This window comes from Chryseobacterium sp. 'Rf worker isolate 10', assembly GCF_050753305.1.
Classification (GTDB): Bacteria; Bacteroidota; Bacteroidia; order Flavobacteriales; family Weeksellaceae; genus Chryseobacterium.
The window spans coordinates 56,865-143,487 of sequence record NZ_JBOZOF010000006.1; the positions used below are offsets into that span (position 1 = coordinate 56,865).

General features: G+C 35.9%; 81 protein-coding genes and 1 riboswitch. Of the genes, 40 read left to right on the forward strand and 41 right to left on the reverse strand.

Annotation, left to right across the window (positions count from 1 at the left end; all coding sequences use genetic code 11):
• Window positions 1-131: 131 nt before the first annotated feature.
• Window positions 132-341: a hypothetical protein gene (locus LKL37_RS21290; protein ID WP_431612412.1), complete on the forward strand. Its 210-nt coding sequence runs from the start codon at window positions 132-134 to the stop codon at window positions 339-341.
• Between the two features lie 313 nt (window positions 342-654).
• Here the strand turns inward: LKL37_RS21290 and LKL37_RS21295 are convergent, their stop codons facing one another.
• A complete protein-coding gene (locus LKL37_RS21295) occupies window positions 655-2,283 on the reverse strand; it encodes a tetratricopeptide repeat protein (RefSeq protein ID WP_431612413.1) in 1,629 nt (542 codons plus the stop codon).
• Window positions 2,284-2,584: 301 nt separating this feature from the next.
• On the opposite strand from LKL37_RS21295, the gene LKL37_RS21300 reads away from it, so the two are divergent.
• Window positions 2,585-3,745, forward strand: coding sequence for a thioredoxin family protein (locus LKL37_RS21300; RefSeq protein ID WP_431612414.1), 1,161 nt, complete (start codon window positions 2,585-2,587; stop codon window positions 3,743-3,745).
• Between the two features lie 72 nt (window positions 3,746-3,817).
• Here LKL37_RS21300 and LKL37_RS21305 read toward each other — a convergent pair whose 3' ends face one another.
• The 3 genes from LKL37_RS21305 to LKL37_RS21315 form a co-directional block, all read right to left on the reverse strand.
• Window positions 3,818-4,552 carry a hypothetical protein gene (locus tag LKL37_RS21305; protein WP_431612415.1) on the reverse strand — a complete coding sequence of 245 codons (735 nt, stop codon included), beginning with the start codon at window positions 4,550-4,552 and terminating at the stop codon, window positions 3,818-3,820.
• Between the two features lie 248 nt (window positions 4,553-4,800).
• Window positions 4,801-5,535, reverse strand: a complete 735-nt coding sequence (locus LKL37_RS21310) for a hypothetical protein (protein WP_431612416.1) — start codon at window positions 5,533-5,535, stop codon at window positions 4,801-4,803.
• 137 nt (window positions 5,536-5,672) lie between these two features.
• The gene (locus LKL37_RS21315; RefSeq protein WP_431612417.1) at window positions 5,673-6,695 is read right to left on the reverse strand and encodes a 3-oxoacyl-ACP synthase III family protein; all 1,023 of its coding nucleotides are present in this window, start codon (window positions 6,693-6,695) and stop codon (window positions 5,673-5,675) included.
• Window positions 6,696-6,768: 73 nt separating this feature from the next.
• Here LKL37_RS21315 and LKL37_RS21320 point away from each other — a divergent pair, with 73 nt between their 5' ends.
• The 4 genes from LKL37_RS21320 (at window position 6,769) to LKL37_RS21335 (ending at window position 10,466) form a co-directional block, all read left to right on the forward strand.
• Window positions 6,769-7,668: a magnesium transporter CorA family protein gene (locus LKL37_RS21320; protein WP_431612418.1), complete on the forward strand. Its 900-nt coding sequence runs from the start codon at window positions 6,769-6,771 to the stop codon at window positions 7,666-7,668.
• Between the two features lie 165 nt (window positions 7,669-7,833).
• Entirely contained in the window at window positions 7,834-9,420 is a 1,587-nt protein-coding gene (locus LKL37_RS21325) for a patatin-like phospholipase family protein (RefSeq protein ID WP_431612419.1), read from the forward strand.
• Window positions 9,421-9,469: 49 nt separating this feature from the next.
• Window positions 9,470-9,967, forward strand: coding sequence for a DUF2199 domain-containing protein (locus LKL37_RS21330; RefSeq protein WP_431612420.1), 498 nt, complete (start codon window positions 9,470-9,472; stop codon window positions 9,965-9,967).
• Window positions 9,968-10,013: 46 nt separating this feature from the next.
• The gene (locus tag LKL37_RS21335; RefSeq protein ID WP_431612421.1) at window positions 10,014-10,466 is read left to right on the forward strand and encodes a hypothetical protein; all 453 of its coding nucleotides are present in this window, start codon (window positions 10,014-10,016) and stop codon (window positions 10,464-10,466) included.
• Between the two features lie 46 nt (window positions 10,467-10,512).
• On the opposite strand, the gene LKL37_RS21340 is transcribed toward LKL37_RS21335, so the two are convergent.
• A complete protein-coding gene (locus LKL37_RS21340; protein WP_431612422.1) occupies window positions 10,513-11,043 on the reverse strand; it encodes an NAD(P)H-dependent oxidoreductase in 531 nt (176 codons plus the stop codon).
• 91 nt (window positions 11,044-11,134) lie between these two features.
• Between LKL37_RS21340 and LKL37_RS21345 the strand changes: the two genes are divergently transcribed.
• Window positions 11,135-11,512 carry a winged helix-turn-helix transcriptional regulator gene (locus LKL37_RS21345; RefSeq protein WP_431612423.1) on the forward strand — a complete coding sequence of 126 codons (378 nt, stop codon included), beginning with the start codon at window positions 11,135-11,137 and terminating at the stop codon, window positions 11,510-11,512.
• An 80-nt stretch (window positions 11,513-11,592) separates the two neighbouring features.
• Here the strand turns inward: LKL37_RS21345 and LKL37_RS21350 are convergent, their stop codons facing one another.
• Both LKL37_RS21350 and LKL37_RS21355 read right to left on the reverse strand, forming a co-directional pair.
• Complete coding sequence (locus LKL37_RS21350) at window positions 11,593-12,153, reverse strand: DNA-3-methyladenine glycosylase I (RefSeq protein ID WP_431612424.1); 561 nt, start codon at window positions 12,151-12,153, stop codon at window positions 11,593-11,595.
• Between the two features lie 649 nt (window positions 12,154-12,802).
• Window positions 12,803-13,981, reverse strand: coding sequence for a hypothetical protein (locus tag LKL37_RS21355; protein ID WP_431612425.1), 1,179 nt, complete (start codon window positions 13,979-13,981; stop codon window positions 12,803-12,805).
• A gap of 302 nt (window positions 13,982-14,283) precedes the next feature.
• Between LKL37_RS21355 and LKL37_RS21360 the strand changes: the two genes are divergently transcribed.
• Window positions 14,284-14,640, forward strand: a complete 357-nt coding sequence (locus tag LKL37_RS21360) for a hypothetical protein (protein ID WP_431612426.1) — start codon at window positions 14,284-14,286, stop codon at window positions 14,638-14,640.
• 53 nt (window positions 14,641-14,693) lie between these two features.
• A complete protein-coding gene (locus LKL37_RS21365) occupies window positions 14,694-15,731 on the forward strand; it encodes a TQO small subunit DoxD (RefSeq protein WP_431612427.1) in 1,038 nt (345 codons plus the stop codon).
• A gap of 232 nt (window positions 15,732-15,963) precedes the next feature.
• Here the strand turns inward: LKL37_RS21365 and LKL37_RS21370 are convergent, their stop codons facing one another.
• The 6 genes from LKL37_RS21370 to LKL37_RS21395 form a co-directional block, all read right to left on the reverse strand.
• A complete protein-coding gene (locus LKL37_RS21370; RefSeq protein ID WP_431612428.1) occupies window positions 15,964-16,560 on the reverse strand; it encodes a hypothetical protein in 597 nt (198 codons plus the stop codon).
• Between the two features lie 400 nt (window positions 16,561-16,960).
• Window positions 16,961-18,538 (reverse strand): DHA2 family efflux MFS transporter permease subunit, encoded by a 1,578-nt coding sequence (locus tag LKL37_RS21375; RefSeq protein WP_431612429.1) that lies wholly within the window; start codon window positions 18,536-18,538, stop codon window positions 16,961-16,963.
• A gap of 140 nt (window positions 18,539-18,678) precedes the next feature.
• Window positions 18,679-19,782 carry an HlyD family secretion protein gene (locus LKL37_RS21380; protein ID WP_105703321.1) on the reverse strand — a complete coding sequence of 368 codons (1,104 nt, stop codon included), beginning with the start codon at window positions 19,780-19,782 and terminating at the stop codon, window positions 18,679-18,681.
• A 16-nt stretch (window positions 19,783-19,798) separates the two neighbouring features.
• Window positions 19,799-21,115: a TolC family protein gene (locus tag LKL37_RS21385; RefSeq protein WP_431612430.1), complete on the reverse strand. Its 1,317-nt coding sequence runs from the start codon at window positions 21,113-21,115 to the stop codon at window positions 19,799-19,801.
• On the reverse strand, window positions 21,099-21,725 hold the full coding sequence (locus tag LKL37_RS21390) for a TetR/AcrR family transcriptional regulator (protein WP_431612431.1): 627 nt from the start codon (window positions 21,723-21,725) through the stop codon (window positions 21,099-21,101). The genes LKL37_RS21385 and LKL37_RS21390 overlap by 17 nt, the downstream gene beginning before the upstream one ends.
• 330 nt (window positions 21,726-22,055) lie before the next feature.
• Entirely contained in the window at window positions 22,056-23,174 is a 1,119-nt protein-coding gene (locus tag LKL37_RS21395) for an ATP-binding protein (protein ID WP_431612432.1), read from the reverse strand.
• Between the two features lie 248 nt (window positions 23,175-23,422).
• Here LKL37_RS21395 and mdlD point away from each other — a divergent pair, with 248 nt between their 5' ends.
• The 4 genes from mdlD to LKL37_RS21415 all read left to right on the forward strand — a co-directional run bounded on the left by mdlD (window position 23,423) and on the right by LKL37_RS21415 (window position 27,901).
• Window positions 23,423-24,742, forward strand: coding sequence for an NAD(P)-dependent benzaldehyde dehydrogenase MdlD (mdlD, locus tag LKL37_RS21400; protein WP_431612433.1), 1,320 nt, complete (start codon window positions 23,423-23,425; stop codon window positions 24,740-24,742).
• Between the two features lie 195 nt (window positions 24,743-24,937).
• Window positions 24,938-26,251, forward strand: a complete 1,314-nt coding sequence (locus LKL37_RS21405; RefSeq protein ID WP_431612434.1) for a hypothetical protein — start codon at window positions 24,938-24,940, stop codon at window positions 26,249-26,251.
• Between the two features lies 1 nt (window position 26,252).
• Window positions 26,253-26,843 carry an LPS export ABC transporter periplasmic protein LptC gene (gene lptC, locus LKL37_RS21410; RefSeq protein WP_431612435.1) on the forward strand — a complete coding sequence of 197 codons (591 nt, stop codon included), beginning with the start codon at window positions 26,253-26,255 and terminating at the stop codon, window positions 26,841-26,843.
• Window positions 26,844-26,857: 14 nt separating this feature from the next.
• Window positions 26,858-27,901 (forward strand): anhydro-N-acetylmuramic acid kinase, encoded by a 1,044-nt coding sequence (locus LKL37_RS21415; RefSeq protein WP_431612436.1) that lies wholly within the window; start codon window positions 26,858-26,860, stop codon window positions 27,899-27,901.
• Between the two features lie 52 nt (window positions 27,902-27,953).
• Here LKL37_RS21415 and LKL37_RS21420 read toward each other — a convergent pair whose 3' ends face one another.
• Entirely contained in the window at window positions 27,954-28,343 is a 390-nt protein-coding gene (locus LKL37_RS21420) for an orotate phosphoribosyltransferase (protein ID WP_105703311.1), read from the reverse strand.
• Window positions 28,344-28,849: 506 nt separating this feature from the next.
• Between LKL37_RS21420 and LKL37_RS21425 the strand changes: the two genes are divergently transcribed.
• Window positions 28,850-29,458, forward strand: a complete 609-nt coding sequence (locus tag LKL37_RS21425; protein ID WP_431612437.1) for an NUDIX hydrolase — start codon at window positions 28,850-28,852, stop codon at window positions 29,456-29,458.
• Between the two features lie 158 nt (window positions 29,459-29,616).
• Here LKL37_RS21425 and LKL37_RS21430 read toward each other — a convergent pair whose 3' ends face one another.
• Window positions 29,617-30,888, reverse strand: coding sequence for a UDP-N-acetylmuramoyl-tripeptide--D-alanyl-D-alanine ligase (locus tag LKL37_RS21430; RefSeq protein WP_431612438.1), 1,272 nt, complete (start codon window positions 30,886-30,888; stop codon window positions 29,617-29,619).
• A gap of 157 nt (window positions 30,889-31,045) precedes the next feature.
• Window positions 31,046-32,647: a gliding motility lipoprotein GldJ gene (gene gldJ / locus LKL37_RS21435; protein ID WP_431612439.1), complete on the reverse strand. Its 1,602-nt coding sequence runs from the start codon at window positions 32,645-32,647 to the stop codon at window positions 31,046-31,048.
• A gap of 164 nt (window positions 32,648-32,811) precedes the next feature.
• Between gldJ and porU the strand changes: the two genes are divergently transcribed.
• Together porU and porV are read left to right on the forward strand one after the other, a co-directional pair.
• The gene (gene porU / locus LKL37_RS21440; protein ID WP_431612440.1) at window positions 32,812-36,714 is read left to right on the forward strand and encodes a type IX secretion system sortase PorU; all 3,903 of its coding nucleotides are present in this window, start codon (window positions 32,812-32,814) and stop codon (window positions 36,712-36,714) included.
• A gap of 59 nt (window positions 36,715-36,773) precedes the next feature.
• Window positions 36,774-37,937, forward strand: coding sequence for a type IX secretion system outer membrane channel protein PorV (gene porV, locus LKL37_RS21445; RefSeq protein ID WP_431612441.1), 1,164 nt, complete (start codon window positions 36,774-36,776; stop codon window positions 37,935-37,937).
• Between the two features lie 132 nt (window positions 37,938-38,069).
• Here the strand turns inward: porV and blaCHM are convergent, their stop codons facing one another.
• Window positions 38,070-38,828 carry a CHM family subclass B1 metallo-beta-lactamase gene (gene blaCHM / locus LKL37_RS21450; protein ID WP_431612442.1) on the reverse strand — a complete coding sequence of 253 codons (759 nt, stop codon included), beginning with the start codon at window positions 38,826-38,828 and terminating at the stop codon, window positions 38,070-38,072.
• 219 nt (window positions 38,829-39,047) lie between these two features.
• Between blaCHM and LKL37_RS21455 the strand changes: the two genes are divergently transcribed.
• Window positions 39,048-41,312, forward strand: a complete 2,265-nt coding sequence (locus tag LKL37_RS21455; RefSeq protein WP_431612443.1) for an FUSC family membrane protein — start codon at window positions 39,048-39,050, stop codon at window positions 41,310-41,312.
• Here LKL37_RS21455 and LKL37_RS21460 read toward each other — a convergent pair.
• Complete coding sequence (locus tag LKL37_RS21460; protein ID WP_431612444.1) at window positions 41,293-41,907, reverse strand: 4'-phosphopantetheinyl transferase superfamily protein; 615 nt, start codon at window positions 41,905-41,907, stop codon at window positions 41,293-41,295. The genes LKL37_RS21455 and LKL37_RS21460 overlap by 20 nt on opposite strands.
• Before the next feature lie 183 nt (window positions 41,908-42,090).
• Between LKL37_RS21460 and LKL37_RS21465 the strand changes: the two genes are divergently transcribed.
• A complete protein-coding gene (locus LKL37_RS21465) occupies window positions 42,091-43,509 on the forward strand; it encodes an aspartate/glutamate racemase family protein (RefSeq protein WP_431612445.1) in 1,419 nt (472 codons plus the stop codon).
• A gap of 90 nt (window positions 43,510-43,599) precedes the next feature.
• On the opposite strand, the gene LKL37_RS21470 is transcribed toward LKL37_RS21465, so the two are convergent.
• Window positions 43,600-44,118 carry a pyridoxamine 5'-phosphate oxidase family protein gene (locus LKL37_RS21470; protein WP_431612446.1) on the reverse strand — a complete coding sequence of 173 codons (519 nt, stop codon included), beginning with the start codon at window positions 44,116-44,118 and terminating at the stop codon, window positions 43,600-43,602.
• Between the two features lie 167 nt (window positions 44,119-44,285).
• On the opposite strand from LKL37_RS21470, the gene ahcY reads away from it, so the two are divergent.
• From ahcY to LKL37_RS21495, 5 genes are all read left to right on the forward strand, one after another.
• The gene (gene ahcY / locus LKL37_RS21475; protein ID WP_047378461.1) at window positions 44,286-45,599 is read left to right on the forward strand and encodes an adenosylhomocysteinase; all 1,314 of its coding nucleotides are present in this window, start codon (window positions 44,286-44,288) and stop codon (window positions 45,597-45,599) included.
• A 103-nt stretch (window positions 45,600-45,702) separates the two neighbouring features.
• Complete coding sequence (locus tag LKL37_RS21480; protein ID WP_431612447.1) at window positions 45,703-46,500, forward strand: hypothetical protein; 798 nt, start codon at window positions 45,703-45,705, stop codon at window positions 46,498-46,500.
• A gap of 370 nt (window positions 46,501-46,870) precedes the next feature.
• Complete coding sequence (yiaA, locus tag LKL37_RS21485; RefSeq protein ID WP_121488521.1) at window positions 46,871-47,263, forward strand: inner membrane protein YiaA; 393 nt, start codon at window positions 46,871-46,873, stop codon at window positions 47,261-47,263.
• A 183-nt stretch (window positions 47,264-47,446) separates the two neighbouring features.
• Window positions 47,447-48,769, forward strand: coding sequence for a BspA family leucine-rich repeat surface protein (locus LKL37_RS21490; protein WP_431612448.1), 1,323 nt, complete (start codon window positions 47,447-47,449; stop codon window positions 48,767-48,769).
• A 25-nt stretch (window positions 48,770-48,794) separates the two neighbouring features.
• Window positions 48,795-50,351, forward strand: a complete 1,557-nt coding sequence (locus LKL37_RS21495; RefSeq protein WP_431612449.1) for a BspA family leucine-rich repeat surface protein — start codon at window positions 48,795-48,797, stop codon at window positions 50,349-50,351.
• A gap of 53 nt (window positions 50,352-50,404) precedes the next feature.
• On the opposite strand, the gene purE is transcribed toward LKL37_RS21495, so the two are convergent.
• A complete protein-coding gene (gene purE / locus LKL37_RS21500) occupies window positions 50,405-50,908 on the reverse strand; it encodes a 5-(carboxyamino)imidazole ribonucleotide mutase (protein WP_431612450.1) in 504 nt (167 codons plus the stop codon).
• 232 nt (window positions 50,909-51,140) lie between these two features.
• On the opposite strand from purE, the gene LKL37_RS21505 reads away from it, so the two are divergent.
• Window positions 51,141-52,046 (forward strand): DMT family transporter, encoded by a 906-nt coding sequence (locus LKL37_RS21505; protein ID WP_414845104.1) that lies wholly within the window; start codon window positions 51,141-51,143, stop codon window positions 52,044-52,046.
• A gap of 167 nt (window positions 52,047-52,213) precedes the next feature.
• Here LKL37_RS21505 and LKL37_RS21510 read toward each other — a convergent pair whose 3' ends face one another.
• The gene (locus LKL37_RS21510) at window positions 52,214-53,143 is read right to left on the reverse strand and encodes an alpha/beta hydrolase (RefSeq protein ID WP_431612451.1); all 930 of its coding nucleotides are present in this window, start codon (window positions 53,141-53,143) and stop codon (window positions 52,214-52,216) included.
• A gap of 155 nt (window positions 53,144-53,298) precedes the next feature.
• Here LKL37_RS21510 and LKL37_RS21515 point away from each other — a divergent pair, with 155 nt between their 5' ends.
• Window positions 53,299-53,865, forward strand: a complete 567-nt coding sequence (locus LKL37_RS21515) for a hypothetical protein (protein ID WP_431612452.1) — start codon at window positions 53,299-53,301, stop codon at window positions 53,863-53,865.
• Between the two features lie 6 nt (window positions 53,866-53,871).
• The gene (locus LKL37_RS21520; protein ID WP_431612453.1) at window positions 53,872-55,995 is read left to right on the forward strand and encodes a cation:proton antiporter; all 2,124 of its coding nucleotides are present in this window, start codon (window positions 53,872-53,874) and stop codon (window positions 55,993-55,995) included.
• A 304-nt stretch (window positions 55,996-56,299) separates the two neighbouring features.
• Here LKL37_RS21520 and LKL37_RS21525 read toward each other — a convergent pair whose 3' ends face one another.
• Both LKL37_RS21525 and LKL37_RS21530 read right to left on the reverse strand, forming a co-directional pair.
• Window positions 56,300-57,412: a 5-(carboxyamino)imidazole ribonucleotide synthase gene (locus LKL37_RS21525; protein WP_431612454.1), complete on the reverse strand. Its 1,113-nt coding sequence runs from the start codon at window positions 57,410-57,412 to the stop codon at window positions 56,300-56,302.
• 24 nt (window positions 57,413-57,436) lie between these two features.
• Window positions 57,437-58,000, reverse strand: a complete 564-nt coding sequence (locus tag LKL37_RS21530) for a DUF1543 domain-containing protein (RefSeq protein WP_431612455.1) — start codon at window positions 57,998-58,000, stop codon at window positions 57,437-57,439.
• A gap of 85 nt (window positions 58,001-58,085) precedes the next feature.
• Between LKL37_RS21530 and LKL37_RS21535 the strand changes: the two genes are divergently transcribed.
• Entirely contained in the window at window positions 58,086-58,916 is an 831-nt protein-coding gene (locus LKL37_RS21535) for a sulfite exporter TauE/SafE family protein (RefSeq protein ID WP_105703291.1), read from the forward strand.
• On the forward strand, window positions 58,916-59,299 hold the full coding sequence (locus LKL37_RS21540) for a DUF1634 domain-containing protein (protein WP_034699869.1): 384 nt from the start codon (window positions 58,916-58,918) through the stop codon (window positions 59,297-59,299). The genes LKL37_RS21535 and LKL37_RS21540 overlap by 1 nt, the downstream gene beginning before the upstream one ends.
• A 6-nt stretch (window positions 59,300-59,305) precedes the next feature.
• On the opposite strand, the gene gloA2 is transcribed toward LKL37_RS21540, so the two are convergent.
• Complete coding sequence (gloA2, locus tag LKL37_RS21545; protein ID WP_431612456.1) at window positions 59,306-59,683, reverse strand: SMU1112c/YaeR family gloxylase I-like metalloprotein; 378 nt, start codon at window positions 59,681-59,683, stop codon at window positions 59,306-59,308.
• Between the two features lie 35 nt (window positions 59,684-59,718).
• A complete protein-coding gene (locus LKL37_RS21550; RefSeq protein ID WP_431612457.1) occupies window positions 59,719-60,159 on the reverse strand; it encodes a nuclear transport factor 2 family protein in 441 nt (146 codons plus the stop codon).
• Window positions 60,160-60,307: 148 nt separating this feature from the next.
• Between LKL37_RS21550 and LKL37_RS21555 the strand changes: the two genes are divergently transcribed.
• Window positions 60,308-61,348: an endonuclease/exonuclease/phosphatase family protein gene (locus LKL37_RS21555; RefSeq protein WP_431612458.1), complete on the forward strand. Its 1,041-nt coding sequence runs from the start codon at window positions 60,308-60,310 to the stop codon at window positions 61,346-61,348.
• 42 nt (window positions 61,349-61,390) lie between these two features.
• Here the strand turns inward: LKL37_RS21555 and LKL37_RS21560 are convergent, their stop codons facing one another.
• The 11 genes from LKL37_RS21560 to LKL37_RS21610 form a co-directional block, all read right to left on the reverse strand.
• Window positions 61,391-61,534, reverse strand: a complete 144-nt coding sequence (locus LKL37_RS21560; protein ID WP_431612459.1) for a hypothetical protein — start codon at window positions 61,532-61,534, stop codon at window positions 61,391-61,393.
• Window position 61,535: 1 nt separating this feature from the next.
• Window positions 61,536-62,594: a diphosphomevalonate/mevalonate 3,5-bisphosphate decarboxylase family protein gene (locus LKL37_RS21565; protein WP_431612460.1), complete on the reverse strand. Its 1,059-nt coding sequence runs from the start codon at window positions 62,592-62,594 to the stop codon at window positions 61,536-61,538.
• Between the two features lie 21 nt (window positions 62,595-62,615).
• A complete protein-coding gene (locus tag LKL37_RS21570) occupies window positions 62,616-64,385 on the reverse strand; it encodes an AMP-dependent synthetase/ligase (protein ID WP_431612461.1) in 1,770 nt (589 codons plus the stop codon).
• On the reverse strand, window positions 64,382-65,395 hold the full coding sequence (locus tag LKL37_RS21575) for an NAD-dependent epimerase/dehydratase family protein (protein WP_431612462.1): 1,014 nt from the start codon (window positions 65,393-65,395) through the stop codon (window positions 64,382-64,384). Before LKL37_RS21575 ends, LKL37_RS21570 begins: the two co-directional genes overlap by 4 nt.
• A 258-nt stretch (window positions 65,396-65,653) precedes the next feature.
• Window positions 65,654-66,658 (reverse strand): MvdD family ATP-grasp ribosomal peptide maturase, encoded by a 1,005-nt coding sequence (locus LKL37_RS21580; protein WP_431612463.1) that lies wholly within the window; start codon window positions 66,656-66,658, stop codon window positions 65,654-65,656.
• The gene (locus tag LKL37_RS21585; RefSeq protein WP_431612464.1) at window positions 66,651-67,607 is read right to left on the reverse strand and encodes an MvdC family ATP-grasp ribosomal peptide maturase; all 957 of its coding nucleotides are present in this window, start codon (window positions 67,605-67,607) and stop codon (window positions 66,651-66,653) included. The genes LKL37_RS21580 and LKL37_RS21585 overlap by 8 nt, the downstream gene beginning before the upstream one ends.
• Window positions 67,608-67,680: 73 nt before the next feature.
• On the reverse strand, window positions 67,681-67,908 hold the full coding sequence (locus LKL37_RS21590; protein WP_089690182.1) for a microviridin/marinostatin family tricyclic proteinase inhibitor: 228 nt from the start codon (window positions 67,906-67,908) through the stop codon (window positions 67,681-67,683).
• A 47-nt stretch (window positions 67,909-67,955) separates the two neighbouring features.
• On the reverse strand, window positions 67,956-68,195 hold the full coding sequence (locus tag LKL37_RS21595; protein WP_105703281.1) for a microviridin/marinostatin family tricyclic proteinase inhibitor: 240 nt from the start codon (window positions 68,193-68,195) through the stop codon (window positions 67,956-67,958).
• A 115-nt stretch (window positions 68,196-68,310) separates the two neighbouring features.
• Window positions 68,311-69,090 carry an alpha/beta fold hydrolase gene (locus LKL37_RS21600; protein ID WP_431612465.1) on the reverse strand — a complete coding sequence of 260 codons (780 nt, stop codon included), beginning with the start codon at window positions 69,088-69,090 and terminating at the stop codon, window positions 68,311-68,313.
• 104 nt (window positions 69,091-69,194) lie between these two features.
• Complete coding sequence (locus tag LKL37_RS21605) at window positions 69,195-69,914, reverse strand: pyridoxine 5'-phosphate synthase (RefSeq protein WP_431612466.1); 720 nt, start codon at window positions 69,912-69,914, stop codon at window positions 69,195-69,197.
• Window positions 69,915-70,088: 174 nt separating this feature from the next.
• Window positions 70,089-71,357: a mechanosensitive ion channel family protein gene (locus tag LKL37_RS21610; protein WP_431612467.1), complete on the reverse strand. Its 1,269-nt coding sequence runs from the start codon at window positions 71,355-71,357 to the stop codon at window positions 70,089-70,091.
• A gap of 331 nt (window positions 71,358-71,688) precedes the next feature.
• On the opposite strand from LKL37_RS21610, the gene LKL37_RS21615 reads away from it, so the two are divergent.
• The gene (locus LKL37_RS21615) at window positions 71,689-72,180 is read left to right on the forward strand and encodes a DUF456 domain-containing protein (RefSeq protein ID WP_149833114.1); all 492 of its coding nucleotides are present in this window, start codon (window positions 71,689-71,691) and stop codon (window positions 72,178-72,180) included.
• 16 nt (window positions 72,181-72,196) lie between these two features.
• The gene (locus LKL37_RS21620; protein WP_431612468.1) at window positions 72,197-72,706 is read left to right on the forward strand and encodes a hypothetical protein; all 510 of its coding nucleotides are present in this window, start codon (window positions 72,197-72,199) and stop codon (window positions 72,704-72,706) included.
• Here the strand turns inward: LKL37_RS21620 and LKL37_RS21625 are convergent.
• Genes LKL37_RS21625 through LKL37_RS21635 form a run of 3 tightly spaced genes read right to left on the reverse strand, consistent with a single transcriptional unit; the run spans window position 72,693 to window position 74,942 of the window.
• Window positions 72,693-73,334 (reverse strand): uracil-DNA glycosylase, encoded by a 642-nt coding sequence (locus LKL37_RS21625; protein WP_431612469.1) that lies wholly within the window; start codon window positions 73,332-73,334, stop codon window positions 72,693-72,695. The genes LKL37_RS21620 and LKL37_RS21625 overlap by 14 nt on opposite strands.
• A gap of 40 nt (window positions 73,335-73,374) precedes the next feature.
• Window positions 73,375-74,373, reverse strand: a complete 999-nt coding sequence (locus LKL37_RS21630; RefSeq protein ID WP_431612470.1) for an acyltransferase family protein — start codon at window positions 74,371-74,373, stop codon at window positions 73,375-73,377.
• A gap of 47 nt (window positions 74,374-74,420) precedes the next feature.
• Entirely contained in the window at window positions 74,421-74,942 is a 522-nt protein-coding gene (locus LKL37_RS21635) for a GNAT family N-acetyltransferase (RefSeq protein ID WP_431612471.1), read from the reverse strand.
• 186 nt (window positions 74,943-75,128) lie between these two features.
• Here LKL37_RS21635 and LKL37_RS21640 point away from each other — a divergent pair, with 186 nt between their 5' ends.
• From LKL37_RS21640 to LKL37_RS21655, 4 genes are all read left to right on the forward strand, one after another.
• Window positions 75,129-77,276 carry an endonuclease MutS2 gene (locus LKL37_RS21640; protein WP_431612472.1) on the forward strand — a complete coding sequence of 716 codons (2,148 nt, stop codon included), beginning with the start codon at window positions 75,129-75,131 and terminating at the stop codon, window positions 77,274-77,276.
• 453 nt (window positions 77,277-77,729) lie between these two features.
• Entirely contained in the window at window positions 77,730-78,392 is a 663-nt protein-coding gene (locus LKL37_RS21645; protein ID WP_431612473.1) for an ATP-binding cassette domain-containing protein, read from the forward strand.
• A 30-nt stretch (window positions 78,393-78,422) separates the two neighbouring features.
• A complete protein-coding gene (locus LKL37_RS21650) occupies window positions 78,423-79,223 on the forward strand; it encodes a hypothetical protein (RefSeq protein ID WP_431612474.1) in 801 nt (266 codons plus the stop codon).
• Window positions 79,224-79,257: 34 nt separating this feature from the next.
• Window positions 79,258-79,437: riboswitch (cobalamin riboswitch) on the forward strand.
• A gap of 117 nt (window positions 79,438-79,554) precedes the next feature.
• Window positions 79,555-79,938, forward strand: coding sequence for an acyl-CoA thioesterase (locus LKL37_RS21655; RefSeq protein ID WP_105703267.1), 384 nt, complete (start codon window positions 79,555-79,557; stop codon window positions 79,936-79,938).
• A gap of 57 nt (window positions 79,939-79,995) precedes the next feature.
• On the opposite strand, the gene LKL37_RS21660 is transcribed toward LKL37_RS21655, so the two are convergent.
• Both LKL37_RS21660 and LKL37_RS21665 read right to left on the reverse strand, forming a co-directional pair.
• Window positions 79,996-80,586, reverse strand: a complete 591-nt coding sequence (locus LKL37_RS21660; RefSeq protein WP_431612475.1) for an HD domain-containing protein — start codon at window positions 80,584-80,586, stop codon at window positions 79,996-79,998.
• A 1-nt stretch (window position 80,587) separates the two neighbouring features.
• Window positions 80,588-81,286 carry an XAC2610-related protein gene (locus LKL37_RS21665; protein WP_431612476.1) on the reverse strand — a complete coding sequence of 233 codons (699 nt, stop codon included), beginning with the start codon at window positions 81,284-81,286 and terminating at the stop codon, window positions 80,588-80,590.
• A 536-nt stretch (window positions 81,287-81,822) separates the two neighbouring features.
• Between LKL37_RS21665 and LKL37_RS21670 the strand changes: the two genes are divergently transcribed.
• The 5 genes from LKL37_RS21670 to LKL37_RS21690 all read left to right on the forward strand — a co-directional run bounded on the left by LKL37_RS21670 (window position 81,823) and on the right by LKL37_RS21690 (window position 86,380).
• A complete protein-coding gene (locus LKL37_RS21670; protein ID WP_002977573.1) occupies window positions 81,823-82,152 on the forward strand; it encodes a PadR family transcriptional regulator in 330 nt (109 codons plus the stop codon).
• Window positions 82,153-82,163: 11 nt separating this feature from the next.
• Window positions 82,164-83,885, forward strand: a complete 1,722-nt coding sequence (locus tag LKL37_RS21675; protein WP_431612477.1) for a PspC domain-containing protein — start codon at window positions 82,164-82,166, stop codon at window positions 83,883-83,885.
• Window positions 83,886-84,200: 315 nt separating this feature from the next.
• Entirely contained in the window at window positions 84,201-84,797 is a 597-nt protein-coding gene (locus LKL37_RS21680; RefSeq protein ID WP_431612478.1) for a 1-acyl-sn-glycerol-3-phosphate acyltransferase, read from the forward strand.
• Window positions 84,798-84,826: 29 nt separating this feature from the next.
• Window positions 84,827-85,255, forward strand: coding sequence for a PaaI family thioesterase (locus LKL37_RS21685; protein ID WP_079242705.1), 429 nt, complete (start codon window positions 84,827-84,829; stop codon window positions 85,253-85,255).
• A 156-nt stretch (window positions 85,256-85,411) separates the two neighbouring features.
• Window positions 85,412-86,380, forward strand: a complete 969-nt coding sequence (locus LKL37_RS21690; protein ID WP_431612479.1) for a chorismate-binding protein — start codon at window positions 85,412-85,414, stop codon at window positions 86,378-86,380.
• Window positions 86,381-86,623: the final 243 nt, after the last annotated feature.

Below are 86,623 nucleotides of genomic sequence, written 5' to 3' on the forward strand. Positions count from 1 at the left end.
TCTTTTATCTTTTATCTTTTATCTTTTATCTTTTATCTTTTATCTTTTATCTTTTATCTTTTATCTTTTATCTTTTATCTTTTAATTAAATTCTTATATTTGATTAACACCAAACATTAAAATTGACTATTATGAAAAAATTCTGGATAGGAGCTATTCTTGGACTTCTTTTTCTTGGAAGTTGTGCTCAAAACAAAGAAAAAAGAGAAGAATATAAAGATGCCCACGACAAAGATTCATTAAGAAACAGAATGGGAGATTCTGCTGTGGCTAATTCTATACCTTCGCCTTCAGCCTCTGATACATCAAAAACCAAAACCGACAGTACAAAAGTTAAATAAAATCACAAATCCACAGTAATCTGTGGATTTGCACTTAAAAAAACTTGACTGAAAAAAAACCGGGCAATCAACCCCGATTATGAGATATAGTTCATATTCCTGGACAGAATATTTACGTAAAAATTAAAAATTGGGAATTGCAGTTTCTCTTAAATCTTTATTCGGAAGAAAAAATAAAAGTAATAAGCTGTATCAGGATTGTGTCATGTCCTGTGAACTGGCGCAAAGATAGGACAGCAAAGGTTTCCGGTAAAATAATAGGTTGTTCATTTTCGCGAAAATAGAGAGATAGAATTTTAATAACTATCTTCTTTTAATCATTTTCAGTAAAATGAACATTTTTATCTGATTGATTTTCAGCATCAATATACTTAATATAGGCTGATGGAGAATAGTCTGTAACCGCTTTGAAAACAGCAGCAAATTTACTGTGGGAAGAGAAGCCGCATTCGTCAGCAAGGATGCTGATCTTATACTGCCTGTACTTCTCATCATTGATCAGTTTATCTACAATATAATTGATTCTTAAACGGTTAATATACGTTTTGAAGTCAGCACTTTTATGCTGATTGATTACATAAGACAGATATTTTGTATTCGTATTCAGTTCGCCTGCAAGGAAAGACAAAGACATCCCTTTATTGTTATAAAGATTACCTTTTTCAAAATTTTCAAGCAGTTCAAGCAGCTTTGATTCTGTTTCTGAAGTCATCAGAGAATCATTTCGTCTGCGGTCTGCTTCAGAGTCTTTTTCATCAATTTCTTCCACAGATATATTGGAAAACTCAGAATCATTAGTTTGCTTTAAAGGATAATGATTTCTTTTACTAATTAAATTTAGCTGGCCTCTTATGATATTTCTAAACTTTGAACGTTGTTTTTTCTGCTTTGTTCTAAAGAAAACCAGCAAACCAACCAATGAAGTAAACAGGATTATGATCGTAGCATTTTTTACCAAATTCATTTGTCCGCCCTTTTTATTGGTCTTCGCTTTCAGAGTCTCAAAACTCTTGCCTGCAAAGCTTTGATTGCGGGCAGCAATGCTGTCATAGGTACGTACATATTTCACTGCATATAAAGAGGCTTTATAATTATCCCCTATTCCTTCATAATAATCATTTATATTGGAGTACACGGCCTTTTTAAGTTTAAGGCTTCGGGAAGTGTCAGCTATTTTTTCTGCTTTTTTAAGATATAGTTCCGCATCTTTCCAGTTTTTCTGTTTCAAACGGATACCACCCAAACCATTATAGACTAAACCCAGTGTACAGGTTCCATCTTTGAGCAGCCCTTCTGCTTTTTTATAATAATCTTCAGAAACGGAATAGTCATTAAGCTTGAAATAAACATCTCCCAATAACTGATAGGAAGCCGCTGCAGTTCGGTCTTCACTATTGCTGTTTATTTTTTCAAAATATTTTAAAGAAGATTCAATATACCGTATTGCATTGGGATAATTACCCAGTTCCATTTCATAGAAGGCCATTTCCTGATTCAACAGCCCTGCGGCCTCATTACTTTTTTGAAAATCGGTAATTCTGCCGGAAGCTTCCAGCCCTTTTATAATGTATTTTTTTGATCTTTCGTATAACCCTACCTGTCTATATTGCTTCGCAAGTAATCTGGTGACAACAGACATCCACTCCGGATCATTAATCTGATTAATTACCGAATGGGCATTTTCACTAAAACAAATTGCTTTTTTAAGTTCACCAGCGTGATGATAAAGCTCTGAAGAAAGAACAAGACATTTTATTTTTTCCGAGGGCTGCTGTGCCTTCATATAAAGAGAATCTGCTGTTTTGATCGCTTTCGGCAAATCTTGATAAGCCGTAATGGAAGAGGTCTTTTCACAGATAAGATCAAAGCTGCTTTTTTTCTGCGCGAATATGGGGACTGCTGTTATCAGCAAAAACAAAAGTTTCAATAGATTATTAGACATAGAAAAACAAATTATTATTTTTATTCTATAATAATTCATCATTGTTTTCAAAAGGTGTCTTTTTGTTTTTTACAAAACTAGTGATATTTTATTTTTTATTAAAATATTATATTGAAATTTAACTATTTAACCAAAAACAGTCATTTGTGTTAATTTTAATAATTACACAAAAACAATAGACGATTATCTTTCATATCACTCTATCTCTGTTTTAAAACTAATGTTACCTTAAAATTATTTTCAATATGAACGGCTTAAGTGTCATCATATTTATTACATTTGCAGGGAATAAAAAGTTTTTATGAAAAAAATAGCCATATTTTCCTCAATTTTTATAGGAGTCCTTGCATGGGCACAGGGAATTAAATTTGAAGAAGGCAATTTCGCCTCTATCATTGCTAAAGCAAAAAAAGAAAAAAAACTGATCTTCATTGATGCATATGCTTCATGGTGTGGGCCTTGTAAACTGATGGTGAAAAATATTTTCCCGCTTCAGTCTGTAGGAGACTACTATAATTCTCACTTTATCAATGCTAAGATTGACATGGAAAAAGGAGAAGGAATAGAGCTGGCAAAAAAATATAATGTAAAAGCATTCCCTACTTACCTTTTCATTGATGGCAACGGTGAGGCAGTACACAGAACGCTGGGATATGTGGAAGAAAAAGATTTCATCCAGTTTGCAAAAGATGCTGAAGATCCAAACAAAAGGCTAACCTCTTTAAAACAACAGTTTGAAAAAGGTGAAAAAGATCCTGAGTTTTTAAAGAACCTTGCCGGACTTACCATGTATAATGATGCTGAGTTTGCCGGTAAAGTAATGAACCGTTATTTTCAGCAAAAACCTACTTTAGATCAGGAAGATATTCAAATGCTTCTTTCAGGGGTACAAACTACGGACAGCCCTTTGTATAAAATTTTTCAGGATAAAAAAGCAGATATCGTTAAATTCTTCCCGGAAGATAAGTATGAAAAGTTCGACAAGAATATAAAACTGAATACCGTTTCGAAAAAAGCGTATAATGCAGATACCAAAACATGGAATGACAGTTATTTCATGTCTGAAACTCAGAAATTCCTAAGCAAAGAAGAAGCTGAAAAGATCTTAAAAAGAATGAAAGCCAACAGAGCTTTAAAGAATAAAGATATTCCTGAATATGAGAAATTAATTCTTGACCTGTATAAAGATTATTCTGCCGCAGGTTCTGAAGAACTGAATTCTCTTGCATGGAATTTCTTTGAAAATGTAAGCAATAAAACTTCTCTGGAAAAAGCCATTACATGGGCACAGGAATCTGTAAAGAAAGACCAGAATTTTGCCAATACCGATACTTTAGCTAATCTTTATAATAAAGTAGGTGATAAGAAAAATGCAAAAATGTGGGCTGAAAAATCTATAGAACTTGCAAAAAGCACCGGACAGGATTCTTCTGACACAGAAAAATTATTAAAAAGTCTTTAATAGTTGCTAAAATTAAAAACAAAACCCACAGAACTGAAATTCTGTGGGTTTTTTATTATGTTTTAAAAGTATTTAGTTATTATATACCAAAACCTGCATTTTAGTAAGCATTGCTTCCGTATCTCCGTTATATCCGGCAAAAGTAGACGGAACCACATTAACAGTGGCTGCTCCTGCCCACGCAACGTACTGAACCTTAAAAACATAGGTTCCAGCAGGCAAACTGACAGATTTTAAAAATGTTACCGGAACAGGCATATTGACTAATCCTCCTAAATTAAAGGAAGCAGGAGTAGCAGTTCCTTGGGCTGTATTAGGAAATATACCTGCCTTAGAAACATATGCTGACGAAATTTTAGTCCCATCCTGCAAAAGAGTGAAAACTCCTTGAGAAGTTGTACCAGTACTAATATCCAATGCATACCCTATAATGGTAAATAAAAATGTTTGGGTTCTTCCGGCAGGAACGGTAAGTGTAACCGTAACTCCTGGCACATCAATTGTTTGCCCTGCAGTAGCACTAGCCGCTGTAGTTCCCTGAACATAAGTTGCACTGTTGATGCTTCCGCTTACTGTATTTAAACTTTGCCATGCCGGTGCAGTTCCTGTTCCCTGAGAAGTAAGAATCTGCCCTGATGTTCCAGCCGAACCGGCTGTTGTAGCGTTTCCACCTACGTTTAGTTCATTTACTACCTGTAATGAACCATTAACATGTAAGGTTTTTTGAGGAGTAGATGTAGCTATCCCTACTTGGGCAAATAGAAATAAGGGAGCCAAAAAAGCACCAATTAATAAATAGTTTTTCATGTTTTTGTTTTTAGAATTTTTAACGTAATAAAGTTACAGTAAAAAACTATTTAATATTTCACTTTATAATTAATATTTTCAATCAAAAAAAAGTCAATTACACTACAAAATCTATAATACAAAAATTAATTTTCAAAACTGATAAAAATTGTGCAATTTTTTAAGATCGGGATTAAAGGATTAAAAGATCTTGGCCAGATATTCTATAAAAACCGCAAACAAAAGTTCACGGTTTTTTGCTTTTTGTCTTAGTTATTATATACAAGAATCTGCATTTTTGTAAGCATTGCTTCCGTATCTCCGTTATATCCGGAAAAAGTAGACGGAACTACATTAACACTGGCAGCCCCTGCCCAGGCAACATATTGAACTTTAAATGTATAAGTTCCTGCCGGAAGACTTACAGATTTTAAAAATGTTACAGGAACAGGCATATTTACAAGTCCTCCTAAATTAAAGGAAGCTGGAGTAGAAGTTCCCTGGGCAGAATTAGGAAAGATCCCTGCTTTAGAGACATACGCAGAAGAAATTTTAACTCCGTCCTGCAAAAGTGTAAACACTCCCTGAGAAGTTGTACTGGTAGTAATATCCAATGCATATCCTATAATGGTAAATAAAAAAGTTTGGGTTCTTCCCGCAGGAACAGTGACTGTAGCAGTAACACCCGGTACATCAATTGTTTGTCCTGCGGTAGCACTGGCTCCTGTAGTTCCCTGAACATACATTGCACTGTTGATGCTTCCACTTACTGTATTTAAGCTTTGCCATACTGGTGCAGCACCCGCTCCCTGAGAAGTCAAAATCTGTCCTGTTGTACCCGGAGAGCCAGCAGTAGTAGCATTTCCACCTACGTTTACTTCATTCACGACCTGTAAAGATCCGTTAACATGAAATGTTTTTTGAGGAGTTGCAGTCTTAATACCCACTTGGGCACTCAAAGATAAGGAAGCTAGAACTGCTCCAAAAAATAAGTGTTTTTTCATTGTAGTGTCTTATAAAATTATCATGACAAAGGTATATTTTAAAAAAATACATCTTGCAATAATGAATCAAAACATAACACTTTATCGAAAAAAATCTACAAAATCACTCCATTTTATTTACTTAATACATGAAAACATTAATATTCAAACAACACACTTCCCCACGTAAATCCGCTTCCGAAGGCTGAAAGAAGTACCAGATCACCTCTCTTTATCTTCCCTTGTTCAATTGCTTCACTTAAAGCAATTGGAATAGAAGCTGCAGTTGTATTTCCGTATTTCTGAATATTATTAAAGACTTTTTCGTTTGGTAATCCGAATTTTTCCTGTACAAACTGGGCAATTCTCAGATTTGCCTGATGTGGAATAAACATATCCAGATCTTCAACTGTTTTTCCTGCTTTGTTCAATGCTTCCATCATCGTTTCAGGGAATCTTGTTACAGCATGTTTGAATACGAAGTTTCCGTTCATGATTGGATATACTTCTTTGTTGGTTACATTTTCAGGATCTTTTCTCATTCTGTCGCTCCATCCGAATTTTGAGCCTGGGAACTGCGTACAAAGATCGTCTGCATATTTTCCTTCAGAATGCATATTCATTGCTAAAATATCTCCTGCATTTTCATCTTCTGATGCAGAAAGTACAACCGCCCCTGCTCCATCACCGAAAATGACAGAAACTCCTCTTCCTTCATCGGAAAAATCCAATCCGAAAGAATGAACCTCAGCTCCTACCACAAGAATATTTTTATAAGTCCCTGACTTGATAAATGCATTTGCCACACTCATAGAATATACAAATCCTGAACACTGATTTCTCACATCCAGTGCTCCGATTGTATCACATCCCAACATATCCTGAAGCAATACCCCACATCCAGGAAAATAATAATCCGGTGATAGGGTGGCAAAAATAATATAGTCGATATCTTTTGACGTAAGACCAGCATTCTGAATCGCTTTTTCTGAAGCCTTAAAACCTAGATAAGCGCTGGTTTCCTGAGAGTCGTACCTGTTTTTTCTATGTCTCCTTTCCTTGATACCTGTCCTTTCCGTAATCCATTCATCATTGGTAGTCATCAGTTTTGCTAAATCATCATTTGTAACAATGTTATCTGGAACATAAAATCCCACACCTTTTATTGTACTTTTAATCATATAGTTTTTTAATTTTGGCAAAGATAAAACTTATTTAACACATAGTTTTTCAAAATATTAGTATTTTTACTTTATGCCAATTGATACGATATACAGAACCTCCCAGTGCGAATGGGTAGATGTAGAGGCTCCTACTGCAGAAGACCTGAAATTTCTTCATGAAAGATATGAAATTAACAATCTTCTTCTTGAAGATACCATGGACCCTAACCACCTTCCGAAATATGAAGAAGACGGAAATGTAAAATTCTTCCTCCTTCGTGAAAGTACGGAACTGGAGAGAAAGAATCTCAATACCATTAGTGATATCAGCACCAAGATTGGAATTTTTCTGGTAGAAAATACCATTATCACTATCCACAGGATGAAAACAAGGAGTATTTCTGAGACCAAGAAACAAATCTCATTGATTCAGGAAGATGTTACTCCACAGGAAATCATGCTGAAGATTGCTATATTGATCATGAAGAGTTTTGATGACGAATCTTTAAGTCTGTTCGAAACAATGGACAATATAGAAAACGAAATTTTTCTTAAAAACACCAATCACACGAGCCAGATCCGCCGTCTTTACAAGCTGAAACGGAAATCAGGACTCAATTCACGCGTGCTGGTGATTTCTACGGATGCGATTGATAAATTTAAATTACTGAATCTTCAGGACTCAGAAATTGTCGATTTAAAAGATAAACATAAAGACGTTGTGGCGGATTTTGATCATTTGAATATTCAGATCACCAACCTTATTTCCATGTTCCTGGCTCTTTCTGATCAAAAAGCCAATCAGGTTATGAAAGTTTTGGCAATCTATTCGATTTACTTCTTACCCATCACTTTTATTGCCGGGGTTTACGGAATGAATTTCGATAATATGCCTGAACTTCATCATAAATATGGATATTTTATAACACTGGGAGCTATGGCTACTGTTATGCTCAGCACGTTTATTTATGTAAGGCGCAAGCAGTGGTAATTCATTTTTATATGAACGCAAAAGTGCATTAAGAATATAAAATAATCTGTGGTTTTAAAGCGGAAAGATTTTACCTCTGATAAACTTTAAACCTGCTGATTATTTTAAATTAGAGATTGCTTCGCCTCAGTTTGCAATGACTACACACCATTAAAACAAAATACCATGACTGCTGAAAATCTCAATAAAATTCTGGAAGATCCTTCTCTTTTACAGGCATCCAAAGATAAACTGCTTGCCTTACACGAGAATATATCTGCCAAAGAATTCTCTGACCTTTTGGATCAGTATGGGAATCAGTATGTAGAATTTGTACAGGAAGGCGGTGGTGTTTGGGGAAGTGCATTGGTAGGCTATCTTTACGGACTGGAAATATTTGGAATCCGTTTTCTGAAAGTAGCAGGAACAAGCGCCGGAGCTATCAATACGATGCTCATTGCCGCCTGTAAGACCAAAGAAGAAGCTAAAAGTGAGCTTATCAAAGATATTCTTTTCAGTTGGGATTTTTCAGATTTCATGGATGGGAAAACCTATGTAAAAACAACCCTCCACGCGATGCTGAATAATAAAGATTTTTTCAAAATCAATGCAGTTATTGCCGGCATCTTGTTTATAATTCTGGTCAGCATTCCTTTTTTGGCTCCTTCTACCACGACACTGAATGCCAAACTGATGTTTTTGATTCCTTTGATACCAGCTATTATTCTCTTTTTCTGTATTCAAAAGCTCTATAATAATTTCAGAAAGGAAAACAGCGGACTGAATCCGGGAAATGTTTTTCAGAATACGATGCAAAATGCGCTGGATCAATTTGGAATAAAAACAGTTGCCCATCTCAATGAAAAATTTATTCAGAAAGAATGGGATCTTAATCTCAATTACCGGTATGGAAACGGGCAGGAATATTATATGATGGCTCTGCAGAGTATCGAAAAGATTAAAATCAAAAATAAAGAACATATTGATCAGACCCGATACAGGATTTTCTATGAAAGTGCTGTCAATAATGATTATTATAAAAACAATCCGTTTTACCTTCTTAAATCTGAATATGTGGTCATTACTACCGATATCAATGCTAAAATTAAGGTAGAACTTCCTACAATGGCCAATCTCTACTGGTCTGAAGAAGAACTGAAACATATCAGCCCGGCCGAGTTTGTAAGAGCATCTATGGCGGTTCCTTTTTTCTTTGAACCTTTTCAAAAGCAAATCAATAAGGATGATGATTCTGTACAATATGCCTGGAGATACTGGATGAATACGAAGTCAGAAGACATCAATCCTGCAGGGGTTTTCATTGATGGGGGCAGTATTTCCAATTTTCCTATAGACCTGTTTCACGCAGATGAAGTCTTTTATCCGAGAATGCCTCTTTTTGGGGTACAGCTGACAAATGATTCTTCCATCCTTTCAGAAAAAGGCAAAACCAGTGAAGAAATTCTTAAAACACCCTTCAGCTATGCCGGAAATATCATCAGTACACTAAAGGGTTTTAATGATAAAACATTTTTGACCAAACATACTTTCTACCGTTTGTACAGCATACAAAGCGTCAACTGTGGTACCAGCAGCTGGCTGAATTTTTTCATGAAAAAAGAAGAAAAAGAAGACCTTTTCAACAGAGGTTTTCAGGCTGCCATTGATTTTCTCAACACATTCGATTGGGAAAAATACAAATACGAAAGAATGATGCTTACCATGAAGGAGAAAAAAATACTGAAAGAAGAGGATACGCCTACGGTGGGATAAGGTATTTTATCTTTAAATTAACCAATTATATTATAAATAAAACGATAGTATGAAATATATCTGCCAATGCTGTGGTGAACAGAAAGAAGACTGGCCTGCGATAGCCTATAACGCTCCTTATTTTTATTACTGTCTATCAGAAGAGGAATTAAAGAATACTGAACTCACTTCAGACTTATGTGTTGTAGAAAATCCTGAAGATACCCATAGATTTATCCGTACCGTGCTTGTACAGCAAGTTACCGATGACTGCAGAGATCTGGAATATGGAATTTGGGTGTCATTGAGTGAAAAAAACTTTAATGAATATGTTGAAAATTATGACAATAAAGAATTCGAAGCTGAATATTGCGGATGGTTTGCTACTTATCTTCCGGATTATGATTTCGAAGAAAGTATTCCTACGACTGTGGTGATAAATAATTCTATAGGACGACCTTTTGTGTATCCTCATGAAAGCTACAATCATCCGTTTGTGCATGATTTTTATAATGGAATTACAAAGGAGGAAGCAGAGAAGAGAATTAATCGGATTTTAAATAAATAGAACTCGGTAGATTGAGAAAAAATCAATAAAAATATATTAATTGAACATGAAAAAATTGATCTCAGAAAAATTTCATATTATTCTTTTGATATCCGTTTTAGTATTTATCATATTCTGTTTTTTCGACGAGAATTTATGGGTAAAAAAAATGCTTAAAACCCCTAAATATACAATTGGAGAGGCTGTTACTGATTGGCATCAAAAGAACTACAATGGTGTAGGAACAGATTACAAATATCAGGTCAGTAATAAAATATATTTTAAAACAACAAATTGTTCTTACAAAAAAGGAGATAAATTCCTCATCATTTTTGATTCTATAAAACCTAAAAATGCAAAAGTTCTTGACATCTACTCTATTGAGAACTATCTTATAGATTTAAAAGTTCCTTCAAAAGGCTGGAAATATGAAGATGTTCCTTTTAATATTGACAGTAATATGATAAAGAAATATGTGCAGGACTGGAATGTGGAACCCTTTGAATATATTCAAAAGTAAGTTGAACTCATTTTAATTTAAAAGTCCAACCTTACTTTTCATATTGTTACAAATTATCCAGAAACTCCAGATACATCGGAACACTTCTGTTAATCCATTCATCGGAAGAATCTCTTTCAATTCCGTAGTAAACGAAAGGTTCTTTATAATCGGCTTTTATATAATCAAAAGTCAGTTCGTAAGGTCTGAAAAGTTCCTTCATCGTGTATTTGTATTCTCCGGATGTACTGTAGCCTTCCTCATCTATTCCTGCTGTAACAGCCAGTGACATTTTCTTTCCGGCAAGCTTAAAACCGCTGTTGCTTCCATACGCCCAGCCATACAAAACAACCTCATCCAGCCATTGTTTTAAAAGCGGCGGACTGCTGAACCAGTAAAAAGGAAACTGGAATACAATGTTGTCATAAGACTCCATCAGCTTTTGCTCTTCTGCTACATTAATTTTCCCGTCAGGATAAGCTTCATACAGTTGATGAACTTTATATTTTTCAGGATATTTTTTTAATTCGTCGATCCATTTTTTATTGATCACAGATTTTTCAATATCAGGATGTGTAACAATTACTAAGGTCTTCATTATGTTTAAATTTCTATTACAAAATTACGACATGTTACTTACATTTTGTACATTAGCTACCCATTGTATGGTACTATAAAAAATGTAAGTAATGACTAAAATAAAGGAAAAATCGACCAATTTTGCTAATAAAAAAGCACTTACTGATGAATGTCCGGAAATCTATGCTTCCAACATTATCGGGGGACAATGGGCTTTGGCTATCTGCTGTTATCTGATCAGCGGGAAAATGAGATTCGGGGAACTTAGAAAAAAACTTCAGAACATTACCGAACGTATGCTTACCCTCCAGCTCCGCAGATTGGAAGAAGATAAAATCATTACCAGAACAGTATATGCAGAAGTTCCACCACGGGTAGAATATGAACTTACTGAGATCGGTTATAAACTGAAGCCCATTATTCTTGAGTTTGAAAAATGGGGAAATGAGCATAAAGAACTGATGGGTAAAACTTCAAAGAAAGATTAAAATGAGATTCCTTCGAAATGACAAATAGAAGTATTTGACATTATACACACACTGTGTCATTCCGAAGGGATCTAAGCATATTATTTAGCCATTTTTTCCTTCCACAAGGGCTTTTGGCTTAAAACTTTAGAGTGAATAGGGCAGCTTTCATGATGAGCTCCTTTCAGGTATCCGGTACTCATGAGAAATTCGTTTACAATTTCTCCACCCGTGAATTTGAATGTTTTTTTGAATAACTTCATCCATTCCTGCAAAGTCATGGGATGATGATGTTCCAACCATTTTTCAAATGATCCAAATTCCTTTTTCAGCTCAATAATCGTTTTTGCATTTTCTATTGCAGCATTTACTTTTAGCTTATTTCTGATAATTCCCGGATCACTCAGTAATCTTTCACGGTCTTCTTCTGTATAAGCTGCTATTTTTTGAATATCAAAGTGATCATATGCTTTTCTGAAACTTTCTTCTTTTTTCAGAACCGTTTCCCAGCTTAGTCCTGCCTGATTGATTTCCAGAATCAGTCTGCCAAACAATTCATTATCATCATGAATAGGAAATCCATAATAATAGTCATGGTAATTTTTATGCAGTTCTTTTCTGCTTTCGGGCTGCATTCCTTCTATTGCTAAACAATAACTCATTACAATATATTTTCTGTTTTAGTTAAAACTTTCAAGGTATAAAGATAAACCGGAACTGTGACAACTGTCCGTCAGTAGTGTTTTCAATTTTTAAATGTAATCATAATTCCAATCATTTTATCTTCTATTTAGAAGTTTAGAAAGCCCCAAACCATTCTCATGAAAAGTTTAACGATAATTCTTAATATAAATGAAAATCCCGGACAAGATCCGGGATTTAGCTTGAATTTTACTCCTTATTATTTTTAAAAACCAGTAAGAGTGTATATATAGAACCCATTACAAAAATTATAAAAGGAATGATAAAGCTTAGCCGTAATTTAGATATATTATCTTTATAAAATATACTGGGAACAATTAAAGAAAAGAGTATTGATAATAATGCTATAAAACAAAATAACATAAGATACCGATCTTTAAATTTTCCAGATGATACGAAAATATACAAAGTTCCTATAAGTGGTATCATTGCAATTCCTTCCCACAAAATAGTATGCTGACTAAAAGATAGTGAGACTACATCATTAATAAATTGAAATAATCCAAAAATTATATAAATAAATACTGGAAGATCATCTCGGTCTACGCTGCAGATCATTAAAAATGATAAAACAGAAATAATTTTTATAACACTCAATTTCATAAAAGTTTATTTACAAGTTCGTTTTGTTTGTGGAGCATTACCATTTGTACTAGTTGCACTAGGTTCTATGGTATTTGAAAAAGAAGTTGGTGTATCAATTCCTTGCCACATAAATTCAATTCCTGCATAATGTAAGGCTGCCATTGTCCAATCAACACAATTATTGAAACCAACATCATAAATACTGTTTGAATAAGTTACGGCAGCAGCCATAATATTTTGGAGTTGTGCTGAAGTAATATTTCCTACATTCCATGCAGTATTATAAGGGTGTCCACCATCATCTCCCATTTGTCCAGGTCCAGTCACACTTAAAGGAAAACCATTTTTAGGATAAAATCCAAAAGTCATTGTATTACTTCCTTGGCTAATTGAAATAAATGCGTGGCCTACACCATTACCTCCAAACATTTTTTGAGCATATACAGTTAAATTTGCTGGTTTACTACTATCCAAACAACTTAGGAATTTCTCAATATCATTAATTGGAAGTTCTGGTGGAGGTGGAGGTGAAAGTGAAATTGTTGGAGTACCATTTCCACCGCCTCCGCCGGTGCCACCACTTCCTCCACCATTATTACATTGCCCATACATTTCACATTGTCCTGGACCTATTACACCCATATCATCTGAAGGATTAGATGGACCAGTAATTACAACTTCATCAATCTCATTAACTCCTTGTCCTCTAGAATGTATATTATTATAAGCGTGATCGAATACTCTTTCAAAAGCTGAATATATATTATTATATTCTTGTTCAGTATTTTTTAGTTTATATAATCCTAAAATAGTATTTTCTCTATTAATAATAGCAAAATAAATATCAGAAACTTTATCATTTTTCATTACTGGAAAATACATATAAACGTTTCCTTCTTTGTTTTCTATTCTTTGAGAATGTACTCTGAAATTAATATAAGAATTAGGAGCTGGAGCTTTAACATTAAGACCTGTGTAATTGGTTCCATTTTTTAAATCATAAGAGTAAAATGCTTGTAAAAAATCTGAAGCATATGATTTTCCTAAAGACGAATTATTCTGAGAATCCTTTGACTGGTAAGAATTATTTTTATTAGAAAGGTTAAATGTTTTCTCATCATTTTGGGCTTCTAATAATCCATCTTGTTGTCTACAAGAAATTATTCCTAATGTTAGAAATAACAAATAGAATAATTTTTTCAAATTGTGTTTTATCATAGTTATAAAATTAATGTGCAAATATATTAATTCTTTTAAAAGTGAAATTTAATTTTTCACTTTATTTATGCATTAAAATTAATGTCTATTTTTAATTAATAACTACGGAAATCCGTAATGAGTATTAAGAATGATCTTAAAAATATAGTAGGAAAGAAAAGTTTCAGACTTATTGACAACTGTTCCCATTATTTATTTGTTGATCAGCAGAAGGATTTTTTACAATTCATTAAGCTTACGTTGAAATAAAGTGTAGTTTTGTAATCATGCCCAATTCAGGAGTCCATATGAAAACCTATAAAGCCATCATTACGATGCTTATATTGGCATTTTCATTATCTCCGTGCTCTGTAAAAAGAAATGTTCTTGATATTTTTGATATTCAGTACATCAGCGGTCTGAATAAAATCAAAACGACATCATCTCTTTCCTTCAGCTGTGATGCGGCATCTGCTTCCTCCGGAATTTCGGCTTTAAAAAATAAAATTCAGAAGCGATATAGATATTCTTTTCCTGGCTTTTATTCAGGTACTGGAAACCCTGTTGAAGAAAATATTTCTTTCAATGAATATTCAGGCTATTCTACAGGAAACAGCCCTCCGAAATATATTTTATTTAAAAGACTGAAGCTTAATCTGGTTTAAAATTTTTTTAAGCCTATTTAAAAATCAGTTTTTATAATACAATATTTATTTCAATGAAAAATACAGTAAACAGCCAGTCTCCGGACATGGCCGGATTATATACTTTATCCCTCCGCATGGTTATCGGATGGACTTACTTTTCAGCGTTTTGGCGCCGACTTATCCTCGAAAACAAGCTTATTCCCGATGAACAGGGATATATCGGGGAAAAATTCAATCATTTTTTACCCAATGCACTTGGGATCAAGCCTATTATTGAATATCTCGTTACCCATCCGGATGCTTTAGAGAGATCCATGATCACTTTCACCATCATTGAAGCCCTTGTTGGCTTATTCATTATTCTCGGACTATTTACCCGGTTGATGAGTATCGGAATTTTCAGTCTTGCTCTCGGAATTTTATTAGGTTCCGGCTGGCTGGGAACAACCTGCCTGGATGAATGGCAGATTGGAGTCTTAGGAATCGCAGGCGGATTTGTCCTTTTTCTTACAGGAAGCGGCTCCTATTCGCTGGATTATTATTTCATGAAAAATAATAAAGCTTTTACTCAAAAAAGATGGTTTCAATGGCTGGGTTCAGGAAACTTTCCTGTTTCAAAACCAAAGATTTTTGTACTGGCTGGTTCATTGATCATATTTGGATTAACGCTTTTTACCAATCAATATTTCCATGGCGGCGTATGGGGAACGCTGCATAATAAGTCGGTAAAACCCAAACTAGAAATTTCAAATATTTCTCATAACAATTCGGATTTGAAATTTGAAGTATACAGAACAGAAGGTGCCGATGTGTACGGTTCTTTTTTGATAGGCATCCATATTCTGGACAAAAACGGAAAGGTTTTAAAAGAGCTGAACAACAAAGAACTCTCTAATTTCCCTAAAGAAAATATACGAAATCATTATGTTGCCAAAGTAAAACCCGGAAAACACAGTCTGGTAATTCCTCTTGGAGCAAAAGCTGATATGACTCTGAATATTGATGATATTCTTCAGAAAAGTGAGATTGATGCTCTGAAACTGATTGATGTAAGTGGTATTGAGTGGATAGAGAGGATTGATAGGAGTTTCGGGGCTCAAGGGTTGTAGAGTTGGAACTTATTATTTTAACGTTTTTATGTTTTGGCTAAAGCCAGTTGGAAGGTATTATCATTTTGTGAATGGGCTAAAGCTCATTCCTATTGAATTTTTTATCTATGATTATGATTCTATTAAAATTAATATCAGAAAAATCAGCGAGATGCTTACGTTTTGGTCAAAATCATTGATATTCATTTACAGGGAAAAGCGGGCTGAAGTCCGCTTTTGTTGATATTTGATGTTACTTTTCTGAGATAATGATATGATAACTGCAAGAGCTGTCCGGATCGAGCTTGAGTACTTTTATTTCAAGTAAAACATCCAGTCCCATAGTATCGCAAACGCCTTGTATAAAAGGTTTGATGACTGGCCATTTCAGCAGACCCGCGATCTGCAGGCTTTGGGTGATTTTATGGTAACGGTCTACTCCTTTAATCAGCAATTCGCATTTATAGTCATTTAATTCTTTAAAGTCAAAGTTATATTCGGGACTGGATGTAAAAACTGCTCCTATCAATATTTTTGCTACAGCCGGAATTCCGGGCTGCAGACTAGGTTTTGCTTCAAGGTTCCTTAGTGCCATTCTTGATCCGAGATCATACATAAAAGAGCTGGAAAGCTCTTCGATAGCTTCTGCCCCGTAAAGTTTTCCGATCTGTTTGAGCATCCCTCCGTAAAAAGCTCCTGTAATATCCGACAGGCGCTGGGTAAGCTCCGTAAAAGTTCCGGGAAAGAAATCTGCTATAATCTGAGCCTGATTCATTTCAGGGAGATAAACATCATTTTTTCTAAAATCTGATAATGCCACGTAAGTTTCCGGCAGTTGAATTTGATTCATATTTAATAAGTTATTAGTGTTTTGAAATCATGGTTGAGTTGAATGATGAATCGAAAGGCAGTATTATAAAGCTTTCTTAAATTAGAACTTTGTCTTTACAGATATAAAAGCAAAGCACAAAGTGAGTCTGTCAGTTGATATTAATAACTGATATTCGGATAAAATTCGATATTATGTTCTGGTAAACCCTTTCTTAAAAAGGCATTTGAAGAATGAGGGAATCTATTCATATTTTTTCATTTGGTATTGTAAAGCTAGAAAAAATAAATAAACTCTCCAATAAGTGATATTATTTTTTATTGAACAAATTTAAAACTGAAAGTCATTGTCTGCTACTATCTTACAACAAAAACAATAAAAAAAACCTTCGAAAATTTCGAAGGTTTTTTTTATTTAAAATTTAGTGCATGGCTTCACTCAAATCTATTTTTTCTTTGCTCTTTCTTTCTTTTACGAGTAAGATAAACGGAATACATATCAGGAATACGATTCCGAGATAAAGAAATACATCCATATAAGATAATACAGTTGCCTGTTTCGTTACGGATAAGTCGAGCATTTTATAAGCGGCATTGATAGCTTCATCAGGTGTTTTTCCTTTAGCTATAAAACTTGCTTTAAGAGCTGCAAGTCTCTGCTGAACTTCAAAACTGTTTTCGTCCAGATGGGAAATCAGATTATTCCTGTATTTCTGGCCTGCATTAGCAATAAAGGTTGTGATGGCTGCAATCCCGAAAGATCCTCCCAGCTGTCTCATCATCCCTGTAAAGGCCGCTCCTTGACCAATCTCCTGCCCTTTCAAAGTACTTAATGACAAAGAGGTGATTGGAATAAACAATAAGCCCAAACCTGCTCCTCTCACAATCAGCATCCAGAAAAATGCATCTTTGCTGGTGTCCGGTGTCAGAATTTTGTATCCCCAGAAACTATAGACGAAGAAGATAAAGAGCCCTAGAGATACCAGGATCTGCTGTTTTGCTCCTTTTGCCAGCAATCTACCAATAATAGGCATCATGAAAGCCGTTGTCAATGCAGCCGGAATCATCAATGCTCCTGACTGAAGTGCCGTCCAGCCCAAAATACTCTGGGTATACAACGGAACAATGAACGTGGAGCCATAAAGCCCAAATCCAAGCACAAATGACATCATGGTTCCGATTCTTAAGTTACTATTTTTAAGTACCCTGAGCTCAACAATAGGATACTTAAAAGTAAGTTCCCGCCAAAGGAATAATATAAATCCTAAAATAGCAGCTACTGTAAAGGCTACAATCATTCCGCTTTCAAACCAGTCTTCTTCGTGACCTCTTTCCAGAATAAACTGTAATGAACCTACTGTTACTGCCAGTAATCCAATCCCAATCCAATCAACATCCGAGACTTTACGTTTTTCTGCATATTTCGGACTTCTTACAAACTGCAGCGTCATTAAGGTTGCTGCAATTCCAATCGGAATATTAATATAGAAAATATAGGGCCAGCTGAAGTTATCAACGATATATCCTCCAAGAGGCGGACCTAAGGTAGGACCGATAATTACTCCCAGACCATAAATAGCCTGAGCCATACTTCTTTTTTCAATCGGATAAGATTCCGTAATGATCGTTTGTGAAGTTACCAATAAGGCTCCCCCACCGATTCCCTGCATCAATCTGAAGAACACAAGTTCCCAGATATTAGTCGCATTTCCACATAAAAATGAAAATATGGTAAATATAATGATGGATGCCGCAAAGTAATTTCTACGCCCAAACTGCTGGGAAAGCCAGCTCGTCATTGGTACTATAATTACGTTACCAATGGCATAAGCCGTAATTACCCATCCCACTTCTGAAAGTGTAGATCCAAGATTCCCCTTCATTTCATTCAAGGCAACATTGACAATCGTGGAGTCTACAATTTCAAGAAGGGCACAAAGGATAGCAGTAATCGTAATGATCACTCTACGCGCTCCATATTCTACTAATGAATCTTGCATAAGTTTTTATGATGTAAAAAATCAATGGTGAATTTTGCTTCGCAAGTGGATCGTGAATTATAAAGCAGTCTATTTAATTGACTACAAAAACTGATTCACTATTGACAACGAAGTCCATTGACTTTCAACAATTTTAAATGTTATTTCAAAGCAACCTCTGCTTTCACGTTCATTCCTGTTCTTAATCTTTTTGAAATATTTTTGTCAAGATTTACAAAATCGATTTTTATAGGAAGTCTCTGAACCACTTTTACGAAGTTACCACTCGCATTATCCGGAGGAAGAATAGAGAAAGTAGCTCCTGTAGCCGGAGAGAATGAGCTTACCACTCCTTCAAACTCCTGATCAGGGAAAGCATCAATCTCAATTTTCACTTTTTGTCCTTCTACCATTTTATCTACCTGTGTTTCCTTAAAGTTAGCTACAACCCATTTCTGGTCGTTTTTAACCAAAGCAAACAGCTGTGATCCTGCCTGCAGATACTGACCTGCCTGTGTAGATACTTTCCCTACATGTCCGTCTTCAGGGGCTAGGATTACGGTATATGATAAATTCAATTTTGCATTTTCTACATCTACTTCTCTTTGTTTAGCAACAGATCCGGCAACACTGATTTGTTGTGAACTTGCGGCCGTTTGAGAAGAAGCAATATGGGTTTGCTGAGCAATTTGATTTCTCTGATCAACTAAAACCTGTAACTGTCTGTCTGCAGATTGTTTTGCCGCTAAAGCCTGCTCATATTGCTGTTCTGTGATGGAATGGTCTTTTACAAGATTAGCATATCTCTTCAAATCCTGAGAAGTTTTCCATACATTTACTTTTGCTGCTTCGATCTGAGCATTGGCAGTTACTACTGCAGCCTCTGAAGAACCGATATTTTTTGAAGTAGCTGTTGTAGTAGCTTCTGCATTTGAAATATTACTTCTAGCTGTAGATAATGCTGCCTGAGCCTGTTCAAGAGCCATTTTCTGATCTCTGTTATCCAAAATCACCAAAGTATCTCCTTTCTTTACAAACTGGTTGTCTTTTACTTTTACCTGAGCTACATATCCTGAGATTTTAGAAATTACCGGTGCCATATTGGAAGCGATCTGAGCGTCATCAGTCTCTTCATGATACTGTCCGTAAGTAAAGGCTCTGTAACCGTAGATTCCTCCTCCGATCACTACTGCTGCTAAAATGATAGGAAAAACTAAACTTTTTTTCTTTTTAGGTTCAGCTGCCTGTGTATTATTATTTTCCATTTTGGTTTCGATCTGATTATTTAATTGTTAAAGTTCCTGTTGTCTGTAATAGTTTTCTGTATGCTAGTGCAGCATCTGCCTTAGCATTGATCACGCCTACGTTGGCTGCAATCTGAGCCGCATCTGCATCCAGTAATTCTGTCATGGTTGCAAGCCCGTTGTCATATTTATTTTTTGTAATTCTGTAATTTTCATTAGCCTGCTCAGCAGATTTTTCGAAAACAGCAATTCTCTTTTTTGAGTAATCTGTGTTCTGATATTCTCTGTTCACGTCAAGCTTAATGTTGTCATTCAATAATTCGTCGGTAGCAGCAAGCTGTTTTTCTCTTGCCTGCGACTGTCTCAATGAAGAATTTTCTTTCCAAAGGTTGGATAAGTTATAAGAAACTCCGATCCCTACATTCACAGCATTATATATAGTAAGAAACTTAGGAATATCTGCTGCTACATATCCTCCTGTAAATGCAATAGAAGGAAGGTTCTCTGCTTTTGCTGCTTTTGATCCCAATTCTGCTGCTTTTCTCTGCTGTGCTAAAGCCTGTAAATCCTTACGGTTTTCTCTGGCCTCAGAAACATAAAAATCAACAGGTTTTACATCTGTTCCTTCTTCGATATAGTTTTCATCTACTGCAAGTTCTGTAGTTTCAGGAAGACCCAATAAAAGGTCCATATTGATATTGGCAATATTGTAGTTATTTTTAGCCTCCAATAATTGAAGTTCAATATTTGAAGTCTGAAGGTTTGCCTTTAATCTGTCATTTCTTGCAATCAAACCATTGTTTTCCATTTTAAGGAAAGTTTCATCTCTTTTTTGAGATGCAGTAAGGTTTTCTTCAAAAACTTTAATAGACTGATTCGCTTTGAATAAGTTATTATAAGCCTGAGCAACATTATATGCAATTGCAATTTTGTCATTTTCAGTACTCAACTTAGAAGCTTCTACCAGATATTTAGCAGATTGAATACCATACTTGATTCTTCCGCCGCTGTAAATGGGAACACTAAGATTAGCTGAACCATAAAGTACCTGATGTACTTCCGGACCACCTGCTCCGCCTGAAACACCTGGAAGTTTGATATCAACATTCGGTTTTATAGGAAGATACATATAGCTTCCGGATACTTTCAGCTCCGGTAACTGTCTGTTTTTAGCTTCCAAAAGATCAGCTGTAGCCTCTTCGATCTTGGCTGCATCGATCTTGAGATTCTTGCTGTTCTGGATTCCCAGCTGCACAGCTTCGTCAAGAGAAAGTGTTTTTTTCTCCTGAGCATTTGCATTTGCTATTCCCACGAATAGTGATAATGCAATCACTGAGTTATTTATTCTCTTCATAACCTAAAAGGTCTTTTAGTAAATATTTAATGTGTTTATTAAGTTCTGTATAGTATCTTTCATCAAAAGCTTCCTCATCTTCTGTTTCATTCAGGAATTCTTTATACATTTCTTTCGCATTGAAAGCATAGAATAAAGTTCCGCTTACGGTAGAATGAAGAAGGTAAATGGGCGGGTTTTTGGTAAAAATTCCATTTTTAAGGCCACTTTCCAATATTTGTGAATACATGGAAAGAAATCCCATTTTAATTTGCTTCAAAAATTCTACAATCTGAGGATTCTGAGTGTGCAGCTGCTCTCTCTGCATAATCCTGTAAAAGCATTTTTGAGTTCTGATTTTGTTAGAAAACTGATCAATTACTTTTTCAATCTTCTCCCATTCGTTGATATCGGTTCTCCCCAAAAGGTCTTTTGAAAAAAACTGACCTTCATTCATTCTGTATTCCACTAATTTCTCATAAAGTTTTTCCTTAGAGCCAAAGTAATATGAGATCATAGAGATATTTACATTAGCTTCCTTTGCGATTTCCCGGGTGGAAGTTCCTTCGAACCCCTTTTCAGCAAAAAGCTTCTCGGCAGCGAATATTATATTTTCTTCTTTTGAAATCATGTTAGTGTTCATTTTTCAGGGCGCAAATGTACACAAGTTTTGATTCAAATCAAACGATTGATTGATTTTTTAATATAGATTTAATTTATTGTAAAGAAAAGATGATTTCTATAATATATACTGAAAGCGTAATAAAGGCGATTTATAAAGGAATATAACTTAAGAAAAGTTCACATTCTATTAATATTTGGAGAAATCTCCTGAGACAAAACTGTCGTTTTAAGATCAGTTTAAGATTAAAGTAAACATAATAAAAGGGCAAAAGTAGAGACGATATGATAACCTCTTCATGAGAAAAAATAAAAACTCCGGCTGTAACCGGAGTTTTATTTATGTGCTTTTATGAATATATCTTGATAATTTTATTCCCAGATCGGTCCAGACAATTTTAGGATTTCCGTTTCTGGTCAGGTGGAGATCAGCTGTATTGATTTCTTCTAAGATACTCTCAATATTGGCTCCGCTGATGAATTTAGAAAATCCGGCCCAATTGAATCCGTTTGCATCAATCTTTTTATATACCAGATTTTCGGACTGATAATTCTGAAGCAATGCAAGTCTGAAGATTTCAGAACAATAGTTCAGGAAGTTTTTCTGCTTTTCTCTATTCCAGCCTGCAATTTCTCTTGCCCAAACAATAATGCTTCTAAGGTATTCCGGTTTCTTTTTCACCATAAAAGCATCCCTCACCCACTGTACAAAAAGCTTTTCGAATTCATTGCTTTTGTCTCCTGAGTTCAGCAGTTTTACAGCATCATTAAGATCTCCCTGTGCTTCATGAACAATCTCTCTCACTTTCTCTTCTGAAACGGAAAAATTCTTTTTAAGATAATTTTCAATATCTTCATCATTAATTCTCGGGATCTCTACAATCTGTGCTCTGGAAAGTATCGTTGGAAGAATATCATTGGTACTTTCTGCCGTAAGAAGAATGATTGTTTTTGCCGGTGGTTCTTCTAAAAATTTCAAAAATTTGTTTGAAGCTGCAATATTCATTTTATCAGCTCTCCAGACAATCAGAATTTTGGTTCCGCCTTCATAACTTTTCAAAGAAAATTTCTGATTCTGGTCATCAATTTCATCAGCAGAAATAAATAACTGCTTATTCTCTGACTCTAAAAAGGCTGTCCAGTCATCATAACTTGCATAAGGAGAAGCTAAGATCATTTCTCTGAAATCATCAAATTTATTCTTACTTAAAGAATTTTTATTATCAGTAAAAACAGGAAAGCTGAAATGCAGATCCAGGTGATTGAGATGTTCTACTTTCGCTGCAGCGTGTTCATTTTCCCGGCTGAGAATTTCTTTTGCATACGCCAAAACCATAGGAAGTGTTCCGTATCCCTCTTTTCCTACAAAAAGTTGGGCATGGCTCACTCTGTTTTCGGCAATGCTTTCTCTAAGAAGTTTTTTCAGATTTGTCTGTCCGGCGATGTTCTCCCAATTCATGTTTCAAAGATAAAAAATCTTATTTCATTTCATAAAATTAAGTCTGCTTAAAATGCATAAAAATAGATCAGCCATCCTAAAAGAAACAATACATCCATTATAATAGGAAATATCAATAATAGGATTAGAATAAAAGTGAAAATTAAATTTTGTGCAATTTAATTTTATACAATAAATTTACACCGTGAAATTATTCGTAAATTTATTTACGATATCACACCAATTTCAAATATTAAAAATTGTAGACAATGGATAAAGACCTGGAACAAAAAATCAAGGGCATATTTCAACAGCAGAAAGCCTTTTTTAAAACCAATCAGACTAAAGATATTGAATTCAGAAAAACGCAGTTAAGAAAATTCCGTGAAGTTTTTTTACAGCATACGGATGCGCTTTGTGAAGCTTTGGCTATAGATTTGGGAAAAAGCAGAAAAGAAACGGAGTACGTAGAGATTCAAATTGTCATCTGCGAACTTGATTATTTGCTGGAAAACATTGATGAGTGGGCAAAACCTACATCTGTACCCTCAAAACCGCATCCATCAGGAGCCGAAGTTGACAGCAAGATAACCTACCAGCCTTATGGAGTTACTTATATTATAGGGCCTTTCAACTACCCAGTTCAGTTGACATTCAGTCCACTTATCGGAGCTTTGATTTCCGGAAATACAGCCATCATAAAACCTTCTGAAAACACACCGCATGTGGCGCAGGTTCTTGAAGATATTGTAAGAGAATCTTTTGATGAATCTTATGTAGCCGTTATTCAGGGTGCTATAGAAGAAAACACCCTATTATTAAGCCTTCCTTTTGATTATATTTTCTTTACAGGAAGCCCGAATGTTGGGAAGATTGTCATGAAAGCAGCAGCGGAACAGTTAATTCCCGTAACTCTGGAACTTGGAGGAAAATCTCCTACAATTGTTCATAAAGATGCAGATCTGGATAAAGCTGTAGCAAGAATTTCATACGGAAAATGGATAAACTGCGGGCAAACCTGCGTTGCTCCGGATTATATTTATATCCATGAATCTGTAAAAGATGCATTTATTGAAAAATTTAAAGCTAATCTTGATTCTGCTTATGAAGGTAATTCTCTGGGGAAAATTGGAAAAATTGTAAGCCAGAATCAGATTAAACATCTTGCGGGTTACTTGGAAGCAGCACCTGAAAAAGTAATCTACGGTGGAAATTATGACCTTGAAACGCGTCATTTTGAAGCTACTGTAATGGATCATATTACCTGGGATGATCAGGTGATGCAGCAGGAAATTTTTGGTCCTATTCTTCCCATTATGACCTATAATGATATTGAAGAAGCTTTGGAAGAAATCAATAACCGTCCAAAACCCTTAGCATTATATGTTTTCTCAGAAGATCAAAAATTTGCAGACTATGTTTTAGATCATACTACAAGTGGAGATGCTGAGATCAACAGTGCAATTATTCACGTGGGATCTCATTATTTACCTTTTGGAGGCGTAGGAACTTCGGGAATGGGTAAATACCATGGGAAATTTAGTTTTGAATGTTTTAGCCACAGCCGTTCTGTTCTTCAGGTAAAATAATAACAACATATACTTCATATAAAACTAAGACTGTTCATCATAGGACAGTCTTTTTTGTAAAACAGAATTGATATTTTTATTGCAGAAAATTTGCATTTTTCTTGTAAAGAAAAGCCCTTAACAAACTTTAACCACATATAATTTTTACAATTCATTAATATTTAAGATATTTGCGCATTATTTTAAAAATAAAGAATGAAAAAAATCTTTGTAGTATCATTCATATCAGTTGGATATTTTCTTAATGCACAGAGTTTAAGCAACTCTCCTTATGCAACTTATGGAATTGGGGATGTGAAATATGATAATACGATCGAGACTACTTCTATGGGAGGTATATCAACTGCTTTTATAAGTGATTTTACCAGTAGTTTCAATTTTGCCAACCCAGCAAATAACGCCAATTTTGAACTTACGAGTATCAGATTGGAAGCTACCAATGAAAACAATTATTTCAAATCGAACTATAACGATATGAAATCTACAAAGCATTCTACGTATCTTTCCGGTATTTCATTGGCTTTTCCATTATCTTCTAAAGTGAAAATGGGAATCTCTTATCAGCCATACAGTTCTAAAAGCTACGATATCGTAACTGAACAGCTTGCTGCAGATAAGACTCCTCTTTATAGAAATAACTTTAAAGGAAGCGGAACTTTGAACACCGCACAGGTAGCTGTTTCTTATAAAATCAATCAGGAACTTTCTGTGGGAGCAAGAGCTAACCTTTATTTTGGTGATCTTAGTGACCTTAACGAATTCCGTGCTTATAATGCTGCCACTGGTACTTATGCCGGTGAATACGTTAACGGTTATCAGACTAAGAACAGAATCAGAAACTTTAATTTTACGCTTGGTACAAGCTATCAGACTTTAAATACACGTACTGATAAGAAATTTACAGTAGGTGCTACTGCTACTTTTGGTAATACCAGTAATATGACTACTGAGTACATCAACAGTACATACAGATATTCTGATGCTCAGGAAACCACTAAGGTTGACAAATCAGAAACCATCATAGATCAGCAGAACACGAAGTCTAAAAACCTTCTTCCATTCCAGGCATCCGTAGGGGTGGGTTATGGAAGTGAAAACCATTGGTTCTTTTCCGGACAGGTAGACTATAAAAAAGGGGAAGATATCTCTTATTTTGGTAAAACTTTCGATTTCCAGGATACCTACAGAATCTCTGCCGGTGGATGGTACCTTCCTAACTATAACAACTTCAGAAATTACTTCTCGAGGGTGATCTACAGATATGGAGCTTTCTATGAAAGAGGAAATCTTAAACTGGAAGGAACAAGCATCAATAAGTTCGGTATTTCAGCCGGAGTAATGCTTCCATTCAAAAACAGCAGTATCACAAGAATGAGTGGTCTTGAAATAGGACTGGAAGTTGGAAAAAGAGGAACTCTTCAAAACAACCTGATCAACCAGAATTTCGTCAACCTGAAAATCGGCTTCAACTTTGCTGATAAGTGGTTCAGAAAGACTCTTTATAACTAGAATGAATTTTTCAGAAAAAATATCATATAAAAATATAGCATGCCTTTTTAGTTGTGCTATATTTTTTATATTGACATCCTGTGAAGAGGATCTTACCAAAAGAAACGGCAGTCAGAGTAAAAACTTCCCTTCACAGATCATTAACAACGCCAATATTATACAGCGTGATTCCGGCTTTGTCACTCTAAAGGCCAAAGCACCCATCATTGAAAAGTATGAACTGATAGACAGTCCGTATGTAGTTGCCAGAAAAGGAATTGACATTGAGTTTTTCGACAAAAAAAAACCTAAAGTTCCCGGAAGAATTACTGCTAAGTACGCCCGTATTTTTGAATATAAAAAATTCTACGAAGCCAAAGGTGATGTAAGAATAAAGACCAATGAAGGACAGAGGTTCGCTATGCAGAGTATCTACTGGGATCAGAAAAAGAACAGAATCTATACAAAAGATACCGTATATGTAACCATGGAAGACGGCTCTACACTGGTAGGAGCCAATGGAATGACAGCAAAAGACGATTTTTCAGAATATACGTTCTATAACAACTCAGGAGATTTCAGTTCAAAAAGAATTTCTGAAAGTAAAAAATAATTCCAACAATAATAATGAAAGCTCTGGCTATTGGACTGATGTCCGGGACAAGTCTGGACGGTTTGGATATCTGCCTTGCTGAATTTGAAAAAAAGGACAAATGGACCTTTCAAATTCTGAAAGCAGAGACCCTTCCCTATTCTGAAGATTGGGAAAACAAACTTAGAAACTCTATTTATCTTTCTGCTGAAGAGTTATTGGAACTCCATTCTGATTACGGTTTTCATCTTGGCCAGCAGGTTAGAGAATTCATCCAAAAGCATCAGCTTGAAAATATCAGCCTTGTTGCCTCTCATGGCCATACGGTTTTTCATCAGCCTAAGAAAAAATTTACCCTTCAGATTGGTGATGGAAGAGCTATCAAACTGGAAACCGGGTTACCGGTCATTTATGATTTCAGAAGTCAGGATGTTCTGATGAATGGAAATGGAGCTCCGTTGGTTCCAATAGGTGATCAATTGCTTTTTTCAGAGTACAGCGCTTGCCTAAACCTTGGCGGATTTTCCAATATTTCCTTACAGTCTGCTAGCAAAAGGATTGCTTTTGATATAGCACCGGTTAATATTGTTTTGAATTACTTAGCCCAGCAGCTCCATAAAAGTTATGATGAAAACGGAGAACTTGCTGAAAAAGGCAGAATAAATGAAGCTTTGCTGCATCAACTTAATGCACTGGATTTTTATCAGCATTCACATCCAAAATCTTTGGGAATAGAATGGTGTAATGAATACATATTCCCTGTGCTTGAAAATATAGAGACTTTAGATGCTCTGGCAACTTTTACAGAGCATGCTGCCCAGCAGATCGCTAATGTCATTAATGAATATCATATACAAGACATTCTTATCACCGGTGGTGGTGCTTACAACTCTTTTTTAATTGAAAAAATAAGATCAAAGACAAAATCTGAAGTCATTATTCCTGAAAAGGAAATCATTAATTATAAAGAAGCCCTGATCTTTGCTTTTATGGGTGTTCTTAGAATGAATAATGAGATCAATGTTCTTTCTTCTGCAACTGGAAGCTCTTATGATCACTCTTCGGGAGTCATAGCATAAAAATCATTATTATATCAGAATAAAAAAAACCTTCAAATTGAAGGTTTTTTTATTATTTATAGGCCTCGATTTTATCGGTAAGCGTATTGATAAAGTTCTGTAGTGGCTTTTCTACCATCATTTTGATGAACGGGTTGAATTTCCCTTCAAATAACATCTGAACTTCAGTCTGGTTATCATTGATTGGGTTTAAAGTTGCCGTTAATGAGAAATCCAAACTAGAGCTTGCAGATTTTAAAATAGCTTTGTGGTCATCCACTTCATCTATTTTTAATGCGATTTCCGGCATCCCCTGTAATCCAAATTTAAATCCGTTGTCTCTGGTTTCAAATTTCTGAAGACCGTCCGGCATAAAATCCTTGTAGTTCTCAGGGGATTTTAGCAGCTCGCTAAGTTCCTTAGATGATTTATTGACAATAATCTTTCGTCCTTCTAAATTCATTTCTTATTTTTTATAATTAAATTCTTAACTCTTACAAATGTATAAAGTTTTTGTACATAAATACTTCAAACCGATACTCAATATTTTATTTACTACATAATTTTCCGGTCATGACATCTCATAAATTCTGAAGGATACCACCATCCGGTAATCAAATGAAAAATAATACGTATCTATTTATCACCATAACAAAATTATAAAAAAATTCTACAAAGACATCCATTAAAGCATACTTTTGAAATATAATCTTAAGGCCGTAAATCCATTTATCAAAAGCTTTTGAAAACATTTGCCGGGCCGTACATATTTAAAACATAATAAAAGAAAATTCTCGTTCCCGGTTCGGGAATAAATACATAAATAAGCCTCCATTTAATGGTAAGTTTTTACGACAATTTTATATATTTGTGAGTGATTGTAGTAAAAAACAGTAAAAACAACAATTTTTATTGCTCTGAAAAACAATAAATCACTGATAATCAATGCTAAAAATCTAAATATAAAAGATGTATAAAGTTTTTGTGAACGAAAAAAAGCTATTAGTGTCTAAACATCCTGAAAATCTTGAAAAAGAGCTTAGGTATGAAGGCTTCACGACTTTAGAAATAGCATTAGATCTTCTGGAAAATACCTCTGTGCAGGAACTTAATGTGTACGGAGAAAATTTGGATGAAATCTGGCAGGAGTTTCAAAAACTTTTCAGAATTATAGAAGCAGCCGGAGGCCTGGTGAATAATCCTGAGGGTAAAATCCTTTTTATCAAAAGACTTGGTAAATGGGATCTCCCAAAAGGAAAGATGGAAAAAGGAGAATCCAGAGAAGAGTCTGCAGTACGTGAAATAGAAGAAGAAACAGGCTTGAGTGACGTTGAGCTCGTAACATTCATTAATACCACTTACCATATTTACGTTGAAAGAAATGGTGAGAAAATTTTAAAATGCACCCATTGGTTTGAAATGAACTTCGATGGAGAAGATACTTCCAAACCGCAAATAGAAGAAGGAATTACAGAAGTGGCCTGGAAAAATACGTCAGAAGTTGAGAATGAAGTTTTCCCAAGCACTTTCAAAAATATTAAACTGATCGTAAAAGAATTCCGGGACTTAAAGAAATAAGTGATAGGCCATGAAGCTGGAAGAGTGAAGCCGGAAGTTATTATCCGGCAATCTACTTCATTCGGTGATCATATGAAAATTTGTAAAGTTGAATAAAATAGAACAACTCTTCGCTTGTCGTAGGCAACTTCCCTCTCCCAGCCTCCAGCTTCCTTACTCTAAATAAAATCGATCACTTTCTCCAGAGCAATTCCTCTGGATCCTTTCAACAATATGTTTTCGGATTGAATTTTATCCTGTTGTAAGTATTCTATTAATGCTGCCGTATTTTCAAAAGCAAGATCTGAAGAATTCACTGCTTTAAAATGCTTTCCAACAGTAATAATCTCATTGAAATGAAGCTCCTGAGCCAGTTGTAGGATGTTTTGATGCTCTTTTTCGCTTTCATCTCCCAATTCCAGCATATCTCCGATAATAATAGTTTTAGAGCCTTCAAAACTGATGAAATTATTCAATGAAGCCATCATAGAGCTTGGGTTGGCATTGTACGTATCCAGAACCAAAGTTCTCCCTTCTTTTTTCACAACCTGAGATCTCATATTGGTAGGTGTATACAGCTCCAAAGCATGTTTTATTTTTTCAAAACTGATTCCGAAATGAAGTCCCAGGCTTGCCGCTGCACAAAGATTTGTAAAATTATATTCTCCTGTCAGTTTTGAAACAGCCTTTACACCCTGATAAGTCAACCCTACAAAATGTTCTTCTGAAAAAGATTCAAAATTGTAATCTGATGTATCTTTTCCAAAAGTAACCTTAGGTGAATAGTTTTCAGTTTTTTCAATCTGAATAGGATCATTTTCATTAACAACAATGGTTCTATGATTGTTTTTAAGATAAGTATACAACTCAGACTTACCTTTAATCACTCCTTCGAAACCTCCAAAGCCTTCCAAATGAGCTTTCCCAAAATTGGTAATATATCCGAAATCAGGCTGAGAAATCATACATAAAAATTCTATTTCTTTCTGATGATTGGCTCCCATTTCAATCACAGCCATTTCGTGTTCCGGTTTAATAGAAAGAATGGTCAAAGGAACTCCGATATGATTATTCAGGTTCCCAAATGTGTACTGAACATTAAATTTTTCTGAGAGAACAGCATGGATCAATTCTTTTGTGGTGGTCTTTCCATTACTTCCCGTAAGTCCTATAAAAGGAATGGTGAGTTTGCTTCTGTGATAAAGAGACAGCTGCTGCAAAAACTCAAGGGTAGACGGAACATAGAAAATATTTTTATCTCTATTTTCAAATTCCGGAAGTTCAACAATTACAGCCAAGGCTCCATCATCAATGGCTTTTTCCGCTAAGGTAGCGGCGTTGAAATTCTCACCGGAAAAGGCAAAGAAAATATCATTTTCTGCTATTTTTCTGCTATCAATGGTCACTTTTGCAGCCTGCAGAAATAAAGGATAAAACTGTTCTATATTCATGTGGAAATATATATATTTTTTTTAAAAGAAGTCACATGCAATCGGCCAAATCCATACGAGTGTTTTAGCCTTTTTAGCCCAAGCGATTTCATAGGTCAAAAATAAAAAAACCTTCCGAAAGTTCGGAAGGTTTTTTATAAGTATTTTTTGATAAATATTATCTTCTAGTTCTACTCTTATCGTTAGTTCTGGCATCCTGTGCAACACGGAATCCTACCCAACCATAAGCTCTGTTTTGATTTTTATATCTTCTTTGTCCCGGATCCAGCCAGTAAGCTGTATCCTGCCAAGAACCACCTTTAACAACTCTAACTTCGTTAGAAATTCCTGAAGTTCTATCTTTGGTATCCTTCTGTAATTTCACTCTACCTGTTCCGTCTACAACGAAGCTTGTTTTAGGAGCGTTATACATATCGAATCCAGAAGCAGAATCAGAAGCTCTGTAATATTCTAAAGAAGATTGTCTGTCACCGTCTCTGTAGTTTCTGTAGTCAGCGATAGTCTGTCTTTCGAATTGTCCAGGAAGTCCTTTGTAAACTAATCTTCCGTCAGCCAAAGTATCATATTTGATAGTACCTTCGTCGATCATTTTGTAAGTACCGTCTCCGTTTCTTACGATCGCCTGAGGCATATTTCCTCTATAATAGTTGAAATCGTTGTAATCTTCGTCAATGATTGGTCTGTAAACATCGGCAGTCCATTCTGCAACGTTACCATACATACCATAAACACCAAGATCATTAGATGGATATTGTCTTACATCAGAAGTCTGTGCAGAACCATCATTTTTCCATCCAGCGATACCAGAATAGTCACCTTTACCCATTTTGAAGTTTTCAAGGAACATTCCTCTGTCTCTTCCTTTAGTACCTCTTAATCTTTCGATTTCAGGTTTTTTACCTAAGTATTGGTTGTATTCTCTGGTTTTAGCCATACCAAGAGCTGCATATTCCCATTCTACTTCAGTAGGAAGTCTGAACTTCTGTACCATTGCAGAATTCGGAGCTCTGTTAGCTGCAAGCAATCTCTGGTTTGTAGTTTTCATACCAGTTTTTTGCTGCATTCTTTTCTCATTAATATATCCTTGCATTTCCGGATCATTCGATTTGAATTTATCCATGTTGAATGCAGTTCCTCCTTGGTTGTTGGATTCGTTGATATACAAATCTTTAGCAATAATACCAGCCTGCATCAAAGCTTTTTCATTTGCTCTGTCTGACAGCCATTCACAGTATCTGTTTGCCTGAGTCCAGGAAACGCCTACAACCGGATAGTAATCGAATTCCGGAGAACGCAGATACGTTTCGTTATAATCGTTTCTTGCTAATTTGTTGTCCCATAATAAGGTATCCGGCAAAGCACCGTTATAGATCTCCTTAAAACTAGGGTCACTTGGTGGAAATACATACTTCAACCATGTAAGGTATTCACGGTATTCGTAGTTAGTAATTTCTGTTTCTCCGATAAAGAATGAACTTACCTGCATTCTGCGAGGCGTGTTATTCCAATCGTGCATAACATCATCTTTCACTAATCCCATTGTAAAAGTTCCACCTTCTACATATACCATTCCAGGCCACCCCTTCTGCTTTTGTTGCTTTCCTGCAAAAAACCAACCTTGTTTTTCGTTTGGTTTCCAACCCGTTTTACTGACAAATTTTTTGGTACCGCCACCTTTGCTGGTTCCCGATCCGCCACAGCTGGTTAATGCAAGTGTAGAACTTAATGCTATTAATGAAAACAACTTTAGTTTTTTCATAGTCGATATAAATATTTTCAAAGTACAAAGAAAAAATAAATTATTCAATAAATCAAGTAAACATTTGATTTTTTTGAAAAACGTTAACAAATTAATTTTATTGTATCACAATTTAATTCTAAAATTTTCATTTATTTTGTAATTTAGCAATTTCAATAGTAAACATGAGACGAAAAATTACGCTTTTATCTTTAATCGCTTTTGCATCAACACTTTACGCCCAGAGAAACACCATAGAATGGAATGGTTCTAAAATCCAGGATTTTGGTGACACAAAATTAAATCTTCCCAATTTCAAAAATGAAGGTTTTTCTTTCAGCCAAAATAATGTTTTTATAATAACCAAGCAAAAAATCGGAGAAAAGCAACTGAAAATTTCAGATCTTGTCTGGGAAAATGTTTCCAATCAAGATTTATTCGAACTGGATAAAGGCAGACTTCCGGATTATGACGTGGCAGATGTTTCCTATTATAATTTAGAGGGTGATACCTATGCCAGCATTAGTATTGCTTTATTTAAAAATGTAAAAGGCCGTGTTCAGAGGTTATCTTCATTTAATGTTACAGAAGCGGCTTCATTTGTAAATACTACAGGAACTGTTAATAAGATAGGTACTACTGCCAATCCGTTATCAAGTGGAAATTTCTACAAAATAAAGGTAGATAAGTCCGGTATGTTCAAAATCACATCACAGTTTTTAAAAGATAACGGAATCAATCCGGGTTCTGTAAATCCTAAAAATTTCAGGATATATGGAAACGGAGGCGTAATGCTTCCTGAATTCAATCAGGATGGAAGATATGGTGCTTTACAGGAAAATTCCATTCAGGTAGTTGGTGAAGATGACGGTGTATGGAATGACAATGACTACGCTCTTTTCTATGCCCAGGGGCCAGATGGCTATAATCTGTATGACACTTCCAACGGGAATGGTTTTAAAAGAAAGGATACCCGATTCAGCGAAAGAAGCAATAACGTCAAAAATATCTATGAAGATTTCTCATATTACTATATCAACTTTGATAAAGGTGCCGGAAAAAGAGTTCCTACAGTTGACGGAAACCTTCCTGCCCAGCTGATTACAAGATATGACAATTACCAGGTGATCAACAAAGATCAGAAAAACCTGTTGAAAGTAGGCCGAACATGGGTAGAGGACACTCCTTTTACTAATGAAAAAACAATAACGCTTACCACCAATTCACCTATCCAGGCGAATGATGTAGTACGATACAGAACACAAGTGGTAGGTTATAAAGCACAACAGAATACCATTGATTTTAAGATCAATAATTTAACTCCAAATCCACAGCAAACCATTCCTAATGATACGTCAACCTATCAGTATAACTTCTACCCTGTAACCTTTACAGGTACTCTTACTAATCTTACGGGGAATCAGATTACAATGGTTTTGAATCCTGATATTTCTAAAAACCCTAACGGAACATTCTATTTTGATTATGTAGAAGTTCAGTACAAGGAAAATCTTGCTTTCAACGGTTCGCAGATGAACTTCAGGGATTATTCTATTGTAAGCGGCAGTAATACAGACTATGGTTTCAGTATCAGCAATGCAGCTAATATAGAGCAGGTATGGGATGTAACAGATATCACCAATGCAAGCAGAAGAGTGAATAAAGCCGGAGCAGGCTCATTCAACTTTGCCTATACAGCAGCTGATCAGAATTTCAATAATGAATTTGTAGCCTTCCGTGCGGATGCTGCTTTCAGTCCTCAGTTTGTAGGAAGAATTTCCAATCAGAATCTTTCTGCAATACAAAATATTGATTACCTGATACTTACCGTGCCTGAAATGATGGGCCAGGCACAAAGAATAGCCAACTATCATCAGACCAATCATAATTATAAGGTAGAGATTGTAGACATTAATAAGATCTATGAAGAATATGGCAGCGGAAGTAAAGATCTGACTGCGATAAGAGATTTCGTCAGCAAGCTCAATACTCCTCTTGGAAGACTTCAGTATGTATTTATTCTGGGGGATGCTTCTTTTGATTACAAGAACAGAGTTCCGAATAATTCAAACGTTGTTTCCAGCTACCAGAGTGAGCAGTCTTCAGATTATGTATCATCATTTGTAACGGATGATTATATTGTAATGACCAAGCCGCAGACAACATTATTAATTGAAAATAACCTTCCTGATCTGCCGGTAGGAAGAATTCCGGCTGCCAATGTAAGTGAAGCCGGAGATATGATCAATAAAACGCTGGCTTATTATAATTCTCTTCAGGGGCAATCGAGCCCGTTTGGAGACTGGCGTATGCGACTTGACTTCGTAGTGGATGATAATAATGAAGGAGGAAGCCCTTTCCACAATGTAATGAACACTTCTCTGGCCAATATATTTGAACAACCTGGTCAGACTGAACTGAAAGAATACAACGTTAAAAAATTATACATGGATGCTTTTACCGCTCAGAGTACATCTGGAGGGAGAAGATATCCACAAGTGAATCAGGCTATTTCCAATGCTATCGGAAACAGTCTATATCTGTTCTATTTCGGACATGGAGGAATCAATGGCTGGGCACAGGAAAGAGTATTGACAAGTACTGAGGTTCAGAATGCCAATAACTTCTCCAATGTATACAGCAGATTCCCGTTTGTATCCACGATCACCTGTGAATTTACATTATGGGATGAGCCTTCAACCAACTCTGTAGGAGAACAGTTTATCAAAATGAAACAAGGAGGTGCATCAACCATGATTACTTCCAGCCGTGCTATTGGAGTAGATTACGGACGTGATTTTACCAATACACTTACTCAGAATATATTTAAGCTAACCAACGATGATTTTAATTCATTAGGAAACGCTCATCTAATTGCAAAAAAACAAAAAGGTCCGAATAATAACCATTTAAAGGTAAACTTTCTGGGTGACCCTGCTATGAAACTGAGCAGACCACAAAGACTTCTTACTATTGATAATATTGAAACTCCGGTTCCGGGACTGATAAGAGGTTTGGATTTCGTAAAGATAAAAGGACACATCAATAATCCAAATGGAACACTGAACAACACCTTCAACGGAAGAGTAAGCATCAATATTTTTGATAAGAGATTAAACAAGAAAACATTAAATAACAGTGGCGCTTTATCTCCGGTATTAGACTATACTGAGGAAGGGAGTGCTATTGTAAAAGCTGCAGGAACTGCTGTAAATGGAGTATTCACTGCTGAATTCTATGTTCCTAAAGATATCAACTATGCCGTTGGCCAGGGAAGAATTTTAGCTTATGCAGACAATAAGGCAACAGATGTTTTCAATAATCAGGCTGTACAGGTAGGCGATATCAACCCTAACGGAATTAATGATAACCAGCCTCCAAAAGTAAAACTGTATATGAATAACACCAACTTTGCAGATGGTGGAATTACCAATCAGAATCCTATGCTTCTTGCCTGTCTTACCGATGACACAGGTATTAACTCAACAGGATCCGGAGTAGGTCACGATATTACAGTATATCTGGACGGGCAAATTATTAATACCGTTGTTTTAAATGACTATTATGCACCGGGAGAAGGAAACGGATGTTTAAATCCAAGCCTTGCAGACTTCCAAAAAGGAAATGTAACTTATCCTTTCAGAAATCTGGCAGTGGGTCAACATCAATTATCATTTAAAGTTTGGGACATAAACAATAATTCTACATCTGCTACGTTAAACTTTGAAGTTAAGGATGAATCTGACCAGCACCTGACAATTAATCGTCCGCTGAACTGGCCAAATCCATTTACGAATAAAACTTATATTCAGTTTGAACACAATTGTGATGATATTCTGGATGTGAACGTACAAATTTATACAATAACCGGAAGATTGGTAAGAACTTTATCACAACCGGTGGTAGCAGAACCGTTCCTACAGGGCTTTAGAACCCCTCGTCAGGCAATAGAATGGGACGGAAGAGATGATTTTGGTGCTACAGTAGCAAAAGGTACGTATATTTTTAAGATATTTGCAAAAAGTCAAAATCAAGAAAAATGCAAAGGAAGTGCTACAGCTGTAGAAAAAATGGTACTTTTGAAATAATTAAATAATACATAGACAATAATATTAACAAAAAACTGATAATATATAAAAGACAACATATGAATTTAACTACTAAACTGCTTTTAGGATTTGGTTTGAGTGCTGGTTTTTTAGGCTATTCGCAAGATTTAGGTAAAGTAAACCCAGTTCTTACCGGAGCTCCTTTCCTAAGAATTGCACCTGACGCAAGATCGGGAGGTATGGGAGACCAAGGGGTGGTAACCTCTCCGGATGCATTTTCACAATTCTGGAATGCGGCTAAATATCCTTTCAGCAGGACAAGTTCTTCCGTAGGTCTTAACTATACGCCGTACATGGGAAAACTTACCAATGATGTATTCTTATTATATGCTTCGTTCCATAAGTTCCTGGGGCAGGAAGAAAGATCTACAATCTCTGCAAGTATCTATTATTTCAACATGGGACAGGTGGATCTGACTCAGCTGGTAGGTACAGAAATTGCATCAATGGGTACATCAAAACCAAACGAATTCTCTATTGACGTTGCCTATGCTTTGAAGCTTTCTGATTCATTCTCTGGTGCTGTTACCGGTAGATTCATCCGTTCAGATTTAGCCGGAGGATTCAACACAGATACGACTCTTAAAGCTGCTAACAGTTTCGCTGTAGACGTTTCAGGATACTATACCTCTCCAAGATTCTCCAGTATTGGTGGATATGATGGTAAGATTAATGCTGGTTTGGCTATTCAGAACTTAGGTCCGAAACTGGATTATACAGGAAATGAAGAATCAAGATCTTATCTTCCTACTATGGCAAGATTAGGGGTTGGATATGACATGTACCTGGATGATATGAACAGAGTTGGAATTTCTGTAGAAGGTTCAAAACTTTTGGTTCCAGGATCTGAATATGCAGGAATAGACCCTAATACAAGACAGCCTATTTATCAGATTCCGAACGTAGGGCCAATGGCTGGTATCGGAAAATCTTTCAAAAATAAAAACAGTATCATGTATAGTGGTGCTCTGGAATATTCATATGACAATGCTTTTTCTGTAAGAGGAGGTTACTTCCATGAAAGTGAAGAGCAGGGAGCAAGACAGTTTGCAACAGCCGGTATTGGTTTAAAATACCGTTCTTTCGGACTGGATCTTTCTTACCTGATCAATATGTCTAAAATCAACAGTGCATTGGATAACACACTTCGTTTCGGTCTTACCTGGAACATCGGAGAAGAAACATCTAATAACGATCGTTAAAAAAAGCAACAACTATATAAAAAAGCCTCATCACTGTATGAGGCTTTTTTGTATTGAATGGTCAATTCGCTGCGCTTGTCAATTTTTGAAAATCACAAAAATTCACCATTCACTTTGCGAAGCAAAAATTCACTATTGACCTTTAAATAGTGCAATGGTATAATCAAGGAGTTTTCCATTGCCATATTCCCCATGTCCGGGAACTACAATTTTTATGTTAGGATATTCTTTTTTAACTTTCTCAGCAGTATTTGACCAGGCAGAAACATTTGCATCTCCCAAATAACCCTTACCTGCATCAAGTTCTTTCAATAAACAGCCTCCAAACAGGATATTTTCGCTTGGAAAATACCCCACAGTATTATCTTTAGTATGTCCTTCCCCGAAAAATTTTGCAATGACATCTTTATCCCCTACTTTTAAAACAACAAAATCATTAAAACTGTTTTCAGGTACAACGAAATTATTTTCTTTGGCCAGTTCTATTGTTTTCACATATGAATAGGACGGAATATTATGTTGATGAAAAGCCATCAATCCGCCCAAACTATCATCATGAAAATGTGTCGGAATAACTGCATTGATTTTTGCATGAAGTTTTTTATTGATCCATTCTATCAACTCTTCCGAACTTTTATCATTCGTAGGGGTATCAAAAACAATCGCTTCATTATTGTCTTTTACGATCAATCCGTTGCAGGGTACATTTCCGAAGCCATCTGTCTGCTTAAACGAAGTATGAATAAAAGAATTCTCCGAAATCTGGGTAATAATCAGGTCTTTTGATTTATAAATTTCCTTTGCTTTAAAATGATCTTTATTCCGCGAGCTGCAGCTCAGCATCATAAAAGAAAATAAAATGACGAAAATATTTTTAATTATGATTTTCATGAGCCTATAGTTTAAGAATTAGGATAAGCTAAAGTAAGAATTTGTAGAACATATTTACCCGCGAAAATATTTAAAAAGAATAACCTGCCGTTAATCCGCTTTATCTGTAAATTTATTTTAAACAGGACAGCAGCTCACTTTACAGGAAATATAATATTAAGTTTATAAAAGTCTCTTTTTTATGGCGATTTTCTTAAATTCAATAGCTATTTTTGTAATATGAACTATTCGGCGGAGCTAAAAAAATTTGTAACCAGTCAGTATGTATATTCTGCCATCAGAATTACATTAGCTACTGTTCTGCCTTGTTTAGTCCTTGCCCACTTTGGAATTTTGAAGGAATATTTCCTTTTTCCATTGGGAACCAGCTTTGTAGCACTTACAGATCAACCCGGCCCTTTTATCAGAAGAAGAAATGCCCTTACTTTTGCCATCTGCTGTTTTGTATTTGTAGCGCTCATTGCAAGCCTTGTCATGAATTTTAAAGTATTGGTTCTCGCGGAGATTATTGTCTTCGGGATGTTCTTCTCCCTGATTGGGGTTTACGGTCAGAGATTAGCAGCTGTAGGTTCGCTATCACTTGTTGTACTCGCCATCTTTATTGACGGTCACCTTACAGGAAGTAATATATTTAAAAGTTTACTGATTTTTGCCTGTGGATGCATATGGTTCCTTCTCATCTTCCTTATTGTGACGACTATTCGTCCTTATAAACTGGCAAGCCAGATGATTGGGGAAAATTACCTTCAGCTCGCTGAATTTTTAAAGATTAAAGCCAATTATTATCAGAAGAATCCGGATTTTAACAAACTGACCACTCAGGTTATTGCAAAGCAGATTGGAATAAAAAACCTGCAGGAAGACACCAGAGAAACGGTTTTTAAAACGAGAACCATCGTAAACGAATCTACCACAACCAGTCGTTTACTAATGTTGATGTTCCTGAATTCCATGGATCTTCATGAAAAGTTAATGACCTCTGAAAGCGATTATCAAAAATTGCAGCAAAGCTTTGAGGACAGCATGATTCTGGTCAACATTCATGATTATCTCAATCTTTTGGCAGAAGAGATCACCAATATAGGGATTGCCCTTCAAAGCGGTACCCGGGCAAAGCCTATGGCCAATCTGGATGTGGAATTAAAGAATCTTAATTACAATTATTTCGAACTCAGAAACAAGCAGCTTTCTTCAGACAATCTGGAAAACTTCATGATCCTGCGTCAGATCCTGATGCGTATCTATGAGATTACCAAAGAAATCAATGAGATCTATAAAGTATTTTCACAAAACATCAAACTGGCAAAGAGTTTATCTACGGGATTAGATTTGAAAAAATTTATGCCTAATGAGCCTAAACTTAATGCAAAGGTTTTAAGAAATAATATTTCATTATCCTCTTCCCATTTCCGCCATGCGATAAGAATTACAACAGCTTTGCTCTTGGGGTATGTTTTCTCGATGTTTGATTTTCTGGGATTGGGACATACATATTGGATATTAATTACCATTACAGCCATCTTAAAACCGGCCTACTCTATCACAAAACAGAGAAACCTTCTCCGGCTCTATGGAACCATTGCAGGAGCAAGTATTGCTTATGGCATTCTGCATTTTGTACACATTAACGGAGTTTTATTTGCAATCCTGCTGATCAGTATGATTATGTGTTTCAGCTTTTTGAAAGGACGGTATTTTTGGGCGGTATTGTTCATGACGATCTATGTTTTCCTCAGTTTTAATTTTTTAAATCCGGGGAAAGTCAATATCATTTTTAAAGACAGAATCTTTGATACCGCTATTGCCGGAATCATTGCTTTTGCAGTTTCTTATATTGTACTGCCGGTTTGGGAACATACCCAAAATCTGGATCTGATGAAGAAATCTGCTGCAGACAACCTCATCTATTTTCAAAGTGTAATTTCTAAATTCTTACAGGGAAATTTCGATCTTGAAGATTATAAGGTAAAACGAAAAAATGCTATTATTTCGTTGGCTAATCTTTCCGATAATTTCCAGAGAATGATTTCCGATCCTAAAAACCAGCAGAAAAAACTGGAAGTTGTTCATCAGTTTGTAGCAACATCCCATTTGATTACTGCTTATACTGCTTCCTTATCTCAATACTCAAAAAGTAATGAGCAATATCCTGAGATAGATGCTGAAAGCTGGAGCAGAAAAATTGAAGCAGAAATGCAGCAAACTTCTGCGCTTCTCAACGGAAATGACATCAACGAAACATTGAAAATGGAAAGCCGTCTTGAACCAGAAGATTCTTCTATTGAAGATATGCTTTTAAAAAGAAAAACCGAGATTGAGGAAAATGACATTGTTGACCGAAGAGACCCTGATAAAGTATCCCACTTAACGGAACTTAAAAACATCCACGATATCCTGGAACTGATCTATGATGTAGCCAAAGAACAGAGAAAAGTGATCGAAAAATACAAAAACGAAACAGAGCCTACTCCTCCACAATCGTAAAGCAGTAATCGTCGAAAAATTCTACTCTGGCTTTGAATTCATCAGAGAATTGTTCATCGTATACGCGGCAGCTTATCTTATGAAGGTGCTTCAGCTCAAAAGGCTTCACTTCATAATTTTTCTTTAAAGACCAGTATTTGGAGTGATGAATTTTGTACATGCTTTCTTTTACACTCCATATAATAGTATAAAAAGTGTCTGCTTTGTCTTCAGGAATGAATCCACGCTCGTTTTCATAAGTGAATTTATCAATTACCCTTAAGATTTTAGGGTTGAACTTTTCTACGTCTATTCCTATTTTATTTTTAGAAATAGCAATGGCAGCAAAAGGAAAAGAATGTGTAATAGAGATTTCCGCATCGTTGGGTGAAAGAAAAGGTTCTCTTTCTTTATATAAAATTTTAGAATCCGGCTTTAATCCTTTCAGGAGCTTGCGAACCATAAGGACTTCCAATAGTTTTTTAGGATGATAATCTTTCACCTTCTCAGCATTTTCCTGTTCCAGAAGTTGGTTGATATCAAGTTCTTCACTTTCATCGTATTTCCACACTAGGATCGTGGCATTATCATCTGAAAAATCTCTGTAAAGGGGCATTCTTTTTTTATTCGATAAAATTAGTGAAAAGAAGTGAGAGAAGAAAATCATTGAGAATCGAGGGGGTCAGCATCGGAGTACACGGATATTATAAGTATCTGGGAAAACAGCAAATAGCTTAAATAAAAAAGATCTCTCCACGATTAAAAGTGGTAAATTTGTTACGATCATAAAAGTATAACATTGGAAAAAATTGCAGTTATTGGAGGACTTGGTACATTGGCGGGAGGTGACTTGTTTTTTAAGTTATTAAAGCATCAAAAGGTGCTAAAGAACCAATTACATTATCATTTTGTTTTTGAGCAGCAACCTTACAGCCAGATTAACCTGCCTTTATACCATGAGGAAGATATTAAGTCCAGGAAATTTTACACCTATAATCTATGTCAGAACTTTGAAACTCAGTCTGTGACAAAAGTTCTACTCCCGTGCTTTTCCAGTCACTCATTTTTAGAAGAGTTGCAGAAAGAAGTTTCTATCCCTATCGTTAATATTTTTGAGGCACTGAAAAACTATGTTAATCTACACTTTAAAACAGGAATAAAAATTGGAGTATTAACTTCTGATTTTGTGAAAGAAAACAAAATACTCAATAAATATCTCCCCGATTACGAACTGGTATTTCCGTCAGATCAACAAAAACTGATGGAAGCTATTTATGGAGATCAAGGAATTAAAAACGGACATTTTGACGGGCTTTCTTTAGAGTACATCTATAAAGCCTGTACAGAACTCTATGATAAAGGCTGCAACATTATTCTGCCAGGAATCACAGAACTTTCCCTGGTTGTGGAACAGTTATGGAAACGAGGGATACTTATTCTTGATGTAAACCAAATCTATGCTGATTATGCATTGGAATATGATAGCGATATTACAGCTAAACAATTCAAACTTGGAATATTGGGTGGTGTAAGTCCTTCAGCTACGGTAGACTTCATGAACAAGATTATAAGAAATACACCTGCAAAAAAAGATCAGGATCATATTAAAATGGTAGTTGAACAAAATCCTCAGATTCCGGATAGAACAGCTCACCTGATTCATCACGAAAAGGATCCCAGTATAGCCATGTTTTCTACCTGCAAACGTCTGGAAGCTGAAGGGGCAGATGCTATAGCTATCCCCTGCAATACAGCCCACGCATTTGTAGAAGAGATTCAGAAATATTTAAATATTCCAGTGATCAACATGCTGACGACAACTGCTGAATATATCGGTGTAAATTTTGGGCAATCTGTAAAGGTAGGGTTATTAGCAACCAGTGGAACCATCGAAAGTAAAGTATATCATGACATCCTCGAAAAATCCGGTTTTGAATTGATCATTCCCGATAAAGAACATCAAGCCTACGTCATGGAAACCATTTATGGTAAATATGGAGTAAAAGCAGGATTTATTGATGGTGTTTGTAGAGAATATCTTATGAATGCAGCTGAATACATGATCAGCAATGGAGCTGATGTAATCATATTAGGTTGTACGGAGCTGCCTCTCATTTTTCCTACAGAGACAGAAATAATTAAAAATAAAAAAAATATTCCTTTGATTGATCCCACTTTAATTCTTGCTAAGAAAATCGTCACAATTGCAAAAGCATAGAATTCTTACGAAGTTATAAAGAACAGCTGTAATTGTAGCTGCAACTGTTCTTTATAGATTTGAGCAGCTTATAAAACACTCAATATTTCTTTATTTAGACTGATGATTCGCATCATTTCTGTGTTCTACAATTTCCAGATTGGCATCTACAAAATAAGCACTTCCGAATCCGTTTACATAAGATCCTTTTACAGGCTGTAATGCAATTAAAATAAAATCACCCATTTCAGAAATTACATCCACTACTTTACCGTGAGCTTCTTTAAGTTGAGTCACTACAGTATTCCACACTTCGGAGTCTCTTTCAATCTGTGAAGCTGCAGCTTCAATAGTAAGACGTTCGCGGGCATAGATCTGTTTGGTAGCTGATTCATCTTCTATAAACATGATTGATGTTTTTCTTCCGTCAGCAAGATTTTTAGTATGTTTTGCCATGAAAGATACCAGAATATAAAAGGTCTGATCTATCTGTACAAAAGGTGCATAGCTGGAATTTGGATTTCCCTCAGCGTCTACAGTAGCCAGAATCATACTTTTTGAAGCATTGATGAGCTCCTGTACTTTTGGAGCAACTGGTTTGATTTTCTTTTCTGTATGAGAATGATTCATAATATATTTTTTTACGAGTTAAAATTAATTATTTATATTAAGACTAAATAATATTAAATCATGTTTAATCTCATAAAACTGAACTTGATCTGCCGTTTTTATATCTTAATTATTAATCGTAATTTTGCCTTTCGTTATCAATTGAATTTAAAAACTATTCATTACATATGAGTACTACAACACAATACGTTCCTTATAAAGTTAAGGATATCTCCCTTGCAGAATGGGGTAGAAAAGAAATTACTCTTGCAGAAGCAGAAATGCCTGGTTTGATGTCTATCCGTGAAGAGTACGGACCGTCTCAGCCACTGAAAGGAGCAAGAATCGCTGGATGTCTTCACATGACCATCCAAACGGCTGTGCTTATCGAGACATTGGTAGCTTTAGGAGCTGAAGTTACCTGGTCATCTTGTAATATTTTCTCTACACAAGACCACGCTGCTGCTGCTATTGCTGCTGCGGGAATTCCGGTTTATGCTTGGAAAGGTTTAAATGAAGAAGAATTTGACTGGTGTATTGAGCAGACTTTATTCTTTGGTGAAGACAGAAAGCCATTAAACATGATTTTGGATGATGGTGGAGATTTGACCAACATGGTTTTTGACAAATACCCTGAATTCACAAAAGATATCAAAGGTCTTTCTGAAGAAACTACTACAGGGGTACACAGACTGTACGAAAGAATGAAGAATGGAACTTTAGTAATGCCTGCAATCAACGTAAATGATTCAGTTACTAAATCGAAATTCGACAACAAATACGGATGTAAAGAATCTGCTGTAGATGCAGTAAGAAGAGCTACAGACGTAATGTTAGCCGGAAAAAGAGTGGTAGTTTGCGGATACGGAGACGTAGGTAAAGGTACTGCTGCTTCATTCAGAGGAGCTGGTTCTATCGTTACTGTTACGGAAATTGACCCAATCTGTGCACTTCAGGCTGCAATGGACGGTTATGAAGTAAAAAGATTAGATACTGTGGTAGACAATGCTGATATCATCATCACTACAACAGGTAACTTCAATATCGTAAGAGGAGAGCACTTCCTTAAAATGAAAGATAAAGCGATCGTTTGTAACATCGGTCACTTCGATAATGAAATCGATATGGCTTGGTTAAATAAGAACTACGGTCAGACGAAATCTGAAGTGAAGCCTCAGGTTGATATCTATACCATCGAAGGAAAAGAAGTAATCATCCTTGCAGAAGGTAGATTGGTAAACCTAGGATGTGCTACAGGCCACCCAAGTTTCGTAATGTCTAACTCTTTCTCTAACCAGACTTTGGCTCAGATCGAATTATGGAACAATTCTGCTGCTTATGGAAACGAAGTATACATGCTTCCTAAGCACTTAGATGAGAAAGTAGCGGCTTTACACCTTAAGAAATTAAGCGTTGAGCTTGAAACGCTTTCTCCTGAGCAGGCAGAGTACATCGGAGTAGACGTAAAAGGCCCATTCAAGCCTGAATACTACAGATACTAAGAGTTAAATAAAATATGATATTATCCCACTATTTCTAAGATAGTGGGATTTTTTTATGTAAAGGCATAGCACATTCCGTATTTTTGCCGACTAAAAAAATAACATGAAAAAAATCTTATTTCTGGGATTAATGAGCGCTGTGGTATTCTTTAACAGCTGCAGCAGTAATGATGATAATGGGACTAATACTCCTTCAGAACCAAAGACCTTATTAAGTAAAATTACTACAGTTTACTACGACAACCCGGCTCAGCCAGATACAAGCATAGAAACTCTACAATACAATAACCAGGGTGAACTTATAAAAACGTTGTCATCATCAAGTAGTTCAACGTTTGAATATAGTAACGGAAGGCATGTAAAAATAAATTATTACAATAACAATCAGGAACTGGAATATTATTCTGTTTTTAATTACAATGGAGATCAGCTCGTAAACGTTAAAGCAATCTACTCTAACCCGGATTACAACAGAACGATTACGTATAATTATAATACCAACGGACAGGTGATCTCTTCCACGCTTTGCCAGTCCCCAGACTGTTCCCATCCAATTGTTACCACTTATACTTATAATGGAAATAATATCTCATCAGAAACTTCAGAGAGCGGAGGATCCAGTTTTAACTCTAAAATTGTTTTCTCTTATGATGACAAACTGAATCCTTACACAAACACCAACAAATATCTCAAAATTGTGATGGGAGGAGCTTATGTTGTAAGCAAAAACAATTATCTGACCGAAAAGATCAGCTATAAAAGTAATGGAGTCTGGATACAAAATCAAACGAGAACTTCCACGATACAATACAACAGCGCTGGTTATCCTACTCAGGTGATTTCAAAAGAAGCCAATGGCAGCCTTTCCGCTCAGTATAATTACGAATACATTACTCAATAATACAAAGCTCTCCATTTTGGAGAGTTTTTTATGAGCTGGTTCCCGCTATCCGCTCATACTCCTCACGCCAGGCTATCCCATACCTATGTTCCGGGGTAACCGCTGCTATCGGGGCTAGGGGGAAAATTATGAATTATAAATTATGAGTTATGAATTACGGACAGATTTATAAATATTCAATAGGAACGGACTATTATCCTGAGCATAGTCGAAGGGAGTGCGTTTTACAATAAAGCAAAATCAATTGGCTTTAACCAAAACATAAAAATTAGTATATGTATTTCACCGTATTTTGCCCATATTTTCCCTATACTGAGGCTCTGTTTACAAAAAATGAATATCTTAGCCCTCTTAAATAAAACATTAATCTATGAAAAAACAAAAGGTATCAAATGCATTCATCGCTGCATCGTGGGTAGCTTTGGGAGCCGGAATGATCGGTTTCATCGTCGGCCTTGCAAGAGCCGAAATGCTGCTGAATGAAAAAGGATATTATTTCACTATTCTTCTTTATGGCTTATTTGCCGTTGTTTCTCTACAGAAAGCAGTAAGAGACAGATTAGAAAACATTCAGGTAACGGATATTTATTATGGGATCTGCTGGTTTGCTACATTATCATCTATTGTACTACTCGCTATCGGACTTTGGAACGCAACCATCCTTCCAAGTGAAAAAGGTTTTTATGCCTTTGCATTTTTGCTCGCTCTCTTCGGAGCCATTGCAGTCCAGAAAAATACCCGGGACAATATGATTCAGGAATAAAGTAAAACTCTCCATTTTGGAGAGTTTTTTATTTACCATAATACACAACACTTAAAAGAATAACGAATAATATTATTAATATTTTAAAATTTCATTATATTTATATCATAAAATAGAAATATAATGAAAAATATTTACTTATCTCTATTTTTACCTTAAAAACTAATACCATAAACCATAAACATGATTTTAAAAAAAATCCCGGTACTCATTTTCCTTTTACTGATAGTCATAGCAAAAGCACAAAATGAGTTCATCACCATTTGGAAAACTCAGAATGCACAACTTATTAAATTTCCCGGCCGGGGAACTAACTTCCAGGTATCCTGGGAAGAGATAGGATATCCTCAACATACCGGAACAATGCATAATGTAACCTCAACCACGGAATTTATTATCAATTTGGGAACTCCACTAAACCCATCCCCTGCCCAAGCCAGCTATAAGATTAAAATTAGTGATGGAAACGGAAGTTTTGATCAGGTCAGATTTTATAATGGCTCGTCAATCCCGGTTTACAATGCTTCAGACCGATCAAAAATCACTCAGATTACCCAATGGGGAAATATAAAATGGAAGAGCTTTGACAATGCTTTTGTATACTGTGATAATATGGATGTGACAGCCACAGATGCACCTGATCTCAGCATGGCTACCAGCATGCGTCAGATGTTTTATTTATGCATTTCACTAATCGGAAATCCCTCTTTCAATACATGGAATACCTCTACCATTACAGATATGCATTATATGTTTGGTGATGATACTCTTTTCAACCAGCCATTGGGAAGCTGGGATACTTCGAATGTTACAGATATGTCTTATATGTTTGACTATACAGGATTCAACCAACCTTTGGGGAAATGGAACACCGCTAAGGTGACCACCATGGAGCACATGTTTCATGATTCAGGAAATTTCAACCAGGATCTGCAAAACTGGAATACAGGAAATGTCACCAATATGAACGAAATGTTCCATGGCACTGTTTTTAATCAGAATCTTGGAAGATGGAATTTAAGCTCATTAACAACAGCAACCGATCTATTTCTCAATTCTGCTATGAGCTGTCTGAATTATGATAAAACACTTTATGGATGGAGCCAGAATTCATCAACACCCAATAATATTGATTTATCAAATGCTTCCCCATTAATCTACTCTCATTCTGATGCTGTAGCCGCAAGAAATTATTTAATCAATAATAAAGGCTGGACGATATCCGGTGATGTTTACAATGGCCTCTGCAACCAGACCCTTTCAGCTTCTGAAACGGAGATTAATAATAAACCCACCATTTATCCCAATCCGGTAACAGATCATATTTATCTTAAAAACATTCCGAATGCTGTAAGTTATATCATAACCGATATGAGCGGAAGAATTGCTGTCAAAGACAACCTTGAAGATGAAAAAATTAATGTCAGACTTTTATCTCCCGGCAATTATATGCTGCAGATTTTGACAAAGGATAAAATCCATTCATTGCCATTCATCAAAAAATAGCTCTAATAACTATAAAATTATAATCATGATTTTAAAAAAGATACAATCACTTATTTTTCTTCTGTTGGTTACTATTGTGAGCGCTCAGGATGAGTTTATTACGATCTGGAAACCTGCATCTACGATAATACCCACAGTAACTGTAGATGCACCCTATCAGGCAAATCCTCAGCAAATATGGTTTCCCGGAATTGGTGATAATTATAACATTTATTGGGAGGAAGTAGGATATCCGCAGCATAATGGCTCCCTTATGAACGTCACTTCTACGAAGCAGGTTCTTATTGATTTTGGCCCATCACTCTCAGATGGAACTGATGCTAAATACAGAGTAAAAGTAAGTAATGGCAGCGGAGCTTTCAGTCAAATAAAATTCGGATCTGCTCAGCTATATGCTGCTCCTGAACAACTCATCCCTATCTGGCAGGTGAACGGAAGTGCTGATAAATTATTAGAAATAGAACAATGGGGAAACATTTCATGGGCTAGCATGAACAGTGCCTTCAGTCTATGTAAGCTTATGGTACTTACTGCAACAGATACTCCGAAACTTAATAATGTGGATGATGCGTCTTTCATGTTTTATGGTACAACCAGCTTTACAGGTGCCAGCTCTATGCAAAACTGGGAGACTTCTAAAATCAAGAATTTCAGTTTTATGTTTTCGCTCTTGTTTGATATTACACCGGCTGCACTCACAGAGCAGTTCAACTCTCCTTATCTTGACAGCTGGAATATGTCTTCCGCAACAAACCTCAGCTATATGTTTGGAAATAGAACCCATTTTAATCAGACTCTCAACAGCTGGGATGTTTCCAATGTGACTGATATGAGCTGGATGTTTGGCCAGTGTTTAAGCTTCAATCAGCGTCTGGACAACTGGGAGACACCCAATCTTGAAGACATGCATTTTATGTTTCATATGATTCCAGTTTTTAATCAACCATTAAACTGGAACACTTCTAAAGTTACGAATATGGCTCATGTATTTCATGGCTGTACATCTTTTAATCAGCCGTTGGAAAGTTGGGATATGACTAAAGTAACGAAAATAGATCAGATCCTTAATGTTGCTTCAAGTTTTAATCAGCCATTGGGAAACTGGAATTTAGCTTCTGTTATTGATGGTGGCGGTGCTTTTACGATGTCAGGTATTAATTGTGAAAATTACAGCAAAACACTTATGGGATGGGCAGACAATCCCAATACGGCAAACAATGTTTCATTAGGTTCTTTAACAGGATTAAAATATGCTTCAAATGTGTCTGACAAAAGAGATATTCTCATTAATAAAGGTTGGTCATTAACAGGTGATACTGTAGGAAACTGTTTACTGTCTTCATCAGATTTGAAACTGAATAAAAAGCTTTCACTTTATCCTAATCCTGCAGTGGATGATATTCACATTGAAGGATTATCGGATATTAAAAGTTATAAAATTTATGATACAAGTGGAAGACTGGTAAAGGAAGGAAATCCTAACAGAGATATGATCAATGTAAGCTCTCTGCCAAAAGGAAATTACATTTTGCAGTTCATTCTGAAAGATACTACCCTCTCTTCAAAATTCATTAAGAAATAGAACAAAGAAGCCTCGCTGAAAAGTGAGGCTTTTATTTTGAGTTTAATGATCAACTATTTGTCAAAGTGATTAGGATGCTGAGCTTTAATATCATCTACGGTTCCCAGTACTTTATCTTTTAAAGAATCCTGATATTTCTGAAGTTTTGCAGCTACTTCTTCATTACCGCTTCCTAAAATTTTTGCGGCTAAGATCCCTGCATTCAAAGCCCCGTTCAAAGCTACAGTAGCTACCGGAATTCCACCGGGCATCTGAAGAATAGACAAAACAGAATCCCACCCGTCTATAGAATTGCTGGACAAGATCGGAACTCCTATTACCGGAAGTGTAGTACAGCTTGCCACCATTCCCGGAAGGTGGGCTGCCCCTCCTGCTCCTGCTACAATTACCTTCAGCCCCCTTTCATGAGCAGTTTTTGCATAATCGAACATTCTTTCCGGTGTTCTGTGCGCTGAAACTACAGTTAGTTCATAAGGGATATCAAGGCTTTTAAGAAAATTTGCAGCCTGTTCCATGATCGGCAGATCACTCTGACTGCCCATAATAATTCCTACCATCTTCAATTTTATTAGATGTTCAAAGATAAAAAATTAAAAATTAAAGCTGGAAGTTAGGGGAAGAAAGCTGGAGGTTCTTTTAAATACATCAAATATCTAAAACTAAATCAACCATCCATTAGCAACTAGCAACCCTTCTCCCCTCAATCTGTATCATCAAAAATTGGAACAACTGTACCCATCAGAATTATTTTAAAACTTCTACATTTGCTTGTTACACTACTTATTGACGTTGAAAGATTATAAACTCATTTTTGCTGTTTTTACCGTTGCCATTGTTTGGGGAACGACTTTTTTAGCGATTCGTGTCGCTGTGGAAACAATTCCTGCATGGTTTGTAGCCGGAATCCGACAGTTTCTGGCTTCTATGATTATGCTTGTTGTTCTTCTTTCGAGAAAGGAATTCAAGTGGATTGGCTGGAAAAGTTTAGGATACCAGGTTATTTTTGCTTCCCTGATGCTGGTAGTTGCTAATGGTATGACGACTGTGGCTGAAGAAACTGTTTCGAGCAGCCTGGCTTCACTTATCAGCGCCTGCTCTCCTATCCTTGTATTTCTGGGAAGTGTGGCTGTAGGACTGCAAAAATTTAGTTTGCGGGCACTTAGCGGTGTTCTGCTCTGCTTCGGCGGGATTCTTTTTATTTTCTGGGATGGGCTTAAAGATCTTGCCAATCCTGATTACAGAATGGGTATGATCTTCCTGTTCTGTGCCATTGCAGGTTGGGCTTCCGGAACTATTTTCACCAAGAAATTGAATATTCAAAGCGGAAATATAACATTGAACCTGTTCTATCAGTTCCTGTTTGCAGGAGTGGTTCAGGTTATTTTTGCTTTTCTGTTTTCCGAAAATTATAACTTCGGAAACTGGACTCTTAAAAGTATCTCAGCGATGATATATCTCGCTGTTTTCGGTTCTGTAGCAGCTTTTTTTGCCTTTCACTATGCACTGACGAAAATTTCTCCGGTACAGGTTTCTATCCTTGCTTACATCAATACCATTATTGCCATATTTCTGGGCTGGCTGATTATGGATGAGAAAGTGACATCTAAATTCATCCTTGCTGCTGTAATGATTATCTGTGGTGTTTTTATTATCAATTACAAACCGGAGATGTTCAAAAGACAAAGGGTTGAATGATAAATATACTTCAAACCACAAAAGACACAAAAGTTTGTAAATCCTTGTGCTTTTAAAGGGATTATACAAAGTTTTGAAAAGCTCACAAAATTATTTAAGATTAAAAAAAAATCTGTGCTCACCTGTGTCATCCGTGGGCAAAAAACGTATTAAGACTTTCAATAAAATCACTTACTTCCATTATAAATGCCATTTACTTTTAACCATTTTAAGAACAAATCCGTCCATTCTCCGGTATTAGTTCCTTTTTTACCCATTCCCCAGCCATGGCCGCCTGATTGAAATAAATGCAATTCAGCAGGAACTTTATGGTCTTTCAATGCCTGATACATCAGAATACTATTTTCTACTGGAGAAATAGGATCATCTTCAGACTGGGCCAGAAAAGTGATGGGAGTCTGAGCATTCACCTGCTTTTCAACAGAAAGTCTGATCTGATCTTTTATATCAGAATTTTTTCCTAATAAAGATTTAAATGAATGGGTAGTATTATTGGGTGGCAGCATAGAGACTACAGGATAGATCATTGCTGTAAAATTGGGTTTGGCAGAAATCAAATCAATATCATCCTGAGATGGATAATATGCTGTATCAAATGTAGATGAAATATATCCTGCAAGATGTCCGCCTGCAGAAAACCCGAGTATTCCGATCTTATCAGGATCTATTTTATATTTTCCGGCATTCTTCCTGATAATCCGTAAAGCGCGCTGTGCATCCTGAAAAGGAACTGATCTTGTTGCCCAGCCTTCTTCCGGAAGTCTGTATTGAAGCTCAAAAGCTGTAATTCCCAAAGACTTCAGCCATTCGCTGGCAGGATATCCTTCTGATCCGGATTCAATGTGTGCATACCCACCACCGCTAATGACTAAAACAGCAATTCCGTTGGGATTTGCAGGTTGGTGAATGATAAGCTTCGGAGTACTGATATTCGTAAGAGAACCTTTGGGAGAAATGATCATTTCACCACCAGGTCCGGGACCATCCGGAATTTTCACCCACAGATTAATAGAAGGTAATATATCCTGATTGGAAAATCCGTTTTGAGCAGAAAACAGGCTCCCGAAAAACAAAAAAGAGAAAAAAATAGTTTTCATTCTATTCAATTTTACTATAAAAATAATATCAATAATCTTACCTAATCTATCCGGCTGTTTTTTAACTTATTAAATATAATTAAAATCAGATATGCTCCAGTTGGGTTTTGTATTTCCTCCATTTTCCTTATATTGTATACTCCAACCCATACAATATGCTGAAAAACACATTCTTTTTATTTCTCGCCGTCTCTTTTCTACTTGTAAGCTGTGATTACAAAGAGAAAGAAAAGAGCCTGACAGACAGGGAAAAACAATTATTAGAAAAAGAAAAGATAGTCGCTAAGAAAGAGTCCGAATATCAGTCGCTTCTGAAAATGAGAGACAGTATTTTTGCCAAAAAAGATTCTGTGGTAATTGCCGCTGCCTGGCCTACGGAAATCTCCGGTCCATGGAACGGAAAGGTAATCTGTACAGAATCTAACTGCAGTGAATATGCGGTAGGTGACCAACGTACTGACCTTTGGGAATTCGATAATGATTCTACCCAGCCCATCACCAAAATTATCAATAACAATAATCTGGTGAGGCTGTATACGGGCAAGTTTGAAAATAATGAAATCAGACTCTCTTTCAAAACCGATTCTACGGCTAAAAAGAATGTAGAAATGAGCGTCCTTCTTAATGATATTTCGGACAACAAGATCAAAGGAACAAGAACCATCACTTCTGATGGCTGTACCGCCAAGTTCTCTGTTGAATTAGTACGTTCCACAAAATAAACACTTATGATTTTACTGAGTATACACAACCTGAGTCTTCCTATAGAAGATCCGGTACTGAAGTTCCTGCTGGTACTGGTCATCATCCTTGCAGCACCATTGCTTCTTAATAAAATTAAAGTCCCACACCTTTTAGGGCTTATCATCGCCGGAGCCATTATTGGTCCGAACGGATTCAATGTTTTATCCAGAGACAGCAGTATTGTTGTGACGGGAACCACCGGACTACTTTACATCATGTTTCTGGCCGGATTGGAGATTGATATGGGAGATTTTAAAAAGAACAAATGGAAAAGTCTCACCTTTGGTATTTATACCTTTACCGTCCCTTTTGTACTGGGATATCTGGGAGGATATTATCTTTTACACTTTTCCATGCTGACTTCCATCCTGTTTGCCAGTCTTTTTTCGTCTCATACCCTTATTGCCTATCCGTTGGTGAGTAAGTTGGGAATCGCAAAAAACAAAGCTGTTAATATCACCGTTGGAGGGACTATGATCACGGATATTCTTGCCTTATTGGTACTTGCCGTGATTGTGGGAATGTCTCAAGGAGATGTAGGAACTGAGTTTTGGGTCAAATTATCGGTCTCTTTTGTAGTTTTTGCTCTAATTGTACTCATTGTATTTCCTATTATAGGTCGTTGGTTTTTCAAAAGAGTGGATGATAAAATATCACAGTATATTTTTGTACTGGTTATGATTTATCTGGCTGCTATGCTTGCTGAACTGGCAGGTGTAGAAGCAATTATCGGGGCATTCTTTGCCGGATTGGCTTTGAACAGACTTATACCTCATACTTCTTCTTTGATGAACAGAGTAGAATTTGTGGGAAATGCCATCTTTATTCCCTTTTTCCTGATCAGTGTAGGAATGCTGATTGATTTTAAAGTATTTTTCAAAAGCTGGGAAACCTTGGAAGTTGCCGGAATTATGCTGGTAGCGTCTATCGGTGGAAAATATCTTTCTGCAGTAGCCACTCAAAAGACATTCATGCTGACCAAAGAAGAAGGAAAACTGATTTTCGGACTGAGTTCTGCTTCAGCAGCGGCAACACTGGCTTCAGTAATGGTAGGATATAACATCATCCTTTCTGAAACTGAAACCGGAGAACCAGTAAGATTATTGAATGAGCACGTTCTGAACGGAAGTATTTTACTGATCCTGATTTCATGTACCATTTCTTCTTTCATTTCTATGGCAAGTGCTCAGAAAATTGCTGAAAGTGATAATGAGGATACCGTTTCCGGAAATACTCATGAAGAAGAAAATATTCTATTGGCCATCAATCATGAGGCCACTGTGGAGAGAATGGTCAATCTGGGAATTCTGATCAAAGCCCATTCCAATACGGAAGATCTTTTCGCCCTGAATGTCATCAATGAAGATAAAAATGAATCTTCGGTAAAAAATGCTGAGAAACTTCTTCATCAGGCAACAGATGCAGCCGCGGCGGCAGATGTTAAATTACAGTCCTTAAAAAGGTATGACAATGATGTCATCAACGGGGTAAATAATGTGATAAAAGAACAGAAAATCACAGACCTCATCATAGGATTGGAAGATGAAAAAGGGTTCTCCCCTTCTTTTGTGTATAATCTTTATAACGGTTATCTTCAGAATGATGATGTGAATGTACTGGTTTATCATGCAGCACAACCTCTTTCTACGATTAAAAAATATGCAGTGATGATTCCCGAAAATGCCCACCAGGAAGCCGGATTCTTCCATGCATTGCTGAGAGTCTGGAATATTGCCAGAAATTCCGGGGCTACGGTTGTTTTCTATGCTCCGGAAAACATCCTTGATATTTTACAAAAAATCATTAAAAAAGCCAATATAGAAGCAGAATTCATCATTATGAACACCTGGCAGGATGGCGAGAGAACTGCCGCTCAGTTAAAAGATGATGAAGCCCTGATTATTTTGATGGCAAAACGCGGTATGAAATCTTATATTCCAAGAATGAGACTGATTCCGGAACTTCTGAACAGGAATCTGAATGATAACAATTATCTTCTGATTTTCCCTTTCTCAGAATACGATAAAAACAGTCCGGAAATACGTTCTGTAGGCAATCATGGGGATTTTGTGGAAATTGGAAATGTGATTCAGAAGATTTTTAAATAGAATTGCTGGAAGCTGGAAGTGGAATGCTGGAGGTTATCTATGTCTGAATAATCATTTTTTTATTAAATCATAACAATTTGAGTCATCAATAGGATCGGGCTTTAGCCCGATATAAATTACATGAATACATTTGGCTTTAGCCGAAACATAATTTAGATTTTGGCTAAAATAATCATTTGTAAACGGGCTCTCTTTGGCTATGCTCAGTATATTAGCCCGTTCCTATTGAATTGTTTTTAGGACAACATAAAAAGGAGCTGTTTTTATCTTTAAAACAGCTCCTTTTATTTATATTAAACTGATATTACTCAGCAATTACTCTTACCATTCCTTTCACTTGTACAAGCTTTTCCATCAGTTCTTCTCTGGAATCAGCAAGAACGTTGATATGTCCCATTTTTCTTCCCGGTTTGGTTTCTGTTTTTCCGTATAAGTGAATGTAGGTTTCAGGAAGCTTCAAAACGTCTTCCATTCCTTCATATACAACTTTTCCTTCATATCCTTCTGCACCTACCAGATTCAGCATTCCACTGTAAGTAATGGCATCGGTATCTGCTAAAGGTAAGTTTTTAACCACACGGTACATCTGCTCAAACTGTGAGTTGGTATTTCCTTCCTGGCTCTGATGTCCTGAATTGTGCAGTCTTGGAGCTGTTTCATTCACCCATATTTTCCCTTCTTTATCAAGGAACAATTCAATAGCGAATAATCCCGGAGAGTTTACAGCGTTTAAGAATTTTTCTGTGATAGAATCAATCTGGGTCTGTACATCTTCTGTGAGAAGCACCGGACATACATTGAAGTCTAAAAGGTTTAGCTTTGGATCAGCAACCATTTCCGTTACCGGGAAAATATTGGTTTCTCCCTTTTCATTTCTTGCAACAATTACAGAAAGCTCTTTCTCAATATCTACCATACTTTCAATAACAGATGCTTCTGTCCATAAGTGCTGATAGTCTTCTTCCGTTTTAATTACCTGTACTCCCTTCCCGTCATATCCACCAGTATTCATTTTCTGAACAAACGGCAATGGCATGATGATCTTCTCATCACTGTTCCATACCACCTGGAATTCCGGGCTTGGAATATCATGAGCTTTATAAAATTCTTTTTGAAGGATCTTTTGCTGGATCGTTTTGATGATACTTGCATTGGGAACAACTCTTATTCCCTGTCTTTCAAGTTCTGCCAATGCATCAGCATTTACGTGTTCTATTTCAATGGTCACCACATCTTTGTCTTTTCCGAAGTTCAAAACTGTTTCATAATCATTAAAATTTCCCTGTGTAAAATACGAGATATTATGACATGGTGCATCGGAAGCAGGATCCAGAGTATAAAACTCATCATCATACTTCAGTGCACTTTGTATCAGCATTCTTCCCAGCTGTCCGCCTCCCAGAATTCCTATTTTCATTTTTTATTTTTATTAGATTTATTCTTATTGAATTTTATCAATTTTTAAATAACCAAGTCCCATCGGGTTCTTCTGATTTTCTGCATCAGATTTTTTAAGAACGATAGAATATTTTTCTTTCATATAAGCAGGAAGAATATCACTTACATTGAAAATATCATCAATATCTACTCCATGCTTATCGTCAATATGGCTTACAGCTCCTTCAAATCCCATCGTCTGGTAAAATTCGGTAGCCTTTGCTCTTTTTACAATTTCTCCCATAGACTGCCCTACCATTAAGTGCTGCTCATGGAATTCTTCAAAAAAGCCAGGCTTATACCCTCCTAAATTGAGAAAATACAATTGATCTTCTGATGACTTCTCTCCTTTTTCTACAATCTCTACTTCATAACCATCAGCAAATTTTACTTCCTGATGACAATCCAGGTGAATTTTCCCTTCTGCTTCCTTCCAAAACTCTTTCATATCCGGGATCAGATCTTTAAGATTCTCTGCTATTCCAAAGAAAACATCGTGCTGCTCAATATTTCTTCCTTTGGGAGTTGCCCCCAGGATGACATAAAATAATTTCAATTCATTTTTCATGCATACAAAAATACGTTAAATTTATATTTTTCAAATGTTTGGCAGACTACTACAATAATTTTATATTTGTAACATTATTTGTAGTATGTCAGAAATCATCATACTCTTCCTTGGAGCAATTTCCGCTGGTCTTTTAGGTTCACTTACGGGTTTAGGAGGAGGAGTTATTATCATTCCTTTATTAACGCTGGGTTTCGGCGTTCCAATGCATTATGCTATCGGTGCTTCGCTCATTTCTGTGATCGGAACCTCATCCGGTGCAGCCGTAGCTTTCGTAAAAGAAGGCTTTACGAATATGAGAATCGGGATGTTTCTCGAAATAGCCACCACAGCAGGAGCTATTGTGGGCGCTCTGGTTTCAGGGATGCTTAACCCGAATACAATCGGAATTATTTTCGCAAGTATCCTTCTTTTAACGGTTATTTTAAATCTTAAGGGTAAACCGGATCACCAGGAACCTTTGGTAAAAGGAAGTTTGGAAGAGAAGCTGAAATTATACGGAACTTTCCCGGATAAAGGGATTTTGAAAAGCTATTCTGCAAGAAATACAGTTCCCGGATTCTTGATGATGATGTTTGCCGGCGCCATGTCTGGTCTTCTAGGGATTGGTTCTGGAGCATTGAAGGTATTGGCAATGGACAATATGATGAAACTGCCTTTCAAAGTATCTACAACAACCAGTAATTTTATGATCGGAGTAACGGCAGTAGCCAGTGCACTGATCTATTTCCAGAGAGGAGAAATTATTCCGGTAATTGTAGCTCCGGTATTGATAGGAGTTGTAATCGGAAGTTTTATTGGTTCAAAAACGCTGATGGTATCAAAGACCAAAAAATTAAAAGTATTTTTTGCCATTGTTATTACCATTCTTTCTATTTACATGATGTATAACGGTATCAACAAAAGCTTCAGATAATGAAAAAGAATTTTACAGATGTAGATCTGAACCGCTCCGTAGGAAACCTTCTGAGACTTGGTGTTATTCTTTCTGTGGCAACCTCTCTGATTGGTTTTATCAAGTTATTTTTTGAGGGTTTTAAAATGCCCGAAAAATATACCAGTCTTGTGGTAGGAACCTCTTCCGAAAAAGTATGGGGACATTTTTGGGATTCTCTGTGCAAAGGAGAAGGTACAGCCATTATTCAGCTGGGAATTCTTTTATTGATCTTCACGCCTCTGATGAGGATTGTTTTTGCTTTAATAGGCTATTTAAAAGAAAAAGACTACGTTTATGTAGTCATTTCTTCTATTGTTTTAGCAATTATGGCAGTGAGTTTCTTTGCAGGCTACGCCCACTAATTTATTTTACATTTCATAAAACTCTAACGGCAGCTGATCCGGATCCTGGGTAAAGAAAAATTCTTTTCCGGTGAATTCATCTATGCGGATTTCTTCACAGTTTAACCCTTTTCCTATCAGTTCATTCCTTTTTTCTGTAACATTTTCCACAGAGAAAGCAAGATGCCTTAAACCACATGCTTCAGGGCGTGACGGACGTTGTGGAGGATCTGGGAAAGAGAATAATTCTATTACATAATGATCCCCGATTGCCAGATCAAGCTTGTAAGATTGTCTTTCTTCGCGGTATACTTCACGAATGATATTTAGATCTAGAATTTCTGTATAAAATTTCTTTGAAACAGCATAATCTGAACAGATGATTGCAATATGATGGATTTTCATTTTTTTATTTTAAACTACTTTTAAATTTAACTTTGTTATTGTATCTCTTTACAGTTATCTTTTCTTCTCGTGTCAATAATATATTGGATTTTCCATTCGTTATTCTGCTTTACCAGCTGAAAACTATTAGCTCCGCAATGTGATAATTTCCCTTTTAAATAAAAAGAATAAGGCGTAAATACACTGGCCAGATTTCCATCCGTATGAACGGTTTCTACTATAATCCTTTCATCCAAATCCCCTTTTGTAAATTTTGAAACCGAAGCTACAAATTCCTGTATGTTATCACTTTTTACAGTACCGTCTTTAGTGATGGTCTGAAGAACCGCATTCTCCGCAAAAGCTGATTTTACCAGCTCAGAGTCTGCATTTTTCATGCCAAGGAATAGGTTTCGGATAGGTTTTTCAATATCTTTATTTTGCTGACCGAAAGCTGAAATACTGATCAGCAGAAACAGTGCCATAATTTTATTCATAGAATAGATTTAGATAAATAAAAATAGATAAAATAAAATTTAAATTGATTAACAAATTTTAAAAATCATTCTTAAATTGTGATCAAAATTATTTCATAGCTTTTATATGTGGATTATTTATCTGATTTTGGCCATACTTCTTCTGGTCATGACAATACTGCCAAAAATTCAGCATTCTCACTGGATATTCAGAGTTCCGGAATTTGCTAAAATACAGGTTACTTATCTTATCTTTTTCACTTTTCTACTAGGTTTTTTTACTGATTCTAAAGAATATTTTTGGTATTACCAGAGTATTCTGCTGGTCTTGTTTGTTCATCATAGCCATACTCTTATCAAGTACACCCGTTTCTACCCCGTAAAGAAACATACACAGCGTTACAAATCTTCTGATAAACTACATTTTATTTCAGCTAATGTTTATCAGTTAAATAAAGAGTATGAGAAGTTCATTAGGTTTGTTAAAAAGCACAATCCTGATTTTTTCATGACTATGGAAAGTAATGGTGACTGGGAAAAAGCAATGAGGCCTTTAGAAAAAGAATATAGTTACCAGCATAAAGTAACCCTTGAAAACACCTATGGCATGCATTTCTATTCCAGAATTGAAATCAAAGAAGCAAAGACTCATTATTTCGTAGCTGATGATATTCCAAGTATTGAGGTACATATGAAAACAGCTGATGGTTTTTCTTTTGTTTTCTTTGGAGTTCACCCGCCGCCGCCAAGTCCTACAGAAGAAGAAACATCAAAGGAAAGGGATGGTGATCTTCTAAGCACAGCCAAATGTGTAAAAGACATCAAAAAACCTGTTATTGTAGTGGGAGATTTCAATAATGTTGCATGGTCAAGATCATCTGTGCTTTTCAGAAAAACAAGCCATCTGATAGATCCGAGAATCGGACATTCTTTTGTTTCCACCTTTCATGCGAAATACCGTCTTTTAAGGTTTCCTATCGATCTGATGTTTCACAGTGAAGATATTTTTATTAAACAGCTGAAGACATTGGAAAATTTTGGTTCAGACCACCTCCCGGTATATTGTGAGTTTTTCATAGATCATCACAATGATGAACAGGAAGAGCTTATAGAAACAGCGACTTCTGAAGAGAAAGCAGAGGCCGAAATCATGATAGAAGAAGGAAAGAAAGAAAATGGCGAAAGGGAAACTGTTGTTAATGAAGATTAAAAAAGTGGGCCAAAGCCCACTTCTATTGAATATTATTTTTTATCAGAATCCAAAGTTCCATCCCCAATTAATGGTTCTGTTCCTACCCCAGCTGCCTGTTTCTGTTCCTACCTTATATTCGGTAAAAAATATGAGTAATAAAGCAATAACAATGGCAATGAGAATATAAATCTTCTTCTTTTTCATCCTAGAATTTCATCACATCCTTCACTACTCCATTTTTCTGGGTATGCTGTAGTAATTCAGCTTCTATGAAGGCTTTAATCTGCTCTTCAGAACCATTACTTGGAAACAGAAGATGAACATTAGCTCCAGCATCCAGCGTAAAGAATAAAGGATGTCCGGTTTCTCTTCTAAAATCCCAGATCTTATTGATGACTTCCAATGTTCCTGTTTTCATCAGGATAAAAGCAGGATCACTCATCATCATCATTGCATGCAATGTAAGTGCCTCATGTTCTACCAACTTGATAAAACGTTCCATATCTCCGCTTTTCAGTATGTTTTTCATGGGAACGAAATTTTCCCTTGCCTCCTGAAATCTTCTTTCAGCGTACGGATTGGTATTCATCAAACCATGTCCTACCGTTGAAGAAACACTTTTTTGCCCTTCATGAATTAACAGCACCCAATCATTAAAATTTTTGAACACTTCATGAACTTCACTATCCGGATACTGTACTCCGAATAGATCTGAACTTCCTTCTACCTCATCACTTTCTCCCCACACAACAAGCCCGTTATATAAGCTTCGGCATGCACTTCCACTTCCTAATCTTGCTAAAAATGAAGCTTTTCTTAAAGATTCTTCTTCAGATGTTTTTTCTGAAAATGAAGCATCCAATGCCATGAGGCATTTTGCAATGGCTCCAAATCCTGAAGCTGAACTTGCGATCCCGGAACTGTGTGGAAATGTATTCTCTGTTCTGATCATATATTTTCCTTTTAAAATCCATGGAAGGTACTGCTCTATATTTTTGAAATATTTCTCTATTTTCTCAGCAAATTTCACTTCCTCATTTCCAGACAGGAAAGTTTGTACTGAAAAAGCTTCACCCGCTGTAAACTCCATTGATGTATTGGTTTTACAGTGGTTCAAAGTATAACTGATACTAGGATTAGCAGGAATCTGATTGTCATATTTCCCCCAATATTTAATCAGGGCAATATTAGACGGACAGCTTTCCGAAACCGTTTGTGAATGAATATTGAAATTTTCTTTTCCTATAAAATCTTGTGTCGTCATAGTTTAATTTAAGTGTATTATTTAATACATCTTCTCTATAATATCTGCGTATTTTTTGATCACTACATTTCTTTTGACTTTCAATGTAGGAGTAATTTCTCCTGTATTGATATCAAATTCCGCCGGCATTAAAGTGAATTTCTTCACTTTTTCATAGTCTGCCAAATGGTCCTGTAATTCTTTAATTTTTTCTTTGTAAAGGTTGATTACCTTTTCATTTTTTACAGCATCTTCCCAGTTGGTAAAAGGAATATTATTTTTCTTAATATAATCCTGTAAAAACTCGAAATTAGGAACAATTAGCGCTGAAACAAACTGTCTTCCTTCCGCAATCAGCATAATCTGCTGAATGAAATTATTATTGGTCAGAAGGTTTTCGATCTGTTGTGGAGCGATGTATTTTCCGTTGGAAGTTTTCATCAGGTCTTTGATTCTGTCTGTAATGATCAGGTTTCCTTTCTCGTCAAACTTTCCTGCATCACCGGTTTTGAACCATCCATCTTCTGTAAATACGTTCTGGGTTTCTTCAGGCTTATTGTAATACCCTTTCATGATTCCGTTTCCTCTGGCCTGGATCTCATCATTTTCTCCGATACGCATTTCAACTCCCGGAAGTGGTTTTCCACTGGTTCCATGTTCAAAATGAGTCAAAGGAAAAAGAGTCAATGTGGCTGTAGTTTCTGTTAATCCATATCCAACGGTTACGTGAATTCCTACTGACTCAAAAAAGCGGGTAACTTCCGGTGACAAAGAGGCTCCACCACAGGGTAAGAACCAAAGTCTGCCGCCCATTTTGTTTTTAATTTTGCTGAAAACCAGCATATCTGCAACAGATTCTTTGAGTTTTAATCCAAAAGGAATCGGTTTTTCATTTCTTCTTAGTTCAGAAGTTTCCCATCCGGTTTTAAGCGCCCAGTCAAAGATTTTTTTCTTTAATGATGAACCTTCTTCCGCTTTTTCCAAAACTCCGGCATATACTTTCTGGAAGAATCTTGGTACGGCACACATGGCTGTAGGTTTTACTTCTTCCAGTGCTTTGGCTACGTTTTTCGGGTCTTCCAGGAAATAAACACGGGCACCTCCGTAAAGACTCAATAAACTCCAGCTTCTTTCAAAAACATGGCTTAAGGGTAAGAATGCCAGTGAAAGCTCTTCTTCAAAATTTTTAAACTTAAAAAATTCGAAATGAGAGTCGAATGCTTTAATAAAATTTCCGTGGGTAAGCATTACTCCTTTTGGGATTCCGGTAGTTCCGGAGGTATAGATCAGTGTGGCTGTATCATCATTTTCTTTCTTACAGATCTCCAGCTTCGGTGAAGCTTTTGCAATAAAATCTTCAAGATAAAAACTGTTGAATTCTTTCTTAATCCACACTGCTTTTTTGGAAACAATAATCGTTTCCAGTTTGTTTTCTTCTTTATGTAAAAACTCAAGACAGGCGTCATACTGCATCTGATTTCCTACTAAAACAACTTTAGCTCCGGAATCGTTAATAATATGTTCTGCCTGCTCAGCATTATTTGTTGAATAGATGGGCACTGTAATAGCACCAATCGCCATTGAAGCCAAATCCGTGATCATCCATTCCGATGAATTGTCTGAATAAATAGCAACCTTGTCATTCTCCTGAACTCCGGATTCTTTTAAAGCATTAGCTGTTTTAAAAATAATTTCACTGAATTTTTTCCAGCTTAGCTCTTTCCAACCAGCATCTTTCTTTTTAAATCCGATCGCTCCTTTTATAGGATGTTTTTCTACATTTTTAAGGATAATTGCCTCTGCAAGATTCATTTCTTCAGCTTTTTGTCGTTAATATAATTATTCAGGTGAAAGTCTATACTTTCTTTTACAGGAATAAACTGATAGTTCAGCTTTTCTTTGACTTTGTGATTGGAAATGGTGTTGAAAGAAGAAATGGCCTCAATATTTGATTTGGTAACCATTTTCAGTTTCGGGATCAGCCATCCGAAAAGGGTGTTGGCTATTCTTCCGATATTTAATACAGATTGTGAAAGAATTCTGGCATCTTTAAGACCAAGACGGGTTCTGACCTGTTTTGCAAGGTCGGCATATCTGTTATTTTCAGAGACAATAATAAAACGTTCTCCAAAAAGATTATTTTCCATTAATCCTATCGCGGTGTTGGCAACATCTCTCACGTCAACATAAGCAGAACCTCCCGAAAAGGTAAAGCTATTGTCTTCAAACGTAGAGAAAAGTTCACCGCTGCTTTGAGTCCAGTTTCCGCTTCCTACAATCATTCCCGGATTGATAATGACAACATTCAAGCCTTCTGCTGAAGCTCTCCATGCTTCCATTTCGGATAAATGCTTGGAAATAGCATACGCTGAGTGTTCCAGTTTCGGATTAAAATCAGATTCTTCATCCAACTCTCCTTTTTCATTGTAATTATCAAGAACAGCAACAGAGCTTACATGGAGAAACTTTTTAACATCTGATCCTTCACAGGCAAACAAAAGATTCTCTGTACCTTTGATATTTGTGCGGTACATTTCTTTTTCATCTTTCGGATGAAAGCTTACTTTTGCAGCACAATGATAGACTTCATCTACGCCTATCAGCGCAGTTTGCAAAGAATCGAGGTCATCAAAATCTACGTTTACCCATTCAATTTTATTGAAAAATTCGTCAGGATTCTCCGTATAAAAGCTGTATGAATGCTTTACTTCGTTTATATTGCTGCCCGGTCTTTTGGAAGCACGTACATATTTCCCCTTCTTAAGAAGTTCCAGTACAATTATTCTTCCCAGAATTCCGGTAGCACCCGTTACAAAAATCATTAATTATTTTCTTGATTGCTGACTAAAATATAACAATATTTTCTATCCGGCAATTTTCAGGTTATTGTAAAAATTCACCCGAAAAACTGCTTTTGCAAATTTGCGATTTTTAAAGCATAATTCAGCTTAATTTAACCAATATTATCATTCTGAAAACAACAAACCGGAAAATTTTAATTATAACAGATTATCAAATGTAAAAGTCCTGAAAGAATTAATAACTTTCAGGACTTTTATGCTTAAAAAAGGTTCTGTTTTTTAAGCTATTACTTCATTATTTCTTCTTGGTGTTTTGTCGCAAAGAACGTCTGCAATGCTTTTGGAAATAAGATTCCCTTCTGTAAGATTATCCAGCCAGAAAAACTCTCCTGCTGCATTGATCTCGATGAAATAATACTCGTCTTCAGGGGAAACAATCATGTCTATCGCTCCGTAATCTACGTTATAGATATCAAGAAGTTCAAGCAGTTTTGCTTCTACATCTGCCGGAAGTTCTGTTCTGTTCCATTTATCAATAAGATTAACTCCATCTTTTCTCCAGTCTATTTTGGCATCTTCAGACTGCTGGGAATCTATTTCGAATGCATAGACGTCTCTTCCCACAATGGTAATACGAAGTTCTTTTTTCTTTTGAATCATTTGCTGAAACTGCATCGGGCAGTACAACAGTGAATCCAGTTCTTCCAGTTTATCTTCGCGGACAACATTGGTAAATACTACATTTTCTACACCGTCTTCATAGATGGCAAAACCGGTTTGCATTTTAGCCACGACATTTTGATGTTTCAGGATAAATTTTCTGGCTTCCTCAGGACTGTTCGTAAGACAGGTTGCAGGAATAGTCAGCCCTAATTTATCCGCGATTTTCAATTGTTCTTCCTTGCTGTCAAGTCTTCTGTAAACACTTGGTTTCCCTAAAGAATATGCGTCTACCGATTCGAAAAAGCCGAAAAGAGTGTTACGAATTTCGCCCATTGCTGCTCCGTAAAACTTAGTCTCTATTTCTTCTTTTAATCCTTTTCCAATATTGTAAGCTCTTCTGTACCAGATGGCTGAAATATCGTCCAAACGGTGTTTTGCTTCAGGCGTTTCAAGATAGCTTATCCATTCTCCATCCTGGAAAATAGTGGACAATTTGTTTTGTAAAGGATAAACATCAACATCAAAACGAATGACTTCACAATTATTTTTTTCAATGTATTCTGTTACTTTTTCAATAGAAAAATTATCTGCGGTATGGGTAATAATTAATATTTTATTCATGGATATTGATTCTTTTGATAAGATTATCGGCAATTCTTTCTGCTATGGGAAACCCCAGTTCTTTCTGTAACATTCCCCATTCTCCCTGTGGATTCACTTCAAGGAAATAGTAGGCTCCGTCTCTTCCTTTGATCATATCAATGGCTCCTATATACAATCCCATTTCCTTCATCATGGAAGTGAGATTGGCTTTTACCGCATCCGGAAGTTCATAAACGGACCAAAAATAGCCATCGCGGGCTACTCTCCAATCTGCATTTTCGCTGTTATTGATCTTTCCTGTGAAAAACTCACCGTCTACATAGACAATTCTCAGCTCATATTCTTTATCAATATAAGGCTGGAAAATCATTGGACAATACGCAATATCAGAAAGGTGTTCTAAGGATTCCTCTTCAATAACAGTAGTGGAAATCATGTTTTCCCCTGACATTGTTTTGGCTGTTACTCCATGAAGTTTTGCAATGGCTTTTCCCTGACAGTATTGATGAAAAAATGTTGTTATCTGCTCTTCATCATTGGAAAAGATCGTTTTGGGAATAGTTAAGTTATTTCTCTGTGCTACTTTTAGCTGAAATATCTTATTTCCGTCAATCTTCTTTTCATTTTCATAAGGATTGATCCAGGGAATATCTTCTAAAGCTGTCAGCAGATTGTATCGAAGGCTTCCATATTCTTTCAGGAAGATTCTTTCATAGTCCTGATCCAATTCTTCAGGAGTACTGATTCTCCAGGCTTTTCTGTGCCACACTCCTTTGATGGTATTGGAATGGATGGTATTTCCCGACTCGTCCGTTAATTCGAATGAGTCTTCATGAATGCTGATTTTCTGAAGATGATTCAGACGGTCAGAATTCAATCTGAAATACGGAATATTTTTGGAGGTCAGATAATCAAAAAAAAGATCGATATTATAAAAATCCTGTGAATGGGTGATGCAGAGAATCATTTGCCGGTTGTATTAAAAAGGGAAACTTAAAGTTTAAGTTTCCCCTATTATTTTTAAAATATTCTACTGTATTTTATAGTGGAATAATAATTGTGTCATCATCACCATCAGATGGATATTTCAGCGTATGCATCATATCATCTTTTGGAGAAGTTACAGTATCTACGGCTGGTTTTGTGATCATATCTCTTTCTGGAATTGAGATGATATCTGTTCCTCCTTTTACTGTTTCAGGATCCTTTACCTGTTTTTCTAAGAATGACGCGAAAAACGGCTTCTTCTTTGAGTTGTTGCTTTTCATAATGTTTTAGTTTTGGTTTGATATATAATTTAGCTTAAGCTATATATTTATTCTACTTCTAAAACATCCTCATCTCCGTCAGAAGGATATTTCATCGTTACATTGTCATTATCAGGTGTTGTAACGCCGTCTTGAAGAGCAGTTGTTATTTGGTCCTTAATTATTGACGTAATCTGATCTGCAAGTTTGGAAGTTGCAGCTCCTCCTTTTACTGTTTCAGGGTCTTTAACCTGTTTTTCCAAGAATGTTGCAAAAAATGGTTTCTTTTTTGAATTTTTGTTTTCCATAAGTTAATATTTTTATTGTTTTGACAATTCCAAAGTACAAAAATTTCAACTCATGGAGAAATAATATCAAGTTTTAATAAAAATTTAACATAATATTGAAAATCAAAGGATAAAATTAATCCAATCCAAGAAACTCCTTGACAACATTTGCAAAATCAATTGGATTTTCGGCCTGTACCCAATGTCCTGCATTTTTTACCGTAACCACCTTAGCTTTAGGGAACTGTTGTTTGATTCCAAATTCATCCTGTGGCAGGATATAATTGGATTTTGCTCCTGCAATGAATAAGGTTTCACCATCAAAAACACCGAATTTAATAGCATTGGAAACAAATTCAGTATATTTTTCTGATAATGTTTTAAGATTGAATCGCCAGCCCAGTTTTTTATTGTCGTCCCAATACAGATTCTTTGTTAGAAACTGTACGGTAGATCTTTCAGGAATATATTGGTTCAAAACTGCTTCTACTTCATTTCTTGAAGATACTGTATCGAAATCAACTGTTTCCAGCGCTTTGATAATTCCCTGGTGGTGAGGTGGATATGCTTTTGGCGAAATATCTACCACAATGAGTTTTTCAACACGTTCAGGATATTTTATAGCAAACTGCATTACTGCTTTTCCTCCTAATGAATGGCCTAAAACGTGTGCTTTCTGAATTCCGTAATGATCCATATAGCGGGCAATATCGTCTGCCAGATCATCGTGGGACATACTATCGGAGTGAAAACTTCTTCCGTGGTTTCTAAGATCAATCAGATGCACCGGAAGATACTCTCCCAGATCCTTTCCGAAACTTCCCCAGTTGTCAAGCATTCCAAATAATCCGTGAAATACAAGAAGCGGCGTATTTGTAAGATTTTCGCCGAATATTTTTGAATTTAAAATTTCCATTTTTTCTTAGAAGTTAGAGGTGAGAAATTAAAAGTTAGATAATATAAATGAATATAGACGAAGTTTTACTTACTTCTAATCTCTAACTTCTGGTTTCTTATTTATTACCATTTTGCCAGTCTCTTCAAATAAGCCTGAACTGTATTTTCCAATCCCATATAAAGTGCTTCAGAAACCAAAGCATGTCCTATGGATACTTCCAAAAGATTCGGAATAGTGTCTGAAAAATATTTCAGGTTTTCTAAACTCAAATCGTGTCCGGCATTGATCCCCAATCCGAATTTATTGGCTTCAACTGCTGTATCGTAATAAGGTTTTATAGCCTGTTCTTTATTGGTAAGGTAATTTTTTGCATAAGCTTCAGTATACAGTTCAATTCTGTCTGCACCTGTTTTAGCCGCATATTCTACCAATTCCGGTAAAGGATCCAGGAAAATGGAAGTACGAATTCCTGCTTTTTTAAATTCTGCGATGATCTCTGTAAGGTAATCCAGGTGTTTTTTTGTATCCCAACCTGCATTGGAAGTAATAGCATCATCAGCATCCGGCACCAACGTTACCTGTTCCGGCTTCACCTCTAAAACCATATCGATAAAGCTATGGTGAGGATTTCCTTCAATATTAAACTCAGTCGTAACCAACGGCTTCAGATCATAGACATCTTTTCTTGTGATATGCCTTTCATCAGGTCTTGGATGGATGGTAATTCCCTGTCCTCCGAATTCCTGGATTTTTACAGCAGCTTCTGTAACACTTGGGGTTTCACCTCCTCTTGCATTTCTTAACGTCGCAATTTTATTAATGTTTACGCTTAGTTTTGTCATTTTTTATTTTAGATGTTAGATATGAAATATTAGAAGCTGGAAGCTTGGGGCTGGAAGTAAATCCAGGCTTTGTACTTCTATTGGTCTTCTACATTCATGATCATTTAAAAATTTAATTTAAAATTTATAGAAAAGGGGGTAAAACTTCCTGCTTCCCTCTTCAATCTTCCTGCTTTATACTTTTACACTTACCTGCATCACCTGAAGCTCAAATTCTTTTGAAGCCACCAATAAATGGTCAAAGATATCAGCCTGTATCTGCTCAAAGCGCTCCCATTTGGAATCATTGGCAAAACAGTACACTTCAAGAGGCAGTCCTTGCGGAGTAATATCCAGCTGACGTACCATTCGGGTTCCGTTTTTATCTATATCCGGATCATTTTCAATATATTTCTGTGCATAATATCTGAAAACTCCAATATTGGTAAGCTGTCTGCCATTTACAATTTTATCATTATGCTCCAGACTTTCTTTTTCTTTTTTGATCTCAGACGTTCTTTCTTCAAGGTAGTCTGAAATTAAATTGATTTCCATTAAACGCTCCACATCTTCGTCCGTCAGAAATTTAAAAGAATTGATATTAAAATAAATTGATTTTTTTATTCTTCTGGTATTAGATTCAGACATTACCTGCATGTTTTTGATCTCAGTTGTCATCAGATCATACGTTGGGATAGTGGAAACCGTTTTATCAAAATTGGTAATTTTGGTAGTTAAAAGATTGATTTCTGTGATATTTCCTTCAATGCTGTATTTGGGAATGCTTACCCAGTCTCCTACTTTTAAATTTTTCGAAGTAGCAACGTGAAGGCCGGTCACAAATCCTAAAATGGTATCTCTGAAAACAAGTACCAAAACCGCTGTAATAGCTCCCAGACTTCCTACAATGGTAGTTCCTTTAATTCCAAAAATTACACAAAGTCCTACGACTGTAAATATGAAAAGACCTAGAATCTTAACCGTTTCTGAAATGGCATTAAGAGCCATAATCTTATAGAAATCCTGTTTGATGCTGAAATAATTCCTGAAAGCAGTCAGTGATCTGTACAACATACCAGCCAACATCAATACCAATCCCAAATTGATACATCGTATGATAAAAATGGTTGTTTTTGGCAGCGCATTTTCCGGAAATATGGATCCCTGAATACCAGCAACAGCAATTAAAGCTGCAAAATGAGCTACAGAGTTGGTGATTTTGGCCTGATAAATAGATTTTAGGATGGGGAATTTCTGTTCATTATGAAATAATTTGAAAACAGAATTGATGATAAACTTAAAGGCAAAGTCAGTGATTAGAAACAGGACAAGAAGTAAGCTTAATTTTACAATAATATGAAAAAACCAGTCCAGCCCGGATGGAGATATCTGGGTAATATAAATGTAAAGCTGTTCGCTCAGCTCCTGTATAAAGTTTTTAGTTTCTTGTAACTGGTCATTCATTACGGCAAATTTATGAAATTAAGAATCATCATTTTACTATTCACAATCAATTTTCATCCCAAAAAAGATTCATGGGAAGATATTTGATAAAAATTTTTAAAGAATTGAATTATAAAATGTCAAATCTTCTACACTCCCAATTATAAGTAAAAAATTAGCTGTCAGTGACAATATCTGTTATTCCACAACTATACCAGCGGAAACATCGGTAAAGCAAGCCCCATTCTGTAATACATCATCCTAAATTTGTAATAAAATTTTATAACTCAGTTCTCAAATTGGCTTTTTATAAGTCCACTTTTTTTATATTGCATCTATATTTTAAAAAAGAATGGATACAACAATTATTAATATTTTCTGTCTTATTCTCTTGTTTATCGGGATATTGGGAACTTTCCTTCCTGTTTTACCCGGGCTTTTACTGAGTATCTGCGGGCTTCTGATTTATAAATTCGGGACAGATGCAGATCTTCCCATGATTTATATCTGGGCATTCGGGATTCTTACAGCAGCTTCCGTAGTTTTAAGCTATGTTATTCCTGCAAAAACCAACAGAAAATATGGCGGTACACGCTGGGGCAGTATTGGTTCTGTGATAGGAACGATTGTGGGAATATTTATTCCAATTCCATTAGGTTTCCTTGTGGGAATGTTTGCAGGTGTATTTATCGGGGAATTACTTCACGACAGCAAGGATATGAATAAGGCTTTACAATCTACCAAAGGAGCACTTATTGGATTCATTTACGGAACCGGATTCAGTTTTGTGGTAGGAGTGGCAATGTTTTTGGTTGTACTACTTAATATGTTTAACGTCATTTAATCAAATATAAGAAACTATGTTCCATAAAGCTATCATACTCAGTCTGGGAATATTTGCATTAACAGGATGTGATGCCCAAAAGAAATCTAAGGATGCTGCAAAAGCATCTGTAGTGAAAACTAATCCAAAAGCTATGAATTCTAATGATCAGAAAGACGGTATTCTATACCTTAGTGAAGGTGAGAATAAGTTTTTGAAAGAATATCAAATGAATGTAACTTTCAAAGGGGTTTCTGAAGACAGCCGCTGTCCTGAAGGAGTCAACTGTATCTGGGCCGGAGTTGCTCTTGCTCAGGTGGAAGTAATGGGAACCGCTACCCGACCCACTATTCTGAACCTGGCAAGTATGGATTTTTCCGGAAGAAATTACCATCAGTCGGCAGAGTTTAACGGCTATACCTTCACATTACAGGATGTTGCTCCCTATCCTAAACAACCGGACGGAACAGCAGCATTAGCAGGAAAATATAAAATCGGAATTACAATAAAAAAAGCAGATAAAGCCACAAATTCTACCACGAAATAGGCTTCTTCCCTTTGGAAATAAGATATTCGTTAATTTTCGAGAAAGGCTTACTTCCAAAAAAACCTCTGTAAACAGAAAATGGAGAAGGGTGCGCCGATTTCAGAATAAAATGTTTAGCCGGATCAATCAGTTCGGCTTTTTTTTGTGCAAAAGCACCCCACAAAACAAATACCACATTCTCTTTTTTGTCTGAGATTTCTTTAATGATAAAGTTGGTAAATTTTTCCCACCCAAGATCTTTATGAGAATTAGGAGAATGAGCACGAACGGTTAAAGTTGCATTCAATAGTAAAACACCCTGTCTACCCCAGTCATCAAGTTCTTTGGAAGTTCTTACAACTCCCAGATCATCTTTTAATTCAATAAAAATATTCTTGAGTGATGGCGGTGCCGCAACCTGTTCGGAAACAGAAAAACACAAACCATTTGCCTGGTAGTCATTATGATAAGGATCCTGACCAATAATTACCACTTCTACATCATCAAAAGCGGTTAGTTCCAATGCTCTGAAAATCTGATTTTTTGGTGGAAAAACTTTCGTTGTTGCATATTCATTCTTCACTTTCTCCCAAAGAGTTGTAAAGTATTCAGTACTCTTTATCGGGGCTAAAATTTCTGTCCAGGTCATACTGCAAAAATAGGAATATTAAAATAAAATAAGAACTCCATTATACTTTAAATATCTTCACTTTTCTTTCAATCAGGATATATGAAAAATAGGACAACAATAACGAAAAAGCTATCAACAGCAGATTATTATGAAGAGAATTATCCACAAGTATAAAGTTCTGATCCCTGACAATATGATGTATAATATACAATGAATATGAGATGTTTCCGAGCAAATAAACAGGCTTGGTTTCCAAAAACATCTGAAGATAATTCTTTTCCTGTGTATACAATTGTCTGATGATCAAAGCTGATAAAAACGGAATAAAGATTAGTCCCCTCGTTGTAAACAACAGTACAAAAGTGATGATAAGTACTGCATAAACTGGCCATTTACCTTTTATTTTGATTCCGGGTAAAACAGCAACTCCAATTCCTAAAAAATAAGAGGCTATTGTTCTTATTAAAGAGTTTACCCCATACGGAATATCCAGATATTTTGATGATCTCCACAAGTTTACAGAATCCGCTGAATGAATATACAAGTCGGGAAAATGAGGAAGAATTAATCTCAAAAAAAGACCTGCAAGAATCAAAATTTCACCGCGGATCTTATACCGGATGATCAGATAAAGCATGAAAGGAAATATAAGATAACACATCCATTCTGTACTCAAAGACCAATAAACGATATTCAACAGACGGTCCGGATTGAAAAAGCACTGCACCAGTCCGGCATTGATAAAAAATGTAAGCCACGAAGTATCCTTTATCAGCAGAACAATAAAAATAATAGATATAAAATATACCGGGTAAATCCTGTTGACTCTTTTCTTATAAAAAGTCTGTATTCTTTTGAATTCAAGATTTTTAAATTTATCCGAATAGGAAACTGTCAGGAGAAAAGCGCTTAATACAAAAAAGATATCTACAGCAAGATATCCTTTCCCTATAATATTTTGAAGAATTTCGTTTTTAAAATCAAAAAAATGAAAAAAAGTTACCCATAATGCCACTACACCTCTAAGTCCTGTTAAAGATTTTATTTCATTTTTCATATATAATTTCAATCGGCAATAAAGATAAAAAAAACCTGCTAGATTTTCTATTTACGATCACTGGACAGTCTTTTCAAACTGAAAATAATATTATCCGGAAAACCTTCATCTTCCTTTCCTTCCTGCAAAATAAAATCATGCTTTACAAGAAGCCCTTTTGAGTTTTCATTAAGTTTATTGGTGATTGCTACAATTTCCTCTAAATCTAATTCGTTAAATCCCAAATCTAAAACCGCTTTCAAAGCTTCAGACATAATTCCTTGTCTGTGATATTCCGGTAACAATTCATAACCAACTTCCGCTGTTTTCCGGTCTTCGGAAAAATTCCAGAGGCAAATAGTTCCGATAAGATTCGGCTGGTCTTTTAAAGAAATTCCCTGGTAAACGGTTTGGTTGTTTTTAGTTTTTTCTTTGATGGTCAAAATAAACTGAAGTGCATCGTAATTATTTTTTGGTGAATTCCTCTGCACAAACTTATTAGTCACTTCATTGCTTCGAATGCGTAAAATATCCTCAATGTGGCTTTCGTTGATGTCTCTCAGTAATAGTCTTTCGGTTTCTAGTTTCATAACTCAAATGTAATAAAAAGAATATCATAAATTTATATCAACGCAAAGGTTATAAAAACCTTTGTTTTTTGAAGTTTAAAAATTTTTAAGAAAAAAATTACTCTAAAATCATCAAATTCAAAGGTAATTTATTCTGTAAATCTCTCAGATATACGTAATAATCAAAATTCTCACTAAATTTGCACTGTGTATATAGATAAAGAAGATTTAGACGAATTAGAGTTTCCGCAATTGCTCGCGGAAATCTCCCCATTTGCGTATTCTCCAAAAACAAGAGAAAAAATTCTTCAACTTCGGCCGATGGAAATTGACGAGGCGGAACTTTCATTAAAAAAAACCTCAGAATATCTGTCGAGTTTTGAAAGTTCAAATGCAATTCCGTTTGATGAATATGAAGATATTGAAAGTGAGCTGAAATTGATGCTGATTGAGAACTACCGACTGGAAAACGCTGCTTTCATCAAAATAAAAACCATCACAGAACAGATCGGAAAACTTCAGAAGTTCTTCCCTACGATGCCGGAAACATTTCCTAATTTATTGGAAGAAGTTTCTGTACTGGAATTCAGAAAAGAGATCATTGATAAGGTAGATAAGGTTTTTAACCGTTTTGGTGAAGTAAAAAGTGAAGCTTCTCCAGCTCTGAAAGGGATCAGAACTGAAATCCAGCTTGCAAAAAAAGCCATTCAGGAAAATTTCAACCGTGCCCTTACCACGTATGGACAGAGTGATTTTTTGGATGATATCCGGGAAACAATTATCGATGACCAGAGGGTTCTGGCTGTAAAATCAGGATTTAAGAAGAGAGTTGCGGGAAGAACGTTAGGAATTTCCAAAACAGGTTCCATTACTTATATTCAGCCGGACAGTGTTGTAAAGCATTATTTCAAACTCCGTGAAAATGAAGAGGAAGAGAAAAAAGAAATTGATAAAGTTCTTCGTAAACTTACGGCAGAGCTCGCAGAGTTTCAACCTCAATTATGGAAATACCAGATTTATATTTTTGACCTTGATCTTACGAGAGCTAAGGCAAAGTTCAGTGAATTGATCGACGGGGTTCTTCCGAAAATTAATCACCACAACACGCTGAGACTAAAAGATGCTTATCATCCTTTATTATGGTTACGAAATAAAATTGAGAACAAGATCATCCATCCACAGACACTTACCTTAACGGATCATAACAGGATTATCTGTATTTCCGGTCCGAATGCCGGTGGAAAATCAATTACTCTGAAAACGGTAGGATTATTACAACTGATGATTCAGAGTGGTATTCTTGTTCCGGTTCACCCAAAGTCTGAAATGTTTTTCTTTGAGAAAATCATGACTGATATCGGTGATAATCAGTCCATTGAAAACCATTTATCAACATATTCATCAAGATTAAAGAAAATGTCCGGAATCATCCGAGAGGCTGATGCCAATACGCTTTTACTGATTGATGAATTTGGTACAGGTTCTGATCCTGAGCTTGGAGGTGCCCTGGCGGAAAGTTTCATGGAATTTTTCTATGACAAAAAGAGTTTCGCCATCATTACGACACACTATACCAACATTAAACTGGTGATAGAACAGCTTCCCAATGCTCAAAATGCAGCCATGCTCTTCAATGAAGAAACATTGGAACCGATGTATAAACTGGAAGTAGGACAGGCAGGAAGCTCATTTACTTTTGAAGTTGCTGAAAAGAACAAGATTCCAAGATTCATTATCCATTCTGCCAAGAAAAAGGTAGAACATGATATTGTCAATCTTGATAAAACGATTGTAAAACTGCAGCAGGAAAAATTTGAGGTAGAAAAATTAAAATCTGATCTTGCAGAAAGAAAAGAGTCTGTAGAAGACAAGCGTGATAACCTTCAGAAACTGAATGACCAGCTTCAGCAGAAATTATTTAATTTCCAGAAACTGTATGAGGAAGAACACCGCAAACTTCAGTTCGGGAATAAGATTGAAGCATTCATCGACAGCTATACCAAAGGAAAATCCAGAAAAGATGTTGTAAAAGATTTCGTAAAGCTTCTTGAACAGGAGAAATTCAGAAAATTAGGAAGTGATAAGGATGAAACAAAACGTCTGCAGGTTGTTAAGAGAAAAATCACTCAACAGCTGAAGAAAGATGATGTGATTGAAAAAATTGCCGAAACCAATGAAAAACTGGAAGAAAAACGTAAAACCGACCGTGCCGTTTGGATGAAAATCGGACAGCGGGTTCGTATTACAGGAAGTACCAGTGTAGGAACTATCGAAAAGATTTCCAGAAACAAGGTAATTGTCAATTACGGAACCTTCAAGACTACGATTGACGCGGATGAACTTGAGAGAATTTAATCCATCAGCAATTATATTAACGCAAATATTAAGAGAGAGCACCGGAAGGTACGCTCTCTCTTTTATTTTAATACCTTCATGAATTCTGTATTTTTTTCTTTCATATAAACGTTTTTAATATATTTGAAATGCATATATACAATGTTGCACAAGCATATGAATTCTTAACATTTTGAATATGGTCAGAAACTTTACTATTCTTTGGATTTTTTATAAAAAGATACTGCTTCCCGCCCTGCCGTTCTCATTGCTCATTTCTTTTCTCCTTCCCTTCAGAGTTGAGACATTTGGTTTAAGTTTTCTTTTAATTGCACCTGCTCTCCATTACTTTATTTATGAATTAAGATTTAAAAACGAATATTATTTTTATGCCCATTCAGGGTTTTCAAGAACTTTTCTTTGGGCAGGAACCCTATTATTAAGTCTTGCTGTAAAAATTATAACATTGTTCTTATGAGTAAACTGCATGTTGATAGTGTAACAAAATCTTTTAGTGAAAGAAAAATTCTGCAGGATATCTATATAGGATGTGAAACAGGACAAATCATGGGATTACTTGGCAGAAATGGAAGCGGAAAATCAACCCTGCTAAAAATTATCTTTGGAATAGAATATGGTGATACTCAGTTTATAAAATATGATAATAAAATTCTGAAAGGCATATCCGATAGAAAAAACAGAATTGCCTACTTATCACAGGATCTTTTTTTACCCAAATATATAAAAATCAAAAATCTGATTCCTCTTTTTTGTAATCAAAAAAATACTGAGTTGCTTTTTACTTCAGAATTTGTAAGACCTTTCCTTGATCAAAAACCTAAAACCCTTTCCAAAGGTGAACAGAGAATTATTGAAACTCTTATGGTCATTTATTCTGAAGCAGACTTTATTTTATTGGACGAGCCATTTCACAGTCTTTCTCCAAAAGTTACTGAAGAATTAAAGAAAAATATCCGTCAGCAATCATCTCATAAAGGATTTATTATTTCTGATCATAACTTTAAAGATGTTCTGGATATTTCTGACTCTATATATCTGCTTTCTGGCGGTCATCTGAAACAAATACAAGATTTAAGTGAACTGCAGCGCTATAATTATCTTCCGAAAAGCATTTAATTTATATATTTGAAGGATTAAAAAATTTTCATGATGACTTTCATAAACAAAGCATTCTATTTATCTGCTTTCAGTATTCTATCTATAGCTTTTGTAAAAGGGCAGAATAAAGTTCCTTTCGGAGTTGTAAAGGCTGAAGAAGGATATGCCAATGTACGGGTTCATAAGGACAACTACAGAAAAATTGTAGACAAGATCCGTATGCGTAAAGGTGATGTATTTGTTTATGTAAAGCCTGCTCCCGGAGAAACAGAGTGGATCTGGATCAAATATCCCGAAAAACAGGATGATGATAAACCTTTTGTACGTTATGAAACTCTTGATAAAGAAGGAATGGTGAATAAAGAACGTATCGCCTATATTGATCAGCTTCCGGCCTATACTCCTTCCAAATCTAAAAACGGAAGATCACTTATTTTCACAGATAATTCTGACCCCAAAATTCCTACTGCTCAAAGAAGCAAAGTAGTCATTGATGTTTACCCTTCCAACGCGGGATACCGTAAAAAGGAAAAAGATGCAGAAGGGAAACTGCTTACCATTGATAAAGTAAAACCATGGGGAATCGGGAATGATCTTCCCGAAGGGATGACTGAAATCAAATCCATCAGGGTACAGCAGCCCGGAAGAGGGTCTGTTTTTGTAAGAGAGGCCATCAAAAATATGTTCCAGCCTACCATGGATTTTGAGAATGTAGGCGTAACCTCCCTGGATAACGACAATATTTTTCTTTATATGATCAACGGTTCAGGAGAAAACAGATATACTACGCTGTGGACCATCAAGAAAGGAAGAGTAATCAGCCAGATTATTTACCATAATCCGGAATAAATTCATTATTTTTGCCCCCGAAAAGTTTTAACGCTTATTCATCATAGAAATTGGTTCTGCATCACTGCAGATTAAAAGGGAACCGTGTGAAAATCACGGACTGTCGCGCAACTGTAAGTAACTGTAATCTTTATCAAAGATCCACTGTGCGAGGCATGGGAAGGAGATAAAAGATGTTACAAGTCAGGAGACCTGCCTATTTCTTAAACAAGTAACTTTCGCGATTTGAAGTTGTATTGATCTGATGGATTGTTTCAGGGATTCTCTTGATTCCTGTTATTGTTCTGTTGTTTTAATATCGTTTTCATTTCGCTTTAATTAATAATGATATATGACTACAGAAGAAAGAATTAAAGCATCCGAAACCAGTATCTTTAAAGCGGTTTTCCCTAACACAACCAATCATTACGATACCCTTTTTGGTGGTACGGCTATGCAGCTGATGGACGAAGTAGCTTTTATTACTGCTACCCGATTTGCAAGAAAAAGAGTGGTAACAGTAAGCAGTGACAAGATAGATTTCAAGAAACCTATTCCTGCCGGAACCATTGTGGAGCTAATCGGGAAAGTTTCCTACGTGGGAAAAACCAGTATGAAAGTAAACGTTGAGATCTATACCGAGCAAATGTATTCCTACGAAAGAGAAAAAGCCATTGTAGGTGATTTTACTTTTGTAGCGATTGACGAATTCAAGAAACCAATCCAGATACTATAAGTAATAAAGAATCGGGCGGCCAGAGGCCGCCCGATTCTTATTGTATTCTTATCAAAGCTATTTTACCACTTTTTCTGTTTCCAGACTTTGGCTCAATAAAAGTTCAAAAGCCTCTCCCATTTCGTCCGATGCTCTACTGATCGCATTTTCAAGCATATTTCGGATTTGCTTTTCTGTCACTCCCGCTTCCGTCCAGCTTTTTCCTGAAGTGTGGGAATTTAAGATAAACGGCATTATTCTATCAATTCCACATGCAAAAATAGCATCTGGCGTTTTCTCATCTTCAAATTCAAGCCATAGATTAAAGAATTCTGTACGTAAAGGCTCATCAAGAATTCCGAAAATCTTTTGAGCAGATGCCTTTTCTCTTTCAAACTTTCCTACCATTGCTTTTTCATCAAAAATAAAAGTATCTCCGGCTTCTATTTCTACAAGATCGTGGATAGAGAGCATTCTTATCACTCTTAATAAATCAATATCTGCGCGGTTTTTAGCATATGGATAAAGGATCTGAGCCAGAATAATAATCTGCCAGGAATGTTCTGCTGTGTTCTCTCTTCGGGAGTCATCTGCATTATAATTTCTTCTCTGTACATTTTTCAAAGCATCCACTGCCAGGATAAAATCTATTTCTTTCTGAATTTTCATTTTACTTTTCTCTATTGTATTGTTCTGATGGATATACCTTGGTTTTGGTTACCCATTTATTATTAATCTTCTCTTTTGTAATCACCTTTACGCGACCTTCTACCGTCATATCTTCTTCTTTTTCCAGAACTTTATCAAGTCCTTTATTCGGAATTACAGCATATTCCGTTGTAAAAATATCACAGCAGCCAGATTTTCCATAGGCTATGAGACGTTTTCGCTTGGCATCAACCTCAAAAATATCAAAAGAGCTGGAAGCAAGATCCGTAAGCTCCTTACTCTTCACAAATGCCATTCTCGTGCTGTTGAATACATATACATCATAAGAAGCAGAGCTATAATTCCCCATATTACCATTTCTTACCGCTATATCTTCTGTCCCGTCAAAATTAAAGTCATCAATGATTATAGGACTGTTTTCGTTCTTTAGCTGAAACATTTTCCCTTGCGTTGGCTTTTCGCCTTCATTAAGATTCAGGACCAGGTCATCAGATACAAAAGTCTGCACCTTTGTGTTTTTATGATCAAACAAATCTACAGTTCCTTTTCCGTTACATCGGCCGTCATAGCAATTATCCACGTGAATGACTGCATCATAGCTCTTCGATGCGTTTTTAACCTCAAACTGATATTGTCCGAAACAGGCAGGCCCCAGCAAAACAAAAGCCGGTAAATGCTTATACTTATTGAATAAATTCATGGTAATAGTAAATGATTTAGGTGTTTTTTTCCTAACAAAAATACGAATCATAACACCGATCTCAAAATTCAAAACTCATTATCTGGAAGATTTAAAACAATTAAAATCCTTTAAATAAGAGAATATTTATTTCTGAGAAGCTGTTTCCCGCTATACGCTCATACTCCTCGCTCCCTGCCAGAATCCAAACCGCTGTGGGGTAACCGCTGCTATCGGGGCTATAATATGAGTAATAAGTAATCGGTAATAAGCAATAATTAATAATGATGATTTTTTGCTCCGTATTTCTTCCAATTTTATTTAAAATGTAGAGATTTTTTAGACATTTTCCTCTCAAATTCATTTTCATAAAAATCCACATATAAAATTATAGAACTGATTACCAGTATTTTATGTTATTTATTTTAAAAATTTCACTACTTTGTATTGCATAATACCATTTTATTTACATATCTTTGTAATGTAAAATTAGAATAGGCTCAGCTAGCTAGGAGCATTTTTCTAAAAATATAACTAATTAACAAAACTTATCAAAGATGAATACCGAAAATACCAAAGCGCAAATGCGAAAAGGAATTCTGGAATTCTGTATTCTAAGTCTCATCAATAATCGCGAAATGTATGTTTCTGATCTTATTGACGAACTGAAAAAAGGAAAACTGGATGTAGTGGAAGGAACCCTCTACCCTCTTCTTACAAGACTTAAAAACGGAGAGTTTCTCTCTTACAGATGGGAAGAATCTACAGGAGGACCACCCAGAAAATATTATCAGATCACAGAAAAAGGAAAACTTTTCCTGGATGAACTTCTAAATACATGGAATGAGCTGACAGCCTCAGTAAACCAAATCACCCAACAAAATTAAAAAACAAAGCTATGAACAAGACACTCTCAATAGGACTCGCAGGTTTTTCTTTTACCATAGAAGAACACGCATATATAAAGCTCAGCGATTACCTGAATGCTCTGAGAAGCTCTCTGGATGCTTCTGAGGCTGATGAAGTAATGCATGACATAGAAATAAGAATGGTGGAGATTTTCAAAGATTCTTTAGGAAAACGTGAAGTAATCAACGATACCGATGTAGAAAAGGTAATCGCACAGATCGGAAGCCCTGAAAAAATCGAAGAACAGGAAGAAGCTTATTTTTCTGAAAAAACATCTGCCAGAAATAACTATTCAGGAACCAACTATACCGATAAAAAACAACTGTTCCGTGATCCGGAAAAACAAAAAGTAGCAGGGGTCTGCGCAGGTTTAGCTCAATATGTAGGAATGGATATTACTACCATGAGAGCAATCTGGCTGGGAATCTTCGTATTAGGAATTTTCACAGCAGCCATCTCATCTTCACTGATCGGTCTTTTATATGTAATCCTTTGGATCGTACTTCCAAAAGCTGAAACAGCAGCAGATTTCCTGAAAATGCAGGGAAAGCCTATGAACTTCGACAATCTTAAGAATGAGTCTAATAAATTGGTGCAGTTTGCCAATGAATCTACTCAGAGGGTCGGAGAAATCTACAACGAAAATAAGCCTTACATCAATAATGCAGGAAGTGGAATCTGGAATATATTCAAGTACATTGTAGGAGGATTCTTCGTATTGATGGCAGTAGGAAGCATTATCGGAGTATTTGTATTATTTGGTCTTTTCGCAATGGATACAGACTTCCCGGGAGCTAATGAAATCAGATTCTACATGGATGATCAGGGACTTGATAAAGTATTGGCAGCCATGATGGTAATCGGAAGTTTAATTCCGGCAATCCTTTTCAGCTTATTAAGCATCAAGATCTTCTCTCCAAAAACAAAACTGAGAAATATCGGATGGGTAATCGGAGGTTTATTCCTTCTTCTGATCGGATTGGGAACTTACTTCGGAATCAGCATGGCTAAGAAAAACATGATCTATAGAGGAAGCAAAGAAGATGTAGAGAATGTTGCCATCAACACGACTTCAGATACAGTATATGTAGATGTAAAACAGATCAATATTCCTCAAAATTTCAAAGCTTACGACAATGATATTTATTCTGATAAAAGATCTGTTTACGAAGAAGATTATATCTCAGTAGATGTAACAAGAAAGCCAGATATTAAAACACCTTATCTGATCATCAAAAAAGAAGGAAAAGGATATAATTTCCCAATTCAGATGACTGTGCCTGTGGAAATAGTAAACAACAAAGTATTGCTTCCAAACTACATCAAATATCCATATGATCACAGATTCAGAGATTACAGCCTGAATTATGAGCTTGTAGTTCCACAGAAAACAGTTGTTATCCCTATGAAAAAAGATGGTATCCATATAGATGGAGATTTAGACGGAGATGGCATCAATGACGAAGATCAGGACAGAGATGAAGACCACAACGGTGTTAGAATTGAAAAAAACAAAATCACGGTAAACGGTTCCAGTATCGAATACAACTCGGATGATAAAGACAGTATCATTGTAAACGGTAAAAAAGTTCCGAACAACCAGGCAAAGAAAGTAATTGATTCTGCAGTGTCCAATATCAAAAAATCAAATAAAGATATGGACATCAAAATCAAAGACGGAAAAAACGAAATTTCCATACAAACTAAATAATTAACTTCAGAGAGTGGTAGAAGGTGTGAGTGGATGGCAACCGTTTGAAATTCACACCCTTCTTCTCTCAGAAAACTGAAAATAAAGCCTTATTTAGTTTCTTATGTGAAAAAAAAGGTTTAATTTCGTAGAGCAAAAATTTAATAACCAACCAACCAAAAACACATCCTTATCATGATACAATTTGCAATGGAATTCGTAATGAAAATCGTAGATTTAATTAGCGGTTTGTTTTAAGAGCGATAATATTTCAATATATTTGTAAAGTATAACCAAAGTTTGGTTATACTTTTTTGTTTTTAATCCAAGAAATCTATGAAAAAGCTGATAGGCAAAGCAATGTTAAAAATATTAGGCTGGAAAGTCGTTCTGCAGGGCGATGTCAACAACCTGAACAGGTGTATCCTTGTGGTAGCACCTCATACCCATAATATGGAGTACATTTTAGGAAATTTCGCCTATTGGTCACTGGAAAAACCTTTGAAAATCATCATTAAAGATGCTCATACCAAAGCATGGTACGGAAGCCTTGTAAAAGGTCTCGGAGGTATTGGTATCGACAGAAGCCAGAAAAATGATCTCGTAAATTTTGTAGCCAACCAGTTTTCAAAAGAAGACTTCAGCCTTGTCATTACTCCGGAAGGAACAAGAAGCTGGGTTCCGAAATGGAGAAAAGGGTTCTATCACATGGCACTCGCTGCAAAAGTTCCTATTGTACTGGCAGCAGGTGATTTCAAAAGAAATATTGTTTATCTGGGGTATACGATCCCCTACGAAAGAATAGCTTCCGTTCCTTTTTCAGAAATCATGCAGGAAATTCAGGACTATTATATAAAAAATGATATTACCCCTAAAGTTCCGGAAAACTGGAATCCTAATATTATGGGAACAGAGCTAGAAGCTAGAGGCTAAATTAATCATCATTTATCAATTATAAAAAAATGAAAGGTCAGACAAAAGAAGAAATATTAGCATTCATCAATAACTGGGGAGACGTAACTCTTGCGAAAACCCTTGAAATAAAATTCATAGATATTGATCTCGAAAATGAAACCCTTACCGCAACAATGCCTGTTCTTCCAAGAACTCATCAGCCGTTTGGGATTATGCATGGAGGAGCAAGCTGTGTTCTGGCTGAAACGTTGGGGTCAAGCCTGTCTAATATCTTTATTGATGGTGAAAAGTATTACGGGGTGGGAACCAATATCAATTCTAACCACTTAAGAAGCAAAAAAGACGGAATTGTAACTGCTACAGCACGATTTATCAGAAAAGGAAAAACAATGCATGTTTCTGAAATTGAAATCCGTGATGAAAAAGGTATTTTGATTAATCATACGACAATGACGAATAATATCATCAACAGATAAGTTACAACAACATAAAAAATCAGGAGCTTAAAGTAAATTTGAGCTCTTTTTATTTTGACATCTTTAAGACTAATAATACCTTTGTAGAAAGGAAAATTACATCCGGAATTTCCTGTCTATTTCCGGTAGGTGATTTTCAAAATCCCTTCATAACTAATGATTTATTTCAAATTTCCTTTCGACGAAAGATTACTGTCTGCAGATGAAAAAAACACAAAAAATGCAGTCACCTTTTTTTCTTACAACAGCTTACATCAAATCAGCTTCAATGGAGATATTTTTGAAATAGATCCGTCTGAGTTCACCCATACTTCGATTACCAGTGAAACACTGAATGACGACCCTACAAATTCTTCCGCAGAAACTAAAGAAGAATACAGCAAAACCTTACAGCAGGTTATTGAAGTCATTAAAGAAAACAAACTCCCGAAGCTTGTTTACTCAAGAAGGAAGATCTTTACAGATTTTAATACGATCAATTACAGAGAGAGTTTTAATAATTTATGCAAATCTTATCCCAATGCTTTCAGGTATTTGTTTAATGACGGTCAGAATGCCTGGATGGGAGCTTTCTCCGAAGTTTTAGGAAAGTTTAATAAAACAACGCATAAGTTTGAAACCATGGCTCTTGCAGGAACTCTTCCCGTATCTGAAGAATGGTCTGAAAAAGAAATAGAAGAACAAAAACCAGTCACTACTTACATTCAGGATATTCTCAAAAATTATTCTGACGATGTAGAACAATCGGAAACATACGATCATATTTCAGGAAATATAAAACATTTACGCACAGATTTTAAAACGAATATTAAAGCAGAAGACCTTGACAAGCTAATTCAGGATCTTCATCCTACCCCTGCTGTTTGTGGCATTCCGAAAGATTTTTGCAACGAGAGTATCCGTAAGTATGAGAAATTCCCCCGTGAATTCTATGCCGGATATATTAAAGTAGAAACTGAAGAGAGCATTCTGTATTTTGTAAATCTACGTTGTGCAAGGCTTTATAAAGATTCTGTACATGTTTTCGTGGGAGGTGGAATAACAGCTCAAAGCAATCCTGAAAAAGAATGGAGAGAAACGGAACTGAAATCTGAAGCGATATTGAAAAATCTGGTTGTTTCTTAGATATATTGTTTTTACTTATTAATTAAACCACAGATTGTGCAGATTTTCACAGATGTTTGCGTATAATTTCTTTGCTGAGTGAAACGCCCTTGCGAGCGATTTCAATGCTAATTATAAAACTTTGTGAACATTGCGTTGTAAAATAGGTTTTGGCTAAAGCCAATAGAAATTCATCCCTTATTTTAAACGGACTAAAGCCCGTTCCTATTGAATAGGAAAACCAATATTGCATTTAATGACAGC

Bases quoted from the DNA above. Each gene is read 5' to 3' on its own strand.
- LKL37_RS21610 (WP_431612467.1), bottom strand. From the start codon at position 71,357: ATGAATGACCAGTTACAAGAAACTAAAAACTTTATACAGGAGCTGAGC.
- LKL37_RS21615 (WP_149833114.1), top strand. From the start codon at position 71,689: ATGGATACAACAATTATTAATATTTTCTGTCTTATTCTCTTGTTTATC.
- LKL37_RS21585 (WP_431612464.1), bottom strand. From the start codon at position 67,607: ATGATTCTCTGCATCACCCATTCACAGGATTTTTATAATATCGATCTT.
- LKL37_RS21590 (WP_089690182.1), bottom strand. From the start codon at position 67,908: ATGAAAAGCAACAACTCAAAGAAGAAGCCGTTTTTCGCGTCATTCTTA.
- LKL37_RS21375 (WP_431612429.1), bottom strand. From the start codon at position 18,538: ATGCAAGATTCATTAGTAGAATATGGAGCGCGTAGAGTGATCATTACG.
- LKL37_RS21480 (WP_431612447.1), top strand. From the start codon at position 45,703: ATGAAAAAAATCTTATTTCTGGGATTAATGAGCGCTGTGGTATTCTTT.
- LKL37_RS21690 (WP_431612479.1), top strand. From the start codon at position 85,412: ATGATTTATTTCAAATTTCCTTTCGACGAAAGATTACTGTCTGCAGAT.
- LKL37_RS21345 (WP_431612423.1), top strand. From the start codon at position 11,135: ATGACTAAAATAAAGGAAAAATCGACCAATTTTGCTAATAAAAAAGCA.
- LKL37_RS21455 (WP_431612443.1), top strand. From the start codon at position 39,048: ATGAACTATTCGGCGGAGCTAAAAAAATTTGTAACCAGTCAGTATGTA.
- purE (WP_431612450.1), bottom strand. From the start codon at position 50,908: ATGGTAGGAATTATTATGGGCAGTCAGAGTGATCTGCCGATCATGGAA.
- LKL37_RS21360 (WP_431612426.1), top strand. From the start codon at position 14,284: ATGAAAACCTATAAAGCCATCATTACGATGCTTATATTGGCATTTTCA.
- gloA2 (WP_431612456.1), bottom strand. From the start codon at position 59,683: ATGAAAATCCATCATATTGCAATCATCTGTTCAGATTATGCTGTTTCA.
- LKL37_RS21340 (WP_431612422.1), bottom strand. From the start codon at position 11,043: ATGAAGACCTTAGTAATTGTTACACATCCTGATATTGAAAAATCTGTG.
- LKL37_RS21680 (WP_431612478.1), top strand. From the start codon at position 84,201: ATGAAAAAGCTGATAGGCAAAGCAATGTTAAAAATATTAGGCTGGAAA.
- LKL37_RS21470 (WP_431612446.1), bottom strand. From the start codon at position 44,118: ATGAATCATTCTCATACAGAAAAGAAAATCAAACCAGTTGCTCCAAAA.
- LKL37_RS21565 (WP_431612460.1), bottom strand. From the start codon at position 62,594: ATGACGACACAAGATTTTATAGGAAAAGAAAATTTCAATATTCATTCA.
- LKL37_RS21575 (WP_431612462.1), bottom strand. From the start codon at position 65,395: ATGATTTTTGTAACGGGTGCTACCGGAATTCTGGGAAGAATAATTGTA.
- LKL37_RS21510 (WP_431612451.1), bottom strand. From the start codon at position 53,143: ATGAAAACTATTTTTTTCTCTTTTTTGTTTTTCGGGAGCCTGTTTTCT.
- LKL37_RS21665 (WP_431612476.1), bottom strand. From the start codon at position 81,286: ATGAATTTATTCAATAAGTATAAGCATTTACCGGCTTTTGTTTTGCTG.
- LKL37_RS21370 (WP_431612428.1), bottom strand. From the start codon at position 16,560: ATGAATCAAATTCAACTGCCGGAAACTTACGTGGCATTATCAGATTTT.
- mdlD (WP_431612433.1), top strand. From the start codon at position 23,423: ATGGATAAAGACCTGGAACAAAAAATCAAGGGCATATTTCAACAGCAG.
- blaCHM (WP_431612442.1), bottom strand. From the start codon at position 38,828: ATGAAAATCATAATTAAAAATATTTTCGTCATTTTATTTTCTTTTATG.
- LKL37_RS21325 (WP_431612419.1), top strand. From the start codon at position 7,834: ATGACTGCTGAAAATCTCAATAAAATTCTGGAAGATCCTTCTCTTTTA.
- LKL37_RS21420 (WP_105703311.1), bottom strand. From the start codon at position 28,343: ATGAATTTAGAAGGACGAAAGATTATTGTCAATAAATCATCTAAGGAA.
- LKL37_RS21385 (WP_431612430.1), bottom strand. From the start codon at position 21,115: ATGAAGAGAATAAATAACTCAGTGATTGCATTATCACTATTCGTGGGA.
- LKL37_RS21425 (WP_431612437.1), top strand. From the start codon at position 28,850: ATGTATAAAGTTTTTGTGAACGAAAAAAAGCTATTAGTGTCTAAACAT.
- LKL37_RS21430 (WP_431612438.1), bottom strand. From the start codon at position 30,888: ATGAATATAGAACAGTTTTATCCTTTATTTCTGCAGGCTGCAAAAGTG.
- LKL37_RS21300 (WP_431612414.1), top strand. From the start codon at position 2,585: ATGAAAAAAATAGCCATATTTTCCTCAATTTTTATAGGAGTCCTTGCA.
- LKL37_RS21605 (WP_431612466.1), bottom strand. From the start codon at position 69,914: ATGACAAAACTAAGCGTAAACATTAATAAAATTGCGACGTTAAGAAAT.
- LKL37_RS21310 (WP_431612416.1), bottom strand. From the start codon at position 5,535: ATGAAAAAACACTTATTTTTTGGAGCAGTTCTAGCTTCCTTATCTTTG.
- yiaA (WP_121488521.1), top strand. From the start codon at position 46,871: ATGAAAAAACAAAAGGTATCAAATGCATTCATCGCTGCATCGTGGGTA.
- LKL37_RS21395 (WP_431612432.1), bottom strand. From the start codon at position 23,174: ATGAATTGGGAGAACATCGCCGGACAGACAAATCTGAAAAAACTTCTT.
- LKL37_RS21595 (WP_105703281.1), bottom strand. From the start codon at position 68,195: ATGGAAAACAAAAATTCAAAAAAGAAACCATTTTTTGCAACATTCTTG.
- porU (WP_431612440.1), top strand. From the start codon at position 32,812: ATGAGACGAAAAATTACGCTTTTATCTTTAATCGCTTTTGCATCAACA.
- LKL37_RS21315 (WP_431612417.1), bottom strand. From the start codon at position 6,695: ATGATTAAAAGTACAATAAAAGGTGTGGGATTTTATGTTCCAGATAAC.
- LKL37_RS21350 (WP_431612424.1), bottom strand. From the start codon at position 12,153: ATGAGTTATTGTTTAGCAATAGAAGGAATGCAGCCCGAAAGCAGAAAA.
- LKL37_RS21675 (WP_431612477.1), top strand. From the start codon at position 82,164: ATGAACAAGACACTCTCAATAGGACTCGCAGGTTTTTCTTTTACCATA.
- LKL37_RS21305 (WP_431612415.1), bottom strand. From the start codon at position 4,552: ATGAAAAACTATTTATTAATTGGTGCTTTTTTGGCTCCCTTATTTCTA.
- LKL37_RS21635 (WP_431612471.1), bottom strand. From the start codon at position 74,942: ATGAAACTAGAAACCGAAAGACTATTACTGAGAGACATCAACGAAAGC.
- LKL37_RS21390 (WP_431612431.1), bottom strand. From the start codon at position 21,725: ATGATTTCAAAAGAAGAAAATATAATATTCGCTGCCGAGAAGCTTTTT.
- LKL37_RS21570 (WP_431612461.1), bottom strand. From the start codon at position 64,385: ATGAATCTTGCAGAGGCAATTATCCTTAAAAATGTAGAAAAACATCCT.
- LKL37_RS21415 (WP_431612436.1), top strand. From the start codon at position 26,858: ATGAAAGCTCTGGCTATTGGACTGATGTCCGGGACAAGTCTGGACGGT.
- LKL37_RS21405 (WP_431612434.1), top strand. From the start codon at position 24,938: ATGAAAAAAATCTTTGTAGTATCATTCATATCAGTTGGATATTTTCTT.
- ahcY (WP_047378461.1), top strand. From the start codon at position 44,286: ATGAGTACTACAACACAATACGTTCCTTATAAAGTTAAGGATATCTCC.
- LKL37_RS21685 (WP_079242705.1), top strand. From the start codon at position 84,827: ATGAAAGGTCAGACAAAAGAAGAAATATTAGCATTCATCAATAACTGG.
- LKL37_RS21625 (WP_431612469.1), bottom strand. From the start codon at position 73,334: ATGACCTGGACAGAAATTTTAGCCCCGATAAAGAGTACTGAATACTTT.
- LKL37_RS21670 (WP_002977573.1), top strand. From the start codon at position 81,823: ATGAATACCGAAAATACCAAAGCGCAAATGCGAAAAGGAATTCTGGAA.
- porV (WP_431612441.1), top strand. From the start codon at position 36,774: ATGAATTTAACTACTAAACTGCTTTTAGGATTTGGTTTGAGTGCTGGT.
- lptC (WP_431612435.1), top strand. From the start codon at position 26,253: ATGAATTTTTCAGAAAAAATATCATATAAAAATATAGCATGCCTTTTT.
- LKL37_RS21645 (WP_431612473.1), top strand. From the start codon at position 77,730: ATGAGTAAACTGCATGTTGATAGTGTAACAAAATCTTTTAGTGAAAGA.
- LKL37_RS21600 (WP_431612465.1), bottom strand. From the start codon at position 69,090: ATGGAAATTTTAAATTCAAAAATATTCGGCGAAAATCTTACAAATACG.
- LKL37_RS21540 (WP_034699869.1), top strand. From the start codon at position 58,916: ATGAAAAAGAATTTTACAGATGTAGATCTGAACCGCTCCGTAGGAAAC.
- LKL37_RS21525 (WP_431612454.1), bottom strand. From the start codon at position 57,412: ATGAAAATAGGAATTCTGGGAGGCGGACAGCTGGGAAGAATGCTGATA.
- LKL37_RS21290 (WP_431612412.1), top strand. From the start codon at position 132: ATGAAAAAATTCTGGATAGGAGCTATTCTTGGACTTCTTTTTCTTGGA.
- LKL37_RS21490 (WP_431612448.1), top strand. From the start codon at position 47,447: ATGATTTTAAAAAAAATCCCGGTACTCATTTTCCTTTTACTGATAGTC.
- LKL37_RS21460 (WP_431612444.1), bottom strand. From the start codon at position 41,907: ATGCCCCTTTACAGAGATTTTTCAGATGATAATGCCACGATCCTAGTG.
- LKL37_RS21295 (WP_431612413.1), bottom strand. From the start codon at position 2,283: ATGTCTAATAATCTATTGAAACTTTTGTTTTTGCTGATAACAGCAGTC.
- LKL37_RS21320 (WP_431612418.1), top strand. From the start codon at position 6,769: ATGCCAATTGATACGATATACAGAACCTCCCAGTGCGAATGGGTAGAT.
- LKL37_RS21495 (WP_431612449.1), top strand. From the start codon at position 48,795: ATGATTTTAAAAAAGATACAATCACTTATTTTTCTTCTGTTGGTTACT.
- LKL37_RS21330 (WP_431612420.1), top strand. From the start codon at position 9,470: ATGAAATATATCTGCCAATGCTGTGGTGAACAGAAAGAAGACTGGCCT.
- LKL37_RS21530 (WP_431612455.1), bottom strand. From the start codon at position 58,000: ATGAAAAATGAATTGAAATTATTTTATGTCATCCTGGGGGCAACTCCC.
- LKL37_RS21655 (WP_105703267.1), top strand. From the start codon at position 79,555: ATGACTACAGAAGAAAGAATTAAAGCATCCGAAACCAGTATCTTTAAA.
- LKL37_RS21650 (WP_431612474.1), top strand. From the start codon at position 78,423: ATGATGACTTTCATAAACAAAGCATTCTATTTATCTGCTTTCAGTATT.
- LKL37_RS21515 (WP_431612452.1), top strand. From the start codon at position 53,299: ATGCTGAAAAACACATTCTTTTTATTTCTCGCCGTCTCTTTTCTACTT.
- LKL37_RS21620 (WP_431612468.1), top strand. From the start codon at position 72,197: ATGTTCCATAAAGCTATCATACTCAGTCTGGGAATATTTGCATTAACA.
- LKL37_RS21660 (WP_431612475.1), bottom strand. From the start codon at position 80,586: ATGAAAATTCAGAAAGAAATAGATTTTATCCTGGCAGTGGATGCTTTG.
- LKL37_RS21520 (WP_431612453.1), top strand. From the start codon at position 53,872: ATGATTTTACTGAGTATACACAACCTGAGTCTTCCTATAGAAGATCCG.
- LKL37_RS21550 (WP_431612457.1), bottom strand. From the start codon at position 60,159: ATGAATAAAATTATGGCACTGTTTCTGCTGATCAGTATTTCAGCTTTC.
- LKL37_RS21580 (WP_431612463.1), bottom strand. From the start codon at position 66,658: ATGAATAAAATATTAATTATTACCCATACCGCAGATAATTTTTCTATT.
- LKL37_RS21560 (WP_431612459.1), bottom strand. From the start codon at position 61,534: ATGAAAAAGAAGAAGATTTATATTCTCATTGCCATTGTTATTGCTTTA.
- LKL37_RS21380 (WP_105703321.1), bottom strand. From the start codon at position 19,782: ATGGAAAATAATAATACACAGGCAGCTGAACCTAAAAAGAAAAAAAGT.
- LKL37_RS21365 (WP_431612427.1), top strand. From the start codon at position 14,694: ATGAAAAATACAGTAAACAGCCAGTCTCCGGACATGGCCGGATTATAT.
- LKL37_RS21535 (WP_105703291.1), top strand. From the start codon at position 58,086: ATGTCAGAAATCATCATACTCTTCCTTGGAGCAATTTCCGCTGGTCTT.
- gldJ (WP_431612439.1), bottom strand. From the start codon at position 32,647: ATGAAAAAACTAAAGTTGTTTTCATTAATAGCATTAAGTTCTACACTT.
- LKL37_RS21335 (WP_431612421.1), top strand. From the start codon at position 10,014: ATGAAAAAATTGATCTCAGAAAAATTTCATATTATTCTTTTGATATCC.
- LKL37_RS21555 (WP_431612458.1), top strand. From the start codon at position 60,308: ATGACAATACTGCCAAAAATTCAGCATTCTCACTGGATATTCAGAGTT.
- LKL37_RS21630 (WP_431612470.1), bottom strand. From the start codon at position 74,373: ATGAAAAATGAAATAAAATCTTTAACAGGACTTAGAGGTGTAGTGGCA.